At 46.4% G+C, this 115343-nt stretch carries 102 protein-coding genes and 1 tRNA gene (2 of these 103 cut by a window edge); 46 read left to right on the forward strand and 57 right to left on the reverse strand.

Annotated elements, in window-relative coordinates:
- The 22 genes from QEP07_RS15950 to QEP07_RS16055 all read right to left on the reverse strand — a co-directional run.
- A protein-coding gene (locus QEP07_RS15950; protein WP_285011268.1) for a terminase large subunit domain-containing protein crosses the window boundary here: on the reverse strand, positions 1-77 show its 5' portion. The gene continues 1387 nt to the left of window position 1, outside the view; the window shows 77 of its 1464 coding nt (coding positions 1-77); the start codon lies at positions 75-77; the stop codon falls past the left edge of the window.
- Entirely contained in the window at positions 67-561 is a 495-nt protein-coding gene (locus QEP07_RS15955) for a terminase small subunit (RefSeq protein ID WP_285011270.1), read from the reverse strand. Before QEP07_RS15955 ends, QEP07_RS15950 begins: the two co-directional genes overlap by 11 nt.
- 3 nt (positions 562-564) lie before the next feature.
- The gene (locus QEP07_RS15960; protein WP_285011272.1) at positions 565-870 is read right to left on the reverse strand and encodes a hypothetical protein; all 306 of its coding nucleotides are present in this window, start codon (positions 868-870) and stop codon (positions 565-567) included.
- A 462-nt stretch (positions 871-1332) separates the two neighbouring features.
- Entirely contained in the window at positions 1333-1722 is a 390-nt protein-coding gene (locus QEP07_RS15965) for a VRR-NUC domain-containing protein (protein ID WP_285011274.1), read from the reverse strand.
- A gap of 448 nt (positions 1723-2170) precedes the next feature.
- The gene (locus QEP07_RS15970; protein WP_285011275.1) at positions 2171-2440 is read right to left on the reverse strand and encodes a hypothetical protein; all 270 of its coding nucleotides are present in this window, start codon (positions 2438-2440) and stop codon (positions 2171-2173) included.
- A 9-nt stretch (positions 2441-2449) separates the two neighbouring features.
- A complete protein-coding gene (locus tag QEP07_RS15975; protein WP_285011277.1) occupies positions 2450-5026 on the reverse strand; it encodes a bifunctional DNA primase/polymerase in 2577 nt (858 codons plus the stop codon).
- Positions 5023-6516 (reverse strand): DEAD/DEAH box helicase, encoded by a 1494-nt coding sequence (locus tag QEP07_RS15980; protein WP_285011280.1) that lies wholly within the window; start codon positions 6514-6516, stop codon positions 5023-5025. The genes QEP07_RS15975 and QEP07_RS15980 overlap by 4 nt, the downstream gene beginning before the upstream one ends.
- Positions 6517-6519: 3 nt before the next feature.
- Entirely contained in the window at positions 6520-7698 is a 1179-nt protein-coding gene (locus QEP07_RS15985) for an ATP-dependent DNA helicase (protein WP_285011282.1), read from the reverse strand.
- Positions 7695-8012, reverse strand: a complete 318-nt coding sequence (locus QEP07_RS15990; RefSeq protein ID WP_285011284.1) for a hypothetical protein — start codon at positions 8010-8012, stop codon at positions 7695-7697. Before QEP07_RS15990 ends, QEP07_RS15985 begins: the two co-directional genes overlap by 4 nt.
- A 210-nt stretch (positions 8013-8222) precedes the next feature.
- Positions 8223-8573 carry a helix-turn-helix domain-containing protein gene (locus QEP07_RS15995; protein WP_285011286.1) on the reverse strand — a complete coding sequence of 117 codons (351 nt, stop codon included), beginning with the start codon at positions 8571-8573 and terminating at the stop codon, positions 8223-8225.
- Positions 8570-9670 carry a DNA cytosine methyltransferase gene (locus tag QEP07_RS16000; RefSeq protein ID WP_285011288.1) on the reverse strand — a complete coding sequence of 367 codons (1101 nt, stop codon included), beginning with the start codon at positions 9668-9670 and terminating at the stop codon, positions 8570-8572. The genes QEP07_RS15995 and QEP07_RS16000 overlap by 4 nt, the downstream gene beginning before the upstream one ends.
- Before the next feature lie 69 nt (positions 9671-9739).
- Positions 9740-10039, reverse strand: a complete 300-nt coding sequence (locus QEP07_RS16005) for a hypothetical protein (protein ID WP_285011290.1) — start codon at positions 10037-10039, stop codon at positions 9740-9742.
- Between the two features lie 10 nt (positions 10040-10049).
- Complete coding sequence (locus QEP07_RS16010) at positions 10050-10415, reverse strand: DUF3127 domain-containing protein (protein ID WP_285011292.1); 366 nt, start codon at positions 10413-10415, stop codon at positions 10050-10052.
- A gap of 32 nt (positions 10416-10447) precedes the next feature.
- Positions 10448-10681: a hypothetical protein gene (locus QEP07_RS16015; RefSeq protein ID WP_285011294.1), complete on the reverse strand. Its 234-nt coding sequence runs from the start codon at positions 10679-10681 to the stop codon at positions 10448-10450.
- 2 nt (positions 10682-10683) lie between these two features.
- Complete coding sequence (locus QEP07_RS16020) at positions 10684-11856, reverse strand: hypothetical protein (protein WP_285011296.1); 1173 nt, start codon at positions 11854-11856, stop codon at positions 10684-10686.
- Between the two features lie 2 nt (positions 11857-11858).
- Positions 11859-12908 (reverse strand): hypothetical protein, encoded by a 1050-nt coding sequence (locus QEP07_RS16025; protein ID WP_285011298.1) that lies wholly within the window; start codon positions 12906-12908, stop codon positions 11859-11861.
- A gap of 1 nt (position 12909) precedes the next feature.
- Positions 12910-13662 (reverse strand): recombination directionality factor, encoded by a 753-nt coding sequence (locus QEP07_RS16030; RefSeq protein WP_285011300.1) that lies wholly within the window; start codon positions 13660-13662, stop codon positions 12910-12912.
- Between the two features lie 12 nt (positions 13663-13674).
- Complete coding sequence (locus QEP07_RS16035; RefSeq protein WP_285011302.1) at positions 13675-14064, reverse strand: hypothetical protein; 390 nt, start codon at positions 14062-14064, stop codon at positions 13675-13677.
- Positions 14061-14354, reverse strand: coding sequence for a helix-turn-helix domain-containing protein (locus tag QEP07_RS16040; RefSeq protein WP_285011304.1), 294 nt, complete (start codon positions 14352-14354; stop codon positions 14061-14063). Before QEP07_RS16040 ends, QEP07_RS16035 begins: the two co-directional genes overlap by 4 nt.
- Positions 14354-14791, reverse strand: coding sequence for a hypothetical protein (locus QEP07_RS16045; RefSeq protein WP_285011306.1), 438 nt, complete (start codon positions 14789-14791; stop codon positions 14354-14356). Before QEP07_RS16045 ends, QEP07_RS16040 begins: the two co-directional genes overlap by 1 nt.
- 68 nt (positions 14792-14859) lie before the next feature.
- Positions 14860-15072 (reverse strand): hypothetical protein, encoded by a 213-nt coding sequence (locus tag QEP07_RS16050; RefSeq protein WP_285011308.1) that lies wholly within the window; start codon positions 15070-15072, stop codon positions 14860-14862.
- A complete protein-coding gene (locus tag QEP07_RS16055) occupies positions 15072-15641 on the reverse strand; it encodes a response regulator transcription factor (protein ID WP_285011310.1) in 570 nt (189 codons plus the stop codon). The genes QEP07_RS16050 and QEP07_RS16055 overlap by 1 nt, the downstream gene beginning before the upstream one ends.
- 134 nt (positions 15642-15775) lie before the next feature.
- On the opposite strand from QEP07_RS16055, the gene QEP07_RS16060 reads away from it, so the two are divergent.
- The 4 genes from QEP07_RS16060 (at position 15776) to QEP07_RS16075 (ending at position 18163) form a co-directional block, all read left to right on the forward strand.
- The gene (locus QEP07_RS16060) at positions 15776-16411 is read left to right on the forward strand and encodes a S24 family peptidase (RefSeq protein WP_285011312.1); all 636 of its coding nucleotides are present in this window, start codon (positions 15776-15778) and stop codon (positions 16409-16411) included.
- 13 nt (positions 16412-16424) lie between these two features.
- The gene (locus QEP07_RS16065; RefSeq protein ID WP_285011314.1) at positions 16425-17144 is read left to right on the forward strand and encodes a hypothetical protein; all 720 of its coding nucleotides are present in this window, start codon (positions 16425-16427) and stop codon (positions 17142-17144) included.
- A gap of 69 nt (positions 17145-17213) precedes the next feature.
- Complete coding sequence (locus QEP07_RS16070; RefSeq protein WP_285011315.1) at positions 17214-17696, forward strand: hypothetical protein; 483 nt, start codon at positions 17214-17216, stop codon at positions 17694-17696.
- A 23-nt stretch (positions 17697-17719) separates the two neighbouring features.
- Entirely contained in the window at positions 17720-18163 is a 444-nt protein-coding gene (locus QEP07_RS16075) for a helix-turn-helix domain-containing protein (RefSeq protein WP_285011317.1), read from the forward strand.
- Here the strand turns inward: QEP07_RS16075 and QEP07_RS16080 are convergent.
- Positions 18150-19400 (reverse strand): tyrosine-type recombinase/integrase, encoded by a 1251-nt coding sequence (locus QEP07_RS16080; protein WP_285011319.1) that lies wholly within the window; start codon positions 19398-19400, stop codon positions 18150-18152. The two genes, QEP07_RS16075 and QEP07_RS16080, sit on opposite strands and share 14 nt — an antisense overlap.
- A 186-nt stretch (positions 19401-19586) precedes the next feature.
- Positions 19587-21539, reverse strand: a complete 1953-nt coding sequence (locus QEP07_RS16085; RefSeq protein ID WP_285011321.1) for a sensor histidine kinase — start codon at positions 21537-21539, stop codon at positions 19587-19589.
- A gap of 182 nt (positions 21540-21721) precedes the next feature.
- On the opposite strand from QEP07_RS16085, the gene QEP07_RS16090 reads away from it, so the two are divergent.
- Positions 21722-22726: a basic secretory protein-like protein gene (locus tag QEP07_RS16090; RefSeq protein WP_285011324.1), complete on the forward strand. Its 1005-nt coding sequence runs from the start codon at positions 21722-21724 to the stop codon at positions 22724-22726.
- Here QEP07_RS16090 and QEP07_RS16095 read toward each other — a convergent pair.
- From QEP07_RS16095 to QEP07_RS16120, 6 genes are all read right to left on the reverse strand, one after another.
- On the reverse strand, positions 22711-24063 hold the full coding sequence (locus QEP07_RS16095; RefSeq protein ID WP_285011326.1) for an FGGY-family carbohydrate kinase: 1353 nt from the start codon (positions 24061-24063) through the stop codon (positions 22711-22713). The genes QEP07_RS16090 and QEP07_RS16095 overlap by 16 nt on opposite strands.
- Before the next feature lie 6 nt (positions 24064-24069).
- The gene (locus QEP07_RS16100) at positions 24070-25350 is read right to left on the reverse strand and encodes a sugar isomerase (RefSeq protein WP_256007540.1); all 1281 of its coding nucleotides are present in this window, start codon (positions 25348-25350) and stop codon (positions 24070-24072) included.
- 15 nt (positions 25351-25365) lie between these two features.
- Positions 25366-27486: a bifunctional aldolase/short-chain dehydrogenase gene (locus tag QEP07_RS16105; RefSeq protein WP_285011328.1), complete on the reverse strand. Its 2121-nt coding sequence runs from the start codon at positions 27484-27486 to the stop codon at positions 25366-25368.
- Between the two features lie 22 nt (positions 27487-27508).
- Positions 27509-28588, reverse strand: coding sequence for an L-rhamnose/proton symporter RhaT (gene rhaT, locus QEP07_RS16110; protein WP_285011330.1), 1080 nt, complete (start codon positions 28586-28588; stop codon positions 27509-27511).
- 85 nt (positions 28589-28673) lie between these two features.
- On the reverse strand, positions 28674-29705 hold the full coding sequence (locus tag QEP07_RS16115) for a GntR family transcriptional regulator (RefSeq protein ID WP_285011332.1): 1032 nt from the start codon (positions 29703-29705) through the stop codon (positions 28674-28676).
- A gap of 17 nt (positions 29706-29722) precedes the next feature.
- Positions 29723-32386 (reverse strand): glycoside hydrolase family 78 protein, encoded by a 2664-nt coding sequence (locus QEP07_RS16120; protein ID WP_285011334.1) that lies wholly within the window; start codon positions 32384-32386, stop codon positions 29723-29725.
- A gap of 256 nt (positions 32387-32642) precedes the next feature.
- Here QEP07_RS16120 and QEP07_RS16125 point away from each other — a divergent pair, with 256 nt between their 5' ends.
- Both QEP07_RS16125 and QEP07_RS16130 read left to right on the forward strand, forming a co-directional pair.
- Positions 32643-33320, forward strand: coding sequence for a hypothetical protein (locus QEP07_RS16125; RefSeq protein ID WP_285011336.1), 678 nt, complete (start codon positions 32643-32645; stop codon positions 33318-33320).
- An 82-nt stretch (positions 33321-33402) separates the two neighbouring features.
- On the forward strand, positions 33403-34269 hold the full coding sequence (locus QEP07_RS16130) for a ThuA domain-containing protein (protein ID WP_285011338.1): 867 nt from the start codon (positions 33403-33405) through the stop codon (positions 34267-34269).
- 6 nt (positions 34270-34275) lie between these two features.
- On the opposite strand, the gene QEP07_RS16135 is transcribed toward QEP07_RS16130, so the two are convergent.
- Positions 34276-37452, reverse strand: coding sequence for a PVC-type heme-binding CxxCH protein (locus QEP07_RS16135; protein WP_285011339.1), 3177 nt, complete (start codon positions 37450-37452; stop codon positions 34276-34278).
- Positions 37453-37515: 63 nt separating this feature from the next.
- Here QEP07_RS16135 and QEP07_RS16140 point away from each other — a divergent pair, with 63 nt between their 5' ends.
- Both QEP07_RS16140 and QEP07_RS16145 read left to right on the forward strand, forming a co-directional pair.
- Positions 37516-38001, forward strand: a complete 486-nt coding sequence (locus tag QEP07_RS16140; protein ID WP_256007548.1) for a TspO/MBR family protein — start codon at positions 37516-37518, stop codon at positions 37999-38001.
- 35 nt (positions 38002-38036) lie between these two features.
- Entirely contained in the window at positions 38037-38567 is a 531-nt protein-coding gene (locus tag QEP07_RS16145; protein ID WP_285011341.1) for a hypothetical protein, read from the forward strand.
- A gap of 3 nt (positions 38568-38570) precedes the next feature.
- Here the strand turns inward: QEP07_RS16145 and tamL are convergent, their stop codons facing one another.
- Complete coding sequence (gene tamL, locus QEP07_RS16150) at positions 38571-40967, reverse strand: translocation and assembly module lipoprotein TamL (RefSeq protein ID WP_285011342.1); 2397 nt, start codon at positions 40965-40967, stop codon at positions 38571-38573.
- On the opposite strand from tamL, the gene QEP07_RS16155 reads away from it, so the two are divergent.
- The 3 genes from QEP07_RS16155 (at position 40958) to QEP07_RS16165 (ending at position 42025) form a co-directional block, all read left to right on the forward strand.
- Positions 40958-41707 carry a TrmH family RNA methyltransferase gene (locus QEP07_RS16155; RefSeq protein WP_285011343.1) on the forward strand — a complete coding sequence of 250 codons (750 nt, stop codon included), beginning with the start codon at positions 40958-40960 and terminating at the stop codon, positions 41705-41707. The two genes, tamL and QEP07_RS16155, sit on opposite strands and share 10 nt — an antisense overlap.
- Before the next feature lie 47 nt (positions 41708-41754).
- Positions 41755-41825: transfer RNA gene (locus tag QEP07_RS16160), tRNA-Cys, on the forward strand.
- 26 nt (positions 41826-41851) lie between these two features.
- Positions 41852-42025, forward strand: a complete 174-nt coding sequence (locus QEP07_RS16165) for a spore protein (protein ID WP_256007552.1) — start codon at positions 41852-41854, stop codon at positions 42023-42025.
- A 78-nt stretch (positions 42026-42103) separates the two neighbouring features.
- Here the strand turns inward: QEP07_RS16165 and QEP07_RS16170 are convergent, their stop codons facing one another.
- Positions 42104-43135 (reverse strand): quinone-dependent dihydroorotate dehydrogenase, encoded by a 1032-nt coding sequence (locus QEP07_RS16170; protein WP_285011345.1) that lies wholly within the window; start codon positions 43133-43135, stop codon positions 42104-42106.
- Positions 43136-43173: 38 nt separating this feature from the next.
- On the opposite strand from QEP07_RS16170, the gene QEP07_RS16175 reads away from it, so the two are divergent.
- From QEP07_RS16175 to QEP07_RS16185, 3 genes are read left to right on the forward strand one after another with little or no spacing between them, the layout of a single operon-like run.
- The gene (locus QEP07_RS16175; RefSeq protein ID WP_256007554.1) at positions 43174-45090 is read left to right on the forward strand and encodes an ABC-F family ATP-binding cassette domain-containing protein; all 1917 of its coding nucleotides are present in this window, start codon (positions 43174-43176) and stop codon (positions 45088-45090) included.
- Between the two features lie 35 nt (positions 45091-45125).
- On the forward strand, positions 45126-46358 hold the full coding sequence (locus QEP07_RS16180) for a type IX secretion system plug protein (RefSeq protein WP_285011348.1): 1233 nt from the start codon (positions 45126-45128) through the stop codon (positions 46356-46358).
- A gap of 37 nt (positions 46359-46395) precedes the next feature.
- Entirely contained in the window at positions 46396-46917 is a 522-nt protein-coding gene (locus QEP07_RS16185; protein ID WP_285011349.1) for an acyl-CoA thioesterase, read from the forward strand.
- A 3-nt stretch (positions 46918-46920) separates the two neighbouring features.
- On the opposite strand, the gene QEP07_RS16190 is transcribed toward QEP07_RS16185, so the two are convergent.
- Complete coding sequence (locus tag QEP07_RS16190; RefSeq protein WP_285011351.1) at positions 46921-47337, reverse strand: EVE domain-containing protein; 417 nt, start codon at positions 47335-47337, stop codon at positions 46921-46923.
- Positions 47338-47508: 171 nt separating this feature from the next.
- Here QEP07_RS16190 and QEP07_RS16195 point away from each other — a divergent pair, with 171 nt between their 5' ends.
- Positions 47509-47742 carry a TFIIB-type zinc ribbon-containing protein gene (locus QEP07_RS16195; protein WP_370687737.1) on the forward strand — a complete coding sequence of 78 codons (234 nt, stop codon included), beginning with the start codon at positions 47509-47511 and terminating at the stop codon, positions 47740-47742.
- 6 nt (positions 47743-47748) lie between these two features.
- Here the strand turns inward: QEP07_RS16195 and QEP07_RS16200 are convergent, their stop codons facing one another.
- Positions 47749-50397 carry an outer membrane beta-barrel protein gene (locus tag QEP07_RS16200; protein ID WP_285011353.1) on the reverse strand — a complete coding sequence of 883 codons (2649 nt, stop codon included), beginning with the start codon at positions 50395-50397 and terminating at the stop codon, positions 47749-47751.
- A 164-nt stretch (positions 50398-50561) separates the two neighbouring features.
- Between QEP07_RS16200 and QEP07_RS16205 the strand changes: the two genes are divergently transcribed.
- Positions 50562-50999 (forward strand): hypothetical protein, encoded by a 438-nt coding sequence (locus QEP07_RS16205; RefSeq protein ID WP_256007560.1) that lies wholly within the window; start codon positions 50562-50564, stop codon positions 50997-50999.
- A 52-nt stretch (positions 51000-51051) separates the two neighbouring features.
- Here the strand turns inward: QEP07_RS16205 and QEP07_RS16210 are convergent, their stop codons facing one another.
- Positions 51052-53586 carry a zinc-dependent metalloprotease gene (locus QEP07_RS16210; RefSeq protein WP_285011355.1) on the reverse strand — a complete coding sequence of 845 codons (2535 nt, stop codon included), beginning with the start codon at positions 53584-53586 and terminating at the stop codon, positions 51052-51054.
- A 143-nt stretch (positions 53587-53729) separates the two neighbouring features.
- On the reverse strand, positions 53730-54755 hold the full coding sequence (gene holA / locus QEP07_RS16215; protein WP_285011416.1) for a DNA polymerase III subunit delta: 1026 nt from the start codon (positions 54753-54755) through the stop codon (positions 53730-53732).
- 57 nt (positions 54756-54812) lie between these two features.
- Here holA and QEP07_RS16220 point away from each other — a divergent pair, with 57 nt between their 5' ends.
- Complete coding sequence (locus tag QEP07_RS16220) at positions 54813-55274, forward strand: type I restriction enzyme HsdR N-terminal domain-containing protein (protein ID WP_256007563.1); 462 nt, start codon at positions 54813-54815, stop codon at positions 55272-55274.
- Positions 55275-55287: 13 nt separating this feature from the next.
- Here the strand turns inward: QEP07_RS16220 and QEP07_RS16225 are convergent, their stop codons facing one another.
- Together QEP07_RS16225 and QEP07_RS16230 are read right to left on the reverse strand one after the other, a co-directional pair.
- A complete protein-coding gene (locus tag QEP07_RS16225; RefSeq protein WP_285011357.1) occupies positions 55288-57966 on the reverse strand; it encodes a valine--tRNA ligase in 2679 nt (892 codons plus the stop codon).
- A 54-nt stretch (positions 57967-58020) separates the two neighbouring features.
- Complete coding sequence (locus QEP07_RS16230; protein WP_285011358.1) at positions 58021-60177, reverse strand: S9 family peptidase; 2157 nt, start codon at positions 60175-60177, stop codon at positions 58021-58023.
- A gap of 92 nt (positions 60178-60269) precedes the next feature.
- Between QEP07_RS16230 and QEP07_RS16235 the strand changes: the two genes are divergently transcribed.
- Positions 60270-61154: a DMT family transporter gene (locus QEP07_RS16235; protein WP_285011360.1), complete on the forward strand. Its 885-nt coding sequence runs from the start codon at positions 60270-60272 to the stop codon at positions 61152-61154.
- A gap of 146 nt (positions 61155-61300) precedes the next feature.
- Here QEP07_RS16235 and QEP07_RS16240 read toward each other — a convergent pair whose 3' ends face one another.
- Both QEP07_RS16240 and QEP07_RS16245 read right to left on the reverse strand, forming a co-directional pair.
- On the reverse strand, positions 61301-62434 hold the full coding sequence (locus QEP07_RS16240) for a Gfo/Idh/MocA family protein (protein ID WP_285011362.1): 1134 nt from the start codon (positions 62432-62434) through the stop codon (positions 61301-61303).
- Complete coding sequence (locus QEP07_RS16245) at positions 62427-62762, reverse strand: MmcQ/YjbR family DNA-binding protein (RefSeq protein WP_285011363.1); 336 nt, start codon at positions 62760-62762, stop codon at positions 62427-62429. Before QEP07_RS16245 ends, QEP07_RS16240 begins: the two co-directional genes overlap by 8 nt.
- 71 nt (positions 62763-62833) lie before the next feature.
- Here QEP07_RS16245 and mnmC2 point away from each other — a divergent pair, with 71 nt between their 5' ends.
- Both mnmC2 and mazG read left to right on the forward strand, forming a co-directional pair.
- Positions 62834-63502, forward strand: a complete 669-nt coding sequence (mnmC2, locus tag QEP07_RS16250) for a tRNA (5-methylaminomethyl-2-thiouridine)(34)-methyltransferase MnmC2 (protein ID WP_285011364.1) — start codon at positions 62834-62836, stop codon at positions 63500-63502.
- 8 nt (positions 63503-63510) lie between these two features.
- On the forward strand, positions 63511-64317 hold the full coding sequence (gene mazG, locus QEP07_RS16255; protein ID WP_285011366.1) for a nucleoside triphosphate pyrophosphohydrolase: 807 nt from the start codon (positions 63511-63513) through the stop codon (positions 64315-64317).
- A 5-nt stretch (positions 64318-64322) separates the two neighbouring features.
- On the opposite strand, the gene QEP07_RS16260 is transcribed toward mazG, so the two are convergent.
- Positions 64323-64940: a DEAD/DEAH box helicase gene (locus tag QEP07_RS16260; protein WP_285011367.1), complete on the reverse strand. Its 618-nt coding sequence runs from the start codon at positions 64938-64940 to the stop codon at positions 64323-64325.
- A gap of 153 nt (positions 64941-65093) precedes the next feature.
- On the opposite strand from QEP07_RS16260, the gene QEP07_RS16265 reads away from it, so the two are divergent.
- From QEP07_RS16265 to QEP07_RS16280, 4 genes are all read left to right on the forward strand, one after another.
- Entirely contained in the window at positions 65094-68237 is a 3144-nt protein-coding gene (locus QEP07_RS16265; protein WP_285011368.1) for a SusC/RagA family TonB-linked outer membrane protein, read from the forward strand.
- 28 nt (positions 68238-68265) lie between these two features.
- Positions 68266-69750 carry a SusD/RagB family nutrient-binding outer membrane lipoprotein gene (locus QEP07_RS16270; RefSeq protein WP_285011370.1) on the forward strand — a complete coding sequence of 495 codons (1485 nt, stop codon included), beginning with the start codon at positions 68266-68268 and terminating at the stop codon, positions 69748-69750.
- Positions 69751-69816: 66 nt separating this feature from the next.
- Complete coding sequence (locus QEP07_RS16275; protein ID WP_285011371.1) at positions 69817-72246, forward strand: phosphocholine-specific phospholipase C; 2430 nt, start codon at positions 69817-69819, stop codon at positions 72244-72246.
- 165 nt (positions 72247-72411) lie between these two features.
- On the forward strand, positions 72412-73266 hold the full coding sequence (locus tag QEP07_RS16280; RefSeq protein ID WP_285011372.1) for a murein L,D-transpeptidase catalytic domain family protein: 855 nt from the start codon (positions 72412-72414) through the stop codon (positions 73264-73266).
- Here QEP07_RS16280 and QEP07_RS16285 read toward each other — a convergent pair.
- The 5 genes from QEP07_RS16285 to QEP07_RS16305 all read right to left on the reverse strand — a co-directional run bounded on the left by QEP07_RS16285 (position 73263) and on the right by QEP07_RS16305 (position 77451).
- Positions 73263-74795 carry a L,D-transpeptidase scaffold domain-containing protein gene (locus QEP07_RS16285; RefSeq protein WP_285011373.1) on the reverse strand — a complete coding sequence of 511 codons (1533 nt, stop codon included), beginning with the start codon at positions 74793-74795 and terminating at the stop codon, positions 73263-73265. The two genes, QEP07_RS16280 and QEP07_RS16285, sit on opposite strands and share 4 nt — an antisense overlap.
- 221 nt (positions 74796-75016) lie before the next feature.
- A complete protein-coding gene (locus tag QEP07_RS16290; protein ID WP_256007575.1) occupies positions 75017-75199 on the reverse strand; it encodes a hypothetical protein in 183 nt (60 codons plus the stop codon).
- A gap of 26 nt (positions 75200-75225) precedes the next feature.
- Positions 75226-75381, reverse strand: coding sequence for a hypothetical protein (locus QEP07_RS16295; RefSeq protein ID WP_256007576.1), 156 nt, complete (start codon positions 75379-75381; stop codon positions 75226-75228).
- Positions 75382-75438: 57 nt separating this feature from the next.
- Positions 75439-76176 carry a DNA-formamidopyrimidine glycosylase family protein gene (locus tag QEP07_RS16300; protein ID WP_285011375.1) on the reverse strand — a complete coding sequence of 246 codons (738 nt, stop codon included), beginning with the start codon at positions 76174-76176 and terminating at the stop codon, positions 75439-75441.
- A gap of 54 nt (positions 76177-76230) precedes the next feature.
- Complete coding sequence (locus QEP07_RS16305) at positions 76231-77451, reverse strand: ABC transporter permease (RefSeq protein ID WP_285011376.1); 1221 nt, start codon at positions 77449-77451, stop codon at positions 76231-76233.
- Between the two features lie 79 nt (positions 77452-77530).
- Between QEP07_RS16305 and QEP07_RS16310 the strand changes: the two genes are divergently transcribed.
- On the forward strand, positions 77531-78811 hold the full coding sequence (locus tag QEP07_RS16310) for an exo-beta-N-acetylmuramidase NamZ family protein (protein ID WP_285011378.1): 1281 nt from the start codon (positions 77531-77533) through the stop codon (positions 78809-78811).
- Between the two features lie 10 nt (positions 78812-78821).
- Entirely contained in the window at positions 78822-79034 is a 213-nt protein-coding gene (locus QEP07_RS16315) for a hypothetical protein (protein WP_285011379.1), read from the forward strand.
- On the opposite strand, the gene QEP07_RS16320 is transcribed toward QEP07_RS16315, so the two are convergent.
- The gene (locus QEP07_RS16320; RefSeq protein ID WP_285011381.1) at positions 79031-80098 is read right to left on the reverse strand and encodes a DNA topoisomerase IB; all 1068 of its coding nucleotides are present in this window, start codon (positions 80096-80098) and stop codon (positions 79031-79033) included. The genes QEP07_RS16315 and QEP07_RS16320 overlap by 4 nt on opposite strands.
- Before the next feature lie 81 nt (positions 80099-80179).
- Here QEP07_RS16320 and fmt point away from each other — a divergent pair, with 81 nt between their 5' ends.
- Positions 80180-81091, forward strand: a complete 912-nt coding sequence (gene fmt, locus QEP07_RS16325) for a methionyl-tRNA formyltransferase (RefSeq protein WP_496196564.1) — start codon at positions 80180-80182, stop codon at positions 81089-81091.
- A 15-nt stretch (positions 81092-81106) separates the two neighbouring features.
- Here the strand turns inward: fmt and QEP07_RS16330 are convergent, their stop codons facing one another.
- Positions 81107-81961 (reverse strand): aminotransferase class IV, encoded by an 855-nt coding sequence (locus tag QEP07_RS16330; protein WP_350223386.1) that lies wholly within the window; start codon positions 81959-81961, stop codon positions 81107-81109.
- Entirely contained in the window at positions 81954-82991 is a 1038-nt protein-coding gene (locus QEP07_RS16335) for an RluA family pseudouridine synthase (protein ID WP_256007582.1), read from the reverse strand. Before QEP07_RS16335 ends, QEP07_RS16330 begins: the two co-directional genes overlap by 8 nt.
- 205 nt (positions 82992-83196) lie before the next feature.
- On the opposite strand from QEP07_RS16335, the gene QEP07_RS16340 reads away from it, so the two are divergent.
- Entirely contained in the window at positions 83197-84069 is an 873-nt protein-coding gene (locus QEP07_RS16340) for a 1-aminocyclopropane-1-carboxylate deaminase/D-cysteine desulfhydrase (protein ID WP_285011383.1), read from the forward strand.
- 5 nt (positions 84070-84074) lie between these two features.
- Here the strand turns inward: QEP07_RS16340 and bshB1 are convergent, their stop codons facing one another.
- Positions 84075-84791, reverse strand: a complete 717-nt coding sequence (bshB1, locus tag QEP07_RS16345) for a bacillithiol biosynthesis deacetylase BshB1 (RefSeq protein ID WP_285011385.1) — start codon at positions 84789-84791, stop codon at positions 84075-84077.
- A 21-nt stretch (positions 84792-84812) separates the two neighbouring features.
- Complete coding sequence (locus tag QEP07_RS16350; protein WP_256007585.1) at positions 84813-85430, reverse strand: DUF4294 domain-containing protein; 618 nt, start codon at positions 85428-85430, stop codon at positions 84813-84815.
- A 190-nt stretch (positions 85431-85620) separates the two neighbouring features.
- Here QEP07_RS16350 and QEP07_RS16355 point away from each other — a divergent pair, with 190 nt between their 5' ends.
- The 4 genes from QEP07_RS16355 (at position 85621) to QEP07_RS16370 (ending at position 91043) form a co-directional block, all read left to right on the forward strand.
- On the forward strand, positions 85621-87828 hold the full coding sequence (locus QEP07_RS16355) for a RelA/SpoT family protein (RefSeq protein WP_285011388.1): 2208 nt from the start codon (positions 85621-85623) through the stop codon (positions 87826-87828).
- Between the two features lie 61 nt (positions 87829-87889).
- The gene (locus QEP07_RS16360; protein ID WP_285011423.1) at positions 87890-88381 is read left to right on the forward strand and encodes a Fur family transcriptional regulator; all 492 of its coding nucleotides are present in this window, start codon (positions 87890-87892) and stop codon (positions 88379-88381) included.
- Positions 88382-88421: 40 nt separating this feature from the next.
- Complete coding sequence (locus QEP07_RS16365) at positions 88422-89699, forward strand: adenylosuccinate synthase (RefSeq protein WP_285011389.1); 1278 nt, start codon at positions 88422-88424, stop codon at positions 89697-89699.
- 54 nt (positions 89700-89753) lie between these two features.
- Positions 89754-91043 carry an anthranilate synthase component I family protein gene (locus tag QEP07_RS16370; RefSeq protein WP_285011390.1) on the forward strand — a complete coding sequence of 430 codons (1290 nt, stop codon included), beginning with the start codon at positions 89754-89756 and terminating at the stop codon, positions 91041-91043.
- Here the strand turns inward: QEP07_RS16370 and QEP07_RS16375 are convergent.
- Genes QEP07_RS16375 through QEP07_RS16390 form a run of 4 tightly spaced genes read right to left on the reverse strand, consistent with a single transcriptional unit; the run spans position 91033 to position 93794 of the window.
- Positions 91033-91860, reverse strand: coding sequence for a M48 family metallopeptidase (locus QEP07_RS16375; RefSeq protein WP_256007590.1), 828 nt, complete (start codon positions 91858-91860; stop codon positions 91033-91035). The two genes, QEP07_RS16370 and QEP07_RS16375, sit on opposite strands and share 11 nt — an antisense overlap.
- Before the next feature lie 9 nt (positions 91861-91869).
- Complete coding sequence (gene plsY / locus QEP07_RS16380) at positions 91870-92517, reverse strand: glycerol-3-phosphate 1-O-acyltransferase PlsY (protein ID WP_256007591.1); 648 nt, start codon at positions 92515-92517, stop codon at positions 91870-91872.
- 4 nt (positions 92518-92521) lie between these two features.
- Complete coding sequence (gene nadC / locus QEP07_RS16385; RefSeq protein WP_285011392.1) at positions 92522-93364, reverse strand: carboxylating nicotinate-nucleotide diphosphorylase; 843 nt, start codon at positions 93362-93364, stop codon at positions 92522-92524.
- 34 nt (positions 93365-93398) lie between these two features.
- Positions 93399-93794: a DUF4783 domain-containing protein gene (locus QEP07_RS16390; RefSeq protein WP_285011394.1), complete on the reverse strand. Its 396-nt coding sequence runs from the start codon at positions 93792-93794 to the stop codon at positions 93399-93401.
- Positions 93795-93918: 124 nt separating this feature from the next.
- Here QEP07_RS16390 and gpmI point away from each other — a divergent pair, with 124 nt between their 5' ends.
- Together gpmI and QEP07_RS16400 are read left to right on the forward strand one after the other, a co-directional pair.
- Positions 93919-95448: a 2,3-bisphosphoglycerate-independent phosphoglycerate mutase gene (gene gpmI, locus QEP07_RS16395; RefSeq protein ID WP_285011395.1), complete on the forward strand. Its 1530-nt coding sequence runs from the start codon at positions 93919-93921 to the stop codon at positions 95446-95448.
- Positions 95448-95990: a hypothetical protein gene (locus QEP07_RS16400; protein ID WP_285011396.1), complete on the forward strand. Its 543-nt coding sequence runs from the start codon at positions 95448-95450 to the stop codon at positions 95988-95990. The genes gpmI and QEP07_RS16400 overlap by 1 nt, the downstream gene beginning before the upstream one ends.
- Before the next feature lie 3 nt (positions 95991-95993).
- Here the strand turns inward: QEP07_RS16400 and QEP07_RS16405 are convergent, their stop codons facing one another.
- Positions 95994-96620: a tetratricopeptide repeat protein gene (locus tag QEP07_RS16405; protein WP_256007596.1), complete on the reverse strand. Its 627-nt coding sequence runs from the start codon at positions 96618-96620 to the stop codon at positions 95994-95996.
- A gap of 259 nt (positions 96621-96879) precedes the next feature.
- Between QEP07_RS16405 and lon the strand changes: the two genes are divergently transcribed.
- From lon to QEP07_RS16460, 11 genes are all read left to right on the forward strand, one after another.
- Entirely contained in the window at positions 96880-99363 is a 2484-nt protein-coding gene (gene lon / locus QEP07_RS16410) for an endopeptidase La (protein ID WP_285011397.1), read from the forward strand.
- A gap of 24 nt (positions 99364-99387) precedes the next feature.
- The gene (locus QEP07_RS16415) at positions 99388-100338 is read left to right on the forward strand and encodes a lipid A deacylase LpxR family protein (protein ID WP_285011398.1); all 951 of its coding nucleotides are present in this window, start codon (positions 99388-99390) and stop codon (positions 100336-100338) included.
- 11 nt (positions 100339-100349) lie between these two features.
- Positions 100350-101030, forward strand: coding sequence for a (d)CMP kinase (cmk, locus tag QEP07_RS16420; protein ID WP_256007599.1), 681 nt, complete (start codon positions 100350-100352; stop codon positions 101028-101030).
- A 150-nt stretch (positions 101031-101180) separates the two neighbouring features.
- Positions 101181-102341, forward strand: a complete 1161-nt coding sequence (locus tag QEP07_RS16425) for an efflux RND transporter periplasmic adaptor subunit (RefSeq protein ID WP_285011400.1) — start codon at positions 101181-101183, stop codon at positions 102339-102341.
- A gap of 8 nt (positions 102342-102349) precedes the next feature.
- Positions 102350-105514, forward strand: a complete 3165-nt coding sequence (locus QEP07_RS16430; RefSeq protein WP_285011402.1) for an efflux RND transporter permease subunit — start codon at positions 102350-102352, stop codon at positions 105512-105514.
- Positions 105483-106949, forward strand: a complete 1467-nt coding sequence (locus tag QEP07_RS16435; RefSeq protein ID WP_285011404.1) for an efflux transporter outer membrane subunit — start codon at positions 105483-105485, stop codon at positions 106947-106949. The genes QEP07_RS16430 and QEP07_RS16435 overlap by 32 nt, the downstream gene beginning before the upstream one ends.
- 135 nt (positions 106950-107084) lie before the next feature.
- Entirely contained in the window at positions 107085-109016 is a 1932-nt protein-coding gene (gene rpsA / locus QEP07_RS16440; RefSeq protein ID WP_256007603.1) for a 30S ribosomal protein S1, read from the forward strand.
- Positions 109017-109147: 131 nt separating this feature from the next.
- A complete protein-coding gene (gene pyrR / locus QEP07_RS16445; RefSeq protein ID WP_256007604.1) occupies positions 109148-109696 on the forward strand; it encodes a bifunctional pyr operon transcriptional regulator/uracil phosphoribosyltransferase PyrR in 549 nt (182 codons plus the stop codon).
- 1 nt (position 109697) lies between these two features.
- Positions 109698-110630 (forward strand): aspartate carbamoyltransferase catalytic subunit, encoded by a 933-nt coding sequence (locus tag QEP07_RS16450; RefSeq protein ID WP_256007605.1) that lies wholly within the window; start codon positions 109698-109700, stop codon positions 110628-110630.
- Between the two features lie 125 nt (positions 110631-110755).
- Positions 110756-113773, forward strand: a complete 3018-nt coding sequence (locus tag QEP07_RS16455; protein WP_256007606.1) for a tetratricopeptide repeat protein — start codon at positions 110756-110758, stop codon at positions 113771-113773.
- A 6-nt stretch (positions 113774-113779) separates the two neighbouring features.
- Positions 113780-115343, forward strand: partial view of a porin family protein gene (locus QEP07_RS16460; RefSeq protein WP_285011405.1) — the 5' portion only. It continues 116 nt past the right edge of the window; only the first 1564 of its 1680 coding nucleotides appear in the window; it begins with the start codon at positions 113780-113782; its stop codon lies off the right edge, out of view.

Here is a 115343-nt window from a genome sequence, read left to right on the forward strand (position 1 = left end):
CCCTGTTTCGGGAAAGACTCGAACAGTGTTATCTCCTCTGGAAGGATCTCTTCATCCGCTTCAAAACTAAAACTCAATTTTTTGGCCGTTAAATATCATCACCTGCTTTGCCGGCGGTGTTTCCGGAATGCCGTCATGCTTCACGTTCTGATTGTCAGCCATACCCAAGTCACGGGCGATAATGTTTGCATTGAACGCACCAACAGCAGCGCCTTCAAATTTCTGGGCGCGGCATCTGGCTCTCGCCTGCGTTAAGATGTTGGATAATTCTGTGGCTTCATCGTGAAGTTTGCTCTCTTTATCCTTGACGTGCTTCAAAAGCGTATGTGAAAGTTCCGTGATATATTTCTCACCAAGGTTGTGGAATGCACAGAAACCGACTTCAGAATACGGCCTTGCTGTTGGCACCTGAATGATCTGGCCCGCTAGCTCTCCGGACTTCATAACCTCGTTTTTCATCCAAGGATTATCGTCAACATACTGGAAGTATTGTTGCCAAGCCAAATCAAATTCAGTTGGTGAAAATTTAAACGGTCTGCCTACAGGTTTTTTCTTTGCCATTACTTACGCGAATAACTCCATTTGCGTCTCCCAACTGTTGATGGAATACTTTTTAAACTGATCAACTATTTGCATTACCCTGGACCGAAAAGGACGTTCAACACCAACATTGATTGGACGCATCCATGGTTCAATAAACGACTTCAGCCGGTTTACTTCCTCGGGGTGATGGAGGTTTAGACATAACGCTACCTGATCTCTAACTCCTGGAGGAAGTTTACCTACAGCTTTTCGGTCATGCCCCTGAATTTCAAACGCGCTAAGGAACGACAACGGCTGATAGAGCTGGTACACTGCTCCGATGAGCATGTTCCTAAGTTCGTTGTCCGATTCATTTGAGTACTGAGATTGAATTGTGTTCCAAATGTCTTTTACTAGTGATGGTTTTTTGATTGTTGGTGAAAATTGACGTACTATGCCTAAAGCCCCGGATTGATCCGTGGCCATAACGTAACGTCCAATGATTGTAGCGTTATCCATAGTAAACCCTCCTTAGTTCGCCCTTACCTCCCCTGCTGTGTGGGACGGTAGGCATCGATGGAACAAATATAAATACTTTTTATTTGGATGTGAATAATTATAACCAAATTTTTTTAGCTGCGTACCAGTCGGCGATTTGTTGCCTGGTCCATTCGAAATACTGACCGTTGCATTTGAAGGTGTCAAGTGTTTGCATTATCCTGTCGTTATCCTCGTTTGATTTTGAACCGATCAAAGTGTATGTGCCTTTTGGTGACGTGAACTGGTTGTGGATGTATGAGCCGTCCGGATTTAGAAGCATGACACCTCCTGTATTGAACGATATCTGTTGAATTGATCAAGCGTATGGCCGGAGCATATAGCCTGCACAATGGCAAAGGCGGTGATGTGACACCTCAACACGTACACTGGAGTTTGCTGGTCCGCCCAGGCTTGATGTACGGTTCGCTGATTTGTGCTGACAACTCCGGAGTTTGTTTTAAACTCGAATCCGTAAGCTTTGCCCTGGTGAATAAGGATCATATCAGGTTGGCCTGCGATAAGACCTGTAGCCTTAAGCTTTGTGGCCTCGCGGATATCTCTTGTACTTCCATTTGGCACCGCAAATAGGCAGCGCCGCGTTTCTGGCAGCTCGGTCCAGCACTTCTGGAAAAAAGCCGCCTGAATTTGGTCTTCAGACATAATGAAAATTGTTGATGTACTAAGATACGAAAATACGTTTGGACAAGCAAAAAATAGTTGTGTAGGTTGTTTCTGGCTGTGTAGGGTTTGTGTAGGGTTTCAAACCGGCGTTAAAATATTGATTATCAACGTTGTGTAGGTGTGTAGGTCTTTTTTGCCTTATAGGCTCTTATGAATTATATATGTGTAACGTTTGTTTGTGTGTCTGCTGTAGGCTGTGCAAGTGTAATAAATGTTTATTTTCTCATATATGTAAGACTGTAAAATATAACCTACACAACCTACACAATAAATCTAACCGATTGACTTATAGATGTTTTTCTGTGTAGGTTTACAAATTTTATTCCCTACACAATGTCTACACAAGTGCTATTAAAGTCTACACAAAACGCATAAAAAAAACCAGCCGAGTTGGGCTGGTGCGGTACCAAAGGTGAGAATTGAGACGTCAGAAAAATCTTCTTTTACCGTGGTTTTTACAAAGAAGAACATCCTCTCCTTGGCCCCACCAAATAAAGTCCAAGTGATACCTGGCAGAAATCTTGACGATTATAGGTATTTTGTAGACTGATGGACGGGACGCGATAATGATAAATTGCTCCATCATTAACAGTTCATCAGGGGTTAACTCCGCCTTAATCTTCCGATCATCATTTATTATACGGCCATTAAGTTCGTGCTTAAGCTTCTTAGAAAGCTTTTCAATTTGTTCTTTCATATCTATTGTTTAAAACGGTGTAACTTCTTCCTCATCGGATTCAGATTTCGCGGCATTTAAAAGTCTTACTCCCTCTTCGGATATAGCCTTAAATTTCCGTCCCTTAGCTGTCGAGACTGCAGACACGCGGATTGTCTGGTCCGTCTTGACATCAATACCGTGCTTGTCACAATAAGCCTTCAGCGCATCGCTGATAACCTTGTGTTTAGCTTCGTAGTTCCTTGGGATGTTGTGCTCGGTATAGTAGTTCGAAATAACCTTTTTAAAATCCTCGTTAGTGATTTCCCCCTTGCTAACAAAATCATTAAAGCATTCGGAGATAATTCCTGAGGCGACTTCGCCGTAGTTTTGTTCAAACTTCTTAAGCCATCCTTCCTCAGTCAGTTCACCTGGTTTCAGCTTGCAGCCATTTTGCATCCAAACCTGCACGCATTCAGCAATATAATTGTCGTATCCTGAATAGTCCTCATCAGTCCAACCATTAGGGAAATGAATCCCAAAATGAACATCCAACCCGCCACACCTCGTAAAAAAGTCTGTGAACTCAAGAGGTATGATACGTCTAATCAACCCACCATCGCTATCGGTGTAGCTATAATTGGTTTGCATGATAAATTTTGGAGCATCCTCAACCTTAACCGTCGTGATGTCCTTCCATAATTTTTTCAGAGCGAAGGATCCGGTCGCCGGTTCCTTGAAATTCTTAAAATCAAAGTTCTTGTGCAAATCACTGATTCCAAATACTCGCTCTCCGTTCCATGACTGGAAGTAAGATTCATCGAATTTCCCCTGAATTGATGGCTTACTTGTATATGTTGTGGTAAGTTTAAGTAAGTTACAGAAGACATTTTTACCGCTACCTCCTCCCATCCTAGGATCGTAGCATGATTCGGTCAGAACGATAATAAAACCAGTTGTTTCATCTTTCCATTCGTGAGCCAGATACCCGATAGCTGGCTTTGCGTCTTCCGGCTTTACCAGGGCTAAGTTTAGATATTCAACGAACCGGCCGCCCTTGCCTGTTACGTAATCTCTAAGCTGTATTCTGTCTTTCCAAACTAGCCTATCGAAGTTGTCATACGTTGAGAAATCAACAGACTCCTTGGTTATATGAATATACCCGTTTTGATAGAATTTGTAGCAATCGTTACGGGTATCCTTGGCTATCAGTGACTCCTCCAACAATGCCAATCTGGTGGCTATAAACTTTGTGTTCTCCTTAAGGAACTTTTCGAAAACGTTACATAGCTTCTCGTACTCATCGGCTTCTTCTTCTCGGATATATGATTTCAGGATATCCTGAAATTGCCTGTCGGTTATCTTCTCGACCACGTGTCCACTAACGTAAACAATTTGCCCCTGATAACCATATAACCCCAATTCCTTGGCAACGTAAAGCAGAGATTCATAGCTTACTGATAGCTTTTCAGATTCTGAGTCGTACTTGATAAATACACCATACGGATGATCCTCTTGCAGCTGTTGGACCGTAGCTTCGTAGGACTGTTTAGCCTGATCGCTGAAGTTCGCTGGTATAGGTTTACCTGAGGCAGCAGCACGTTTCACGATTTTCTGCTCGACTGCAGGTTTTACTTTACCATAGCCATTGTTAACTAAATGCCAATATGTTTCAGACTTATTACCCTGAAACTTAAGTTCGGCTAATAGGGTCGCCGGGTGATATCCTCGCATTCCTTCAAGATCGGTGGAAGTGGTGAAGATAAAAAACATACGCTTATCTACATTCCATGAGGCAGAGACACCTTTGTCTTTACCTGGACGCGTGAACCAGTAGAACTTAGCGTTTTTGTGGCTGTACTTCCATCCGAACTCCTGAATGAGGGCTACAGGATCAACAGAATTGTTATAGTGCTCGAATGGGTTTTCATTATATACAGATTCCTGAGACTTACCAAGTTTAGGCTTTGGCGCTTCCTTGACAATTTCAGAATAGCTCATGCAGAGCGTGATTAATGCCTCCCGTTCTTCCCAAGTGATCGTTGGTATGGGATTGTCTATCTCAACAGTATAACCGAGCGATGGAGGCGCAAGGAAGTACCCGCCTTCGCCGCGTGTCTCAAGAAAGTTAACCTCTTTGCTAGGGCGCTTAATACCCTTTGACATTTGGAGTTCGATCTCTGCCTCTGTTGCAATGCGGCCCGCCAGCTTAAGGTTACCAGGCACCTCATGACCTTCAACACGATATGGAATATGAAGACCGGTTGAGGGTGTTCTATGGAAGCGTAACTTGCTAAAGAGTGTAGGATGGAAGGTTCGGATATCTTGAAGCAACGTGGTGTCAATACCGGGCTTAAATTTCACATCAACATCAATAACCTCCAGGTTTCCTGATATCTTTCCACACACAATTGCAACGGCGGTTGTATTCCTCTCCTCCATTTGTTGCCATAACTCCTCTTTGGTGATTTGCCTGATCTGAAATTCCTTCCAGGCCTTGTATGGAGTTTTTGCGAGATATACAGCCCCCATCTTAGTGGTCTCGTCTTTGTCGCGAACGGGTATTATCGAAAGGCCAGACTGAAGCATCGAGTCAACATTCGACCAAATTCCGGATAGTGTATTCATATTGTGATGTTATGGAAGTCCAAATTTTGTACTGGCATTTCTCTTTGGATATAGGCCCAGTTATCCTTATATCCCATTGCTTTCCCGTAGTCTTTCAGAAAACCCTCCTGCTCAGCTTCTTTTGCTCTAGCTACGCGGGCTGCAAATGGTTTCTTGTCCTTAAGGTTGGCGTATAGGGCCAGCTCTTTAGGTGTAAGTTCGCTGATCCGCCTGCCTTTGAGAGGAGCCAACTTATTCGTAACGTCTTCAGCAATGCCAACCTCGGTACTCGCTGGCTTCTGTGGGATGTCAAAACCGCAATACTTACAGGTCTTAGCCATAACGAATATTATACTTTCGCACTTGGGGCAAAAGTTGATTGCTGCGACTCCGCCTTTCACCTTTTTTGGCTTCGCGGTCCACATCTTATCCCACGGGTGCGGATGGAAGTATGCTCCGTGACGGTCAAAGTTGCTGCCGTAATCTAGAGTACGGAAGAACATACCCTCTTTTGGACGGTCCGCCCTGAAGAGCATTTGTAGGTATATCGCTAGCGATGTTGTTGCTCGGTAAAGTACGATCAGGTCAACGGGCGGGTAATCATAGCCAGTAGTCATTTTACCGACACTGATCATAATGTTTGTCTCGTTCAGGTCCTCAAACCGGGCTATCTGAAATTTCTCATCGGTACGCCGGCCGTGATTGATTGAACACATAAAACCCTCACGCGTCATTCGATCATAGACTTCCTCGGCATGGTCAATTGAGGCACAGAAAAGCATGCATTTGTTGAAAGGCGTCTCGCGTAGATCCTTGAAAAGTTCTTGGTAATGCACTTCCGTACCGAAGAACTTTCGTTGGCTCGCCTCTGTAAACTCCCCGTTACGCTTCTCGAGCTTGTCGGCGGCTTTACCAGACTTACGCTGGATATGCTGATAGTCACACAAAAATCCGTTATCAATGAACCACTGCACATCGTATGTGGTGACGCATGTATTATAGAGCTTGGGCAGGTGTTTGGCCATTCGGAAATCCGGAGTAGCAGAGAACCCAAGCCTGCGACCGTAGGTAAGTTTATCGAGCAGATTCGTGTATCTCCCGCTATGACACTCATCAATGATAATTTGAAAGTTGATCGGTAAGCCTCGCTCGTCAACTTGGCCAGCGAGCTTGTTAAATTGTTCGAATATCAACGGCCTCCTCTCAAGTGTCTGCGTCATGGCAACATAAAATCCGCCCGGCACAATGGGGATGTATTTGGGAGTTTCGTCGTTTATACCGACCGCACCGGCCTCTTCAAGGTTTTGGTTGTATACGTTTTTACGTTCAGTGAGTATAAGAGTGACTCCGCCTTTGTTACAAACCTGGGTACCAATATAGACAAAGGTCTTGGTCTTACCAGTACCCCCAGGGGATTGGCCAATCACGTGCTCGTGCTCTTTAGTGGCGACAGCAAGGTTTTTAACGAAATCTTGCTGGTAAGGCCTTAATGTATAGTTGAGGACACGCATATTCTACCTTCCTGTTATAATAGTCAAGCCGGATGGACCAGTAACTCTACTCAATGCAACATACATCTGACCGGGTGCGAAGCATTTTCGGCTCAAGTCTACGGTGACTTCGGAGAATGTCATGCCCTGGCTTTTGTGTATGCTGAGGGCATAAGCAAGACGCACCGGGATTTGAGTGATGCTTCCAATTTCCCTGAGTTCCAGTTTGTCCTCCTGCTCATTCAGGACATATTCCATTTTATGAAGTTCTACCTGCTCCAAAGCATAGCGCACCTCACCAATTTCAATAAAGTGTTTTCCATCGTCAACCATGAATGTTCCTATGGCACCATTGAACAGGTTGTTGTTTTTGGAGTTCACTAGGTACATGATCTTACAGCCATCTTTCAGAACAACTCTGCTCTCTAGATTGAAATCCTGCAGTTTCGCGCTGCCGGTGACGGTCGCTATAAACTCGTGTTCTTCAGCATCGATACCAGACAGACCAGCAACATTATATTGTTGGACAGTACTATTATGTGGAGCCAATATGACACCTTTAGGCTCCGTACCTACAAACTGCCGGAAGTAATCTGATTTACCACCATCGCGAACGGTGTTAAGAGCTTCAATGAAATCTGGATCAGATTGGCGAAGTATCTCATCCAATTCGATAGTCTGTACTGAAAGCTTTTCAAATACCTTAGCATTAGAGAAATACAGATCGTCGTAGGTGCTGAGCAATACGCTGCGCATATTATCATCAACCACGACGGGTAACTGCTTTAGGTCGCCGATAAATATGATTTGTTTATCACGAAGCGAACCGCATCCGTTTTTAACCATTGTCCAGTTGACCGCATCGAGCACGTCTGGGCGGAGCATACTCACCTCATCAATGAAGATAACGTCAATCTTGGCGATCAGACGCCGCTTCTCAGATTTGAACCACCGGCAAGTTTGAAAGGTAAGTACGCCGAAAGGATCAAGCGCAAACATGGAGTGTAATGTTTGGCCACCGATGTTGTTTGCGGCAAGTCCAGTGGGTGCCAGGGCGACAACGTTTTTACCCTTCTGTCTCAGGCGGCTCATTGCTTCCTTAACAACGAACGATTTGCCTGTTCCCGCCTTACCCGTCAGGAAAACATTCCGTCCAGCTTCGACAGCTTTAAGAAATTCAGCTTGTTTGGTTGCAAGTTTCATAACCCAGCCTCCTTTCCCGATTGCTCACGAAGCTTCAGATACAACCTCCAGTAAAGCATCTTTGCTTCTGGGCCTACCGGATCGGACACGAATCCAACCTCTTTTTTCGCGGACTCAATGCGGGCCGTATCCTGGGTAATAGCCCATATCCGAATTTTAACCTCGCGGACATCAGGCATTTGACCCTTGCCGTAGAACTTGACGTATTTGTTGCACGCGTTGCAGACCTGTTTAATATGCGGCCCAGCATAAACGAATTTTGCCTCGTCTACCGCCCCGCAGGTTCGGCACTCGTGAGGAATCATTAATTCCATAGCTAAAGTAATTAAGTTAAAAACCCTTTAAGGCTTCAATGGTCTCTACTCCAAATCCACCTTAAAGGGCTGATTATCTTTATAGCCTGTAGAGAACGGCTTATTTTGTTGCTGTATGTGTGCTGCCGGGCATCGCCAATTCGCACATACAATAATACAAAATTAATTATACTTTTTATTCATGTATGAATAAATTTTAAGCTGTCAAGTCTACAAAAGTGCCCTTACCTGATCCACTTTTGCGGTGAATGCTTTATCTCTTCCGTAGAGGTCATAGAATGTTTCTCTTGCGTAGATAACAGTCGAGTGGTCCCGGTTGAACAGTCTGCCTATTGCTTTCAGCGGCATCTTAGGGTTGGTCTTAATGATCATACCTATCGCAATAAACCTGGGTTCACTGTACTCTCGGCTACGTAAGGGCGAAAGAAGTCTTTCCCGGTCAAGCTTAAGTACTTCGCATACGATTTCTATAATTCTCACAGGGTCATTTTCGCGCATGTTCAGTCGGGACATGACCTGCTTTTGCTCGGGCAGCCCGGCGTATAGTTGTGGGTGGATCATGCTGCCTCCTCCTTTGAAAGTTCACTTAACCATTGATCGTAAATGTTAGATGCAATTTGCGCTGTCATTACAGGGGGGACGGACATTCCGATTAGGTAAGGATTATTTGATGGCGAAAAATCATAATCTAATGGAAAGGTTCCTATTTTGCATCTTTCCTCATTCGACAGATATTGAGGATAATCAAACTTAACCATGCAATCTGCTTTGGCCGTCAGGGTGCCAACGACTTTATCTTTGTAAATAAAGTTTTGCCCAAAACCAGTGTTAGGTTTGTTTCTAACCCTACTATTTACACAGCTAAAATCTAAGTCTCCTGGCTTTCTTTGCTCCCAAATAGTTTTGTAAAACTCGGAGATTGAAGGACCATTGTTTGTTTGAATGTCTCCATAAACAATTGGCTTCTCTTTAAAATCCATTTCAATTCGAGGTATTGATCTAAACATGTCAGCTGAATACAAAAACGGCCCCGCAATATCTTTCCTGAGTGCAATAAAAAAAACACGTTCCCTTTTTTGTGGCACACCCATTTTTGAAGCGTCCAAAAGAAAGTGCTGTACATAATATCCTGCTTTATCGAACTCTTTGTATATTTGAATCACATAGGATTTTGCTGCGCCTAATAGTAGTCCTTTGACGTTCTCAGCCACAACTACTTTGGGTTTTAGTTCTTTTGCAAGATCGATAAAGTCGAAGAACAAAGTATCTAATATTTGCATCGACTGACCTTCTCGGAAGACTTTGTCTTTCCCCCAATCTTTTTCACGATTACCTGCCATGCTGAACGATGAGCATGGTGGCGAACCATCCAAAATATCAAGATCATACAATTCATCTGGTAAATCTTTTCGCAGTTTAAAGGTTTGTATAGGTTCCAAGTAGGCGTACTTTGGACAATGATTGGTTATGTATGCCTCCATCATTTTTGGATCGATTTCATTACATCCTATTACATCGAAACCGGCAAGTTTATAGCCCATAGTTGACCCTCCACCACAAGCGAAACAGCTAAAAACCTTTCCTTTGTCTTTTGTAAAGACAGCATCTTTCAATGTCCATTCATAAGGAAACCTATGCGGCTTTACATTCCTTTTCATTTTTGCTCGGTTGATTAACCCCTCCCAGCCTCGGGTAGACTAAGTCCGAAATAATCCGGGAGGGGATTGTTAAACAAATAATTCTCTCTGGGCACTTTCGGCGGCCCTCGCCTTTGTTTTTCGTACCCCCTCTGTCACAATCACCATCGCTGACCAGCCTTTCATATCGGGCGTTATCCGCGTGTACCAGTCGCCCGTAGCATCATGCCTGACCACCGTGATGTAGTCGCGCGTTCGGTTGTATACGGTACGCTTTACGCCTCCGACCTCGTGCACGTAGCACTGACCTATTCGCAGCGTATGAACCGGTACGCGCGGGTGCTCGGTTAGTGTAGCTGGCGGATGGTATATGTTTGAGAGGGGGTGCATGTGCTACTCGCTAGAACGGTAGGTCATCCGATCCGTCCGGGGCCGCAACTGGTGCCGGAGGCGCATACTGCGGTGCGGGCGTAGACTGCGCGGACTCCCCAGACTTTGAAATCCTCCATACGACAAGCGTATTGAAATACGAAGTTTTACCAGTCTTGTCCGTCCAAGGGCGGCCGCGCAGGTTGAAACTTACATCTATCTGATCGCCGGGTTGCAGATTGTCAAACAACGCAGTCTTGTCCTGCATCGCCTCAACCTTAATGTACTCAGGATATGTCGGGTTTTCCGCATACTCGACAATAAGATCGCGTTTTTTAAATGTCTCGCTAACATGCTGTACTGGGCCAACTTCATGGACCTTTCCTACTATATTCATATTGTTTCCGGTTTCACCAGAGCCGGAGTGGTTTAGATTATTTCACTTGTTCGTATGTACACCTGCTCTTCCGACAATATCTCATGCGTCTCAACCTGCAAGTCCCACCGCTTGGCCATAATGGCATCATGATCGGGTGCTGGTTTTGGCAGGTATCGCTCGATTTTATTTGCCGGGATCCAGGCGCCAGTCTTGGTATTTTGAAACCATTTACGACTTACCTTTACGATATGCCTGGGCAAAGTGGAGAGGTCTGGTTTTGTCATGGTTAGGCGGCTTTACGTGATTTATTGATCGCTTTATATTTAGCCTCGTATTGAATGAACTCAGATTCAATCTTAACACCATTCGCCTTCGCATACTTTTCGGCGAACAATCGCATGCTGTCAAGCTTCATTTTACCTAGGTCCTGTTCGTCACTATGCGTAAGGAAGAACTTGAATATCTCAGCCCATCCGGCCCGCTCGGTAATCGTAATTGAATATGATTCTACGGCTTGTGCTTTTGGAGCGCTGAACTGCCTGTCAGCTTGCTGTATCTGAACCGTTAAGACAGCATCGGCAACAGCTTTAGAGGTCTGCTCCAAGGCTTTCGCTTCCGATTCTGCTTTCTGCTTCTCCTCAAGTTCGTCTTGTTGCTTCCGTAATTCCTCCGCGGCGGCGCTTGCTTTACCTTGGGCAATCTCTTCACGTCTTGAAGGAATAAGCGATAAAAGGTGATTAGCATACCCTGTGATCTCCGACTTGTAGTGCGGCGCAATCTTTTCAAACTTGCCCTCCTTTGCCTTTATTACGATGTCTGGCATTTCATTAGCAACCAGTCCGCTCGACAGTGTAACATTAACCTGATCCCATCTTTCTTGCTCCAGATTACCAGTAACCCCTGACAGCAGTTGCTCCACTGCATCAATAGTTTCTTCGCCAGATCCCTCGAAGGCCGCAAGCAACTCAGCTTTGTCGCAGCTTAACATAGTGGCGTATGCGGTCCTAAATGCTGCTTCTGCCTCAGCGAACTTTGTAGCACGTTCCTTTTCTTTGTCGAGCAACAATTGTTCAGCAGCTCGTTTCTCCGCTTCTTCCTTCGCGTATGCAGCAACAGAGGCGTTACGCTTTGCCTGCAATTCGGTTGCTAGATCGTTCTTAAGCTTGCTCTCTTCTGCAGTATATAGCTTGACAATCTCCTGAATTCTTTGGGTGAACGGTTTACGTGCATCTTCTGCCGCTGCCGCCGCCTTTTTAATACCGGCCAAAAAGTCATTGATTTTCTGATCAGTTTCGGCAGTAAGCTTAACCCCTTCAGCATTAGCCAGAATCAAAAGTTCATCGCGCTTCTTGGAATACCCGGCAACCCATCCTTTGGTTTTTGCAAGGATCTGGCTAGCGCTTTGTATTTCCGCAGGGGTAATCACTGTGATACCCTGCGTAGTATTCTCTGTATTCATAGTTATATGGGTAATGGTGCTGAAACGTATGTTGACGCAGGCACGCTCCGGCGCTTAGGCGCAAAAGGAGTGCTGCTAAACTTCCGGTTGCAATACTCTTCAATTGTCTCCTTGCCAAGTGCCGCGAGCAAACTCTCTGGAGTGCTTACTACACCGCTGATATTCATGTACTGTTTATTCTCAGCTTTGCTAGCGTACCGGACGTTAGCAAGCATAAGTACGGCGTCAATCTCATCCTGATCAATCTCGCCGGTCCAGTCTTTGAAGTTGTAAGATGGTGTCGAGGTCCACTCTTTGGGCGACCAGTTGCAGGCCATATCGATATGTATATCTGGAAAGTTCTCTTCCCAAAGTTGCTTCTCGCATTCGATCTGGATTCCGTTGGAGCGGTAAAAGCCGTGTCTGCCGGATTTAAAGTTTATGATGGCCGTTTTTTCGACGGGCTTTTTAGTTAGCTTAGGTTCACCTTTGCGCTCACCAGATTTGTAGACTTCTCCCCAATAACCTTGCTCCTCAATTGTGAGTTTACACACCAGGTCGATCAAAGTGCCAAAGCCTTTGTCGCTCAATAACACATACTCAATACCAAGCGGTTTAATGTTGTAGTCAAGCGCAAATTGGATGAATGCAAGCATATCTACCTTAAGTTTGTCAGCCCAATCTTTACACTCCTGATGCCAGTAACCATGCTCGCCTGTGTATTCTTCAACTGCTGCATCGGTAGTGTCAAGATCATAAACCTGTTCTTTCAAGAACTTACCGATCTCAAGGTGCAGCAAAGTACCATATTGCTGCGCTAGGGTGAGCAGCCGGTTTGCTTCCGCCCTGCCATGTTTAATATACCAATCCAGAAGTGGATCCTCCATAGGGGCGCAGCTGTTGATGGCAGTTGTTAGGCTGGTGTAGAGTCTAAGTGGCGATTCTAGAACTCCCCCTTCATTGATGCGAATGTAAGACCGGCCTCGGCCAAAGTTCACCCGTCCGACTTTATAGCCAGGAAGCCGCAACGCCTCCTCATCAAACCAGTCTGTATGTACTAATTCGTGTGTCATTCTATTTGCCCTCCCCTATTTCTAAAACTTTAGTCTGTTCATTGATTGCCCCGCTTGCTATCATACGGGTAGTAATCCTGTTCAAGTCACCACCGGCATCGATATACGCCCTGACAGCCTCAATATTTTCCTCGGTAAAACTTGGAATGAGCGTAACAACGGGGTACGTACGTGCTTCACCGGGGTTGTACGACTTTTTCATTTCAATTTGTAAGTTGAAAGGGAAACCGATGATTGTATTGGCTCTTTCTCTAACCATATCAAACGACTTGGTAATACTTGGGATGCTGACTTCTTTAGCCTTAGTTTGGTAAGTCCAATAGCCTAGTACGCCTGTCATTTTCAAAAGGACAAAACGCAGGGTCAGTGTTCGCTCCCACTTGAGCTTTTTAATCCGGGGATCAGTAGCTGACACATTTTCCACATACTTACCTGTAGCCGAATCCCAAATAGTGAATGTTGCACCGTCACCCCATCCATAGCGCTTACCTTTGTCCCAGCTTTCAAACTGCTCATTACAAACCTCACTAACGTTATCGCTGATAAATGCTACCTGGAGCGACTTTGGTTTTTCACCAAATAACCGCGTGAACTCGTTCGCAAAATTTCCGGTCGGCCGGAAATAGTCAATTGCTTTCGGGTATTCAACCCCCGCCGCTGTTTTGGCCTTGATGCCTGTTTTAATTTTTCCGATTTCCGGCAGCGTGCTGGCATTGTTCGCCTTCGTTGCCTTGATAATGCGTCCTGTACTCATTTTGATATAGTTTTATGCCTTACGGCGGTTAATAATTATCTCAATCGCTTTATGCACCCTTTCCTCCTGCGCCAGTTCCTCCTCTACATTAGCCCTCATCCGATCTGCCCGGTACTGATAGTTAGCATCCGGATGGTCTCCCCAGTCGGCAGGCATGCGTTCAGATGGCACCTCAGTACTGCGAATGCCCTGAGGAGCGGCGCTTGTTGGTTCTGCGACCTGGCTAGAAGTAGGCCGTGACTTGCGCCATAGGCACGACACGCGTTTAGCGGCCTTGCGAATCGCGCGCAACATACGGTTGCAACAGTCTATCGCTTTGCGTGTCAGACTGCGGCTCTGGACAGCCATCTCCTCAAAGGATGGGTTTGTGGCCAGCCATGATATGTAATCCTGTAGTGTCATGATGCTTTCCTCCTGTTCGATATTAGCCTATATTTCTCCATGTAAGCATCAAGAGAGCTTCTTTTGAACTTTACCGCCTGTCCCTCTTGGAAGACTCCAAACTCAACCTTTCTTCTGAGTAACCATTGCTTACTAAACCCGATATATTTGGCAGCTTCGTCAACCGATAGCCACCTGTCTTCTTTCAGCCGAAGGTTTTCAGCCATGACGCTTTCTATCTTCTCTACCGCACTGTTTATTGTTTGGGTGAGCGTCTGGAAAGTCTTGCTTTCAATTACTACAACTTCCATTATGCAGCCCTCCTTATTTCTACGCCAAACACATGCTTAACATGGTTCAGGACCGCTTTTACTTGCTCTTTCGAAAGCGGAGCGGTATGTTGCTTTGCGTAAACCTCAAGGTAGTTTGAAGCCTCCTTGTACGACATTTCAAGCTTGGGCTGTAGAAACTCATCCCAATACTGGTCTTTCACCTCTTCCCAGTTATCCATTAGGTAATCCCAGGCATCATAAGACTTGAAATCGTCAACATCAGTCTGGAATTCGTTCAGCTCATTGTCTGCAATAAACTGCTCCAACTCATCAGCAGTGATTCGGATAGCAAACGGTTCGTCTGAATAACTTAGGTCTGGAGTGATGTAATGATAAATTACATCGTTTCCATCGCGGTCGATGTCCCACTTCTCGATTAGGTTTGTTTGGTTGGTGGTTTTAGCTAGATTTGTCATAACTATACTTGTTGTGTGGTTAATGAGGCTTCCGGTTTTTGTTTGGCGACGTGGCCGGAGGCCTTTGTTTATTTTGTTCTTGTTACGATTAATTTTCCTGGTGAACTTATCCGGTCTGTTGAGTAGCTTCTCTCAGGATACTTATCCTTGATCTTTCCGCTGATGCGCGGAGCTACGGTGCTTCTACCTGTTTTCTCGTCAACGGTTAACTTTCCGCCTACTTCCATGTCTTCCAGAATTGTTGTCCATGAGATCTTTTTAGGCAATTCAAATACTTCCATTATATTATTCCTTTACTTGTTGCGTATTGAACCATTTGAGGCTTACTGCTAAGTCCAGTCTCATCCTGTATCGTCTGCATGTGCTTCTTGACTGTCTCAACTGATATAAATAGTATGTCTGCTATCGTCTTGTTATCGTGAACTGATAGGCTGAACACGTCCGACTGGCGTGCGCTGAGCTGTGTACCGTATACCCGTAGGTTATCGCATCCTTTACCCCGGTGGGTACAGGTGGCCCGGTTAGGACATGGTGCGTATTCAGGTTCAGACAGATTGCCATGAGCATCAATATCAGGATCATCGTTAAGCGCGCCATAGTTACATATCACAAACTGCTCAAGCGCCGAGTCTTCGCATGGTCCTGCGATTCGTTCCATCGCCTTACGCTTTGTTGGATTGTCGCGAAGGGCGTTACGCAATATGTCCTTCTTACTCTCCGGCACCCTGCTAAACGGCATTACCATCCCTCCCATCAACGCCTTTACTCTGCGTACGCCATCCTCTACCACGGTGAAGAACTCAACTCCTTCATCTAGTAATCCTGCTGGTATTCGGTTGGTTGTTGTCATTTTACTACTTATTGGTTATTGTGAACTGATTGGTTATATTTACCTTTGTTGCTGTTGAACAATACAAATGTAATGGAAGTATTTCCATTTTTCAAAATATTCAATGGAAATTTTTCAATTATTTTTCAATATCAATGGAAGATTTAATTAAAATGTTGATAGACAGTAATTTAAAAACTGTATCGAAAGACACTGGAATCCCCTATGACCGCATGTACAAGTGGACAAAAGGTGTATCCAAGCCTAAAATCGAGGACTATAATTTACTGCTTCAATATTTTTCAGATGGAAATTTTTCCAATTCTATTGAAATTATGCGGCCTGAAGGGGAAATAGTCACCAATAAAGTAGCACGAAATAAGGAGACAGGACTGATACCGTTCTATAATGCCGACTTTATGGCTGGGAGAAACGACAATAGTGTTTCAGACGGTTCGGAGCACCCTGATTATTATATGGATGTCCCTGAGTTCGCAGGGTGTATAGCGTTCCGGGCATTCGGTGATAGCATGGAAAAGCTAATTAAATCAAGCAGCGTGCTTTTCGGGCTGAAACTGGATAGTGATTGGAGAGAATATATTGAGTATGGCCAGATATACGGCATCACCATGAAGAATGGGCAGCGATACTTGAAGTATATACGAAGGGCTAAAAGTGATAGGCACTTCCTCCTTAAAAGTGAAAATGAGAATTACGACGATTTTGAAGTACCTAAAGAGAAAATAAAAAACATTTGGCTAATCCAGGGCTGGATCGATAAAAGAGCATAAAACAAGAAAAATTATGAAGAAATCAATTTTAACGTTCTTATTCATGGCTGCCATGATAGCGGCCATTGGACAAACAACAAAAAAACCAGTCGGCTTACCTCCGGCGATTAACGGTATTCATAGAGAGTCGCTGACTTTCGCTATGTCTGTTCTTACAAGGGGATCTTCTGACGACCTTGACGAGATAAAGGATGACATTTTGTCTAGACTATCATCGCCTAAATCACCTCAATTAATCAGAAAAAATAAAACTGTTTTGACAAATTACGTCAATGATATGGGTCGCTTCGGCGAATCGTTAAATTCATTATTCAATTACACCGAAGACAGCCTTCCTTTTGATTTTTATTCATTCAATAATTTGAAGGTATTTATGCAAAGCGGTGTCATTGCAAACTTCGAACTGAATACATTGAAACTTGATGCACAGGAAAGAGCGTCCTCTGTCGCAAAAGAGGTTTTGCTTCCGGGACTGTCCAACTTCGCGCCATTAATGACTTCCGCGGACATCAACTATTTCGGTATCGTTTGTGGTTTTGTGGTAAGGGATTTTTCGAAAGATGAAAATAGTGTCGCATATAAAGACGGAGAGACAGTCGCGATAATTGTCCCGAAAAGCGTAGTTAAGCGTTACCTTGCCTCTGAAATAACTGATGAGGAAGTAATTAAACTATCATCGTTCTACAATTCGAATAAGACGACACGAGGCGTTAAGAAAATTCTAGTAAAATAGTAAATGGACCGGGGGTTTCTCTTCTTAGTAGCTCTGATGCTGTCTGTACTATATATATGGCTAGTGAACATGTTTTACAGAAACACATTAAGAAGCAAAAAGGAATACGACGGCATGATTGCCTTAATGGTGCGAGAAAGGGAACTTATTAAGGCGGACAGGGCAAAGTTCAGGCAGGATATAACTAAGTTAAAACATCAGCTAAAGTCAAGCCAAGAAGCATTTAAAAACTACGAACAGGAGATTCAAAAGAGAAACAATACTATTGTTGGAATGTCCAAGCATTATGAATCGCAATCCGCGTTGTCAACGCACCAAAAGAATATCGAGATTCAAGGGCTAATCAACAGGTATGACGCACTTGTACACGATTATGTTAAGGCTAGGATTGAATCACTGGAGCATAAGCTGCCAGGGTTTGAAGGGAACGAGCAGACATTGATCGATATAGCAGAGATGAAAGAACAAAAGAAAAAGAAAGAGATATCCGCGATCGAATACTTGGACAGACTTAAAATCATCCTTGACTCGATACAAAGAAAGCTCGCTTAACTACACTTATACACTACAATAAAATGTCACGACCAGCAACACCCTATGTAAGAAATGCCCGTCCAATTGATATGTCGGTTGTTCACAGGATAACGCACTTCAGGGAAAAGTACATTTCTAAAAAGCAGACCGACGCGGCTCCGCTCCTGGGAATTCCGCAACCTACGTTATCATCCATCGAGGCTGGCAAGCGTACCATTTCACAAAAAGTACTGACTGCTTATATCACCAAGTACAACCTGAACACTGAGTGGCTAACCACAGGCAATGGAGATCCGCAAAGAAAGCCGGAGTCTGGTAGCGCCATGGCCCGCACGCTGCACTCGTTGGAGGTAGAGATTACAACACTAAAGGGGGTTATTAAAATGTTCGAAGCTCAGCAAACACACCTTTTTAACCGGCTTGAAACGATGAATAAGAGGCTGGATGCTCAGGAGGAGCGCATCAACCAGCTTACCCATCGGTAGGTTGCCTGCCAAACACCATATCGTCGGCCGCATCCAGCTCGTCGGATTTCATAATATCTTGAATATACTCCTGATGCACCTTTAGAGATGTGTGTCCTAAAAGCCCCATAGTAATCAGTGGATTTTTAATTTTTGCGAAGGCCATTTTGGAGTACGTATGCCGCGCAATATGAGTAGTTATCTTTTTATCTATCCCAGACCTGGCTGTAATCCTCCTTAGGGCATTGTTGACTACGCACACCGAACGCTTCAATTCCCTTAACCTAGCCTGCTCATTCTCTTGTGGCTCCAGCGAATGGTCATAGTACCACTTATATATCGGGAAAATACGGCCTGTCGCTACTTTATATTTATTGAGTATCTTGATGGCTTCTGGCCGCATCCTGATATCAAAATGTTTATCCGTCTTTTCGTCGAAATAAACCAGCCTATCACCTTTGATGTTTTTCTGCTCTAAAGCAAGAACATCACCCACCCTCATTCCTCTATTATAAAACTGTAGCAAAAATATATCCTGACACATCTGCTGGTGGCCGCTGAGTTTTTCAGTGTTTATAAATGCCTCGAGCTCTTCTTCGGAAAGCTTCCTTTTAACCGGCTTTTTTCCTACAATTTTTATTTTACAAGTGGGGTTCCCGAAGTAAAGGCCTTTAGATTGGCAGTACTGTAAAAACTTACTGATCCATGAACGCTTCTTTCTGCGGGTACTGGCTGCATTTGGTTTATGTTCTTTTGTCTCCAGATAAATAAAAAAACCGTCAAGCCACTGTTCATTAATATCTTCCAAAAAAACACTTTTTCCGGCAAAAGATTCTATTTCATTGGCCAGTGCCATATGTGTATTATACCGTGTAATTTTATTCTTTGACCAGAACTCGCTTTTTGCATAACCACGGATCAGATCCGGCACGCTATCTCGTTTCGCTGGTTCTGTGTCTGTCTCATCCATAGACTCGTTTCTTAGAACCTGCCTGGCATTTGAAGATATTAAACTGCCGTCAATAACTAACCTCTCAACTCTATTGTACTCTTCGATTATCTTTAAATTGATTTGCGCAGCGTTCGGATGCTTTCTGGCCTTGACTCTACATGTGGTTGGGTCCCACTGATCAGGGAGAATTTTTGCAACTGTCGTCTTTATTGGTTTACGATCTATTATTACCTGAATAACCACTGGGTGAGTTCCGTCTGAATAGGTTTTGTGTTTGTAAAGTAGTATTTTTACTGAGGCTGCCATTGCATAAAAAATGTGCTTAGTGTAAACAATGGTGTAAACAAACATAAATTTCGGAGTCTGCAGGTTGTTTACACTGTCATCACAAAGCTACTAAATATTATTGCAAAGACATATTCTACAATAATCTAATATCTAAGAATATTAGTAAAGAATCCCTTCGGGAACACTTAAGGGGAGTTAGCAATGCTAACTCCCTTCTTTTTTAACCGGTAATTCAAACGAGAAAAATATCTTTCCGTTGCCCCCGGTTACGCTCAGGTCGCTGCCGTTATTCTGTAAATAGGTTTTGCATAGATTTAAGCCCAACCCTACACCAGCAGAATAGTCGGTACTTTTCATTACGCCGTTTTCCGCTGTAGCCGCCCTAATCGCACGTTGCAGAGCTCCGGCATCTTCCAGCGAATTTGACACAGCAACCTTCCCTACGCCCGTATCTTCGCTTAAACCGATCGAAATTTGTCCGTTTTTAGGCGTAAATTTAATCGCATTATCTATAAGGTTCCTTAACACAAGCACAATCTCATTCCTGTCGGCGTAAACGGACAACGCTCCGGCAGTTTGCATTTCAAGCTCAATGTCCTTCCGCTGTATCAGTGGCATGTACGCTGGCAAAAGTTCATCCAGCACTGCTTTAACGTCGAACGTGACGGGCACTGATTGAGAACCTTCCATCCGCCCCTTAGCCCAATGCAGGAGCGTATTCACGGTGCTATTAATCCTGTGGATGTTCGCTGTGTTTTCCTTGAGCAAAGCTCGGAGTTCTTCATTATTCAACACCTGCATATCATTTAGCTCGAGTATACTCATCAAGCTGTTCAACGGGCTTCTCAGGTCGTGAGCCACAATAGAGAAAAACTGATTCAACTCCTGTGTCCGCTCCTTCACGCGTTCTTCAAGTTTGAGGTTATGCGTTTGTACCAGACGTAAGTTTTCATCACGCGCCCGCTGTTCCGCAGCAATGATGGTGTTGTACCTGTCACCAAGCGCAAATGACAGCAGTAAGAGCTCGCCTGTAGAAGCAAGCGGCACAAGCTGCATCGTGTATTCATTTACCTCGATAATACCGGCGAGGCTAAGGGTAACGATGGCCACACTGATCCAGATGAGCGACCAGGCTGCCACGTAGTACTTCGCTGCTTTTAAGCCCCGCCTGTAAGCAATTATTCCAGAGATCCACAGGGTCAGGGCCACAGATATGGTAAGCAGTTGCGCAATAGATGTCGATGTACTCTTGAATCCGGCAGCACTCAGAAAGAATAGGATTATACCGCAAACACCGAAAAAGTAATAATATTTAAGCATGGATGGAACCGTTACCTCGAGGTTGAGCAGGCGACGGCAAAACAATAGCGAGGTAACGACAGAAAGGCTCAGGAACACATGTGGATGTTTGCTCATGAATATCCGGAGATCTGGCCCCAACAGAAAACTATAGCCCCTTATGTATATCAGCATGTAGAGCGACAGACTGAGCACATAGAGGGTATAATAGAGATATGCTTTGTCTTTCAAACTGAAATACAAAAAGAGGTTGAACAATAAAAGGGCAATTAGCACACCTATATAGGCATACTCTATCCGGTCCTTGTAAGGTACCCTTTCTACCATGGCTTCCGCCGTGGAAAGCTTAAGCGGTACTACCATTATATTGTTGGTTTCAAGCCGCATGTATACGGTCGCGACGGTATCTGGACTTAGTGGCGGCAAGTCGAAAACATAGTCGTTATCAACCTTCACACCTTTAGTCTGCCTGAACAGACTTCCGGCGCGCACATGCCAGGTACCACCGTTCGCATCGGGCGCATACAAATCAATCTGCTCGATATTTGGTGCGTCGAGAACGGCATATACCTTCTTAAATCCATGATGTCTTACCTGAAATCTGATCCATATGGCACTGCTGGTGTTCCCGAAGTTCAGAATATCTTTATCACCGGGCCTAAAGCGGGAAGCCAGTTCAGGGGAAGTAATCTGCGCCAGAGTTAACTTGGCGGTACTGTCGGAGTAATAACTAACCAGCTTACCGATATTACTCAGGTCGAGCGGCACGGGGCTGCGGCCAACCGCGCTGAAAACGCCGAAACACAGCCATAAAAAAACACAAAAAGCACCTAGTCTTACGATTCGAAACGTCAACATACAGCTTATATTTGGGGCATTAATCGCCTAAATTAGCAAATAATAAAGGATTTCACACCTGCAACACAACGAAGGGCTTGCGGAACAACCGCCCCAATACTTTGTATCTTCATTTTTACAAATTCAAAGATTTTATATATCGGCACCCAACCGGTATCTTTATGCCATATAACTAAACAGATATGATTAGAAACTTTTTGATTTCGGCCATTTTTTTAGGCGCAGCTTTGTCTGCTGTTGCGCAGAATACACGTCAGGAAACAAACAATCCTAACCGCCAGAGAAGAGGGATGCGGGGTTATCAGGTTACCATTGTGAACAGCACGAAAGACAAGCTTGATACGGCCAGATTGAGGGCTGCATTTAACGCGGTATATCCAGACTTTGCCCGGGCCGACGGCTATCGGACGGTCCGAGAAGCAACCATGGAGGTGTCGGACAAGTTCAATGGCACCATAAGCGCAAAAGCAGGCGAGATTGTTATCAACAGCAAATGGCTGAAAAAGAACGATAAAAACCTCGAGAAAGCCCTGATGCATCAGTTTTCGAAAAACTGGTTTTCGGCAGATACCATCAAAAAGGACGGCTACCAACTGGTATTTATCAGCAAGGCACCAGAATTTGATCCGGTTGTTAAGCAAAATCTGATAGACACTTATTTTAAAGTATACCCCACGCTGGTTAACACGTTTAACCCCAAATCGACCCGCGAGGTTCTCTTCGTGGTTGACACCGCTTATAAAGCAGTAGCAGAGGCAAGCGGCAACCGTATCCTGTTCAGCTATAATTACATGAAGCGTAATCCGACAGATATTGACGTGGTTACACATGAAACGATGCATATTGTGCAAGGCTACGGATACGGCTCGGGACCAGGCTGGCTTACGGAAGGGATTGCCGACTACGTGCGCTACAAATACGGTGTGGACAACATCGGATCTAAGTGGGCGCTACCTGAATTTAATGAGAAGCAAAGCTATACCAATGCTTACCGGGTAACTGCCCGTTTCTTTGAGTGGCTTGAGCAGAAAGTTAAACCCGGACTTATCGCCACACTTGATGACCAGTTGAGGAAACACACGTACAAGGAAAGCTCATGGAAAGAGCTGACTGGCAAAACCGTCGATGAACTTTGGCAGGACTATGCGAAGGCACCGGAACTAAAACTCACTTACAGCGGCAAGTAATTTGCCGCTGCATAATATTTCAGCTGAATAAGATCATTTGGCACAAGCCGACTGTTCCATGCCTGATGGATAGCCAAAGCCGCGCCTACAGCCGTTCCTTGCGGCATATGCGCGGCATATACCTCCGTTTTAGGAAATGCTCTTGCCAAAAGGTTCATAAAAATGGCGTTTTTACTAAATCCGCCGTCCACAACAATTCGTCGGACGTCAGTATCCTTCAAAACAAGATTTGTCGCATTTCGTTGTTTGTCTACCAGGTTGAGCATAAGGATATGATAAGCCCGCACATCATCGGGCTGCGCTATCGGGTCTCGCCTGTCGGGAGACAATTGATCCAGTTCCTCTATTAAAAAAGGATCATACCTCATACTCCGATATTTAATCGCATCTGCACCAAAATGCTCCGCAATACGTTTAACCTCTTGCTCGTGCTCATAGCCCAGAAACAACCTCGATGCCTTTACGGGTGTGCCTTGATATTGTAAATAACATAAGCAATCACTTTTTAATTCATCGGCTTGGAGTGGCCGTGAGTTAAAAGGATTGAGACTAATACACCAGGTTCCGGTGGAAAGAAGAAGAAAAGGCTCATGAAAACTAACCAGGTAGGGCACCAAGGCGGCCGAACTGTCGTGCAGGCCGGTCCCAACAACGTAACCACTACCAGGAAAGGCCACAGGCAATACCTCGCTTGCACTGAGAATAGGTGCCAGTTTCTCCTCCAATCCCTCAATCCTCAGCCATTCGTGATAGTCATGACGCTCAAAGTCCCACAAATTGGTATGGCAACCCAGACTCGTAAGATCTGAACAGGGTTGTCCGCTGATCAAATAACTCATGTACTGAGGTAAATGCAAGGCGTAGCGAACGCGAGCGAAGACATCGGGCTGCTCATACTTGAGCCGGTACAACTGCATTCCGGAATTCAGACTTCCAAGTACCGGCGAGGCAGTCCGCATAGAAAAATCCTCTTCCCCACCAAATTGCTGATAAAAGCGTGCTTTGAGTGCTTCCGGGTAAGGCTTCAGGTAATTGTAAAGCGGTGCTACCGGGTTGCCATGCGCGTCGATATAAACCAGGCTTGCGCCATAGGCCGCAAAATTAATGGCTTTCAACTCAAACTTCCCGTTGCGAAAAACCTCTCTCAGTGAGTCAAAAACAGAGAGGCGCAAGCTTTCGAGGTTCTCACACGGATCGCCGTCCTCGTCTACGGTTTCCGTAAAACGGGCGGTACGCTCAAAAACAACCTGGTACTGCTCGTCGAACAGAAAAAGCTTCTTGTTCGTCTTGCCCACATCGAACACGGCAATTACAGGAATCCTATTTTGTGCCCCCATAAGCTGCTACAACCCGGTTGCTACAGTGTTTTCACCCCTGGTTTTAATAAGCTCAGTACGTAACCCAAGGCTCCTGAAAGCTTCAAGAGGAGCTAAGGCGGCACCATTCCTAAGCCGAGCCTCTGCCACCAGTGGCCGAAGGTCGCTCCGGAAAGCATGTTGCAATATTTCCTGGGCAAGCGCTGCATCATTTGCTTCCTGTGCCTTCTTCAAAGCCTCACGATCAATGACCAATGCCTGTGCATAGGCCAGCATGATTGCCTCTACCGATTGCAAAAGATCTTCAAGAGGGTCTTTTACATTATGTGAAGCATCGATCATCCATCCGAGATCTTTGGCATGATCCATACCGCGACTGTCCATTCCTTCAACAAGTTCGTTAAATATGAGAAACAGCTGGTACGGCTTAATGCTTCCGGCAGTCAGATCGTCGTCGCCATATTTTGAATCATTGAAATGGAAGCCCCCAAGTTTACCCTCCATGAGCAGGAGCGAAACGATCTGTTCAATATTCGCGTTTGGCAAATGGTGACCAAGGTCTACGAGTGTATAGGCCTGCGGGCCCAATTTAGAGGCGTAAAGTAAAGACTGGCCCCAGTCGCCCACCGTCGTAGAATAAAAGTTAGGTTCAAACGCTTTATATTCCACAAAAAGTTTCCAGTCGGCCGGCAAAGCTGCATAGATCTCCTGCAGTGATTCAAGCGTATTTTGAAAAGCCCTGCGGAAGTTAAGCTGACCCGGAAAAGAAGATCCGTCGGCCAGCCAAACCGTTAATGCCTTCGAGCCTAAGGCCTCGCCTTGCCGGATCACCTCGATATTATGTGCAATGGCTTGCCTCCGCACTTGCGGATCTACATGCTGCAGCGATCCGAACTTGTAACTAAGCGGCTGGCCTGACTGATCCTGAAAAGTATTGGAATTCATGGCATCAAAGCGAAGACCATGCGATGCAGCCAGTTGTCTGACGGATTCCGCTTCGCTGGCCTTGACCTGATCCCAGGGTATGTGCAACGAGATCGCGCCGCTCGAGCCGTTCAGGCGATGCAGCAAACCAACATCAGAGATTTTCTCTTCCAGGTTTCTCGGCTCTCCGCCAGAGGAAAACCTTCCGAACCGTGTGCCCCCCGTGCCTAACGCCCAGCTGGGAATAGCGATCTGGAATTCCATCAGGCGGCCAATAATTTCGGTAGCCCCCGGAATTTCGCTCAAGCAATGGTCTAGCCGGCGGTAATGCGCATCCAGCAGCGGGGCATTTACCGCATCGATATGATGATTTTCAAGTTTCATAAACATTGATTTTAATTAACGGACGAACGCAGCAGCTACCCCGCCGTCTACGTTCAACATATTTCCGGTCGACTTACCAAGCAAACCACCGACGAAAGCAAAACAAGCGTTCGCAATATCGTCCGGAAGGATAACCTCATTCAGCAAGGTACGTTTTGCATAGTAAGCTGGCAACTCATCGACTGAAACTCCATAGGCCTTGGCTCTCCCTTCGGCCCAGCCTCCAGCCCAAATATTGCTATCGCTTATCACGGCATCCGGGTTCACCACATTAACACGGACACCCTCAGCACCCAATTCCGCAGCGTTTAGTCTGCTCAGATGCAGTTGTGCGGCCTTCGCACTGCCGTATCCGGCGTTGTTAGGTCCGCTTACCAAAGCATTTTTGCTCACAATATTTAAGATGTCGCCGCCCAAGCCCTGCTTTTGCATCACCGCTACCGCAGCCTGGGTAACCAAAAACTGACCTTTCACAAGCACATCATACAAAAGATCCCAATCGCCTTCAGTATGGTCGCCAATCGTCTTGGAAATGGAAAGACCTGCATTGTTTACCACAATGTCTACTCCGCCAAACGCACATGCAGCAATATCGAATGCCTCCGAAACCTGCGAGCTGTCGGTAACGTCGAGCACAGCAGTAGCAAAGGCGTCTTTGCCATACGATTGCTCAAATTCAGCTGCTGCGGCCGACAAACGTTCCTGGTTCATGTCGTTCAGCAACACTACAGCTCCTTCTTCTGCAAACTTGCGGGCAATCGCCTTACCTATACCCCCCGCACTGCCGGTCACCAACGCAATCTTTCCTGTCAGCGGCTTAGGCTTTGGCATCCTTTGTAATTTAGCCTCTTCCAGCAACCAGTACTCTATATTGAATGCCTCCTGTCTCGGTAAAGAAGTGTATTCAGAGATGGCCTCTGCGCCTTTCATAACATTTATGGCGTTGATGTAAAACTCGGCAGCAACGCGGGCCGTCTGTTTGTCCTTAGAAAAAGAGAACATGCCGACGCCGGGGTATAAAATGATAACGGGGTTAGGATCGCGGATCGGGGGACTATCATCGTGTTTGCACGACTCATAGTATGCCGCATACATTGCTCTGTAGGCCTCAAATTCCGGTTGCAATTTCTCCCTCAATACCTGCACATTGCTCAAATCCTCTGAGGGTTGCAGCGTCAGGACAAGCGGACTGATCTTGGTACGCAGAAAGTGGTCGGGGCAACTGGTACCCATGGGCGCAAGACGACTGAGATCATTTGAGTTAATAAACTCCAGCACCCGAGGGTCGTCCGTAAAATGGCCTACCATATGGCGATCGCTCGAACAGAACCCCCGAAGCACTGGTGCGATGCTGGCCGCTTGCTTTCTGCGAGCATCTGCTTCCAGACTCTCCAGCCGCTGCCCGCCGAAGGCCTGTCCGGCGCCCTTATAATGCTGCTCCAGGTAATCGGCACATTTCTCGATCACCTCAAGTGTATTCAAATAACTTTCATAGGCTGTTTCGCCCCAGGTGAACAAGCCGTGCGACCCTAACATGATGCCGCGTATTCCCGGATTTTCTTCCAGACAGCGACGAAGCATCAGGCCCAGCTCAAAACCAGGCTTTTGCCATGGCACCCAGCCAATTGTACCGCCAAAGAGCTCCTGCGTGATGCGCTCACCATCTTTTGAGGCTGCAATGGCGATGGCTGCATCGGGGTGCAAATGGTCAATATGTTTAAAAGGCAGAAAGCCATGCAGAGGCGTATCTATAGAAGGTGCTTTCGACTCCAGATCGTAAATACAGTGATTGAACAGCGCCACCATTTCATCCTCGTGCGCCAGTCCGCGATACCTGCGTTCCAGGTTCCTCAGGCGGTCTACATACAAAGCGGCCAGTCCACTACGCTTCAGCGTACCCAGGTCGCCGCCCGATCCCTTCACCCACATCACCTCTTTCATCTCCCCTGTCAGCGGATCCTCAGCCATGGCCTTACAGGACGTGTTGCCACCGCCATAGTTGGTCAACCGCAGATCGGCTCCGAGCAGGTTAGACCGGTAAATCAGGAGGGCAACCTCATCGCCAGCCAACTCGGCAGCCTTCTCATCATCCCACAAATAGCTCACATGCTTAAAATCAGTATTTCTGATAGTCATAAACGTATATCAATTATGTTTTTCACTTGATAGAATTTCCGTACCCCACAATGAGTACTGAAAGAATAATAATCGCAATGCCTGCTGCCACAGTTGCATACGTACGCCGGGTCACACCTTTCCACTCCCGCAGTATCAGTCCCCATCCATTTGCAATCAGAATGATGAAGGCCATATGCAAAATCCACGAACTTGCCCCGTTACCCAATTTACTCTCGCCCATTCCATAGAAGAAGAACTGCAGAAACCATGTTGTTCCCGCGAGCGCTGAAAACAAGTAATTGGCCAGTAAAGGGGCTTTGCGGTTCGTATAATCTCCAAAAGTCTTGTTCCGGGCATTTAGTATCATGCACCAGATCAGGTTCGTTGTAAGTCCGCCCCAAAGGATCACGATGTAACTCACATTGTTCTGGAAAAGAAACTCTCCACGACCCGGGTTTACCGCCTTCCAGGCTTCGTTCGCCTGATTGGCCATATCTTTGCCAGCGTCGATCCCGAATGCAAAACACGCACTCAGGATACCTGAGATGATAGATACAGTTAAGCCCAGACCGATTTTATATTCGTTGTTCGACGGATCGGCCTTACCACCAGCCACAAGATCGCGCTCTTTCATCCCCCCGGCTCTACCGCAGATCACGATCCCGATGACACACACAAGCAGCCCCAAAAGCACCATGTTCCCCCACTGCGATGATAACATATCGTTTAAACTGTCCTTCCCCGGGGACGGATTAAAATTATAATATACAGAGGGAATAAGGGCGCCGAAGACTGAACAAAGCCCCAGAATAATTGAACTTCCAAGCGAGACCCCGAGATAACGCACACCCAATCCATAGGTAAGTCCACCAATGCCCCATAGCGCACCAAAAATATAGGTGAGCAGCAATACGCTCGTATCCGTTCCTGCGATGATCGCAGCGAAACCGGGAATCGTCAGGTAAGCAGCTATGGGTGGAACGATGAGCCATGAAAACAGGCCACCCACAATCCAGTAGCTTTCCCAGGCCCAGCCCTTTACCTTTTTATACGGAATGTAAAAACTGCCGGAAGCGAATCCGCCGATAAAATGAAAAATTACTCCGAGAATTACCTGCATAGCTGTTCAGTTTATATTGGTTTGTGGTAATCTAAAATAAGGTTATAGATACGCAATACTGTCATGCACCATCATGGTAAGGCGGCTATACCGACGCCCGGTGGATGTAATAGAAAGGCACCTCAATATGACTTCGCACATTGTCAAGTATAAGCTGTGCCGCTGCTGTACCCATAAAGCGGAAATCAGTGGAGATCGTTGTAATACCGTTTAAAATGATCTTTTTAAGGGGCGTCTCGTTATAGGAAATCACACCGATCTCTTTTCCTACCTCCATATGCATGCCCATGGCTTTTTCGAGCAGCGTAACCAGATCATCTTCCATAAGCGTAATAAAAGCCTCACCACTGGCCAGGGTTTCTTCTGCAATATTGCTCACTACCCGATGCGAAAATGCGTATTGTAAACAAAATCGCTGAAAACCGTCCAGTATCTCTCTTGGAAAATAACTCCGCTTCGGAAAAATGATTTTAAGCGTGTGGTACTTACTCAAATGCTCCCGGGCCTCCTCCAGGGCATTATAAATATCATGTTCAAAATTCTCATATACCGCAGCGAAGTCGCCCGTAATACCCGCCAGCTTCTTATCCAGCAGAATCAATTTCTCCTTCGGGATCGCGTTGATGATATCCCGGGCCTGCGCCTCCCCTTCTATGAAATGCGGGATAATGACATAGTGCGAATACTCGTCTTTCTGGTTAGCCAGGAAACGCTTAAAAAGCGTAAAATCATTGTTGTATATATAGAAGTCGACCGACACATCCTGCCCTAACGCAGCAACAAAAGCATCGTATACAATTTTCTTATGCGCACTTAGTTTGTTAAACAACAGGAACACTTTTAGTTTGCGCTTTACATCTGACCGGGCCACGTAGTAACCTTTACCCGGCACGGAGCCTATCACACCAAGTTTCTTCAGGTACCGGTAACCTTTTTCGGCAGTATCGCGGGAGATTTCCAGAACATAACTCAGCTCATTGATAGAAGGCAGCATCCCGTCCTTTTGCAGCTTTCCCTGTTCTATGGCTTTGATCACCGCATTGCTCAACTGCAGGTACTTCGGTGTCGCCGAATACTCGTCGATCGTAATAAAATCAAAAAAGTCAGGCAACTTCATGCTTAAAAGTACCGAATTTATTTTATTTCAAACCGGTGCTTACCGGCAACGATGTTAAGCGTGCTGCTTACTGCTGTTCCATTACGGTAAGCCTTCTTATCTGCCGGAAAATGCACTGTCGCCGTCGAGTTGGCCGGAACTACCACATCATAGAACACCGAGGACCCGGATCGCTTCCAGGACGAGACAATCTCGCCATAAGGGCCTGTATGCCGCGCCTCAAACTCATTAAGACCAGATACGAAATTCGGCCGCAGCATGACATTTTTAAATCCCGGGCGTTGCTCATCTGGTTTCAAGCCGCCAAGTGCTTTGTAAAGCCAGGCGCCAATCTCACCAAACATAATGTGGTTTAGTGAAATATCATTTTTGGCATCAATGCGCCAGTTTTCATACAAGGTTGTAGCCCCGTTCACGATCCACCAACCCCAGGAAGGATAAGTTTCCTGTGAGGCTACCGTGTAAGCCAGATCGGCATAACCGTTTTCACTTAGCGCATTCAAAATCGCCTTTGTGCCCAGCAAACCCACATCAATGTGATTGTTGCTCTCGGAAACTTTCTTAGCCAGATTCGCCGCAACCTGAGCTTTCAGGTTCTCAGGCACCAGTCCCCAGTACAACGGCATGCTCAGTTCTGTTTGGAGGCCGGCACCGTATATGGCGGTCGACTCGTTCAGATATTTTTTATTAAAAGCAGCCTTTATCTTATTGGCCAGGGCAGCATACCGATTCGCGTCGGCCGTATTGTTCAGCAATCGGGCCGTTTTGGCCATGATCGTCACGTCTACAAAATAATATACCGACGAAGTAAACTCCACAGGAGGCTTGGTACTCACCGGAACCCAGTCGCCCAGCCCCCAGGTGGTCAGACCCGATGGCGCAATATCTGTAATGTGGTCTACATACCGCCTCATATTGTTGTAGTTGGCGCGCAGAATCCGATCGTCGCCATAATACTGATAAATGTTCCAGGGAATAAGTACCATCGTACTCGTCCAGTCAGGCCCGTTGCCCCATTCATAGCCCCATCCGTCGGTAGGAATAATAGAAGGCAAAACGCCGTTCGGCTGCTGCTCATCACGATGATCAGCCATCCACTTCTCATAAATCGTTATGCCATCAAAATTGAAAAGACCGGTTTCCACAGCAATATGCGCATCGCCCGTCCATCCGTTCTTTTCGCGTTGCGGACAGTCGGTCGGATAACCGAACAGGTTAGACAAATAGGAACTATTTGTGGCAAACCAGATCTTGTCGACCGTTGGGTTCGAAGACTTAATGTGGCCGGTAACCGGTACGTCGCTATGCATAAAATATCCTGTAATGTCCGATTGTTTCAGCTTAACCGGCTTGCTTGCCGTCACCTCCACATACTGAAAACCTTTGTAGTTGAACCGGGGCATAAACGACTCTTCTCCCCTCCCGCTGAGTATAAAAATATCCGTCTGGAAAGGATCTGTATCGTCGGTAGGCCGATAGTGCTGATCGATATTCGACATATCTACCCGACCGTTCTTATATAAACGCTCCGCATGTTTAAGCCTTACCACGGTCCCCGCTTCGCCGGTGACAGTAATCTTGCTTACCCCAGAGATATTTCTACCGATATCAAATACGTATGCCGTGTCATTGATCTTGTTCATATGCACCGCCGGCAGGGTATCCACATTTCTTATAGGATGCAAAGCCTGCGCAACCACGTTGGCAGAAGGTGCGCTTCTCGGAATGGAGCCTTTCCATTTTGAATCATCGAAGTTCACCACATTCCATCCAAACTGCTCCAATCGAGCGTCATAATGCTCAGCAGTGTATATGCTATTAAAAATAACCGGACTTAAAGAGGTTTTCCAATCTCGGTCGGAACCCAGGGTTTCCACAGAGCCATCGGCATAAGTGATACGCAGGTCCATACAGAACGTTGGCCTGTTTCGCCACGGCGCATTATGAAAATCCCATACGGCGGTCGACTGATGATTATACCATCCATTACCCAATAACACGCCTATGGCGTTCTTTCCGTTTTGCAGATGACCAGTCACGTCGTAAGTAACGTACAGGGTACGCCTGTCGTACCGCGTATAGGTCGGGTCCATCCTATGATTGCCTACTTTCCGGCCGTTTAAGTATAACTCGTAGAGCCCGCCGCAAGCGATGTATGCCCTGGCAGACCTGATTTTCTTTTCTGCCGCGAAAACCTTGCGGAAATAAGGCGCTGGTTTTGTCTCACGGTTCTGGCTGTCGCTGATCCAGCTCCCTTTCCAGTTGCCGCCCTTCATCATGCCCATTTCAAAACTCGATCCTGCCGAGGCAGACCTGCCATCCTTATCCCATACTTCAACCAGCCAAAAATATTTCGTAAAGGCCTCAAGCGGAGTACCTTTGTACGTTACCAGACTATTATCGGCACCGATTTTTCCTGAATCCCAAACCACATTTTTTTTAAGTTTTAAATCCGCAGAATCTTTCCCGACGATGATACGGTAAGCAGTCTGCCGCGCACCTGTCCGGCCGTCAACCATCACCCATGAAAACCTTGGATTGGTCACGTCAATTCCCAAAGGTCTCACCAAGTGCTCAGTTTGCAGTTGGGCCGGCCTGCCAGGCTGGGCAACCGCCCCGAGTGCCGTTACGAAGTGAAAAATAAAAATACATGCCAGCAGGGATCTGAAAATATAGCTCATAAAGTTCATTTGGATAAAACGAGTATCGCGATTTTTTTCCAGAACAGCATCATGCACCATCCTGCAATATGACTGCAAAGCTATACAGGCCAATTTTCCTTCCGTTGCCCGCCAGTAGCTAAGCATACCTCGCCCACCGATCAGTGGATGACAAGTGGACGACAAGTGGATGACAAGTGGATAACAGCTGGACAAAAGACGAACTGATTAGCTTGGCAAACTGTAACGTTTGCCTCAGCTCATACGTTTAAAGGACATGAAAAAATTAACACTTCTAATCACATTCGTTGCCCTGTCATTGCTGGCTTGTAAAAAACAGCCCCTCGACAAGGCAGATAAACCGAAGCTTCCTGAAGATCCGATGGAAAGCGCTCCTGTAAGCGGAACTACTTTGGGTGACAATCCTAATGCTGAAATAATATGCAGGGAGGTAAACGCAGTTCTGGGATATAATCAGCACGTTTCTCTCGATGTAGATGCAGACGGTAACGCTGACTTCAATTTCTTCTCTATCCTGATTCATCATAACGACAAGCCGCATATGTACCTGATGGTAAGCCCTAAATCAGCTAAAAGCGCAAGAGTTATGGTTCGGGATGGCGAGGAACTGGTGATCAACGCACTATGGACGCAACCACTGGAGAAAGATGAACTGATCTCGGAAACGCCGGTTGATGGCTGCATCTGGACGGACGCCCTCACTAAAGGTTTCATCACGGGTTCATCTAAAACCGCGCAGCAGGAAAGCTACACTGGTCTCTGGGCAGGTAAATCGGATAAATTTCTCGGGATCAGGTTTAAAATTGACGGAAATCAGCATTACGGATGGATCAAACTGAGCCATGATAAGATCTCCGACAAGATAAGCCTGATCAGCTATGCTTATCAGAAGATTGCCGGTAAGGCTATTGAAGCGGGCCATACTGCGTACTGATTAATGCTTAACTGAAATGACGATATTATTGGGGAAATATTTATTAGATTCGTATGTATCCAATAGTAAAACCAAAGAAAACTTGAAAACTTTCCCATTTTTATCCTGTCTCACGCTGTTGCTTTTCTTTTTGGTCTTAGACTCAGATGCGCTGCGTCGTGGCGACCGGGGAGAAAAACCTTTGGTTGTCTTCGTAACCGGCGATCATGAATACAGTAGCGAGGAGACCATGCCGCTTATTGCTGCTGAACTGGAAAAGCATTACAATATACGGACCCGGGTACTCAAATCGGCCCCAGATCATAACTCCGAAGAAAACATACCCGGACTTGAAGTGCTGCAGGAAGCAGATCTGGCCGTGTTTTTTCTGAGGTGGAGGCGGCTACCTGCGGAACAGATTAAGTACATCGACGCCTATTTGAAGTCGGGCAAACCGGTAATGGGCTTTCGTACCAGCACCCACGCTTTTAACTATCCGGCAGGGCATCCACTAGTGAAATGGAATGAATTTGGTGAATTTGCTCTCGGTGCTCCCGGTGGCTGGGGTAAAGGCGGACATACACATTACGGGCACAACTCTACGACGGAGGTTAACCTTATTAAAGATCAGGCCAAGCATCCGGTGCTAACCGGTGTTTCAGCTAAGTTTCCGGCTGCCTCCTGGCTGTATCATGTACTGCCAGACTACCCCGTAAAGGGCGCTACGCCATTATTGATGGGCAGAGCAATTCATCCGGATAAAAAGGCTGTCGACAATCCCGTAGCCTGGACCTGGTGTACACCCGCAGGCGGCAAAGTATTTATGACTACCCTGGGCCATCCGGCTGACTTTAACGAAGAGGCTTTGCAACGTCTGGTTATCAATGCCGTTCATTGGTCGCTTGGCAAACCGGTACCGGTCAAATGGGCAGGAAAATTTGCGATGAACGTTCCCTATCGGGAGCCATAAGCCTGATTATTTATTATTTTCCAACGGGTGCTGCTTTAGAAGTTCTGCCGGAGAATAAAATCCGGCTTTAGCTTTTGTCGCGGCCCGCAAAGCCTTTACCTTTTCGGGGCTGATTGCCGGCGCCTTGTTCCCAAACGCGTTGCGCACATATGTGGCTACTGCTGCTACTTCTTCGTCTGTCAGCATACCTCCGAAAGGCGTCATAGGTACTTGTCCGCTATACTTCCTGCCGTTTACTGTAATAGGGCCATGGAGGCCTTTTAAGATGATTTTTACAAGCCTGTCCGGGCTGCCTGTAACCCAGGCCGTACCGGCAAGCGGCGGAAAGCCGGAGGACGGAAGCCCTTTTCCATCGGGTTGGTGACAGGTGGTACAGTAACCTTCCTTCATGTATATCGCTTTTCCCTTCACATAGATGTCTTTCGAGGGACCGGCCGGCGCGCTGTCTTCTGGTTCGATCTTAGCGCCTTTGGCTCGACCATTCAGATGAGCTACCGCGGTTTCGTAGGGCGACTTCATCCATTCGTCGAGCGGCTTATCGGCCACATAGCCTAAAAGTGACAGCCCCTGCTCTTTGGGCATCCAGGAGGCCGCGGCTATTACCTCTAAACGTACTCGTCCGTGTGGATCAGCGCCGGCCTGTCTAAACATTTCCTGCTGATTGCTTATCTGGTGACTCATATAGCGAAGTACACGTACTGCGGCAGCTCTTGCACGGAAATCGCGCGCGCTAAGCAGTTGCTCGAGCAATTGCTGGTCGACCTTGTTTAAGCCCCAGCTCACCCAAAGCGCTTCAAGCAAATGATGTTCATATTTCGGATCATTACGATCAAGTGCCGCCACCCAGGCCTTTAACTTGGGTAATACCTCCAACGGCTTGCGCCCTCTCAATTCATTTCTTGTGCGGTAACGCGTACGGTATTCTGGCAGCTTAAGGTTATCGAGCAGTTCTGATACACTTGCCCCGGCCACCTTTGCAGGCTTCACCAGCGGTCTCGCCGGGTAAGTGACGCGGTAAATGCGGCCATGAACATGATCTCTCAGCGGATCCCTGGCGTTGTGCTGCATGTGTCCGATCAGCAAATTGTGCCAGTCGGCAATGTAAAGCGACCCGTCGGGCGCAAATTCCAGGTCTACCGGCCGGAAGTTCTTGTCGGACGACTGCAGCAGATCTGCCCGGTGGCTGCTTTTGTATCCGGTACCCGCATCGTTAAGCGTGTGCTGCTTGGTACCAAGAAAACCAATGGTATTGTTAATAAGAAAGTCGCCCTGCATCTCTTCAGGAAAATGGCGACTGGACACAAACTCAAGCCCAGATGTGGGCCTGACAAGGTGTTCCTGCTGAATGAGGTTGGGCGATGATTCCGTGGTTTGACCGTAGCGCGGCTTTACCGTAACCGGCATCATCCAATGTACACTGGGGCTAGAGGTTTCGGCATAAAAAGGCTGGCCCCAGTCGTCGAAAGCGATGCCCCAGGGATTTGGAGCATAGGGCTGCGCAGTTCGTTCAAGCTGCCGGCGCTGCGGATTATATCGATAAAATCCACCGGTCGAAGCGCGCACAGGCCCGTAGGAAGTCTCCACATTGGTATGCAAAAATATTCCCTCACCCATATAAATGGCACCTGAAGGGTCGGTTGTAAACGCATGGATATTGTGATGGGTATCATGGTCATCAAATCCGCTCAGTAAGATCTCCCTGCTGTCTGCACGATCGTCGCCATTGGTATCTCTCAGAAACACGAGGTCGGTACCCTGCGAGAGGTACACCCCCTCTGCTGTTACTTCAAAGCCAAGCGGCAAATGCAGACCATCGGCAAATACAGTCTGCCTATCCGCTTTTCCGTCCTGATCGGTATCTTCCAGGATAATTAGCTTGTCGTTAGGCTTCGAATCGCCAGGTTTATAGTGTGGGTAACTGGGCATTGTGGCGACCCACAGACGACCTTTATTGTCGAAGCTGATCTGGCATGGCTTGGCCAGTTCTGGAAATTGTTCTTCCGAAGCAAAGAGATCAATCTTAAAGCCCGGCGCCATGTTGAACTTACTAAGCGTTTCAGCACCTGATAAATACCTTAAGCTCTCTCCCGGGCCGGGGTTATAGTTGGATTTTACTTCAGGTACTGCAGGAGTACGCGCGTCTGCGGCAGCAAGATCCATGTTTAGTCCCCGGGCGGCTTGCCAAACAGCCGTATCCCGGTTGGCCGTAAGCGCCCGAATTTTGGCGATCTCGGCGGGATAATTGTCCGGGCCAAATGGATCGTAGCGGCGACCGTATGCATGCACGCCGTTAGGGATTTTGAAATCGTTGTGCCACATCCAGTTCTTCTCCAGTACGGCCTGCCTTACCTGTTCGCGGCGGGCGGGTGTCTTTACGGTAGCTTTCCCGAAAATAAGGTCGGCCAACACCGGGGCAAGCTTTGCATATCCTTCGCTGGTGAGCTGGGAGCCATCTATAGTGAGCGGCACTTTACTTGTGGCAAACCACTGTTTGCTTGGATTATATAGGTCGGCAAAGAGGACGTTATTCGCGGCAGCGACGTCTTTCATGGCTGCAGCATATAAGGCCAGGTTTGCATTCTCCGTCTTTCCGTCGGGCAAGTCCATGGTGGCAGACAAATCCTGAAAAGCAATCGGCGAGATCAGCACTAAGCGTGGGGGCGTCTTACCATTGTATCGCTGCTTTAAAGTATGTTTAACAAAGGCATCGAGCTCCCGCCGGTAATTCTCCACACCAGCAGGCCCGTCAAAGGATTCGCTGTAACCAAAAAAAGCTAGTATCACATCTGCCTTTAAACGTGTCAGCCACTGATCTTCCGTCTCAAAAAAGCCCTGACTGTCGGCATCCGCGGCAAGTTCCGTCTGGAACTGCTCTGCACCAGGAAATGCCCAGGGCGAATTACGGCTCGAATGCGGCCGGAAACCCGGCGTATTGCCACCATCGCACATATTGCGGATGAACAACTGGTGATCAGGATAACGCAAATGCAGCTCCGTTTCAAAATGCCCGTAATTCATCATCCGCGATCCCAGATTGTTACCGACAAGCACAATATGTGACTGCCGGTCGGGACCAACGGGTGGAGTTTGCTTTTGTGTGAAATGCAGACAGATGAGGGCAACGATAGAAAGCAGAAGCGCCCGGAATAAAATCTTCCAGGATTTGCGTACAGGTTTGTTCATTGGTTAACAGTGTGTGGGCTTAAAGATAAAAAATTGGCGCTTACTTTGCTAATATCCATAGATATGGCAAACAACAGCAAAATCAATGTCCCCGCGCTAATCATCAATGTAGCAATTACGCTTTCAGTGGGTTTTATCGGCAGCTTTTTCACACGAAGTTCTACCGACACTTGGTACAGAGGTATCAATAAGCCATCGTTTAACCCGCCCGACAGTGTTTTTGGACCAGTCTGGACTTTGTTGTATATTTTGATTGGCATTGCGGCATACCGGGTATGGCAGAAACGCGATACGATCACTCATTTCCCACGTACCTTTGCTATTTATGCCATCCAGTTAATATTGAACTTGCTGTGGTCATACATATTCTTCTATCTTCGCGATCCCGCAATGGCTTTGGTAGAGATATTTATTCTTCTGGCAATGATTGTTGTGAACGCAATAGTGTTTTATAAGGTAGACAAGGCATCTGGTCTGCTTTTTATTCCTTATCTTTTGTGGGTAAGTTTTGCTACTGTATTAAACTACAGCATCGTTCAGCTGAATTAGTGATATGTATGGAAAGCCTGTAATATTTAAGCTAAATGAAACGATTTCGCCTGTCTGTCTTGTTTGTTCTTTTTTCGGTGACTGCCTTTGCACAGGGCGCCGACATCGATAACTTTATCGTAAAGGAGAGTCTTCTGAAAAACCAGAAGCTGGCCGTAATTGCGACTGATTCGCTCGGAAACCCTATGGAGCATATTAAAGGTGTTTACACCTTTACGGTAAGCGGCTTTAAGCATGAGTTGAATTTCAACGACGGGGTGGCCGTGCTTCCTATGCAACTGGAGCGCTCTGCTTTTGTGTACGTAAAGCATAAAAACATGAATGGCACGCATTCCCGTTTGCTCTATGTGTACGAGAATGACGGGGCATTGAATCCGTTTACCATTAGTAGCTTCTGGCTTGTCATGTTCCCGGTGATCATTGTTCTGATTGCGCTGGCTTTCAGGAAATTCATCATCTTCGCCGTTGTCATTCTACTGATCTACATTTACTTCAATCACAGCAACGGATTAAGTCTGTCTACCTTTTTCGAGACGGTGTTTGACGGTCTGAAGTCTATTTTTTAGGCATTAGAACGGCATGCCTATACCGAAGTTGTATTGAACAAAGCGGTAGCGTTCGGGGCTGTGCGATATAGCGTAGGCATCCTTAAATGCGCGTCCGCCATTGATGAATTTCTTAATGACCCATTGCTCTGAGCCGTCAAACTGCGGATCCTTAAGTTTCAAACCAACGTCGAACCGAAATACAAAGTATTGAACATCATACCGGAAACCCATTCCTGTGCCCAGGGCTATCTGTCGACCAAGCTTACTAAAATCAAAGTGGGTTTCGGGATTGGTTGAATTTTTGGAAATGTTCCACACGTTACCAGCATCTAAAAACACTGCACCTTTTAACTGTGCTCCGAAAAATCTGTTGAGAAGTTTATACCGGTACTCCAGGTTGGCTTCTATATGCGTATCGCCCAACTGATCAATCCCAAACAGTGCGCGACGGGTCTCTTCGTCGGGTATGCTTTCTCCCCTGTTATAATTGCCTGGCCCGAGGGTACGTGCCTGCCAGGCCCTGATGCCGTTAGAGCCTCCCGCAAAAAACAACTTCTCAATAGGCATTACCAATGAATTACCGTAGGCATAACCAATTCCGGCATTGACGCGGGCAACAAACTGCTGGGCGCCCCCCAGGCCCTTATACCACCTGAAATCGACCTCAGGCCTGATGTATTGATTATAAGGCAGCCCAAATATGGTCGTGTATTGGTCGGCAGCCGGATTTGATCGCGTTCCCGTAAGCCGGGATACCAGATCGAGCATGTTGCCGGCAACATCCATATTGGCCCGAAGATAAACGAAGTCATTGCCAGTGAGCAACTTATCAAAATTCAATGAGAAGGTATATTTGCTGCCGAGCGTGATGTTTCTACGCGCCAGCAAAATGATATTGTAGGTGTTACTCTCAATGATACGCTGACCGAATTCTGAATCCGGATCGAGCAGAAGCTTGCCGAAACGATATTCGAAATTCAAGGGTGTTACGGTGTGATATTTCGATTTGGACTCCACAAACTCATAAGTGACTGAGTTCAACAGCACATGGCGGTCAAAAATGTCTTTCTGCTGCGCATAGACATAACTGGTTGAGAAAATCGTGCGTGGCATCCCTCCCCGGCGGCCTGGCCTTGCGGTAATCAGCGGAAGCATAAGTCGCGGCACACTCAGGTTAGCGCTCAACGAGAAATCGCGCTGATAAATATCGCTGAACAGCGCACTGCCCCGGCCTAAACGGGATTGCAGACCGCCCTTAACCTGGAACTCAAAGCGTTCGGCACCCCTGAACATGTTGTTATTGGTATAGGTGTTGCTCAGTGTAAAGCCCACCGTTCCGGCATTAAAGGGCACCTCACCCTCAATCCGGTTACTCATGATCTTCTGCGGGATGAGCTGTATTACGGGAAAGACTTTGCTGCCACTATCGGGCATTTTATTGTAATCAATCTTTACGTTTTTAAAGACATTGAGCTCATACATCCGGTTGTACGTCAGTTCTTCATTCCGAATGTCGTAACGCTCGCCCTGCGTCAGAAAATTGTATCGGGAAATGGGATTTCGCCGGAACTTTCCGGACAGATCTGTATATCGAAGTCCGCGAAAAACCCTGGGATTCATTGAAATCGTATCCGGAAACCCATCGGCATCGGGTGCGATGATAAGATTGCCCTCACCTATGGTATACTGCTGATGCGCGGGTCTGTCGACCGGATTGTCAATAATCAGCGTAATATTGGCTTTACTCGCATTCAGGTTGGAGTCGACCGTATACTTCACATAGGGCCGGGAAAAGTCGAAGTAACCATTTTCCCGCATTACCTCGTAGATCCTGTCGCGCTCCAGCGCCAGCGAATCATCGTCATAGCGCTCGCCAGACCTGATATGGGTAAAGGCAGCCTTGTTGCTCAGATAGATGTCTTTGACCACCGGATCCGGAATGTCATAAGCAATGTCATTGAACGAGAAAAGCGGACCTGGCGAGGCGGTAAACCTCACCTTTGCGCGTTTACGCTTTACACTTATATCTGACTGAACACGTGCGTTGAAGTAACCTTTGCTCATCAAAAATTTCTCTACCTGCGTCCGTGAGATCTCGACCAGCGTACTGTCTAGAATAGGCGGCGGTGTTCCGAGCGGTTTTATACCACTGGTTTTATATCTGCCGTCTTTCGTATTAAAGATATTGTATATCCAGACATTGATGCCAATACCCGATATCGGACGGATGTCTTTCTGAATGTAATTGTAGGCTTCTTCTTCAAAGGCTTTATCGACACTGTCGATGGTGACTTTTTTGACGATAGACTGGTAGTCTGCAATATATTTTGTGGATGAACACCCTGTAGCAATGACGATAATAAATAGTATTATTGCAAGGTCAAGAACATTGCTTTTAGTATTCGGGTATGCTTTCAAAATCTCAGGTCAGTTTTATAAAATCTCTACATCAAAAAAAATACCGCAGGGAAAACGGGCTGTTTATTATTGAAGGTATAAAATCTATCTCAGAATTTCTTCAATCGCCGTATCGGGTGCACAGCATCTATTTTTTGCCGCAATTCCGTTCCGCATTACCTCAGCTGGCTGCAAATATAAAGTTATTTGAAGTAAACAACGCTGAGTTAGACAAGATTAGTACGCTGCAGGCTCCTCAGGGAATTATGGCGCTGGTGCATATGCAGCATAGCGAGGAGTTGTCCGAGTCCGAGCTAAGAAATACGTTCTCCCTGTTGCTCGACGGGATACAGGACCCGGGCAATCTGGGCACAATAATCCGCACGGCCGACTGGTTTGGCTTTAAAAATGTAATATGCTCGCCTAACACCGTAGAAGTGTATAACCCTAAGACTATACAAGCCACGATGGGTTCGCTTTGCAGGGTCAATGTGATGTATGCAGAACTGGAGAACCTCGTAAGGAGCACTGATCTTCCTGTATTTGCCGCGGTCTTAAACGGCACAAGCATCTACGATACAAAATGGGGACACGAGGGATTACTCATTTTAGGCAATGAAGGGCAGGGCATTTCGGAAGGATTGCTGAACCTGGTGAGTAAGCCTGTGACCATACCGAAGTTGGGTGGCGCCGAATCTTTAAACGTCGCGATCTCGGCGGCTATCCTCTGTGCAGACATCAGCAGAAATTTACACAAATAAATTGCATCCTAACTTATAATGTTTATTTTTGCAGCCTGATTTTATAGGGTCGAGTGGCCGAGTGGCTAGGCAGAGGTCTGCAAAACCTTCTACAGCGGTTCGAATCCGCTCTCGACCTCAGGATTTACGATAAATTAAAAAGACATGGCAGTTACCAGACTAAAGAGAAAAGACAGAAGAAATAAAACTTTTGCAAAGTTAGATGTTAAGCATTTGAAACAAGCAACCAACTTAGAGCTTGGAAGCCGTTCAAAGCAGTCTACTAAAGATCAGCTTGCTAAGAACAATGCTGTTTTAGCTCAGCTTGCTAAAGGTTAATTTTAAAATTGCCTGAAAGACCTGGCCTCCGCAATGCGGGGGCTTTTTTGTGCCCATAACCTTAGCGAAGGCCATGGCTTAGTTAACGAGAGATTTACAAATGGCTTTGATAAGTCCCGGTCCCTCATAGATAAACCCGGTATAGAGCTGCACAAGTGATGCGCCAGCGTCGAGCTTTTCTTTTGCATCTTCCGGCGAGTGAATGCCGCCTACCCCAATAATAGGAAATGCGCGATTTGATTTGCTGGAGAGATAACGGATCACTTCAGTAGAACGGCTTGCGAGCGGTTTGCCGCTAAGGCCACCCATCTCGTTTTTGACCGTATCTGAGGCGTACAAACCGTTGCGATCTATTGTTGTATTGGTAGCAATTACCCCTGCGATCTTCGTCTCTAATACAATCTCTACGATGTCATCCAGTTGTTCGTCGGTAAGGTCTGGCGCAATCTTTAAAAGGATAGGTCGGGATATATCGTTTTTCCGGTTGCGTTGCTGCAGGGTATTAAGCAATTCCATCAGCGGCTCCTTTTCCTGCAGTGCACGCAGGCCTGGTGTGTTTGGCGAACTCACGTTCACCACGAAGTAATCTACCACATCGAACAAGCGATCAAAGCATTTGATGTAATCACTTGTGGCCTCTTCGTTCGGTGTGTTCTTATTCTTGCCAATATTGCCCCCAATCACAATACCGGTGTTCTTTGCTTTCAGTATTCTCAGCCGCTCGGCAAGCGTATCTACACCTTTGTTGTTAAAACCCATCCGGTTGATCAATGCTGCATCCTCTTCCAGACGGAACATGCGCGGCTTGTCATTGCCGGGTTGGGGCAAAGGTGTTACCGTGCCCACCTCAATAAAACCAAAGCCAAGGTCGCTCAACGCTTCAATGTATTCGCCATTTTTGTCGAAGCCCGCAGCCAGCCCCACAGGGTTGCGGAAACGGATGCCAAATACTTCTCTTTCAAGCCCCTTGATGCTGACATCGAAACTGCTTCGCAAGATGGTTTTACCAAGCGGAAAATGCTCATGAAACCACTTCAGGCGTTTCACCACGAAATAGTGCACTTTCTCTGGATCAAACTTGAAGAATATGGGCTTAATTAGCTGATACATGGAGCGAAGATAGGAAAAAAACGTATTTTTGCGCCCAAATGATTTCAATAAACGACTTAACTTTTCTTATCGGCGCGAGGGCTTTGTATGATGAGGCGAACTGGCATATTAAACCGGGCGACAGGGTTGGACTGATTGGTGCCAACGGAACAGGAAAATCTACCTTACTCAAGATAATCGTTGGCGAATATGCGCCAACATCAGGGACAATTTCGATGTCGAAGGACTTAAAAATTGGCTACCTGAACCAGGATCTGCTTTCTTACGACTCTCATCATAGTATTCTGCATGTGGCCATGGAGGCTTTTGAACGTCAGAACCAGCTGCACGACGAGATCGAAGCGTTATTGAAGAAAATTGAGACCGACTACTCCGAGGAGGTGCTGAATAAACTAAGCGATAAACAGCAGGAGTTTGAGGCGCTTGACGGTTACAATATTGAATACCGGGCCAATGAAATCCTGGCGGGACTTGGCTTCAGCACGGAAGACCAGCAGCGTCCGCTGAACACCTTCTCGGGAGGCTGGCGTATGCGTGTTATGCTGGCTAAGATCCTGTTGCAGACACCGGACATACTATTGCTGGATGAGCCGACCAACCACATGGACTTACCTTCCATTAAATGGCTGGAAACCTACCTGATGGGTTTTGAGGGAGCCATCGTGATCGTTTCGCACGACAGATATTTCCTCGACAAGATCGTCAACAAAACGGTCGAATCAAGAAAGGGCAAACTGACCACTTATGCGGGCAATTACAGTTTCTACCTTGAAGAGAAAGCACTGCGTTCCGAAATACAACGGGGAGAATTTAAAAACCAACAGGCGAAGATCAAGCAGGAAGAACGTCTGATTGAGCGCTTTAAAGCTAAAGCCTCGAAGGCGAAAATGGCTCAGTCCAGAATGAAGGCGCTCGACAAGATGGAGCGTGTAGAGGATGTAGATGATGACAACCCGACGGTAAACTTCCAGTTTAAGTTTTCAAAACCTTCCGGCAGGCACGTTGTCCGGATTGAAAATGCTACGAAAAGTTACCCGAATGTCGCCATTCTTAACGATGCTGAAGCAGTGATTGAGAAGGGCGATAAGATCGCACTTATTGGCGCGAACGGTAAAGGTAAATCTACGCTTTTGCGCATCATAGCGGGGACGGAATCTTTTAGCGGAAAGTGTGAAACGGGACACAATGTAACAACTACTTTCTTTGCTCAGCACCAGCTTGAGTCATTGCACCTGGACAACACGATCCTGGGAGAACTTCAGGCCTTTGCGCCAAAGCATACGGACACCGAACTCCGCGGGATATTGGGCTGCTTTCTGTTTACTGGTGATGACGTCTTTAAAAAGATTCGTGTATTATCGGGCGGCGAGAAATCCAGGGTTGCGCTTGCGAAATCGCTTACCACGGATTCAAACTTCCTGATCCTTGACGAGCCGACCAACCACCTGGACATACAGTCGGTCAACATCCTGATCCAGGCACTTCAACAATATGAGGGTACGTTCATAGCGGTATCGCACGACAGGTATTTCCTCGACAATGTAGCCAATAAGATCTGGTTTATTGAAGATCAGAAAATTAAGGAATATCCGGGTACCTACGCGGAGTACGAAGAATGGAACAGTAAGCGTCCGCCGGCCAAGCCGTCGAGTATACCGGTACGGCCCGACAAGGAAGTGAAAAAAGTGGCCGAGGAAAAACCCGCTACTCCTAATCTCCAGCAGCAGCTGAAGAAACTGAACGATCAGCTGAAGAAGATCGAAACAGACATCAGCGATTTTGAAAGCCAGGTAAAAGCTATAGAAGCGGAGATCGCCGATGAACGCACTTATGCGGACTCAGCGAAATTAAATGATGCAAACACCCGTTATTCGGCCGCCAAGGCACTGCTGGATACCGCTCAGACGACCTGGGAAACGCTTGCTTCAGAAATCATGGAGCTCGAGGGAAAGTAATGAGGGCGGCGATATGGGTTCTGTTTTTATGGCTCATGGCAACCGCCCATAGTGTTCCGGCCCGCCAGGCTTTTACTTTTGAAAACAAGGTATATCAGCCCCATATCCGGACTGTGCAATGCTATAATCTTAACAAAGAGCAATGGATCCCTTTGGTTGTACTGGGGTCGGACGAGAAGTTGCTTTTTTCTTTCGACGATTTACGGGGCGGCTCAAGAATATACTGGTACACCATTGAACATTGCACGTCAGATTGGCAATCCTCGGGTCTTTCTACGACTGACTACATGGAAAGACTGCCGGAGGATCGGATCACGGACTATAAGTACTCCTTTGGAACACTGCAGAAATATACCAGTTACGCACTGGCCTTACCAAACGAGCAGGTCAGGCCTAAGATCCCGGGCAACTACCTATTGAAAGTTTACGAAGAGGGAGATCAAAGGAAACCCGTCGTGTCTCAGCGCTTCTATGTGCTGGCTCCCTCAGTGAATATTAGCGCGGATGTGGTGGCTAGCCCCCAGGTAGCCTTGCGGCAAACGAATCAAAAGCTGAACTTCACTGTTTTTCACTCTTCACCTATTCAGAATCCGTATGCCGACCTCAAGGTGCTGGTCATGCAAAATGGCAATCCTCTGCTTACTAAACTCAACACACGTCCTCAGTTTATCCGCCAGGGCTCGCTGGTATATACGGAAATGACCACCAATGACTTTCCCGGACTAAATGAGTACAGGAAATTCGACATCCGCAGTCTGCGGTATAAAGCCGAAAATGTTCAGCAAATTGTGCGTGATACCGGAGTGAGGGTCAGGCTTTTCGCTGATTTAAAAACTGCGGGCGACAAATACAGCAACCGGATTGACGAAGATGGCAGATTTTATATCCGAAACCAGGATGGCCGGGACGACCGCACAGAAAGCGACTATGTGAATGTCTCTTTTACGCTCAACGCTGTTGCACCGACGCGGGATGGAGAAGCTTATGTGGTTGGCCGGTTTAATAATTATCGGCTCGACGATGAATCAAGATTAACTTATGACGCCTCAAGTAAACAGTTTTCGGGCACAATGACGCTTAAACAAGGACTGTACGACTACCGGTACGTGTGGGTCGATAAATCTGCACATATGGCAGACCAGGCAGTGTTTGAAGGCTCTTTCTATGAAACCGGGAACACCTACCAGGTCTTTGTGTATTACCGGCGGCCTGGTTCGCGCTGGGAGGAGCTGATCGGCTTTACGGAAACCGATACAAGGGAAAGGTAAATCTGCCCTTTTGCCATAGATTACTTACCTTTGCCGCATGAATACACAAGGAAAGAGCCCTAAAGATTCCTTCACGATAATGAATGAGCTTGTGCTGCCCAACGACACCAATATGCTGCACAACCTGATGGGAGGCCGGCTGCTGCATTGGATGGATATTGCTGCGGCAATCACTGCACAGAAACATTGCAACCGGATTGTGGTCACGGCGTCGGTAGACAATGTATCATTTAAGCAGCCCATAAAACTTGGAGATGTGGTCACCATAGAGGCCAGGGTAACCCGTGCCTTTAACACCTCCGTCGAGGTCAGACTAGACGTATGGGCGGAGAATGTGCCCTCGGCGACCAGGAATAAATCTAACGAGGCTTACTTCACCTTTGTAGCACTTGATGCGGAAGGCAAAACAGTAGCTGTGCCCGAACTGGTACCTGAAACGGCCGAAGAAAAGGAATTATATGCGGGTGCCTTAAGGCGCAGGCAACTACGCCTGATACTTGGTGGTAAAATGCAGCCTAATGACGCCCTTGAATTGAAGGCGCTGTTCTTTTCAGAGTAGACGTTATTTTTCCGACATCTCTAATATCTTATCAAACTCCGAGGGCTTGAGCGACATCACCGATAATCGCCCCTGGCGAATCAGCGAGATGTCTTTCAGGCTTTCTTCTGCTTTGATCTGTTCCAGCGACACAGGATTTCTAAGTGTTTCTACCGGCGACAAATCCACCACCACCCAGTTGGGGTCCTCGGTGGTCGGATCCTGGTAATATTCACGTACTACTTTAGCTATGCCGACAACATGCTTACCTTCGTTGCTGTGATAAAATAATACCAGGTCGCCCTCCTTCATTTCTTTCAGATTGTTTCGTGCCTGATAATTGCGCACGCCGTCCCAGAAGGTACGCCCGTCTTCATTAAATTTCTCCCAGCTGTATTTGAAAGGTTCGCTTTTTACAAGCCAGTATTTAGTATCGCTCATGATCGTTTGTTGTTATGCAAATTTGATAAAATAGCCCGAAATAACCTCATATTAATAGTAATTCTCCCGGGGCTATATGCAATCACGACTTTAAACGTTATATTTAAAAACCTATAAATTAAATAAAAGAGCTATTCCATGAAATGTCCGTCTTGTAACGAAACACTCCTTATGAGTGAGAAAAAAGGTGTAGAAATTGATTACTGTCCGAATTGCCGGGGAATATGGCTGGACCGTGGTGAACTTGAAAAAATCATTGAACATTCCGCGAACCACTATGCTCAAAAAGACAACTACGAGCAGGACTACCGTAAATATGGATATAGTGATTATAATGATGATTATAACAAACGATATCCCCATAAAAAGAAGAAGTCGTTCCTGAATGATTTCTTTGATTTTTGATCCGGCCTACCGTCGGCCGCCCCACTTACTTACCCTGTAAGTAAATGAAAACATAAAATACCGTCCCAGGCGGTTTACCCGCCTGTCGACGGTAAAGTTCGCGTCGGATTCAAAAGAAATGCCCGTGTTCTGATTAAATAGATCAAACCCGTCTATTCTAAGGTTGGCCATGTCATTTTTCATGAACCGGTATTCAGCATACAAACGTAAAATCAGTGGGTTTCGTGCATTCTCCAAGCCGTAGTTGATTAACTTCGAAAAATTGTACCCGATCGTAAGATCTTTAAAAAAGAAGTTGCGTCCGTTGACACCAAGTTGAAGTCGACTAACTTCTCGATCCCTAAACGCATCGCCCTCTAGCGAATAACTTGTGTGATTCTGAGAATATGAGGTCTCGAACTCTGTGTCCATGACGTCCTTAATATCGATTTGGAATTCAAGTTCCTGACGCCAGGACGTATTTTTACCGATATTTCGGCTATTGTCTATAAACGTAACATTGTTTGACAAAGAGCCACTTCCAGAATAGGTCAGCGTATATTTTCTTTCAGCAAAAGGTTTGCTGTAAGAATACTCTGTCCCCATATTATAATAGCCGTCGGTATTGGTATAACTAGTTACCTGGTTCACTGTTCCGGGAATAAGCACCTTTGTTGTCACAATACGGTCCTTGGTGAGGTTATACCACGCCCTGGCATCGATCAAATAACCCAGCTTCCAGTCCGACTGCTTATAATGCGCATTTAAGGAATGGATAAACTCGGGCTTCAGATCAGGATTTCCGGTAACCGTGTTCTGAAGGTTAGAATTGTCCGTTATCGGTTGCAGCTGTAAAAAACCGGGCTGATTATTCCTCCCCCAATAATTCACATCAAAAGATTCCTGATTGGAAAATTTGTAAACGAACCTCGCATTGGGTATGACATTAAAAGTTTCCTTTCGGGTATCGATGTTCTGACTAAGGTTCTGGCCGGTAAGCACCGCCGGCTGCACGTTAACGCCAAGAGTATAGTTCAGTTTCTGATCGATAAATCTGTAATTCAAACCAATCCGATTGGTAATAAACTGATACTCATAATCGTTACTGAGGTTTGCGTTAAAAATCTCATCGCCGTTTATCACATCACGTGTGTCTCTGCTGCTTGAAGTTGCTGAACGGTTCCAGTTATAGCTTAGCTCAACAAAAGTTTTCTCCCATATAGGTTCCATATATGAGCCACCTGCATTTAGCCCCAGATTGTCGTTGGCATTACCGATCAACTGATGTTGCAACCTGGCCGAGTCAGGCAGATTAGGGCGTTCCGTGAGGTAATCGTTAAGTACATCCCGCGAGTTATCCCCGTTTGAGTAGTTAAAACTCCCCCAAAAACTGAAATTGCGACCTTTCTTTTGAAACTTATGGTTATAAAACACATTCGTGCGTGCGTTCAGGTTGTTTCCCTCATTAAAGTTTTCGCTATTGCGATCGGTACGCAGCCCTGGCTGTGTAATTTCAGAACCGCCGTTGCTCGTGCCTTCGTTGCCGTTATAGGCAATGCGGGGACTAACCTTCAGGTAATTCATGGTGTCAATTTTGTACTCCAGCTCACCTTCCAGTTCATGATTGAAATTTCGGCTTAGGCTATTGTTGCGGGAATCTTCGAGACGTATGTAATCTTCACCTTCAGCATTCCTAAGAAAATTCTGGGTAAGTGCGGAACTTATGGTATTGTTCCGGTTGTTGTTGAAGTTGTAGCTTGCGTTCCCGGAAATCTTTTCGTTCCACTGGTTCTGATAGTTGGCGCCAAACGCGTTCCGGGTATTGATTCCGTCTCCGCCGCCGCCCCGCATATTTGCATTGTTAAAGGTGCCATGAAGAGAAGTCATCCGATCCTTGTTCTTCATATTGGCACGTATATTTGTGTTGTAGCGATCTTCGCTTCCCAGCCCTCCTGAGACACGTGCAAAATATCCCTTGTCCTTATCAGGGTCGATGGTTAGGTTAAGTATCTTTTGAGGCTCACCCGTTTTTATCCCGGTTAGCTTGGCCTGATCCCCATAATCATCTATGAACTGCAGGTTCTTAATAATATCCGCAGGTAAGTTCTTTATCGCAGTAGCTACGTCTGTACCAAAGTAATCTTTACCGTTCACACGAATCTTGGTAACTGGTTCGCCCTGATTGGTCACGTTACCGTCCTGATCCACCTTAATGCCGGGCAACTTTCTCAGCACTTCGTCGACAGCATCTCCTTCGCGTACGGGAAAGTGTGCGGCGTTATAGCTCACCGTATCTTCCGTTACCCGTACCGGCGGAGCTCCGGAAATCACCACTGCGTCGAGCGTGTTGCTTGAAGGCTGTAACATGACCGGGGCCAGCGTTATGGTATTCCCTTTCTCGATGATGTATTCCTTTGTGAAGTTTTTGAAACCAATAAAAGCGGCCGATAGTGTGAACTGACGTGCCTTTACATTATTGAAGTTGAACTTGCCATCTCCGCTGGCCGACATAGCGACGCTGTCGGCCGCCCACTTTACACGCACCACGGCGCCCGGCAAAGGCAGGCCGGCGGTATCTACGACGATACCTTTAACAGTAAATGTCTGCGCTTTGGCATAGTGTGAAATACCCGTAAATACTACGAGGAATAAAATTATCCGCTGAAAAAGGCCCATTCTGGTTGTGTGTGTCCCGCAAAAGTACAACAAGCTAGTACAAACGGTTTTAGAGTAATTAACATGTTACACATTTCGAGCAGTTTCAAGGTGCGATACAAGGTATTTAAGTTTCTTGGAAACCTCTGTCCGACCGGATTGTTGTTCTCTTAAAAAGACACATTATGGGAAAGCTTAAGAATCTCTTTGCAGGACTGTGTGGTGCGGTCGCTTTAAATATACTGCACGAGTCGTTAAAGCATAAGCGTAACACACCTAGGATTGATTTGCTTGGAGAACAAGCACTTCAAAAGACTGTACGGCATCTGGGCGGAAACATCACCGATGAGCAAGCCCTGTATAACGCAACGCTCGCCGGAGACATCATCTCGAATACACTCTATTACAGCATGATCGGCAGTAAAAAGCAATCCAATATCTGGCTCAAAGCCATCACAATGGGACTGCTTGCAGGAGTAGGTGCCGTTAAGTTGCCCGAACCGATGGGGCTTAACGAGAAACCCGTGGCAAAAACAAAGACAATATCTGCTATGACCGTAGGATACTATCTCTTCGGCGCGTTGGTTACGGCCGCAGTGCTCACAGTCTCGCGGAGGAAATAAAAAAAGGGCTGTCTTTAGAAAAAACAGCCCTTTTTTTTGGAATAAATTCAGGTTACCCTTTACCTTTTAAAGCATCGTCGATACGTTGCGACAAGTCTTCCAGGTGAAATTTACTCATCCCTGAAGCTGCTGGTGTAGCAGATTTAATCGCCGACGAAAGCTCTCTCAGCTGAGCCTTAGCCAGTGAGACGGCATCGCTTTGCATCAGGTTAGAACCACCTCTGCCAGATGTGCTTCCCGCAGCAGGCGCTGGCGGCTCAAGCAAACTGATCACTGTGTTCACATACGTTTTTTGCAGGTTCCTGCGGTATACATCGATTTCTGTGTTCGACTTCAGCTCCGAGAATATTGAACCTTGCAAATCAGAGAACAGGTCTGTGATCTTATAAGCTGTAGGCCCGTCTGCTGCTTCGGCAGAGATAAGTTTGTTGAATGTGTTAGCGTTGACCAACCGGGCCAGGGCATTAATGTGCAAGCGGTTTGCTACCGATATCGGATCTTCGCCAATATTATCCAGCAGATTCTTATCGAGCAACCACTTCGGCGTGTTAAACACCTGAGCGCCCAGGAAATCCATCGCCTGCTTTTGGCGGGCGGCATTTACCCGGCTATACTGCGTGCCCGATTCCTCCATGGTTTTTGGCGTAGCATAAATACCACCAACATACTTAGCAACATGGCCTATATAGCGGCCAAATTGTCCAACCAGCTCACCATAAAGTGCTTTTGCATTATCGTACCCCTCATTGGGCTCTTTGCTGTACGCAAGAATATTTGGAACCAAACGCTTAAGGTTCTTGATCCCGTATTCCGACGCCAATACGGCATTGTCTCCGAGGTCTTCGCTCTGATTACGCGGATCGTTTGGATCAGTTTCTGTTCCAAACGCAAGTCTTGGATTTTCCGCAATTCGCTTAATAATCGTTTGGTTCGAGTATTTAGACTCATCTTCTGCAGTTTTATACTGAGGCAGCCACTTATAACCCCACTCTATCGCCCACATATCGTAATCACCGATTCGTGGGAAAATACCCTTCGCAGATATCTTATCTTCAGGTTGTGCAACGTAGTTAAAGCGTGCATAATCCATGATCGACGGGGTGTGTCCGTTCTTCTCTACCCATTGCTTATCTCTAAGTTTTTCAACCGGAACTGTTGCCGAAGAACCAAAATTATGGCGTAATCCCAAAGTGTGGCCTACCTCGTGCGATGAGACAAAGCGTATAAGTTCGCCCATCAGTTTATCGTCGAATTTCATTTTGCGCGCACCCGGATCTATCGCCGCAGCCTGAATGATGTACCAGTTACGCACCAGTTGCATAATGTTATGGTACCAGTTGATATGCGTCTCCAGAATTTCACCGGTCCGTGGGTCGTGCACGTGCGGACCACTCGCATTCGGTATATCCGAAGGCTTGTAAACGATTACACTATGACGCGCATCGTCAATGCTCCAGTTCGGATCATTTGGCGCAAGCTTAGCAACGATCGCATTTTTAAAGCCTGCTTGCTCAAAAGCCTTTTGCCAGTCGTTAACACCCTGGATCAGATAAGGGATCCATTTTTTTGGCGTTGCCGGGTCAATGTAATAAACGATCTGCTTTTTCGGCTCCACAAGCTCTCCGCGCTTATATCTTTCTACGTCTTCTGGTTTGGGTTCTAGCCTCCAGCGCGTGATAAGCGCCTGATTCTTGATACCTTGCGGGTTAGAGTCGAAATCTACGTATCCTGTGGCGAAATAACCCACCCTGGCATCAAAAAACCGTGGCTTCATCTGCTTTTTGGGAAGCAGAACCATGGAACTGTTCAGTTCATAAGTTACCGGAGTCGGCGATCCGGCCATAGCGGGCGGCATGCCTGGAATCTGAGCAGGTGTTTTGGTGTAAGTCTTCACCGTTCTGATTTCTATATTGGTTGGGTAAGACTTGATTTCCCTGATATAGGAGCGATCGTTTAACTGGTTGCTTAACGACAACGCTCTCTTAGCTCTTGACTCAAAAAAGAAAATTTCATTATCTCCATTCATATAATCTGTAACGTCGATTACGCTTCCTTTAACCTTAGTTACAGAATCGTTTGCCAGTGCCTTTATATCAAAAGACGCCACAAGAGGCTGAATGTTAGAACTCATCAACGAGCGGTACATGCCTTGCTCAGTAGAGTCAGCCGAGCGCTCGCCATAAGAGATCGTCCTGATGAAAATCTTATTCGCGGGGCCCTTTTCAAAGCTGATCACATTATCACCTATATGGTCGCCACCATAGCCCATCATGGAGGCACGGTTTCCCGCAGCAGCTTTACTGATCCTGTTTACCGTAAGGATCTCACGGCCAAGCAGGGAATCTGCGATTTCAAAATAATACCGGTCCTGAACCTGGTGAACCTTAAACAACCCATGGTCCGTTTTGGCGCTGTCGGTGATCACCTGCTTGTAAGGCTTAGGCCCGTTAGTTGGTGCAGCCGGACGGTTCATGGCATTTGGATTAGCCGCAGCCGGCTTTGCAGGCGGAGTTGCAGGCTTGTCCTGGGCATTGACATACGTAGCTGAAGCAAGGCCCAGCAATGTCAATAATACGTTCTTTTTCATTGTTGATCTAATAAGTTTGTTGGTGCTCTCAAAAACACAGGTTTGACTCCGGTGGCTTTGAAGCCCATAAAGGTAAGCGAGTTAGCGGACAGAAAAAATTGCTGAATATAACTTTACAGTTACAAAGCGGCCAAGCAAGTGCCTCAGTGTAGAATTTTAAATAACAGCTCTTTAAGAAGTTCACCATCAGTAGTGTTTCCTGTACTGTCGACCCCTTTGCTCTTAAGGTCGTATTCGCGAAGCATACTGATAATCTCAAATACTTTGTTGACCGGGTAAGTGCGCGCCGCAGTTTCATAATCTTTCACAAAGAAAGGGTTCACGCCAAGTTCTTTGGCTGCATCTCCACGGTTTTGCAGGTAATGATACTTGAGGATTTTAGAGAAATAGGCATTCAGATTGGCCATCACCATAACCATGGGATTGGCCTTGGGATTGTCGGCAAAGTAATTGATGACCTGGTTGCATTTCAACACATTCCGCGTAGCCAATGCTTTCTGGAGTTCAAAAACATTATACTCTTTACTGATCCCAATATTTTTCTGCACAAGGCCCGTGTCAATCACAACATCCTTTCCGATATTGAGCATCAGCTTCTCCACCTCATTAGCGATTTTGGAAAGATCTGCCCCAAGATACTCAGCCATCAGGGCAGACGCCTGCGGGTCGATTTTATATCCCTTTTCTTTCACAAGATCTTCAATCCAGGAGGCAAGTTTGTAATCGCGTACGGGATCCGACTGAAACACCAGGCCGTTCTTGTCGATGGCTTTATAAATCTTTTTACGCTTATCAAAGTTGGCATATTTATAGGCCAGCACCAAAATGGTCGTAGGCATGGGCTTTTCAAAATAGCTCAGCACAAATTCGGCCTGCTTACTGTTCCCCTCTACTTCTTTCGCCCACTTCAATTCCTGCGCCTCCTTAACGATCACCACCTGATAGTCCGACATCATCGGATAGCGCTTTGCCGCATTCATAATGGTTACCATGTCCGTATCCTTGCCGTATAAGACGGTTTGGTTAAATCCCCGCTCCATGTCATTGAGCGCGTTATGCTCTATATAACTCACAACCTGATCAATGTAGTAAGGTTCTTCACCATGAAGCAGGTACACCGGCTTAAACTTTCGGGATTTGATGTCTTTGATAATCTCAGCAGCAGTCATAGAATTGTTCAAACATAGCGGAAAACTTACATAATATTTTATCTATTTTTACAATATATGTCGTTTGTACCAACTGCCCTCAGTCTGCCGCAATATCCCTTCAGAATCACCTTGAAAGACTCCAGGCATTACATTTTTGATGAAGTACGCAGGAAACATCTGGTTCTCACGCCCGAAGAATGGGTACGCCAGCATTTTATTCAATATCTGATCAGCCGGAAAAACTTCCCTAAGTCACTTATACAGATTGAAGGCGGGCTGCAGCTCAACCGGCTGCAAAAACGAACAGATATTGTCATCTTTAATTCGCAGGGCGAAAAAATCATGATCGTTGAATGCAAGGCCCCTTCAGTAAAAATTACGCAGGCCACCTTTGACCAGGCTGCACGATATAATTCCGTACACAAAACCAGATGGCTTGTCGTTACAAACGGAATCAAGCACTGCTATGCACAAATTGACCATACACAAGGAAGCTTTGCATTCGTCGCCGACCTCCCTGAGTACACGTTGTTATAAGAAAGGCCCTGATTTACTTTTCCAGGGCGCTTAAACTATCTTCAATAATCCTGATCTTCGCTTCGGCATCTGCTTTTTTGTTGCGCTCGTTCTGCACCACTGCCGGCTTCGCATTGGCCACGAACTTTTCGTTACCTAGTTTTGCGTCTACAGATTTCAAAAAGCCCTGCAGATACTGTAGGTCTGCATTTAAACGCTCACGTTCGGCATCCCCGTCTACGGCCTCATTCAAATGAATAAAGAACTCATCCGCGCCTGTCATAAACGCAACAGCCCCCGGAATTTTATCGTTCACCAACTCTGTCTGACTGATATTAGCCAGTTTAAAGACAATATTCATCCATTTCTCGTAGTCCATACCCGAGTTAATCTTTATAGCGAGCGGCAAAGCCTCTTTAGGTGAGATCTGTTTGGTGTTACGGACGTTACGGATTTCTGCGACCACATTTTTGATCGTCTCAGCCTCCTTAAGAAGAGCGCCATCAGCCTCGCCCGCTACAGGGTAGCTGGCAACGATACAGCAATCCATCTCTGCCCTGCTGCCAAACAACTCATCGTGCCACAATTCCTCGGTTATAAAAGGCATGAACGGATGAAGAAGTGTCAGTATCTTACTGAAGAACCCAGTTGTCGCCTGCATCGTTTCCTGATCCACAGGATGCTGATAAGCCGGCTTCACCATCTCAAGATACCATGCGCAGAAATCGTCCCACACCAGTTTATACGTAGCCATCAGGGCCTCCGACAAGCGGTACTGCCTGAAGTTATCTTCTATTTCTGAAAGTGCTTCGTTGAAGCGGTTCTCAAACCACAGGATAGCCTGCTTATTGGGATTTTCAAGCTGATCGTTCACCTCCCAGCCTTTTACCAGCCTGAAGGCATTCCAAACTTTATTTGCAAAGTTCCTGCCCTGCTCACAATAGTTTTCATCAAACATGAGGTCATTTCCCGCAGGCGAACAAAGCAACATACCTACCCGTACTCCATCTGCGCCGTATTTTTCTATAAGATCGATCGGATCAGGTGAATTGCCGAGTGATTTGGACATCTTACGGCCGAGTTTGTCGCGCACTATACCTGTCAGGTAAACATTTGTAAAAGGCTTTTTGCCTCTGAATTCATGGCCTGCCATGATCATCCGGGCCACCCAGAAAAACAAAATCTCGGGCGCGGTAACCAGGTCATTCGTGGGGTAGTAATAATTGATATCCTTATTATCCGGATCCTTAAACCCATTGAACACCGAGATGGGCCATAACCAGGACGAGAACCAGGTATCCATAACATCCGGGTCCTGGGTAAGAAAAGGAGCCAGCTGATGCTTAAAGCCCTTTTTCTCTTCCTCAGTAAAGACACCGTCAATGTCTTTAAGCTTAAGGAATTCGTCCAGCGCCTCATCTTTCGTTTTAGCTACCACCCAATTCCCCTTATCGTCGTACCAGGCTGGTATCTGCTGACCCCACCACAGTTGCCTGCTGATGTTCCAGTCGCGCACGTTTTCCATCCAGTGCCGGTAGGTGTTGATGAACTTGTCCGGAATTAACCTGATATCGCCGTTAATGACATCTTCCAGTGCTGGCTTGGCCATCTGATCCATTTTACAGAACCACTGCATCGAAAGCTTAGGTTCAATCGCAGCATTTGTACGTTCAGAAAATCCCACCTGCGACTTATACCCTTCCACTTTTTCCAGGTGCCCGGCTTCGTCAAGCAGCACAGCAATCTTCTTACGCGCGGCGAAACGGTCTTCACCTACCAGAATTACGGCAAGTTCATTCAAGGTACCATCGTCGTTGAGGATGTCGATGACCGGAAGCTTATGTTTCACGCCCAGCTCATAGTCGTTCAGATCATGTGCGGGCGTTACTTTAAGGCAACCTGTACCGAAGTCCATCGTCACATACTCGTCCTCAATGATGGGTATCTCCCTGTTGATTAGCGGCACATACACTTTCTTGCCTTTCAGATGCGCATAACGCTCATCGTTAGGATTTATACATATCGCCGAGTCCGCCATAATCGTTTCAGGCCGGGTAGTCGCGATCGTCAGATATTCAGACGTCGCACCAGCGGTGCCAGCGATCGTATATTTAATATAATAGAGCTTTTGATCAACTTCCTTGCGGATTACTTCCTCATCAGATACCGCGGTCTTGCCCGCAGGATCCCAGTTGATCATTCGCACACCACGATATATCCAGCCCTTCCGGTACAAGTGGATAAAACTATCAATAACCGCCTCAGAAAGATCATCTTCCATGGTGAAGCGTGTACGCTCCCAGTCGCACGACGCGCCGAGCTTTTTTAACTGCTCGAGAATGATGCCGCCATATTTCTCTTTCCACTCCCAGGCGTATTTAAGAAACTCTTCGCGGCTGAGGTCTTTCTTCTCAATCCCTTTTTCCTTGAGCATGGCCACTACTTTGGCCTCCGTAGCAATAGACGCGTGGTCTGTACCCGGCACCCAGCAGGCATTCTTCCCCTGCATACGTGCTTTGCGGATCAGCACATCCTGAATGGTATTGTTGAGCATATGACCCATGTGAAGCACCCCCGTCACATTGGGCGGAGGAATTACAATCGTATAAGGTTCGCGCTCATCAGGCTCTGAATGAAAAAAATTCTTTTCCATCCAGTAGCTGTACCATTTATTTTCGGTTGCTGCCGGATCGTATTTAGTAGAAATGCTCATTGCTAATAAAAAAGTATCAGATTTTAGCCGGTAAAAATAACAATAAAATGCCGCTTACTTCAAGTACAGGTCAAAATAGTCCGTCACTTTCTGATACAAATGCGCACGGTCTTTACCCAATACATTGTGTTCGTGCCCCGGGTAAATCATGTAATCTACCTGCACGCCCTTGTCGACCGCATGCTTTACAAAGTCGACCGAATGCTGCTGCACCACAACCGGGTCTTGCTGACCATGAATAAGCAGGAGCTTACCTTTCAGCTGTTCTACACGATTACTCAGATAGGTCGCGGCATAACCCTCGGGGTTTTCCTGTGGTGTATCCATATAACGTTCGGTATACATCACCTCATAAAAGCGCCAGTTGATTACCGGTCCGCCAGCAACCGCCGCTTTAAACACACCAGGGTGAGTCAGCATGAAATTCGTGGTTACAAAACCACCAAAACTCCAGCCAAACAGTCCCATATTGGCCGCGTCTACAAAAGGCTGCGCTTTCAGGTAGTCAGTCGCCCGCAGCATATCTTCCATCTGCACCGTACCTGCATTCCGGAACATAGACTGCTCAAATGCCTTTCCGCGGTTATCACTTCCCCGTACATCAACCGTTAGCACAACGTATCCGCGTTCGGCCATAAACCTGAACCAGTAGTCGCCCGCCCCTCCGTTCCAGCTGTTTGTAATAAGCTGTGCATGCGGACCGCCATACCAGTATACCACCACCGGGTATTTCTTTGCCGCATCAAAGCCCACAGGTTTATATAATGTGGCATACAGATCGTCGCCCGAATTACTCTTTATCGTGATCAGTTGAGGTGCCGAAACCGTGTAGGCCTGCAAAGGATTCTCTGCGCGGAGCAATACCTTAACATCCGATGGCTTCGCTACGGAAAGCAAACGTATTTCCCTCGGCAAGCTAATATTGCTGAAGTTGTCAATCACCGTTTTTCCCGAACTGCTTACCTGGGTGTTGTGTACCCCTGAGCCAGAGGTAATTCGCTTACTGCCACCTGTTTTCAGATTCAGCGCGTAAAGATTTCTGGTGAGAGGGGAGTCTCCGGTCGACACATAAAATAAGCTGCCGCCTTTGGCATCAAAACCCTTTACGTCCAGCACTTCCCACTGACCGCTGGTCAGCTGTTTCAGCAATTTTCCAGTCGTGCTGTACAGATACAGGTGGTTCCAGCCATCGCGGTTGCTCTGCCAGATAAACTTCGAAGGGTCGTTTTTCAAAAATAGCATCGGCACCAGCGGTTCTACATATTTCTCGTCACGCTCTTCAAAAAGGGTCTTTACAAACTTTCCGCTAAGCGCGTCGTACTGGTTGAGCTTCATATGATTTTGCTCGCGGTTGACCACGACGATGTAAACGAACCTGTTGTCCGGACTCCAGGCGATATTCGTAAGATACTGTTCCGCCGGCTCGCCGGTCTGAACGTAAACCAAAGCCCTGGTCTCGGCATTGTAAACACCAAGGGTTACGTGGTGACTCTTGTCGCCCGCCATGGGATATTTTATATTTACATTTTTTGCCGGAATGCTTGTCCAGTCGATAATAGGATAATCGGTTACCATGCCCTGATCCATCCGGTAAAAAGCGAGCAGTTTACCATTATCACTCCAGAATGTACCTTTAGATATACCGAACTCTTCCCGATGTACGGAAGAGGCATAAACGATGTCGCTGCTGCCATCGGTAGTTACCTGAAACTTATCCCCGTCTTTGGATACAAACAGATTGTGGTTGTCTACATACGCCACATAGCCCGCACTGCTTTCCTCAGCATGCTGTTTTGCCGCGGCGTCTTTGTCGACCAGCACGCGGACTGTATTGCTTCGCGGATTAAGCGCAATCTTTTCAGTACCGGTATAAATCACCCAGTCTGCGCCCTGATTGAACTGTATAAAGGGCATGGCCTGTAGCGTATCCCTTTGCGCTGCACGAAACTTCTGATTCAACTGCGTTAGAGTAAGGAAAGCTCTCTCCGCAGATTTCGCGTTGCCTGAATACCAAACGGGGCTTCCGCCAATAGGTTTGGCATATACATAATCCTCAGAACCGTAAATAAACTGGATCTGGGAAAGGTTCTGCGGTGCCAGGGCCGTCCGGGCATTGAGCATCGCATCCTGAATCGTTAGTTTTTTTTCCTGTGCGGAAGAACAAAATGCGACAGCCAGCAGCGGGACAATCGCTAGGAGTTTCCTGATCATATTGTAGAATAAATAGTAAGCTTGCCAAACATAACCATATTTGTTAAAATATGGTGACCAAATATCGGCTTTTCGGAGCTTACCTTTGATGTGTGAAAAACATCTTAATCGGCATCCTGTTCGCCATGCTATGGGCTTCTGCTGCCGTCGCCACCAAGTTCGGCATCCAGTCGGCACCACCTCTGTTACTCGCCAATGTACGCTTTCTGCTGGCGGGACTTGTATTGCTGTGCTACGGCTACATATATAAGCCTGACAGCTCCTATCGCCTGCCTGCCGGACCTGAATGGAAGCAACTCGCGCTCTTTGGCCTGCTCAATACCGCCGTTTATCTCGGACTGTTTGTCTATGCTTTAAAATTTACCGCCGCCGGTATCGGCAGTTTGGCTACGTCGACCAACCCACTGCTCATTGTACTCATCTCGGCATGGCTCATCGGACGCCGGCCCGCCCGGCCTGAAGTGCTCAGTATCGTTATTGGCATGGCCGGCATCGGCGTTGCCAGCTGGCCTTTGCTGCAGGACAGCTCGACTACGGTGTTCGGACTTGCCGTGCTCATGACCAGCATGGTATCGGTTTCTTTTGCCAGCGTGTACTATGCCAGCGTAAAATGGCGCTTGCCCAATATACTGATCAACGGCTGGCAGGTGGGTTTGGGCGGACTCTTCCTCCTGCCTTTTACCCTGGTGTTCAGCGACTGGTCGGCCGTAAGCATCGACAACCGTTTTATTTTCTCGGTGCTTTGGCTTGGATTGGCCGTATCAGTAGTCGGACTCATCTGCTGGTTTTACCTGCTTAAAATAGATACCGTTAAGGCTTCCCTCTGGCTGTTTCTCTGCCCTGTATTCGGTTTCTTTTATGCCTGGTGGCTGGTCGACGAGCCCATTACAATCTATACCCTTCTTGGTACTTTACTTGTTCTCGGCGGGCTTTATCTGGGGCAGCGGGACAGGCTAAAAAAAAGAACTCATGATTGAGTTTCAACACAATAAATTGTGTTAAAATATGTTAAATACATATACAACTTCAATCATGAAAACGATAAATGTTTTTTCTGTAACGGGCAACATCATGAGAAGGCTTGGGATCACAAAGATCTACTGCTGGTTTAACAAGTAATATCCTACCTTTTGAATGGTACAGTCTTACCTGTACGGGCAGACTCTTTTGCCGCTTCGAGGATCCTGACTACCGTCATATTGTTTTCTAAAGCATACAGACCAAAGTCCGGATCTTTTATTTTACCCTTAAGTACATCTGCCAGGTAAGCAAACGGATCTTCATACACAGGCATCTCTTTCGTTGTTACCGCCATAGCCTGCTCTTTCCGGTCATTTTTGGCCCTGATCCTCATATTGCTTTGGTCGACCGTGATCACATAGCCGGTCTCGCCGTAAACCTCCATGTCCTTCCGGTTAAACGGCCAGTTCCAAGAGGCCTGGATGATGCATTGCGCATCTGGATAGTTCACAATAATGGTAGCGTCGTCTTCCACCTTAGGATAGATCTCCGGTTTATACTGTCGTGTAACCGCTGTAACCGATACCGGCTCCTGGCCTTTCATCAGGTAGGTCATCAGGTTTGCACCGTAACAACCGAAATCTACCAGCGCACCGCCACCATTGCCTACCGGATCGGTAAGGAAATCGAAGAATTCCTGCCCTACGCCAATCTCCCTCGGGCCTTGGTGACCGTCGTGTACAACCACTTTTCTGATCCGGCCTACATAGTTGCTGTCGTTGACCAGCTGATAGGCCTTAGCCGTGCTTGGGTACCATGAGGTCTCGAAATTCGTCAGCAAATGAATCTTGTGCTTTTTAGCCAGCGTTTCCATTTTACGGGCATGGGGCAGACTTGCTGCAAGTGGCTTTTCCACCATCACATGGATGCCGCGCGGAGCACAGGCCTCCACCACCATGAGGTGATCGTACACAGATCCGAAGGCCACGACGGCTTCCGGTTTCACTTCGTCGAGCATTTTGCCGAGGTCTGAATAGAAAAGCTTCGGATCGAGCTTGTAACTGTTTGCCCGTTTTTCCGCCAGCGCCTTTACAGGTTCAAAAACGCCCACAAGCTCCACGTCTGTTTTACCCTTCCTGTTCAATATCCACGGCACATGCCCATGCGCCGTACCTGCTACCGCCAGTCTTAGCGGTTTAGCGGAGCTCTGGGCATATCCGCTGCTGAACGCACCACTCAACATCGCCGCGATTCCGGCAAAAAGCATGTATATTTTAACCCTAATACCGTTATGCATATTTCTGTTGCAGTTTTTTTGACAATTTAATTAATACCAGCTCCCGCGATTCCTTTACGCGCTTCAGGAGCTCCTGATCCGGCATCACCTCCAGCCCCTCCACCTCAATCCATTGGCGCCTGGCAAAATGGGGAGCCTGCCTGATGCCCGGGCGGGCGGCCAGAGCGTCGAACTCTTCGGGATTGCATTTCATACAAAAATGTCCGTCCTCAAGCGAAACCAGCACGAATATCTTTTCCTCCAGCATAAAGCAGAGGTGCCCCCATTTCATGCCCTCGGTGGTCCCGGGCAGGGCCAGACAATGATCTCTGAATGTTTCAATATCCATAGCGCGCTTTGAAACTTCTAAAGTTAAACTTATTCGTGAAACCCTCATGCACATTTTATAAGTTTGCAAAGATGAACAGGATTACGCAGACGGCCGACGGTTCGAATACCCTTTACAGTGAGAGCATTGGTGAACACTATCATTCCAAACACGGCGCACTGCAGGAAAGCAGACATGTATTTGTTGATGCGGGCCTGAAACATGCTATCGGGCGTTTCCCCGGTAGGGAGATTTCCATCCTTGAAGTAGGCTTCGGCACCGGCCTTAATTTCTTACTCAGTGCCGCGACTGCCCATGAGGCCGGTGTACCGTTAAATTATGTGGCCCTGGAGGCTTTTCCCTTACGCGCGGAAGAGCTTGAACTAACGGGCTACGGCGCTTATGTGCCTTCGGAGCTCTGGCAAAGCGTGCTGCTGAACTATGGAAAAGCTTTACAGCAAAGCGTGGAAATAATCCCGGCGCAGCGTCTCAAAATCCATCATACATACCTTCACAGGCACGAAACCATTACAACTTTCGATCTGCTGTATTACGATGCGTTTTCTGTACAACACCAGCCTGAAATGTGGACCGATGAGATCATCGCACATGCGAGCCGTTTTTTGAAGCCCGGCGGCATCTTTGTAACTTATGCCATTACAGGCAAACTGAAACGTGCCCTTAAAAGCCTCGGGTTCGATATTGAGAAACTCCCTGGCGCACCCGGTAAGCGGGAAATGCTTCGCGCCATTAAAATTTAAACTGCCATATGCCAAATAACATACCTCCGCCAACCGCTACTGATCCAAGCTCTGCGTTTCAGCGCCTGCTTACCGTTATAGATACCCTGCGTACGGAATGCCCCTGGGATAAAAAGCAGACCATGGAAACCTTGCGGCATCTGACCATTGAGGAGACTTATGAGCTATCTGACGCTATCCTTGAGGGTAACCTCGATGAGGTTAAGAAGGAACTGGGCGATGTCATGATGCACCTGGTCTTTTATGCCCGGATTGCGTCGGAAACCCAGCAATTTGATATCGTGGATGTGCTCAACAGTGTATGCGATAAGCTCGTGAACCGCCATCCGCATATTTATGGCGATGTAAATGTTCACGATGAGCAGGACGTGAAGCGGAACTGGGAGAAACTGAAACTGAAAGAGGGCAACAAATCTGTGCTTGCCGGTGTGCCGGCGGGACTCCCATCTCTGGTGAAGGCAAGCCGTATCCAGGAAAAAGCGCGGGGCGTAGGGTTCGATTGGGACAATAAAGAACAGGTTTGGCAAAAGGTTGAGGAAGAACTCCAGGAATTTAAAGACGAATATAACGGTGCCGATCAAAAAGACATTGACCTCGACAAGGCCGAATCTGAATTTGGCGACCTGCTGTTCTCGCTGATCAACTATGCGAGGTTTGTAAACATCAATCCGGAAAATGCACTGGAAAAAACCAACAAGAAGTTCATTAAGCGTTTCCAGTACCTGGAGTCGAAAGCGAAAGAACAAGGCAAAGCACTTCAGGACATGACACTCGCTGAAATGGACGTCTACTGGAACGAGGCTAAAAAACTATAATACTCCTATTCTGCTTCTATAACGACCGGAAAATTCATGAACTCGTCGACAATCCGGTTTAGCTTAGGATGAAACGACTGCGCAAAGAACAGGTGCTGGCACTTCCCTGAACTTCTGGCAAGTTCAAAAACCTGCAACTGCAATCCCTTGGCCATCAGTTCATCTGCGTCGTCCGCAATAAACATCTGGAGTTTATTCAGGTTCAACCCAAGCTTCAGGTAAACGGCTCTTGCCCGTTTAGGTGTAGCTATCACAATATCGGTTCCGGCAGAAAGTTCATCGATCTCATCGTCCATGCCAGTCGCATCAGATAATAGCATAACCCGAAGATCACGGCGCTGACTCAGCAACTTAAAATGCTCCAGAACCTGACTGCCACGCGTTTCATCCGGGACCAGGACAAGCACTTTAGGTGCCTCGTCTTCAGTGTACTTCATCCGCATGAGCACGCCTAGTACATAAGCAGTTGATTTGCCCGCACCCTCGGGCGCCAGTGCAATCAAATCCTGCCCGCCCACAATGCGCGACAAAGTCTTGGCTTGTATCTCTCTTGCAGACTCATATCCGGCTTCCTGCATTGATGCGATCAGCGGCTTCGTTAGTTTTAGTTTCTCTAGTGACACTTTGCTGGTATATATGGCCCAATGAAGGCAGACAGGGCAAATTTAACAGAAATTTAAAGAACTCTGGTATGCATACCCGCATTACATAACGCAGTCTTCACACAGACTTCAAGTGCTGCCTCTAGTTTTGCCGCAAACAAATCAATCAAAATTATGAGAAAAAAGCTACTCATGTTCGGCCTGCTGCTGTTCACTTTAAGCAGTGCCGCGTTTGCCCAGCACCTTGTTAAAGGCGTGGTAAGCGATGCAAAAGGAACGGGCATTCCGGGTGTAAGCATCCGGGAACTAAACACCAAGAAGGTCGCTGTCACCGATTTTGAAGGCAGATACACGATTGAGGTGCCTGAAGATGCGACACTTTCATTTACTTATATCGGTTATACAACCCAGGAGCTGTCGGTCGACGGCCGCAGCGAGTTGAATGTTACCTTGCAGGAAGATTCAAAAACGCTTGGTGAAGTAGTTGTTACGGCAATTGGCATCAAGCAGCAAAAGAAAAAGCTGGGCTATGCAACCCAGGAAGTTAATACAGAGGTCCTGGCGCAGGCAAAGACGATGAATCTTGGAAACGCACTATCGGGGCAAGTGGCTGGTCTTACCGTAAATAACCCAACCGGTATGTTCCAGGCGCCCTCATTCTCGCTTCGCGGTAAGAGCCCGCTGATCGTCATTGATGGTATACCTGTGGAGACAGATTTTTTCGATGTGTCTTCAGACAACATTGCCAATATCAACGTATTAAAAGGGACTACCGCCTCGGCATTATATGGCTCAAGGGGCAAAAACGGTGCTATCCTGATCACGACCAAAAATGCTGACAAGGAAGGGCTCGAAATCGGGATTAAGACCAATAACATGGTAACTGCCGGTTTCACTGTCTTCCCCGAAACGCAGACTGAGTACGGTAACGGATCAAATGGCAAGTACGAGTTTTGGGACGGCGAGGATGGTGGTATTTCAGATGGCGACATGATCTGGGGTCCAAAGTTTGAGCCTGGAGTTATGGTTGCACAATGGAACAGCCCGATTCGCAACAAACAGACCGGCGAAGTTATTCCATGGTGGGGCAATGTAAAAGGTACGATCTATGACGACAAGTCGAAATACGAGCGTGTGCCTACACCATGGGTAAGACACGACAACCTGAACGAATTTTTGAGGCCGGGAATAGTAACGAATAACGACTTCTCTGTCGCCTACAAAGGTGCAAAGGCGCAGTTCTATGCCTCTGGAAAATACGCTTTTCAACGTGGCCAGGTACCAAACACCTCGCTCACAACCGGTGGCGCCAATTTTAACTCCTCCTTCAAGCTGACCTCGGACCTTCAGCTGGATGCCTCCTTAACTTACAATAAGGTTACCACGCCAAACTATCCGCGCTATGGCTACGGACCCAAAAACCACATGTACACCATCCTGATATGGATGGGCGACGACGTAAACGGCAAGGAACTGAATCAGCATAGATACGTTCCGGGTCTGGAGGGCTATCGCCAGGCAAACTATAACTACGCCTGGTACAACAATCCATACTTCGCCGCAGAGGAACTGGAACAGAGCCTGAACAGAGACGTTCTGTCCGGATTAGCTAAGCTGAACTGGCAGGCTCTTCCCAGCCTAAATCTGCAGCTTAGGGCCTCCGGCCGGCAGCGGCAATCTTTCGAGGATATGCAAAGTCCGAAGTCTTACATGAACTACGGCGATTCCAGGAACGGAGATTACAAGATGTGGAATAATAAACAGCTTAATGTAGACCTCGACTTCCTGGCTTCTTTCCATAAGCCAATTACCAGTGATGTTCATTTCACATTGAACGCAGGAGCCTCGACGCTGAACCGGGAAATCCAACAGGAAAATGCTTCCAGTGATGGTTTGATCGTACCCTTTGTATACAGTCTGAACAACACTCAAGGTCCGGTAATGGCGGGCAACTACTATGAGCAAAAGTCTATTCGAAGTGTTTACGGATCAGCCACGTTCGACCTGTTTAATGCTGTATTTCTCAACGTTACCGGAAGAAATGACTGGTCGTCTACGCTAACAAAGGAGAACCGGTCATACTTCTACCCATCGGCTTCCCTGAGCACCATCGTATCAGATTATATAGCTCTGCCGAAGGTTTTCGACTACCTAAAATTATACTCCTCCTGGGCACAGGTATCAAGCGATCTCGCTCCTTACAGCATTGGTGCTACCTACAATAAAGACCTTACTTACGGCGCCATACCATCTGTCAGCTACCCCTCGGGAATCGTGAACCCGAACATCAGACCGGAAAAATCTACCTCATACGAGCTTGGTCTGGCAACTTCCCTGTTTAAAAAGCTAGATCTGGAATTCACCTATTACAATGTGAAGGATGAAAACCAGATTATAGATTTGAGTACTTCTGAAGCCTCTGGCTTTACGTCAAGAAAAGTAAATGGCAACATTTACCGGACGCAAGGCTTGGAGATTATGGCGAATTTCAACGCTGTTAAAAACAACAACTTCAGATGGGATGTGGCCGCAAACTGGACCACATCCGAAAAAAGACTTACGGAAATCTATGAGAACCAGGCAAAGTTTGGGAACCTGGTGTTGAACGATCGTGCCGACAGCTACTATGGCCGTGTATGGCAAAAAAGCGCTTCGGGTGAGGTGATCCTGGATGCGAATACTGGTCTGCCTACACGCGATAACTTTTACACGAACCTGGGCCATCTTGATCCAAGCTGGCGACTAGGCCTCCAGAACCGCTTTAACATCAAGGGCTTTGATGTCAACATTGATATCGACGGCGCCTGGGGTGGCATTATGCGCTCTGTTACCATCGAAAAGATGTGGTGGGGCGGTAAGCATCCCAATTCTGTTGAATACCGTGATGCCGAATATGCTGCCGGTAAACCGGTGTATGTACCAAAGGGAGTCGTCATTACGGGCGGCGAGTTAAAGCGCGATGTAAATGGTGTTGTACTTTCCGATACGCGGACTTACAGGCCTAACACGACTGCCGTAAACTGGCAAACCTGGAGTCAGGTATATCCTTACCAGGCACAGGTGATGGAATCAGAGAGTGAGCAGTTTGCCAATGTATTCGACCGCTCCTTCTTCAAATTAAGACGCATCTCGGTGGGCTACGATCTGGCAAAAATTGTTAAGATCGGCACGCTCAAATCAATTCATCTGTCGGCCTACAGTTATAATCCGCTGATGTGGAAAAAGATGCCATTGCTCGATCCCGATTTTGGCAATGACAACGATCTTCAGGATCCATCCGCACGATTCATAGGCATGTCCCTAAATGTTAAACTTTAATCAGATGACTGCATCAAAACTCATTGACATGAAAAAAATGCTATACGGCATCATCGCCGCCCTGTTGTTCCTGAGCGCCTGCAAGGACCAGGATCTTATGAATATCGACCCAAACAGGCCGACAGAAACGCACCCACAGCTGCAGCTTACAAAGATTGAGTGGGAAGCTTTTCGTGCCTTTGGCGGAACAAGTCCGCTTTACGCCACGCGCATGCTGGTACAGACTGATGGAGAGAGCGAAGGGCAGTACTTTAAATGGGGAAGGGGAAGTTTCGGTCCCTACTCCTTATTGAGAGACGTGACAAAAATGTCGGAAGAAGCTACACGCATCAATGACAACACTTATATTGCCCTGGCCAAGTTTTTCAGAGCCTACTACTTTTACAACCTTACACTGACGTTCGGTGATATCCCATACAGCGAGGCACTGAAAGGAGAATCACCTGATGGTTATCGTGCACCGGCTTACGACACGCAAAAGGCGGTATTTCAGGGTATCCTGAAGGAGCTTGAGGAAGCCAATGGTATGCTGAAAGGCACAAACGCGATCATTTCGGGCGACATCATCTATAAAGGGAGCCCTGATCAATGGCGGCGCCTGATCAATGCTTTCAGGCTAAAAGTGCTGATTAGTTTGTCGAAAAAAGAGGGCGAGGGCGACATGAATATCAAACAGGCTTTTACCCAAATCGCGCAAAATGAACCTCTGCTGCGAAGCGGTGGCGACGACGGACAGCTCGTGTTTCTTGATCAGCAGGGCAACCGCTATCCGGAATTTAACTCCAGCGGTTTCGGTTCAGGTATGTACATGTCATCTACGTTCATTGAAGAATTGCAGGAACGTAAGGATCCGAGACTGTTTTTGTACACCACGCAGACCAAGATTGCAAAAGAAGCGGGTAAGGCGACCGACGACTTTACCGCCTACGAAGGTGGCGACCCGGCAGCACCATACGCAGAGACCAACCTGAAAGCCGCCGAAGGGAGGGTATCGAAGGTGAACGATCGCTTCCCGAGCGACCCTACAAACGAACCCATGGTCCTTATGGGTTATGCAGAGCAGGAGCTGATCCTTGCGGAAGCCATCATCAGGAACTGGACGTCTGGAGATGCCGCTATGCATTATCGGAACGGCGTAAAAGCCTCTTTTAAGTTCTACGAGACCTACGCTAAAGGCTATGCAAGCTATGTTTCGGAAGACAACGCAGAAGCCTATCTTGACCTGCCTGTAAATGATTTCATGGAGGCTGGTACTTTTGACGAGAAACTTGAACTGATCATCACGCAAAAATACCTTCGGACTTTTTTCCAGTCGGGCTGGACCGCTTTCTATGACAACCTGCGGACGGGTTATCCAGAATTCAGGCGGCAGCCTGGCGTAGCCATTCCCTACCGCTGGATCTATCCGCAGTCGGAGTACGACAACAACCGCGATAACGTATCAGCAGCCATAGAACGCCAGTTTGGTACAGGTAACGATAACATCAACCGCCAGGTTTGGTGGCTGAAATAATTTGTACCTTTATAAAATGCACCGGTGCCGGGCGCCCAGGCGACCCGGCACCTTTACTAAGAAGACATGGACAACAGAAGAGACTTTATTAAAAAAGCTTCCCTCCTTACCGGCGGACTCGGAATGGCGGGTATACTTCCTCCCGCCATCCAAAAGGCACTCGCCATAAACCCTGCCGTCGGCAGCACCTATCTGGATGCGGAACACGTGGTGTTCCTGATGCAGGAGAACAGGTCGTTCGACCATACTTTCGGGACGCTGAAAGGTGTAAGGGGCTTTAACAACCCACGCGCCATCCGTCTGTCAGACAACTATCCCGTCTGGCTGCAAAGCAATAAAAAAGGAGAAACGTATGCACCTTTCCGTCTCAATATAAAAGATACAAAAGCGACATGGATGAGTGCGCTTCCTCATTCCTGGAATGACCAGGTGGATGCCAGAAATAACGGGATGCACGACGGCTGGCTGGACGCAAAGCGCTCCGGCAACAAGGAATATGCCGATATGCCGCTCACTATGGGTTACTACAACCGTGAGGATATCCCTTTTTATTATGCTTTGGCCGATGCTTTCACCGTCTGCGATCACAACTTCTGCTCCTCACTCACCGGCACAAGTCCAAACCGCTGCTTTTTCTGGTCGGGCACCATCCGGGAAGAACAGAACGAAAGCGCCAGACCGCATATATCCAATGGCGACATAGACGGCGCCGAACGGGTATCCTGGAAAACATTCCCGGAACGATTATCCGAACACGGGGTTGACTGGAAGGTTTACCAGAATGAACTCAGCGTGGGGGTAGGCTTTGATGGTGAAGAAGACGACTGGCTGGCGAATTTTACCGACAATGACCTGGAGTTTTTTAAACAATATCATGTGCGCCGCCATCCTGAACACCTCGTTGCGCTCAGGAAAACGCAGTCCAAACTGGAGTTACAGTTGAGAGACAAGCCTGACGAAAAACTGCAGAAAAAACTCAGCGAAACCATCGATGCAATCGCATTCCTGGAGAAAAACCCTTTAGAATCGCTTAACCCCGCACAGCAGGACCTGCACAGGCGGGCTTTTGTGACCAACCGAAACGACCCTGATTATCATAAACTGGAAACGATCAGCTATGAGGATAAAGGTGTAACCAGAACCGCACAAATTCCCAAAGGTGATGTACTGCATCAATTCAGATCGGATGTCGACTCCGGCAACCTGCCCGCTGTTTCCTGGCTGGTTGCGCCATGCAACTTTTCTGACCACCCCGGCGCGCCCTGGTATGGCGCCTGGTACCTGTCGGAAGTCATTGACATCCTCACCAAAAATCCAGAGGTCTGGAAGAAGACCATATTTGTCCTTACCTACGATGAGAATGACGGCTACTTCGATCATATCCCGCCTTTTGTAGCTCCCAACCCCAAAGATCCTTCAAGCGGGAAAGTATCTGACTCACTCGATATCCGCACAGAGTATGCCGCTAAAGGTCAAACCAGCCGCGAAAGTCCGGTCGGCCTCGGCTTCCGGGTACCGATGGTCGTGGTATCGCCATGGAGCCGGGGCGGATATGTCAATTCTGAGATCTTCGATCACACATCAAGTATACAGTTCCTGGAAAAGTTCTTACGGCACAAGACTGGAAAAGCCATACGCGAAGATAACATCAGTTCGTGGCGCCGGAGTGTTTGTGGCGACCTCAGCTCTGTATTCCGCCCCTATCATGGCGAAGCAGTTAAAGCGCCGGAAAGCCTGGAACGATTGCCTTTCATTGAGAGCATTCACAAAGCCCAGTTCGCCAGGCTGCCAGACGGCTTCAAAAAGCTGAGTCAGACAGAGATTGCCGAGATCGTGGGAAACCCTTCTGCAAGTTCGTTGCTGCCCAGACAGGAGCCAGGCATCAAGCCTGCCAGCGCTATACCTTACGAGCTTTACGCCGAGGCTGCACTGAGCGGCGACGGCACAGCCGTAGGCATCACATTCAGGGCGGGTAAGGATTTCTTTGGCGACAGGGCAAGCGCCGGTGCCTTCCATGTCTATGGCGCTGGCAGGCATTGGCCTTTTACCGTGGCGGCCGGAGAAACGCTCTCCTATCAATGGCCGCTCAGTACATTCGCGGACGGAAAATACGACCTGCAGTTGTACGGTGTAAACGGATTTTACCGGAAGTACAAGGGAAGTGCTGATGATCCTGATCTGGATATCAGCCTGCATTATGAGCAGACAGGCCGAAAGCGCCCTACCGGAGGGATTGTGCTGCGCATGTCCCGCAAGAATACCAGCGAGGCACTAAGCCTGGATATTTCCGACGCTATGTATAACATCGCTAACCGTAAGGTAAGCATGAAAAAAGGCCAGAAAGAATTGCTGCTTAGCTTCGATTTAAGCAAGGCGCACCACTGGTACGACATCAACGTAACGGTAGACCAACATCCCGGTTTTATCCGGCATTACGGAGGCCATGTGGAGCTGCTCAAGGATAGTTTTACTGACCCTTATATGGGCAAGGCTTAAGTCATATAAGCGTAATAGCTTGCAAATAAAGTTTTTAAGTTAGAATTGTTTTCGTTATATTTGTATCAACAAGGTTACAGAAAACGAAAACAATTCTATTCGTACATACGAATGCGAATTATTTAACGTATAATATCACAAGCTAACGCTTTTAACCAAATGAGTATGAGAAGAGAGATTTTAGGAGGAGCAGGATTATTGGTTACAACCATCGCTTTAACGTTTATCAGCTGGACAGCCAGTCCCGAAAAAGCAGCTTCCGCAGGCATTGACACCTCAGGTACCACCCTTAATGTACAGACAGCAGGTAAAGACACTGTTTCCGGGAACCTGATGGAAACAGAAACTTCAAGGTATCAAACCTATCTAAAGCGCGTATACGACCTTGCGCATCTTGCCGAGGCTGGTTTAAGTCTTCCGGTATTCGAGAAAGCCGTTACAGGCTTTTACAACCTTAAAAATTCAGGGAAGCTGAGCAAGGACAAATCCGTCCTTACCATTGCTGACTTTGACATGAGCAGTACAAAGAAACGTTTGTGGATCGTCGACCTGGACAAAGGGTCACTTCTGCTGAATACCTGGGTTGCGCACGGACAAGGAAGCGGAAACGATAAAGCTAATGCCTTTTCAAACAGGAGCAACTCGCACCAGAGCAGTTTAGGTTTTTATGTTACCGGCGAGATTTATCGCGGACAGCACGGCCGTTCCTTACGTTTGGATGGTATGGATGCAGGCTTTAACTCCAATGCCCGCAGCAGGGCCATCGTTGTACACGGCGCCGACTATGTGAGTCAGGGTACCATAAACGCGCTGGGCCGTTTGGGCCGAAGCCATGGATGTCCGGCAGTGGCACCTGAACTGACAAACAAAGTGATTGACGCCATTGAAGGGAAAACCGTTTTGTTTATCAATTCAAGTGAACAGAACTACCAGTCTAAGTATCTTGATACCCAGGCTGCAGCTCTTTTCGCCAGTGCGCAGAACCTTTCGTCCGAGGTATCCGCAGCGAGCCTGGACTAAGCCTTACGCTTTTCCTGCATCTTGCTGAGGTACGAATAGAGCACCACATCCAAGCCGTACACATCCTTACGGAACTGAACCTTGCCGCCTTCATCGGCCCAGGCTGTTTTGTAGGTCAGGTGTACAGGGACTTTTTCCGGCAGTGCAATATCTTTGGCTTCGGGGTTACCCTCATTCTGCATCTCTCTGGCGATGGTTTCATATTTAGCGCCATTGCCGAAAAGTGCCTTAGCAAGTTCCAATGGTTTTTCTACACGAACGCAACCATGGCTCACCGCACGGTTGGCCAGACTAAAAGCTGCCTTAGCCGGTGTATCGTGCAGGTACACCGAACTGCCGTTCTTGAACAGAAACTTGATTTTACCTAAAGCGTTTGCATCGCCTGGTCGTTGTTTGAAGCTATATTTAGCACCCGCCTCGGGGTCGTTCCAGTCAATTAACTCAGGATCCTCGATACGCTGACCGTTTTCATAGACGTCAATACCTTGGTTAGCAAGGTAATAAGGATCAGCCGCAGCATGCTTGGAAATTTCATTGGTGGCAATACTTTTAGGTATGTTCCATACCGGGTTTACCTGTACACTGTGTATCAAACTGGCCAATTGCGGCGTCTCGCGACTAAACGGCCGGTCTTTCTTCAAATCGTTTTCATCATACTCCCGCAATTGCGTGGGGTCAACTTCACGGCCCTCCCCTACGCAAACCTTCATGTTCAAAACAGACTTTCCGTTTTCCAGCACATCGAGCCTGAAATCAGGGATATTTACCACCACCATCTTTTTAGCATCCTCACGGTTCTTCCAGCGTAAGCGCTCCAGGTTGACCTGCAAAATACGCTTCGTTTCCTCGGCTGTCATGCCCGGCGCAGTAACCCCGCTCACCAATGCCTTTTGCAAGGTCTGATAGCCTTCATCCTTAGGCTGTATGCTGTCGAGAAAAGTTTTCAGATCATCTATCTTCCACACCCGGCTCATGGACGCGCTGTCGGGCCGCTTGGTTTCGGTAAAGTAACGTGCGTAAATGCGACGTGGACTAATAATTCCGTATTGCAAGGCGTTGCTATAGTCGATCAGGGAGTTTGCCGTAGCAAGTTCCAGTTCGGCAATGGTACGGTAGGCCTCGTCGACGGACTTAATGGCTTTTTTATCGTAAACTTTGTTCACCAAGCTGCTGATATGCGCCGCATCGAACATTTCCGGGGCAAGACCATGCTCTTCGGCTTTGCCCAGCCTTTCCGCGAATGCCTTAACGTTCTCCTCGGGCATGTGCTTCATCATCAGCACCGGATCATAATCGTTCGTCTCATAAAACGCGCTGATCAGCTTTGGATTGCGGAGACTGCCTCGTTTCTCTTCTAGCGTTTGCTTGAAGACCTGAGCGAAGGTTTCCGCTTCAACCTTTTTAAAAATCCTGTTTTTCGTTTCATCAAAGAAAACCTTTCCGATGTCTGACCGGCTCTTTTTACAGGCCTGCAGTGCGAACAGCATAAATAGCGCAAAAATAGCAGCTGTTGTTTTGTATCTTCTCATATTGTTTAAATATCCCATAGCATACCTTAAATAAAAAAGATGATGTTTTTGTTTGACCGGGATTGCAAAACAGTCTGACCTAAGTGGCCACTTGGAAGCATGTGAGTCCGCAGTGAGTCCGGGGTGAGTCCGCCTTTTCCCAGAAAAAAGGCGGACTCATGGCAGTGTCATAGTGGTAGCAAGTCGCTCTCACCTGCTTCCAGGTATGGCAATGGTCCGTATTATATTTTAATGGTGATTGTCCTCCCGGTAACGAGATGAAACTGGTAAGTTTTGTGCAGACCGTCATCGCCTACCACGATTTCTTCAACCAGGCCGGTTTTGCTGAAGGTATCTGTAACCAGATCCCCCTTTTTAACCTCATCCAGCACACTGGCCGGGGTATCTTGATTCAATCTTATCATACCGTGAAGATAAGCAAAGTATCGTATTACTGGACGAGGGTATCCGGATCTACGATGCGATCTGATGTTTCCGTATTGTCGCGGTTTAAAAAGAAAAAGAGCAAGGCGCCGATGATGAAAATAATAATCACCCAAAGCCAGAAATTACTTTTTCTTTTGGGTTGTACACTTAAATCTGCCATATGATGTGTTCTTGATGGTATAACTTCTGGAAATACGGAATTGTTTGCCCGGGACGCTCAGATATACAATTGCTGGCAGTTGGTACAGAAAAAGCTGCGCCGCCGGGTCTTACCAAGATATTCCTTATGCAGCGGAAGCTTACACCGCTTGCAGCTGCGCCTGGTATGGGCAAGCCAGTGTTTTTTTAAGGTATATTCTTTCTTCCAGCGAAGAAAATCGAAACTGTAGACCCGGGTTTGGGCCACCATTTCTGCGAGTCTATCGCCCGGTATAGCCCCCATCGTACTAAGCGGATGAATCCCTGTGCGGTACAGGACTTCGTTCTTGATGATGTTTCCCGATCCAGAAAAGATCTGCTGGTCGAGCAAGGCATCGCAGGCCAGCAGCGAAGGCCGGGCTTTGAGCTTTTCGAGTGCTGCGCCTTCGTCCCAGGCGGGCGACATTACGTCGGCCGACCAATCATAAACTTCGTTCAGATCGCCTTCTATGATGGCCAGTGAGCAGGCGTAGAAATTGATCTCTGCCTGTTCAAACTGGAGCGACAAACGCGCCGGCGTGTCTTTACGCTCGTTGATGCGATAGGTACCGAAAAGCATAAAGTGAACACGTAAGCTGAAGTCGCCGAAACAAACCAGAAAATGCTTGCCCCAACTGGCAAAGGCCCTCAAAGTTTGCCCCACCATGCGTTCTTTATCGATACTGGTGTTCCCGCTCACAGCAATAACCTTGGTTCCGTCCAGGTGGAGTTCCTGAACCAGTTCTTTCAAAATGACGATGGAGGGTCCCTCTGGCATACGGTTTAAATAAGCAATATAGAAACCGCGCTGGGAAGCTTTTGTTTTAGGGTGCTATTTGAAACGTATGGCTTTTAGCGGACTGATTCTGCTTACCAGCATAGAAGGTACGATAAGCACGAGCAGGCAGATGAGGGCGGTGGCCAGATTTAATATCACCACATCGAGGAGTTCTATCTGCATAGGTACATACGCAAGATAATACGAGGACTGATCGAGCTTAAATATATGAGTATGGTATTGGAGGAAACCGATGCCCAGACCGAGTATGTTACCAAGAACCAGTCCGATGCCCACCAGGTATAGCGCATTGTACAGGAAGATCTTCATCAGGCTGAAATTGCTCATGCCGAATGACTTTAACATACCGATCATATTGGTACGCTCCAGGATAATAATGAGCAAAGCGGTGATCATGTTGATTACCCCCACGATCATCATTAAAGCCAGAACAATGCCGGTATTTACGTCGAGCAGCGATAGCCAGGTAAATATAGCCGGAAAGTACTCCTGTACGGACTCGGATCGCAGTTTTACGTCCAGGTTTTGATAAATGGTGGCCGCGCTCTCCTGAAGTTTGCTGAAGTCTTTGAGCCGCACCTCAATGCCGCCTACCTGGTCGGGGCTCCAGTTGTTTAGCCTGCGGATCAGATTCAGATCGCCCAGCACAAAGTTCTTGTCGATCTCCTCTACGCCAATGTTGTATATGCCTACCACGGTAAAGGGTCGCCTGCGGGGCGGGTCCTGAACAAAATGCATGATAAAGTCATCCCCGGTTTTTAGCTTGAGCCTGTTGGCCGTAAACTGGGAGATCATAATTTGCCTGATGGCCTTCACACTGTCTGAAAAGTCGATCGTAGTACCGCTAACCAGATGCTTTTTGATATAGTTCCAGTTAAAGCTTTTATCGATGCCCTTGAAATTTATACCCTCTATCTCATCATTGGCCGTAATAATTCCGGGTTTTGTGGCGTATGACTGGAAATAATCAACGTTAGGGTCGTTTTTGAGACTTGTTATGGTATGCGGCGAAGGTGCAAACGGACTTAACTCAAAAGAGTTGTTGAGATCGAATTTGAATATGCGGACGTCGCCAGTGTATCCGCGTACCTTTTCCTTGATCTCCCCCTTGAACCCTTTGATAATGGCGATCGCAAGCATCATCACGGCCAGACTGAGCATTACACCGGCTATAGCAATCCGCACGATCAGCACCGAGAACGTTCGCTCTGATTTAATCGATACCCGACTGGCTATGAAATATTCTGTGTTCAACCTTTACCCATTTATTGTAACTTAGCAAAAGTGCTTAAATGATTTGATTTAACATATTTAAAATAAAAAAGGTTCAGTGATGATGGTATTTGTTTCGCAGGTTTTAGGCGGTCTGATGTTCCTGCTTTCTGTTCAGGGCTGCAACGGCGGACGCAGTGAAGAAGAAAGGAAAAATCCGACGCCAGAGCCGAAGGAAGTCGTGGCGGACGCATCGGTAACGCCAGATACAGCGCCGCAACTGAGGACCGGCGCTGAGCAAACGCAGGTCTATGTACCCTTGCTGAAAGGGAAACGTGTGGGCATGGTGGTAAACCAGACCTCGGTTATAGGGGGACAAACAACTGTAGACAGCCTTCGGGCGCTTGGGCTGAACATCGTCAAGATATTTGGGCCTGAACATGGGTTTAGAGGCAATACCAGTGCAGGTTTGAGCGTGAAAGATGAGATAGATCAGAAAACAGGTATTAAGGTGGTTTCGCTGTACGGAAAGCATCACCGCCCTACGGATGCAGACATGAGCGACCTGGATATTGTAATTTTTGATATACAGGACGTCGGCGTCCGGTTCTACACGTATATCAACACCCTGCAATATGTGATGGAAGCCTGCGCGGCTAATGATAAGGAACTGATTGTGCTGGACCGGCCAAATCCTAACGGTTACTATGTAGACGGGCCTGTTCTTGAACCGCAGCATGTAAGCGGTATAGGACTGAAGCCCATACCAATTGTGCATGGCCTTACGGTTGGTGAATATGCAGGGATGCTGAACGGGGAAGGCTGGCTCGACAACAAGCTTAAATGCAAACTCAAGGTGATTAAGGTAGAGGGCTATACGCACGACACGCCTTATGACCTCCCGGTGAAACCCTCTCCGAACCTGAATTCCCGTCAGGCGATTCTCCTTTATCCGTCAACCTGTTTGTTTGAGGGAACCTATTTAAATCATGGTCGGGGTACGCAATATCCCTTCACCGTAATAGGTTCGCCTTTCCTGAAAGGGAAATACAGCTTTTCGTTTACACCAAGAAGTATTAAAGGCATGGCTGAGACGCCCATATTCCAGGATCAGGTTTGTTACGGTTTGGACCTGAGAACTTATGATGTAGAAGAGTTCAGGCGAACACGGAAGATCAATCTGAGCTGGCTTATGGAACTGTATAAGGCCTCGCCAAACAAGCAGGATTTCTTTAACACCAAGCTGAGCAAGCAGATGGGGGTAATTGAACGTTTGGTAGGTGTTTCAGATTTCAGGCGCCAGATTATGGAAGGGAAAACAGAGGCTGAGATCAGGGCAAGCTGGGAACCGGGCCTGAGCCGGTACAAAACAATGCGAAAGAAATACTTGTTGTATCCGTAAAAGGAAACAAATGGACGAGAAACCAAAACAGAAGAACGAAAAACCGAGCAGCAACTACCGGGAGGAGGTGCCGAAAGGTAGTGTACCGGCCGATGACCAGGTGGTAAAAAAAACGGAGGACGAGGTTTATCATGCGGACGAGCCTGAGTTTAAAAATCCGGCGAAACGTAAGGAACTGGGCGAACAGCCGGTTCACCCCATTAAAAAGGCACCCAGGGATTAGGCTGCCTTCGTTTGAGCCATGGCTGTCTTTTGTGCGCGCTTCAGGAACTGCATGAGTATTTTTTCATCATGTTCCATCGCTGATACCGAGGAAGTGGGCTTGTAGTTGATCTTCTTCAGATAAGTGTCCAGTTCGCCGTGCTCAAATGCTTCGAGCAGCAGCGGATACACATAAGAGCTCTTGCAGACCGCCCTGGTGTTTCCCAGTTTAGACGCCACGCAATCGAGCACTTCTACCACGACTTTTTTCCGGGGCACTTCAGTATGGGTGACATAGCAGCGGGCCAGTTGGCGGAATGCCTCCAGGGTTCCTCCCCATGTACGGAAGTCTTTGGCTGTAAAATCGTTTTCCGTGATCTCGCGGATGTAATTGTTGATCTTTCCGGAATCTATAGCCCTGTGTTCTTTTCCTTCGGTGTAGTATTGAAATAAATCCTGACCCGGTATATCGCGACATTTTTTAACAAGTTTGGTCAGGGTGCGGTCGTTCAAGGCCAGTTCCTGCTTTACGCCTTTTTTACCCACGAAGCTTATCTTCATGGAGTTTCCATTTATTTTAACGTGCTTGTCTTTAAGCGTGCTCAGTCCGTAACTACCATAAAGCTGCTGGTAGGTTTGATTGCCCACACGTATCAGGGTTTTGATCATGAGCTGAACACAGATGGCCAGCACTTTACGTTCGTCGAACTCTTTCCTGCGGAGATCGCGTGCAATGCTCTTCCTCGCTCCGGGAAGTGCTTTACCAAACTCCAGCAACCTGAAATATTTACTGTCTGAACGCCTGGATGTCCACAAGGGGTGGTACTTATACTGCTTTCTGCCCGCCGCGTCTATACCGGTTACCTGCAGATAGGCATTTTCGGCAGGCGCAATCCAGACTTGAGTCCAGGCCGGAGGTATGACCAGGGCCTTGATACGGTCGAGCTGTTCCTGGTCTTTTATCCTTTTGCCCTCAGCATCTGTAAAAAAGAACTTCCCGGGGCGACCTTGCCGGGTAATACCCGGATTTTTATCGGACACATAGCAGAGTCCGCTCGACTTAATTTCGTCTAAGGTTTGCACCATAGGGGAGGATAATTTCGTTCAATTTTTAGTTAATTTGTATGCCGGCCTGCTTTTTAGCTCGCAGCTTAACATAAACATACGATGATGAGAATAGTTTTCATGGGAACTCCGGATTTTGCCGTCGCCTCTTTAGCTGCGCTTTTAGAGGCAGGCTTCGATATAGTGGGTGTGGTGACGGCCCCTGATAAGCCGTCGGGACGGGGGCAAAAAATACAGGAGAGCGCGGTTAAGCAGTTTGCCGTGGCGCGTGGCCTCAATGTGCTGCAACCGGTTAAGCTGAAAGACCCTGCGTTTGTGGCAGCGCTAAAAGATCTGCAGCCCGACCTTCAGGTGGTTGTTGCCTTCAGGATGCTTCCGGAAATTGTATGGAACTTGCCGCCCAGGGGCACCATCAATTTGCATGCTTCTTTATTGCCTCAATATCGCGGGGCTGCGCCGATAAACCATGCCATCATTAACGGGGAAAAAGAAAGTGGCGTAACGACTTTCTTCCTGAAACATGAGATCGACACGGGCGACTTGATCTTGTCTGAAAAAGTGGCCATCGCGGATGATGACAATGCCGGACAGCTTCATGATAAACTTATGGAGGTTGGTGCGAAACTGCTGGTGAAAACAGTGAGATCAATTGAAGAGGGCAGCTATAGTGAACAAGCACAGCTTACTTCCGATGACTTAAAGCATGCGCCGAAAATCTTTAAAGAGCATTGTTTCATCGATTGGAATCAGCCGACTGAGCAGATTTACAATCTTATAAGGGGATTGAGCCCCTACCCCACGGCATACACCATGTTAAACGGCAAAATACTTAAAGTGTTCGGTTCCGCGGTTGAGACGAAGGAAACGGGCCTGGCCCCAGGGGGTTTTCTGACTGATGGCAAAAGCTACCTGAAATTTGCCGCAAAGGATGGTTTTGTGAGGCTAACCGACGTGCAGTACGAAGGTAAAAAGCGCATGCCGGTTGACGAGTTCCTGAGAGGAATTCGCTTGTAGCGGGTATCGGATTACTTATCCGACAATTATTTCGTTGAGTTTGACGCTTAATAGCTTGGAAATTTCGTTGAAATATCGCTTTCTGCCATAGCCCATTACCCAGCGGATTCCACCTATAGCGTTGGTGATAAAAACTTCCTCAGCTTCCCGCAAGACTTCGGGATTGATCTGCGCTTCTGTTACGGCTATGTCGTTCGATTTTGCCAGTCCCATGACCACCCCCCGCATAATACCGGACACACAACCTTCTGAAAGGGCTGGTGTAAACAACTGTCCGTTATATACCACAAAGATGTTAGAGCTGATGCTTTCACATAAAAAACCTGACTGATTGAGAATAAAGGCCTCGTCGAGCCTTCGCTGCTTCTTGAAGATTCCGGCCATGACGTAGAGCAGCGAACTGCTTGTTTTTACGTTGGACAGTTTATTGACCGGCTTGGTCATCTCGTCGTATACATCGACAATAAGCCCCTTCTTGTTTAATTCGTAGCCCTCTTCTGATATGGACGCACTTTCAAGTACATAAGCCGCCTTATTGGATTCGGGCGTATACAAGCCCTCGCCATCGCGATAAACGCTAAGCCTGAACCTTGCATTCCCTTCCAATTTATTTCGCCTGGCCAGCTCTGTAACCTTGCTTTTGAGAAAATATTCGTCCATAAGCGCTGAGCCATCTATTTTGAGCGCTTTCATTCCGGCTTTGAGCCTGTCGGCATGCTGCTGGGCAAACATAAGTTTGCCGCCCAAAAGACGCATAGACTCGAAAAGGCCGTCGCCATACCTGAAGGCACGGTTTTGCGCAGTTAAGATGCTCTGTCCGGCCGGCACCAACTGATCGTTGTGCAAGATGTACTGCTGCATACTATCCATTGACTGCATTATATGCGCTATAATCTCTCCACTTGTCTAGCGCAGCACTGAAGTCGGACGGCAGCGGTGCTTCAAATTCCATGTATTTCCTGGTGGACGGATGCATGAAGCCCAGAACCTGGGCATGTAGTGCCTGACGGGGAAGGAGATCGAAGCAGTTTTGCACAAACTGCTTATACCTGGTGAAGGTAGTGCCCTTTAAGATCTTGTCGCCGCCATAATTTGCATCGTTGAACAGCGGATGTCCTATGTGTTTCATGTGTGCTCTGATTTGATGTGTACGCCCTGTCTCAAGCTGGCAGCTTATGAGGGTTACGTATCCTAAACGTTCGAGCACCGTATAATGTGTTACCGACCACTTGCCTTTTTCTTCATCGTCGTACACATCCATGATGATACGGTTTTTGGCACTGCGGCCTATATAACCTGTAACTGTCCCGTTCTCAGCAATATCGCCCCAAACGAGTGCAACATACCTCCGCGTAATGGTATGATCGTAAAATTGTTTGGCAAGCTTCGTCATGGTGATCTCGTTCTTGCTGATCAGCAGCAGGCCGGAGGTGTCTTTGTCGATCCGATGCACGAGGCCCGGCCGGCCTTCGTTGCCCGGCAGGTGCGGCAGCTGGGCAAAATGGAAAGTCAGTGCGTTGACAAGTGTGCCGGTGTAATTGTTATAGCCGGGATGCACAACCATGCCCGCCGTTTTGTTGACGATGAGCAGGTCATTGTCTTCATATACTATATCAATGGGTATATCTTCCGGGTAAACCTCCGTATCTCTGGGAGGGTGCGGAAATACGATGGATATTTCGTCGGCGGGCTTAACCTTGTAACTCGGCTTGACAGCCTGTTTGTTCACAAGCACATTTCCTGCATCGATAGCGTTCTGTATGCGGTTGCGGGAGGCATTTTCAACGCGATGCATAAGAAACTTGTCGATACGCAGCAGTGACTGTCCTTTATCAACAACAATGTTCAGATGTTCGTACAGATCCTGGTCTTCGGTCTCTTGTGCAGATATGCTTTTCATTAAATGCAAAGCTAATCTTTACGAACCATAAACGGAATGTGAAACTGGCCTATTTTTTGTGAAGCATCATATTACCTGTAATACATGCTTATGAAAAACTTTACTCAGAACGTTAAAATTATTCTTAACTTCTTCCCATATCTACTAAAACAGATTTATTTTAAAAACTGAGCTCTGCTGGGGCTGACCTCTATATCTTTGCGTCATGTGCGCAATTATACATAGCCCGTTGCAGAGACTGAGGGATGGCTCGAGGGGAAATATCCTGGTAAAAAGGGACGACCTGATCGACCCGTTTATTTCCGGAAATAAATGGCGTAAGCTAAAGTATATTCTGGAGAAGGCGGAGCTGGAAGGAAAGTCTCACCTGGTAACCTTCGGCGGCGCTTATTCCAATCATTTACTCGCTACAGCGGCTGCGGCTGCGTCAAAGGGACTAAAATGCAGCGCTTTTGTCCGCGGCGAAGAAGCTAACAATGAGATGCTGGTGCTATGCAAACTGTATGGCATGAAACTGTTGTTTACTGACAGGATGCATTATAGAGACAAAGCGCATCTTTTTAAGACGCATTTTGGAGGCGATCCTGACGCATATTTTGTAGATGAAGGCGGTGCGGGCGCGGAAGGCGCGCGAGGTTGCAGCGAGATCATCGGCGAACTGCCTGACAATATTGAACATCTGTTTTGTGCGGCCGGCACAGGCACAACGGCAGCGGGCCTGCTTAAAGGTATCCATGACCAGGGCAGGAGAACGATGCTCCATGTTGTCCCGGTATTGAGAGGGGCCAGCTTCATCAGCGATGCAATTCTGCGTTATACAGGGTCTTTGAAACAGCTGATGCTTCATGAGGATTACCACTTCGGCGGCTACGCCAAAACTACACCTGATCTGATGGCATACATCCGCTCGTTTGTTGCTGCAGAGGGGATATTGATTGACCCGGTGTACACGGCGAAAATGTTTTTTGCCATTGACGACCTCCGGATAAAGGGCAGCCTTGACAGATTGGAGTCGGTTGTGGCCCTGCATACCGGGGGACTGTTCGGTATTTTGGGGATGAAAGAAAAGCTGGCTTAAGTGGTTTACCGCAAGTGGAATAGATCATCTACGCCGAGCAGCTTACGGCTGGTAAAGCCTTCTGCATACGTTGCGCCTATAGCCTTGCCAAATTCCCTTGCCCTGGAGATAACGCTTTCCATGAATTCCGGTGAAGAGATATAGGTTGCGGGGCCCTCGAGCTCAGGATTGTGAAACTGGGTTTTAAATGCCTTTATAGCAGCGATTTTGGTGTCCATAAACGGGGTTATGTCGACAATAATATCCGGTTTGATATACCGGTCCTGTATGTACTGAAGTACCAGCGACGGCCGCCATGCAGACTGTGCTGTCCCGTCTAATGATGTTTCTATTTTGGACAGGCCGGAAAGGAAACAGGCATCATTGGCCAGATCGCCGGCACGGCCATGATCAGGATGCCGGTCATCAAGCGCATTGGTGAGCACAATTTCGGGCTGATACTTACGGATCATTTTAATGACTTCGATCTGATGCACTTCATCGTTCTTGAAAAAACCGTCGCGAAGCCTGAGGTTCTCACGGGTGTGCAAACCGAGTATCTGTGCTGAATCAAGAGCTTCCTGGTCCCTCGTCTCTGCCGTGCCTCTGGTGCCCAACTCTCCACGGGTAAAATCGACAATGCCGACTTTCTTTTGTTGTGCTATATGTTTAAGAATTGTTCCTGAGCATCCGAGCTCAGCATCGTCGGGGTGGACTGCGAGTACGAGTATATCTAATTTCATTAAAAGGTGTCTTACGAAGTATTACTGATAATAGCCCGAAGATACAATTATGGATTCAATATCGCGTTCCTGAGATGGGTCGTACGTGCTTTTTAAATTGTGGCCGACAACTCTGGCAACCGACTGATACAGGAACGCTGTAACTCCGCCCTTGGTTTCCTTCACGATATCGTAGGTCGTCCGTCCTAATTCTCGGTCGATCAATTTGGTCAGTATCTGCCCCTGGGTGATTGTAAGTTCCTTGATCTCGCGGTTAAACATGTCTTTAATTTCCTTATCACATTGTTTTACCAGCTTCTTCTGCGCTCTTTTGTCGGGCGTTACCGCAAGATCGCGTTCAAGCTGTTCGTAACGCCTTTTGGCATACAGCGCATAAGGCATTACTTTCATAACGTTATATCTGAGGCGGTTGTAGGCAACGCGCTCGGCGTTGGACCTGAAGATGCGTGTGCCGTAGATGGTTACTTCCCGAAGCGGGATCCAGGGGATCATTTCGCCGTCTACATTGGTTCCGGCTACACGGATAGTATCATTTTTACCGAGTACAGGCATTTTTACTGATATGCCACTAACCTGCGCCCGCACGGGAGCCACAGCAATAATGACAATTAACAGAACAATTAACCTATAAAATTTCATAAATTTATACCCCTGTAATGATAACGCTAATATAATCTGGCATTTGATTTTATTCTAATGTAGCAAATTATTCGCAACTAATCAAGCATCCCAACTTAACAGTAAACTGATATTTCGAATAATTATTGTACATTATAACGCAGGCTTTTGCAAAAGGTTAAATTTAGTTTATGAAAGGAAATAAAGATTGATGAAGAACGCCTTGGTGATAGATCTGGAAGCGGAAAAACAGGAGATATTAAAGAGATACCGGGCATTGCTGCGCGCCTGCAAACCTACATTGCAGCGGGGCGATAAAAAGGAGATCAGAAAAGCATTTGATATGGCCCTTGAAAGCCATAAAAACATGCGCAGGAAGTCTGGCGAGCCTTATATCTATCATCCTATTGCCGTAGCACAAATTGCCGCGGAAGAGATTGGACTGGGCACCACTTCTATCGTTTGCGCTTTGCTGCACGATGTTGTTGAGGATACGGATATAACGCTGGAGGATATTGAGCGGGAGTTTGGCAAGAAAACGGCGAAGATCATTGATGGCCTGACCAAGATTTCCGGGGTATTCGATTATAACAGTTCGCTTCAGGCTGAGAATTTCCGGAAGATGCTTCTTACGCTTGCTGACGACGTGCGCGTTATTCTGATCAAGCTGGCTGACAGGTTGCATAACATGCGTACGATGGACTTTATGCCCCGGCAGAAGCAGCTGAAGATTGCCTCGGAAACGATTTATTTGTACGCGCCATTAGCGCACCGATTGGGTTTGTATGCGATTAAGTCGGAGTTGGAGGACTTGTCCATGAAATACCTGGAACCTGACACTTACAAATATATAGCGACTCAGCTCAATGAGAAAAAGGCAGAAAGGGCGCTTTTCATAAAGCGTTTTGTGGAACCGATCAATGAGATTCTGGCTGAACAGGGATTGGTGGCCGACGTGTATGGCCGCCCGAAGTCTATTCATTCGATCTGGAACAAAATGAAGAGCAAAAATATTCCTTTCGACGAGGTGTACGATCTTTTTGCGATACGTATTATTCTGGATAGTGCTCCGGAAAGTGAAAAGGCCGACTGCTGGAAGGCTTATTCTATTGTAACGGATCTATACCGGCCCAATCCTGACCGGCTGCGCGACTGGGTATCGTCGCCCAAAGGTAACGGATACGAATCTCTGCATACCACAGTCATGGGACCTAAGGGTCAGTGGGTGGAGATTCAGATCCGTACGAAACGGATGAACGAAATTGCCGAGAAGGGTTTTGCTGCGCACTGGAAATACAAAGAATCGAGTAATGACAACGGGCTCGACCAATGGATTATGAAGGTCCGGGAGATGCTAAATAATCCGGAGTCGAATGCGCTGGATTTCCTGGACGACTTCAAGATGAACCTGTTCTCTGACGAGATATTCATCTTCACGCCGAAAGGGGCGCTCATCCAGCTTCCGCTGGGCGCTACAGCCTTGGACTTTGCTTTTGAAATACATACTGATGTGGGTGCAAAGTGTATAGGCGCAAAAGTGAACCATAAGCTGGTGCCTCTCTCCTATAAGTTGCAGAACGGCGATCAGGTGGAGATTATCACTTCCGGCAAGCAGATGCCTAAGGAAGACTGGCTGAATATTGTGGTTACCGCCAAAGCGAAGTCCAAGATCAAGTCATCATTGAAGGAAGAGAAAAGGAAAATTGCAGAAACGGGCAAGGAAATCCTTGAACGGAAACTGAAATCGCTCAAGATCACCTACAGCACAGACAACCTGAACAAGATTGCCTATTTCTTTAAGTTGCCGTCTACACAGGATTTATTTATAGCGGTGGCGAACGGGAAGATAGAGGTTAAGGATCTACGCGAATATCAGGCGAGCGAGAAAGAACTTGAAAGCCGGGTGACAGAGAAATCAGAGCATCAGCAGATTGAAACAATATTAAGCAAGGTTAAAAGCCCGGAATCTGACACCTTACTGATCGGTGAAGACCTGCAAAAAATTGATTATACCCTTGCGGCTTGCTGTAACCCAATTCCGGGTGATGACGTATTTGGCTTTGTGACGGTTAACGAGGGGATTAAAATTCATAGGACAAGTTGCCCGAATGCAGCACAGCTGATGTCGAATTATGGATATAGGGTCGTAAAGGCGAAATGGAACAAGCAGCAGGAACTGACTTTCCTGACCGGACTGCATATTATTGGTATTGACGATGTGGGGCTGATCAATAACATCACCAAAGTAATTTCGAACGATTTTAAGGTCAATATGCGTTCTATAACCGTGGATACCGATAACGGGATATTTGACGGTTCGATCATGGTGTTCGTGCATGACAAGGAACACCTGGATAACCTGATCGAAAACCTGTTACGGGTAAAAGGGGTAACGGGAGTAACGCGGTTTGACGCCTAAAATTCCGGACAAATATTAGCGTTTTATTTAAAAAGTGGTACCTTTGAAGGAGTTGAAATTTATGTCTACAAACCATAACAGCGAGCTGGTAAGAAAAATATTCGAAGCTTACCTCGAGAATAAAAGCCTTAGAAAAACGCCTGAACGTTTTGCTATCCTTGAAGAGATTTATTCGCGGGATGATCACTTCGATGTAGAAACCCTGTATATCCACATGAAGAATCAGAAATATCGTGTGAGCAGGGCTACGGTTTACAATACCCTTGAACTGCTCGTGTCATGTGACCTGGTCACCAAGCATCAGTTTGGTAAAAATATGGCGCAGTTTGAAAAGTCTTACGGATATCATCAGCACGACCATATCATTTGCATCGATTGTGGCAAAGTGGTTGAGTTCTGTGATCCGAGGATCCACCAGATTCAAACTATGGTTGGCGATTTGTTAAAATTTGATATAAAACACCATTCACTGAACCTGTATGGTATTTGTTTCGATTGTTCTGCAAAGGCCGCGATGAATGTCCAGAATGCTGACGTGAAAAATGCAAGTTAAACTATCCAATTATATATATTCTAGTTTTTAAATTTAAGTAATGACGCAAGTAGATGTGCTTCTTGGCCTGCAATGGGGCGACGAAGGCAAAGGTAAGATTGTTGATGTATTAAGTCCGCAATATGATTTGATCGCTCGTTTCCAAGGTGGACCAAACGCTGGCCATACGCTGGAATTTGATGGTAAAAAATTTGTATTAAATACCATTCCATCTGGTATTTTCAATGAAAAAACCATGAATCTGATCGGCAACGGCGTTGTTATTGATCCCATTATCTTAAAGAAGGAACTTGACAAGTTAAAGGATGCCGGACATGACCCGGTAGCCAAAGGTAAGCTTGTAATTGCGCGGAAAGCGCACCTTATATTGCCTACTCACCAGCTTCTTGATGCGGCTAACGAGCAGAAAATGGGCAAAAATAAAATAGGTTCGACCTTGAAAGGCATAGGCCCTACTTATATGGACAAAACCGGAAGAAACGGGCTTAGGGTTGGTGATACTACCCTGCCGGATTTCAGGGAGCGCTATGACAGGCTTGTAGAAAAGCATAAAGAAATGCTTGCTCACTATGATTTCCAATATGACCTGAGTGAAAAAGAAGCCGCGTTTTTTGAAGCTATTGAGTTTATTAAACAGATACCTCATGTAGACAGCGAGCATTACGTAAATGGTTACTTGAGAGAGGGCAAAACTGTATTGGCTGAAGGCGCACAAGGTACCTTGCTTGATGTGGATTTTGGATCGTATCCATTTGTGACATCGTCTAACACAACAACCGCAGGTGCCTGTACTGGCTTGGGTATTGCGCCTAACAGTATTGGTCATGTTTACGGTATCTTTAAGGCGTACTGTACGCGTGTAGGCGGGGGACCTTTTCCAACCGAACTTGATGATGAAACCGGCGAGACCTTACGCAGTGTAGGCCACGAGTTCGGTGCTACTACCGGGAGAGCACGTCGTTGTGGATGGATTGATTTGCCGGCGTTGAAGTATGCAATTATGCTAAATGGCGTAACGGAATTGATCATGATGAAGGCCGATGTTCTTGACGGCTTCGAGAAAATCTATGTTTGTACGCATTATGAACATGATGGACAGGTTATCGATTATATGCCTTATGACATCACCTCGATTAAACCTGTACCTGTATTAAAGGAAATCGACGGTTGGAAAACCGATGTAACGTCGATTACCTCAGTGGATGAAATACCAGCGAAATTGTCGGAGTATATCAGCTATCTGGAGCGTGAACTCGCGGTACCGATCCGGTTCCTTTCCGTGGGGCCTGACCGGAAACAGACCCTGCAATTGACATAAGTGATAAAGAGCGGCTATGCCGCTTTTATTATTTAGTATATTCATTTAAATCGGATGAGTCCAGAGGATTTCCTGTCGTTTAAACAAAAAGCGCTGCAATGGGCGTCGACTTTTGACGTTTGCTGTTGCCTCGACTCGAATGGTTATGAGGACAGGTTCGGAAACTACGAGTTTATGCTTGCCGCCGGAGCAAGCCGAAGTGTTGAGGCGCAGGCAGGCAATGCTTTTGACACGTTAAAGCATTTCTACAGCAAAGATAAGCCTTGGATGTTCGGCCTGTTTGGGTACGACCTTAAAAACGAAACCGAACGCCTTCGGTCCGAAAATATAGACGGTCTTGAATTTCCTGACTTGTTTTTTTTCGTTCCCGAATATCTGATCATCGCTTGTGGGACGAAGATTGAAGTCGTGATCGGAGAAACGCACATTCTCAAAGAAATTGACAGACAGGAAACGTTCCAGACGCCTGATGTCGCAATACAATTCCAGCATAGAATGTCAAGACAGGCCTACCTTGATATTGTATGTAAGCTGAAAAACCATATATCGCGAGGTGACGTATACGAGATCAACTTTTGCCAGGAGTTCTTCGCTGAAAATGCTTATATAGATCCGGTGGCTGTCTACCGCCAGCTTAATGCCATATCCCCCACTCCATTTTCAGGCTTTTTGAAGATACGGGAAAAGTATATACTGTGCGCTAGTCCGGAAAGGTTTCTCTGTAAACAAGGGGAGCTTCTGGTCTCGCAACCTATTAAAGGAACGGCCCCTCGCGCTACAAACACGCTTGAAGATCAGCTGATTCGGGAGCGATTAAAGACCGACATGAAAGAGCAGACTGAAAATGTGATGATCGTTGATCTGGTGAGAAATGATTTGACGAGATCTGCTAAAAAAGGTACAGTTAAAGTAGAGGAACTCTTTGGCATCTACGCTTTCCCGCAGGTTTATCAAATGATTTCCACGGTGACCTGCGAAAAGGATGCTGAAGTGGATCTGATCGACGTGATTAAAAATGCTTTTCCAATGGGCTCGATGACCGGCGCGCCAAAAGTAAGTGCCTTGAAATTGTCTGAAGAATATGAACGCAGTAAGCGAGGTGCTTATTCCGGCGCGCTAGGGTATTTTACTCCCTCTGGAAACTTCGATTTTAATGTGGTGATCAGAAGTATTTTGTACAACGAAACTAAACATTATGTCTCTTTTCAGGTTGGCAGCGCAATAACGCATACTGCTGTCGCTGAGAACGAATATGAAGAATGCCTTTTGAAGGCCTCTGCGATCATGGCTGTGCTTAACAACAAAAAAACCGCTGTGAACAGCGGTCTTGAATCTATCGGATAGGTTTCCCTGTTGTAGAGTTGTAATATCGTTGTGCCTCTGGTAGAGCTCGCTGGATTTGAGCAATACGTGTAGCATCACTTGGGTGTGTACTTAAAAACTCAGGTGGTTTCTGGCTTCCCTGTGAGGCGCTGGACATTCTTTGCCAGAAGGATGTGGCATTTTGCGGATTGTATCCTGCCATTGCCATAAATATGAGACCTAATCTGTCTGCCTCCAATTCCTGATTTCGCGAGTATTTTAACATCGCAATTGGAGCTCCAACGCCGTACAGGGTGTTAAAAACAGATTGACTGCGTGGATTTCTGGACAAGGCCACGTTTCCGGCGACACCTATGCCCTGCGACACCATTTCCTGAGACATACGTTCGGCGCTGTGGCCTGCTATTGCGTGAGCGATTTCATGCCCTAAAACCGTTGCCAGGCCAGCATCATCCTGCGTGACAGGCAGTATTCCGGTATAAACCACAATTTTTCCGCCGGGCATGCACCATGCGTTCAGCTCCTTACTCTGAACAACATTCACTTCCCACTTATAGTCGGCAATCAGGTCTCCGTAATTGTTGTTGTTCATATAATTCTTCACAGAAGCAATTAGCTTGTTGCCTACATTCTTAACCCGCTGCGCCTGAGCGTTATTACTGGGCAGAACCGCACTTTTGTTTTCTGTAAGAAACTCGCTGTAAGCTTGAAATGCCATTGGCAACACCTGATCGTTACTCACCAGGTTTAACCTGCTTCTGCCAGTCAAGGGTACCGTAGAACAAGATGATAGGGCCAGCGCAACCGCAACTGATCCTGTAAGTAATATCCTTCTCATGATTTAGAATTAAATTTTTCCTTTTTTAAAGAGGTATACTTTCGATTCCTTGCCTTTAAGCAGCCGTTCGAGATTTTTCTGGTGGGTAACCAGGACCAGTATGCAGACACACATCCCATATAAAACTTCCGACTTTATAGAAGAATGCAGAATAAATACAATGCTTAAAGGGAATGTAAACCCTGCACATATGGAGCTTAGTGATACGTACTTCGTAACCAGCAACACGACAACAAAGACAAGAACACAAAGCATAGCCGCCTGGAAGTTTACTGCCAAAATCATTCCAAAAAGCGTGGCAACGCCCTTACCACCCCTAAACCCGGCGAAAACAGGAAAAAGATGGCCCATAACAGCGGTGACGCCAAGTGCCAGCTGGTAATTGATAAACTGTGAAGAGTTTTGCGGCCCGGTAACAGAGAGCCCTATAAAATAAGCCAGTTGGGTTGCTGTAAAACCTTTAGCTATATCGATGATCATCACGGCAAGTCCTGCCTTTTTTCCCAGTACCCGGAAAGTGTTTGTCGCCCCGGCATTCCCACTTCCGTATTCCCTTACATCCACGCCATAGAATGCCTGTCCGAGCCAGACTGCCGTGGGTATGGATCCTAAAAGATAGGCAAAGAGAACCGCGAAAATCGAGTACACCGATATCATATCCTTAAAAAGCTTTTAGACTCAGGTCAAGACTTTTTACAGAATGAGTGAGCGCACCCATGGATATATAATCGACGCCACAAGCGGCGTAAGCCACCAGGTTGTCTCTGGTGATGCCACCTGATGCTTCGGTTATATAACGTCCGCCGATCAGGTTAACAGCTTCTGTCAGGTCGGCATAATTAAAGTTGTCTAACATGATCCTGTCTACAGAGCCTGTCGCTAAAACTTCCGACAGCTCCATAAGGTTTCTCACCTCAATCTCGATCTCCAGTTGCTTTTTATGATTGCTTAAATAGTCGTTTGCCGACTCAATTGCGTTTTTGATACCTCCGGCAAAATCAACATGGTTGTCTTTGATGAGAATCATATCGTATAAGCCCGTACGGTGATTAACACCCCCTCCGATACGTACTGCCCACTTCTCGAAGTAGCGGAATCCAGGCGTCGTTTTGCGCGTATCTAATAGCTTGGTTTTGTAGGGTTCGAGAAGGTTGACGAGGTCGCGGGTTATGGTTGCTATCCCGCTCATGCGTTGCATGCAGTTCAACACCAACCGTTCTGAAAGTAAGATGGACTGCACATTTCCGGAAACGACCAAAACAACATCACCTTCTGCAACCTTGTCTCCATCCTTAGCGTACGCTTCAACGATCAACTGCTCGTCTACTGCGTGGAATATGCTTAGCGCGAGTTCGACTCCTGCTATGACCCCACTTTCTTTCACAAGCAGTTTTGCTCTGCCTTGTGTATTCCCCGGAATTGTTGCTAGTGAGGTATGATCACCATCTCCCTGATCTTCTGAAATAGCGTGTCTTACGAACTGATCTATGATTTGCTTATCCAAAACTTAAATTTATTCCAAAAATAGCATTTTAGAACTACTTCTCGGCCTCAATTCGCAATTCGGTGATAAAAAACGAAGCGGCGATTTTCTTCATTGTAACAGATACCCTGAAATTTCCGCTTTTTGTTGCAAGCGAGAAAGCTCCGTATCTGTAATTAGGATTTGTATCAAGGCGGTGTATAACCGCTGCCTTGACAGGAGGATGCTTAGAAAAGAAACTTCTCAATATTTGTTCTGCCTGTGCTTTTGCATACACATCTTCTTCGTCAATCACGCTTAATTCCACTGATGAGGTAAATGAGGATGCGATGTCTTTGGAATTACCCGCTTTGAGCTGATTCGATAGATTATCTAAAATATCGACCTGTACCGCATTGCCTGAAACAACGCTGTAAGAGAGCAGGAGTATGGATAAAAGGTACTTGATCATATCATTAGCTAATGTCAGAATTCGCACACAAACTATGCCACAGGTGTCCGAACTTGCGAATTTGCTTCGAAAGAACATATCTATGCCCTATATTTGCCATTCCACAGATTTTAAACTTGTGCTAATGAATACTAATAAAAAGGTCGTGCTTCTAATCCTGGATGGATGGGGATATGGAAAAAGAGATCATTCTGACGCAGCTTTTGTTGCAAATACACCGTTCTTTGACAGTTTGCAGGAGAAATATCCTCATTCCAAATTGGAAGCCTCAGGAGAAGCGGTTGGCTTGCCTGCAGGACAGATGGGTAATTCTGAAGTAGGTCATATGAACTTGGGCGCGGGCAGAATTGTGTACCAGGAACTGGGCAGAATTAATAAGGCTATAAGCGACAGAACATTGCACGCTAATGAGGTTTTATTGGATGCATTCCATTATGCCAAGGTAAACAACAAGGCTGTTCATTTTATTGGTTTGTTGTCAGATGGAGGAGTACATGCTCATATTAACCATCTTAAAGCGCTTTGTGACGCTGCTGACGAGCAGCATCTTGAAAACGTTTTTATCCATGCGTTCCTGGATGGCAGAGATACTGACCCTAACTCGGGAAAGGGCTTCGTTACGGATCTTTCCGAGCATTTGTCTCAGAGGAATTCGAATGCGAAACTTGCGAGTGTAGTGGGTCGCTACTTCGCGATGGACCGGGACAACCGCTGGGAGCGAATCCGTATTGCCTATGATATGCTTACAAAGGGCATCGGCCAACACACTAATGACGTGCTTGGTGCTATTACTGCCTCATACGAAAAGGGCGTAACAGATGAATTTGTACAACCAATAGTTATAACAGCACCTGATTTGCGTCCGGTTGCCACCATCCAGCCCGACGATGTGGTGATTTGTTTTAATTACAGAACAGACCGTGGCCGCGAAATTACTTCGGCGCTTTGTCAGACAGATTATCCTGACTTTGACATGCATTGTATGAAGCTGCATTATGTAACGATGACGAGTTACGATGAGAGCTTCAGGAACGTTAATGTTATTTTTAGAAAAGACGACCTCTCGCTTACACTGGGCGAAGTTTTGGAGCAAAACCAAAAACGGCAGATCCGCATTGCTGAAACGGAAAAATATCCTCACGTTACGTTCTTTTTCTCGGGCGGACGTGAAAAAGAGTTTGACGGAGAGAAGCGTATCCTTATTCCCTCTCCGAAGGTGGCTACCTACGACCTGCAACCTGAGATGAGCGCAGATGGAATTGCTGATGCAATTTGCCTAGAGCTGGTGACTGGCTGGCCTGATTTCGTTTGCCTGAATTTTGCAAATCCGGATATGGTAGGTCACACAGGTGTTTTTGAAGCTGTGGTAAAGGCGGTAGAAACTGCAGACCGTTGTATGGAGCGCGTGGTGACAACAGGCGTTGCGCATGGGTATTCTTTCATCATTTTAGCCGATCATGGCAATTCTGAATTTATGGTTAACGAGGATGGCTCTGTAAACACCGCCCATACTACTAATTTGGTGCCTTGTATCTTAATTGATGGTGATTACCATTCAGTTGCGGACGGAAAATTAGGCGACATCGCGCCCACCGTTCTGAAAATTATGGGTATTCCCAAGCCTGAAGTAATGACCGGGACCAGTCTTGTTTAATGAAGCCTGCTTCCAAAATACTTTGTTTACTGATTATTACCTTATCTGCTTGTACCAGCGAACCGAAAGAGGTATTAAGAGGCGAGTATTTCGACCTAGCGGGTTATCTGCATAAAGAGGCCAGGCAATTATCATCAACCGTACGGAGAGCCAAAAAAACCGTAGGTATTGATGGTAGCTATGAGACAAAGGAATTGCGAATCACAGATTGGGAAGAGGAGCTTGCCCCTTTCATCGATGCCGACATTAATAAGGCTGCATGGAGGGGAAAGTTTAGGGAAGTTAAGGATAAGAATAAGGTTTCTTACGTGTCGGAAGATACAAAAATACCGGTTAAGGAGCTTTCAGTTTCGTTCGAAAACAATGCGATAGATGCGATTTCTGTGGTACTTAAAACGGATAATATATTGTATTCATCGTACGACAGCCTGCGGTTCTTCCCCGATAGTCTCTATGAGATCAGACGGGTTCAAAAAATTAACATGCTGGGAGAAAAAGTTTACACGGTTCGCGCCTCCTTAAAAAAAAGCAAAGCGGAATAATTGCTATTTTAAACTGGCTATTTGTGCCTTTACGTAATCTACCAGTGAAACGATGTCTTTACGTTGAGGCTGGATCAGGAGGATTTTATTAAAGTCAGAAATTGAGTTATTAAACAAGGCAAGGCATCCTGCTTTGTCGGACGACCGCTTGATCTTGTAGGACTTATAAATTGCATAGTCTTTATAGGCAAGTCCCCTGTTTTGAAGAAGTTGCGGATCTTCTTCTCCGTTTATTTCTATTGCTTTGCTGAAATCTTTTATAGACGCCAGATAGAAGCCTTCCCGCAATTGATTCGAGGACTCTTTAGGGTCGTTTGCGACGTTTAGCCGTGCTTTGCCACGATAGTAGTACGCGGAATAATCGCTTGGCTTTACATTGATAAACCGGGAATATGCGGATATGGCGTGATCAAAGTTGCCACATTGATAATACGAGTAACCAAGCATTTTTAAAATGTTAGCATTGCTGGGGTCTTTTGCCTCCGCCTTTTCCAGCTGCGTTACCGCTGCCTTATAGTCGCCCTTCAACATGGCGCGCATTGCTAATCTATCGTAATTATTCGCTTGACTGAGGGCAGCACTGCTGGAACTTAGCAGAAGTATAAACACAGCCAGTTTTAAATGATTCATCTTTTTATGTTAAAAACTATCCCACATGTACAAGCAAAGTTATAATTATTTGCGACTTTTCCTTTGCCTCTTCAATGTTATAACGGCAATTGGAGGGAATTATGACTGACGATAAGTTAATAGCTGACTTTTTATCCGATAATTATACGTATCCCCTTTTTGGCATAGGAGTTGAAATCCTGTAATGGGCAGCGGAGACTACTGTTTTAATAAGACGGGGCTGTCACAATGTCGTTTTTAAATTTTAGAGGACCCATTAATGAGCATACTGGACCAATTTGACTTTTCCCAAGCATTACCTATTATAAATGAAGATACGGAATTTTTCCCCCTTATGTCGCAACAGGATGAAGACGACATGAACAATGAGGAGACGCCCGATATCTTACCAATTCTGCCTTTGAGAAATACCGTGCTGTTTCCCGGCGTGGTTATCCCTATCACGGTGGGGAGAGATAAATCTATAAAACTTATCAGGGAAGCTTACAAGGGTGACAGGACGATTGGCGTAGTGTCTCAGCGCGATACAACAATTGAGGATCCAACCTTTGAGCAATTGAATACGGTGGGCACCGTAGCCCACATTATAAAGATGTTGCAAATGCCTGATGGCAATACGACAGTAATCATTCAGGGCAAGCAACGGTTTCGCCTGGTAGAACCGGTGCAACTTGAACCATATATAAAAGTCACCATCAGCCGCTTCCAGGAATCGAAGCCGAAGGAGGACAAAGAGTTTAAGGCGCTCGTGGCATCGATTAAAGAGATGTCTGCACAGATCATTCAGCTTTCACCTAATATTCCGAGCGAAGCGGGCATTGCGCTGAAAAACATTGAAAGCACTTCATTTCTGATCAATTTCATATCCTCCAACATGAACGCCGATGTTTCGGACAAACAGAAAATGCTTGAGATGGGTAACCTTCGGGAACGTGCGACGATGGTGATGGAATTGCTTACTCTTGAGTTGCAGATGCTGGAACTCAAAAATCAGATTCAATCAAAAGTACGTACTGATCTGGATAAGCAACAAAGGGATTATTTTTTAAATCAGCAGCTAAAAACCATACAGGAGGAACTTGGGGGAAACTCATCAGATCTGGAGTTTGAGGCCCTTCAGGCACGGGCTAAGAAAAAGAAATGGGCTGCACCAGTGGGGCAACACTTTAATAAAGAGCTCGAAAAACTAGGCCGGATGAATCCTGCAGCTCCGGATTACTCGGTCACTTTAAATTATCTTGAATTATTACTGGATTTGCCCTGGAACGATTTCACCAAAGATAATTTCGACTTGAAACGGGCTCAGCGCATCCTTGACAAAGATCATTTCGGGCTGGAAAAGGTAAAGAAGAGAATTATAGAGTATTTGGCGGTACTTAAATTGAAACGGGATATGAAAGCGCCGATCATTTGCCTTGTGGGCCCTCCGGGAGTTGGAAAGACTTCTCTGGGAAAGTCTATCGCTAAAGCGCTTAACAGAAAATATGTGAGAATGGCACTAGGTGGCGTGCGCGATGAAGCGGAGATACGTGGCCATAGGAAAACCTATATCGGAGCGATGCCTGGACGCATTATCCAATCGATAAAGAAGGCCGGAGCAGCTAATCCTGTGTTTGTGCTGGACGAAATAGACAAGGTTGGATCCGACTTTCGGGGCGACCCTTCTTCTGCATTGCTTGAGGTTCTGGATCCTGAGCAAAATGCTGCGTTTAACGATCATTATGTCGAGACCGAATATGACCTGTCTAACGTTTTGTTTATCGCTACGGCCAACTCGTTAAGCTCTATTCAGCCTGCATTACTGGATCGTATGGAGATCATTGAGGTAAATGGCTATACCATTGAAGAGAAAGTGCAGATTGCAAAAAAATATCTTTTGCCTAAGCAGAAAGAGCAGCACGGCATACAGACTAAGGATATAGTCCTTAAAAATTCACTTATTGAGCGGGTTATTGAGGATTATACCCGGGAGTCGGGTGTCCGTGGACTGGAAAAGAAGATTGGCGCTCTTGTTCGCGGGGTTGCAACAAAGATTGCTATGGAGGAGAAGTACGACCCGTCCCTGACAATAAGTGATGTGGAAAGGATCTTAGGCGCGCCTGTTTACGATAAAGACCTTTACGAAGGTAATGAAGTAGCCGGGGTGGTGACCGGCCTGGCCTGGACACAAGTAGGCGGAGATATTTTGTATATCGAAGCAAGCCTGAGCCCGGGTAAAGGTAAACTCACTTTAACGGGTAACCTGGGTGATGTAATGAAAGAATCTGCCATCATAGCCTTAGCCTACTTACGTGCACACGCCAGGCTTTTTGATATAGACTACAGATTGTTTGACCACTGGGACGTACATGTGCACGTACCGGCGGGGGCAACTCCGAAAGATGGCCCGTCGGCCGGGATCACCATGCTTACTGCGCTTACCTCTGCTTTTACGCAGCGTAAGGTAAAACCGAACCTGGCTATGACAGGCGAGATAACGCTGAGAGGAAAGGTTTTGCCCGTTGGTGGTATCAAGGAGAAAATCCTGGCGGCAAAACGCGCGAACATAAAAGATGTCATTTTATGTGTTTCTAACCGGAAGGATATTTTGGAAATTAAAGAGGATTATATCAAAGACCTGAATTTTCAATATGTAACGGATATGCGGGAGGTAATTAATCTGGCCCTCACTAAGGAGAAAGTAAAAAATCCGCAGGATTTGAGTATTATTGCGCTGGACCAGCCTGCTATTAACCTACCATAAATATGGGTGTACGGAATAAAAAATATGATGATTAAAACCGGGTTCTCTGTTTTTTTATTACTGATACAGGCGGCGTACTGCTATTCCCAGTCTTACAGGAATGAGTTCGGGTTTCGCAGCGAAAATGATTCTTACCTCGGACAAGGCTCCGACCGTTATTACACCAATGGACTATTTCTGTATTATCGCCACGCCGGGAATCCGGAAAAACTGAATGAGAACGTAGAAAAGAAAGTCTTTGAAATTACGGCAGGACAGCGTATATATAACCCGTTTTCCGGATATGCGCCAGATCCGGCTAAACATGACCGTCCTTTCGCTGGCTATCTATACGCTGGAGCTGCTCTTCACTGGTTGTATGCAGCAGAATCGTCTTTAAAAGCATCAGTGGAAGTCGGCACCATCGGACCAAACTCATTGGGAGAAGATGGGCAGGATCTTCTGCACCGGACAATTGGCTTCTATCGTTTATCAGGATGGGATTATCAGATCAGTAACGAAGCGACTGTCAATCTGGCTGCGCGGTACACCCGTTTGCTGCACAGGGCAGCGAATCAGCATACCGACTTTTTGCTGGATGGGTATGTAAATGCAGGCACACTCCGTAATGACGCAGCGGCAGCGATTGTTTTTAGAGCCGGCAGGATTAATCAATTGTTTAATTCAGGTTATAACGATGCCGTTGTTGGTGAATCCGGAACAACGAAACTCACAAATAGGGAGTTATATTTTTATGCTAAACCGCAGCTGAATTATGTCGTATTCGACGCCACTGTGCAAGGTGGCATTTTTAATAATGACAGCCCCGTTGTTTTTGACGTTGAACCACTGGTATTTACGCAGCAGCTGGGTTTTAGCTATAATTCGCCGCGATTTACGTTTGACTTCAGTGTTTTCTTTAAAACGAAGGAGATTGAAAGCACGGCAAAGGCCCACCAATATGGCGCTGTGTCTGCTTCATACCGGTTTAATTAGAAGTATTTTGCATGAGAACGAACCTTATCATTGCTATTGATGGATATTCGTCTTGCGGTAAAAGCACCTTAGCCAAGGCGTTAGCAAAACGACTTAATTTTATTTATATCGACAGCGGGGCGATGTACCGTGCCGTTACACTGTTCTTTTTGAGGAACAATGTCGACGTTGCCGACTTAGCACAGGTACAGAACGCGCTCGGGGAAATTGAGATCAACTTTCATTCTCGGGATTATGATTCGCATATCTCGTTGAACGGAGAAGACGTTTCCGAAGAAATCCGCGGCATGCGTGTTTCTGAAAGTGTTAGCGAAGTCTCAGCGCATAAAGCTGTGCGAAACGAAATGGTGAAGCAGCAACAGCGGATGGGAAAATTTAAGAATGTTGTGATGGACGGGCGTGATATTGGAACCACCGTATTCCCAGATGCGCAACTTAAGCTCTTTATGACAGCCGACCCAAAGGTGAGAGCGGAACGAAGGTATCGAGAAATGCAGGCCAAAGGCGACACGGAGACTACACTGGAGGAGGTATTTGAAAATCTTGCGCACCGCGATTATGCAGATACAACGAGGGCAGAAAGTCCGCTTACACGAGCTCAGGATGCTGTTATTCTGGACAACACCACAATGACTGAAAAAGAACAGCTTGAATTTGCGTTAGAAGAGGTACACAAGCATTTTCCGGTTTAATATCTAAGTAGTATTAATCACTTCCGCTTTTTTTTGCAAAGCTTTAGTTACACAGCTGCAACCGGTTTAAACATTACATTTCGATGGTTTATCTCTAGCAGTCTATAGATAATTTCGCGTTCTAATTTAGAATCTCAAAAACTGCAATTGATGAAAAATTTAAATTTCTGTCTATCACTGAGTATTCCGGCGCTACTACTTTTGGCCAGTTGCGGCAATAGCGGTCAGGACAAAGGTGATGCGAAAGCTGGTTCTCTCCCCTCCTATCCGGTATTTTCTGTGGAAGCGAAGTCCACTTCCTTAGAGACAGAATATCCAGCTACACTGGAAGGTGTGCAAAATGTGGATATCAGGGCCAAGGTAGACGGCTTTATCGACAAGATTTACATCGACGAGGGCGCGACAGTCAAGAAAGGACAGTTACTCTTCTCGATTAATGCGCCCCAATATGAACAGACTGTCCGAACTGCCGGAGCAGCAATCAGCAGTGCAGAGGCTGACGTTAACGCGGCGCAACTACAGGTTAACAAGACAAAGCCTCTGGTTGAGAAAGATATCATAAGTAAATATGATCTGGAAGCTGCGCAACTCACGCTACAAAGTAGACGGGCAGCCCTGGCCCGGGCGAAAGCAGAGTTGGCAAATGCAAAAACAAACTTAAGTTACACAAAGATATTGAGCCCCGTAAGCGGGGTGGTGGGGAGCATCCCATTTAAAGAAGGCAGTCTTGTAGGTCCCTCAAATAGTCAGCCTCTCACAACGGTTTCAGATATTTCCAGAATCTATGCCTATTTCTCCATGAATGAGAAGCAGCTCCTGGACTTTACACGCGACACTAAGGGTACGAGTGTTGAAAGCAAGATTAGAAGCATCCCCCCTGTTACCTTAACCCTGGCAGACGGAACAACTTTCCCTGAAACCGGCAAAATTGAATCTATTAACGGGTTGATAAACACAGGTACCGGATCGGCCAGTCTGAGGGCGACTTTCAGTAACCAGGCAATGCTATTAAAAACAGGCGGCAGTGCCTCTGTACGCATTCCAAAGCATCTTGAAAACGCCATATTGGTTCCGCAGAAATCGACTATGGATTTACAGGGTAAGAAGTTCGTTTATCTGGTAGATGCAAAGGGAACTGTAACACAAACGGAAATCGAGATCATGGAGGTTACCAGTGGTGACTTCTATGTGGTTACAAAGGGACTTAAACCTGGCGACCACCTGGTGCTGGAAGGTTTCCAGTCTCTTAAGAACGGCGCTCAGATTAAACCAGAGATGCAGAATTCGGACGTGGTGTACACCGGAATTTAGAAGTAATTATGTTTAGAAAATTTATTGAACGACCGGTACTTTCTACAGTTATATCTGTTATCATCGTAATTCTGGGCATACTGGGCCTAATCACCCTTCCTGTTTCCCAATATCCAGAGATTGCCCCCCCTACCGTTCAGGTTTCAGCTTCATATCAGGGTGCAAACGCCGACGTGGTAATGAACAGCGTGGTAATCCCGCTTGAGGAACAGATTAATGGCGTAGAGGATATGACTTATATGACCTCTACCGCTGGAAATGACGGGACCGCAACAATCACGATTAATTTCAAACTGGGAACCAATCCTGATTTAGCAGCGGTAAACGTGCAGAATCGTGTATCGCGAGCGGCGAGCCTGCTACCCGCAGAAGTGACCAGGGCCGGAGTGGTGACTGCCAAAAGACAGGCCAGCAATGTGCTTATCTTCGGGATATACTGCGACAATGATTCTTATGACCAGAAATTTCTGCAGAACTATGCAAACATTAACCTTATACCGCAAATAAAACGGATCAATGGTGTCGGCGATGCAAGTGCTTTTGGATTAATGGATTATAGTATGCGTATCTGGCTTAAACCGGATGTAATGGCTACTTACGGTCTCGTTCCAAATGACATCAGTGCGGCACTTGCCGAGCAAAACGTAGAAGCGGCGCCGGGACAACTAGGCGAACAGGGAAATGAATCTTTTCAATATATACTAAAGTACTCCGGCCGGCTAAAAACTGAGACGGAATTTAGTAATATCATTATCCGTACTGCGGATAATGGTCAGGTATTGAGATTACGTGATGTGGCCCGTATTGAATTGGGCGCGCAAAGTTACGCCAGTTCCGTACGGTTTAACGGTAAGCCCGCCCTGGGTGTTGCCATTAACCAGACAGCTGGATCAAACGCTAAAGAGGTTATTGAAGGATCGCTTAAGGTGCTTGAAAATGCTTCGACAAGCTTCCCGCCAGGCATTCACTATACCGCGCTTATTAATATTAATGACTTTCTCGACGCTTCTATCGAAAAGGTGATTCACACATTAGTGGAAGCGTTTATTCTCGTTTTCCTTGTGGTTTTTGTCTTTCTTCAGGATTTAAGGTCGACACTTATACCAGCCATAAGTGTTCCTGTTGCAATTATTGGTACGTTCTTTTTCCTAAATCTTTTCGGTTTTACCATCAATCTTCTGACGCTGTTTGCACTGGTGCTGGCAATCGGTATTGTAGTGGATGATGCGATTGTGGTGGTGGAAGCAGTGCACGCCAAACTTGATAGCGGCTATAAATCGGCCCGAAAGGCTACGGTTGATGCAATGGAGGACATTACAGTTGCTATTGTGTCCATTACGCTGGTTATGGCCGCCGTGTTCGTCCCTGTAAGCTTTATCCAAGGGTCGTCTGGAGTATTTTATAAACAGTTCGGCTTGACGCTTGCGATTGCCATTATACTTTCTGCGGTGAATGCATTAACATTGAGCCCGGCGTTATGCGCACTGCTTTTGAAGCCTCACAAGGAAGATCATCATCGCAAGAGAAATTTCCTGCAACGATTCTTTACTGCTTTTAATACGTCATTTGATACGATGACAAACCGATACAAGCGTTCGGTGAGCTATCTTGCCCGCAGGAAATGGATTGCGCTAGGCGGCATCGGAGTCTTTGTCGTGATGCTGATCTGGGCTATGAACACCACACCTAAAGGCTTCGTTCCTAATGAAGATTTAGGTACAATCATGTCTGACATCTCCTTACCTGCAGCTACTTCGCAGGAACACACAGATGAGATCATCACGCGAATTGACAGCATTGTTCATACCATTCCCGAGATAAAAAGCTCACTGCGGGTTGTGGGTCGGAGTATGATCAGTGGAAGTGGTAGTTCTTACGGCATGGTAATATCGAGACTTAAACCCTGGAACGAACGGGAACGAGACGTTAAACAGATTATCGGTGAGTTGTTTGCGAAGACTGCAAACATCAGAGGGGCTAAAATTATATTTTTTGCTCCCCCAACCATCCAGGGTTTTGGGACAAGCGGAGGATTCGAGTTCCAGTTGCAGGACAAGACTGGCGGCGACATCAACAAGTTTAACACAGTAGGCACCTCCTTCCTGGCGTCTCTGGCTAAAAGACCAGAAATACAGTATGCCTCGACCTCTTTTAACCCAAATTTTCCGCAGTATCAGATTGACGTAAATGTAGCTAGAATAAAACAAGCGGGAATTAGTGTTACTGACGTATTGAGCACGCTGCAGGGTTATTACGGCGGTGTTTATGCATCTAACTTCAACAAGTTCGGCAAACAGTACCGCGTGATGTACCAGGCTGATGCTATCTACAGAAATAATGAGCAATCATTGAACCGTATATATGTCCGAAACGCGACCGGAAACATGGCTCCGATCTCCGAATTCATCACTCTAACCAGGGTATACGGACCGCAGACGATATCGCGATTTAACCTTTTTACATCCATCTCGGTGACTGGTGCTCCAAACCCGGGATATAGTTCCGGTGACGCATTGAAAGCAGTCCAGGAAGAGGCGGCAAAACATCTTCCTGCCGGCTACGGCTATGAATTCTCAGGTCTTTCAAGGGAAGAGATGGCTGGCGGTAGTCAGACAATCTTCATCTTCCTGCTTTGTGTCGTGTTTGTCTACTTCTTACTTTGTGCGCAATATGAGAGTTATATTTTGCCGCTTGCTGTACTAATCTCTCTGCCAATCGGCTTAGCGGGGGTTTTTATTTTCGATAAAATATTCAAGGTTGACAATAACATATACACACAAATCACGCTGATCATGCTGGTTGGGCTACTGGCAAAAAACGCTATCCTGATCGTGGAGTACGCGGCAGACAGGCGAAAAAGAGGTATGAGCATAGTGCGCGCTGCAATAGATGGCGCAACGGCTCGGCTTCGTCCGATTCTGATGACCTCATTTGCATTTATTCTCGGTTTGCTTCCGCTGATGCTTTCAACAGGCGTAGGTGCAGCCGGGAATAAGTCTATCGGAACCGGAGCGGTTGGCGGCATGCTTATAGGTACTATTTTCGGAGTGTTCGTGATACCTACACTCTTTATTATATTTCAGCATCTGCAGGAGAAAATAAGCCGAAAACAACCGTTTGATCAGACAACCATTGAATTTAATGACCGGGATAAAGATGATCATCGTTATTAGGTCTTCCAGAAACGTATCAGAAAAGATGAAAATACCCCGTCTCAAAAACTACTTACTTGCCGGACTTTTCTTACTCAGCCTTGGTGGCTGCGTGACAAAAAAATATGACTTGCCGTCGCTGAATAAAAACGGGCTGTATCGCGGCTCGTCGGGAGAAGATACTGCCAGCATTGCCAAACTGCCTTGGCGAACACTTTTCACCGACCCAATCTTGCAAAACCTGATAAATCAAGGCATCAAGAATAATTTCGATCTGAAAAGAGCAGTAGAACGCATACGGATTGCAGAGGCTAATCTGCGGCAGAGTAGTTTGGCGCTGCTACCCAATTTGTCAGCAGACGCCTCGGTTACCGACGCAAAACAATCGAGGGCGGCACTAAACTTCCCCCCGGGAATCAACATCAACACAGAAACACAAACCTATAGACTGCAACTGAATACGAGCTGGGAGGCGGATATATGGGGGAAGTTAAACAGCGCTAAGAGATCTTCGTACGCCGCCTTACTGCAGACTGAAGCGGCCAGACGGGCCGTTCAAACGCAATTGGTAGCAAGTATAGCTAACGGTTACTTTTCGTTACTTGCGCTTGACAAGCAGCTTACCATAACTGAACAGACTATTGAAATCCGAAAAGCCGACGTTGAAACCATGAAGGCGCTGAAAGAAGGGGCTATTGTAAACGGGGCAGCTGTAGTACAAAGCGAAGCCAACTTGTATGCGGCGCAAGTAACGATACCGGATATTAAAAGAAATATCAGGGAGACTGAGAATGCCCTTAGTGTGCTGATAGGGCAATCGCCGCAGTCAATCGAAAGAACGAGTTTGGATGAGCAAAGGCTGTATGAGGATCTGAAAACCGGGGTGTCTGCACAATTACTGCAAAACCGTCCTGATATTCAGGCAGCAGAATTCGCTTTCCGTGCCGCCTTTGAAAACACGAACACCGCACGCACTTTCTTTTATCCCTCACTCACGCTAACTGCCAGCGGCGGCTTATCTACACTTGAACTGAAGAATTTTTTTGACAACTCCATTTTCTATAATCTAATTGGAGGAATAACACAGCCTATATTCGCCCGTGGCCAGAACAAAGCCCGCTTGAAAACTGCTCAGGCTCAGCAGCAGATAGCCTTCTATGATCTTCAGCAAAATTTGTTGACGGCAGGACGGGAGGTGTCTGATGCGCTATTCGCCTATGAAACTGCTTTGCAAAAGGAGCTGTTGAGAAATCAGCAGATTACCGCTCTTACTAAGGCAGTAGATTTTACAAAAGAGCTACTCAGATATAGTTCGGCTACCAATTATACGGATGTGTTAACATCGGAGCAAAGTTTGCTTACCGCGCAAATAAGCAGTGTTAGCGACCGCCTTCAAAGACTGCAATCGACAGTGAATCTCTACAAAGCACTCGGTGGAGGCTGGGAAAATGAATAGCAGAATGTTGTAACAGCAGCTTAGCCTTGATACAATTGGTTCAAAATCAATAACATTTCTAAAAAATACTTTTCTATTAGAAATATTAATGTTTATCTTTGCCGTCCCTAACGGGGAAAAGGAGATTTAATTTTAATGGCTAAAAAACAAGTAGCAGAAAAAGAACTAGAAGCTAAAACAGCTGAACTGCAGGGAGCAGATGCTCGCTTGGCAGAAAAAGAAACCATTGAATCGGAAGCTGATTCAGTGTCGATCGAACAGATCAAATCATCACTAGCTACCCCTGATCAGGATTTTGACTGGGACGCAGATGATAAAGTATTCGGAAAATACTCTGCCGAAGACCGTAAAAAGTTTGAGGATATGTATACCGATACCTTTAACCAAATCACCCAGGGTGAGATAATCAGCGGAACTGTTGTTTCAATTAACAACAAAGATGTGGTATTAAACGTAGGCTTTAAGTCGGACGGTTTGGTATCTGCTTCTGAGTTTCGTGACATGCCTGACTTGAAAGTGGGCGACAAGGTCGATGTTTTCGTGGAAGCACCCGAAGACGCAAATGGCCAGCTAATTTTATCTCGTAAAAGAGCAAAAACTCAGCGGTCGTGGGAAACTATCAATGAAGCTTTGGATAATGACAGGATCATTAACGGTTTCGTTAAGAGCCGTACTAAAGGTGGTCTTATTGTGGATATAATGGGCGTTGAGGCATTCCTGCCTGGTTCTCAAATCGACATTAAGCCGATCCGCGACTACGATATATATGTAGGTAAGACAATGGAATTCAAGGTGGTAAAAATCAACCATGAGTTTAAAAATGTTGTTGTATCTCATAAAATCCTTATCGAAGACGATCTGGAAAGCCAGAAAGTTGAAATTGTATCTAAACTTGAAAAAGGCCAGGTACTTGAGGGCACCGTTAAGAACATCACTGACTTCGGCGTGTTTATTGATCTTGGCGGTGTAGATGGATTGCTTCATATCACTGATATCTCATGGGGCCGCATAGAGCATCCGAAAGAGGTATTGAGCCTGGATGAGAAAATAAACGTTGTTGTTCTTGACTTTGATGATGAGAAAAAACGTATCGCCCTTGGCTTGAAGCAATTGACTCCACATCCTTGGGAATCTTTAGATGCTAACCTGACTATCGGCTCTAAGGTTAAAGGAAAAATTGTTACTGTAGCTGATTATGGTGCGTTCCTGGAAATCATCCCGGGAGTTGAAGGCCTTATTCACGTCTCTGAGATGTCGTGGTCACAAAACCTGCGCAGTCCGCAGGAATTCCTGAAAGTAGGTGATGAGATAGAGGCTGAAGTATTGACTTTGGATAGGGATGAGCGCAAGATGAGCTTGGGTATTAAGCAACTTACTGAGGATCCTTGGCAAAACGTAGCCGCAAAATATCCGATCGGAAGCAGACATACTGCTGTCGTTAAAAACATGACAAACTTTGGCGTGTTTGTGGAAATCGAAGAAGGAATTGACGGTTTAATCCATATTTCAGATCTTTCCTGGTCTAAAAAGGTGAACCATCCTAATGAATTCACGAAAGTAGGTGACACTTTAGATGTAGTGGTACTCGAGCTTGATGTAGAAAGCCGGAAACTAAGTTTAGGTCATAAGCAACTGGAAGAAAACCCATGGGATACTTTTGAGACTATCTTCACGGTAGATTCGATTCACCAGGGCACCGTTGTAAAAGTGACTGATAAGGGTGCTGTAATAGCTTTACCTTATGGGGTTGAAGGATTTGTACCTACCAAGCATATGGTAAAAGAAGACGGTACTTCGATCAAGGCTGAAGAGACCAATGACTTTAAGATCATTGAATTCAATAAGGATGCAAAACGCATCGTTGTATCTCACGCACGAATTTGGGAAGAGGCAAAAGCAGAAGCTGCTAGTGAAGAACGTAACGCTAAGAAAAAAGAGGCTAAAGCTTCGAGCAATGCGGTGAAGAAAGTGAAAGATTCTGTTGAAAAGTCTACTCTAGGTGATTTAGGCGTGCTTGCACAACTAAAACAGCAAATGGAAGGCGAGGAAAATAAAGCTAAAAAATAGGCGGTAATATCCTTAAATTATAAAGGCGTCGTTGACTTCAACGGCGCCTTTTTTTATTTTTGTTTCTCCCAAATTGCGGAAAAGAAACACTATTCAATTTCATTTCTTTATATTTGCCTAATCATAAGTCAATGCAAAAACGAACACTGCTAGACGGAAAAAAATTCCAGATCACAATCAAACGGCTTTGCCACCAGCTTGTTGAGAATCATGATAATTTCTCTAATTCTGTTTTAGTTGGTATACAGCCAAGAGGACCTTTCTTTGCTGACCGTATAAAAAAGGAGCTTTCCGTGATTCTGGGACAAGACTCCATACTCAAAGGAAATCTGGACATTACTTTTTTTCGGGATGATTTCAGAAGAAAGGATGGCATTGTGTCTGCAAACAGTAATACAATAGATTTCATAATCGAAGGCAAGAATGTCATTCTGGTTGATGATGTGTTATGGACCGGCCGGACTATTAGGGCGGCTATGGATGCTTTGCTGGCTTATGGCAGGCCAGCAACGGTAGAGCTTATGGTACTTATAGATCGTCGTTTTTCACGGCAACTCCCTATTGAGCCGAATTATATTGGCCAGCAGGTAGACAGTTTAAATTCTCAACGGGTTAAAGTAAGCTGGAGCGAGACTGAAGGAAAGGACGAGGTGGTATTATTATCAGAAACTATCAAATAACATGGCAACTGAAAACCTATCAACGAAACATCTGTTGGGCATTAAAGATATCAACCGAAGTGATATCGAACTGATTTTTGAGACAGCGGACAATTTCAAGGAGGTTATCAACCGGCCCATAAAAAGGGTGCCTTCGTTGCGCGATATCACCATAGCAAATGTATTTTTTGAAAATTCTACCAGAACAAAACTATCATTCGAGCTAGCTGAAAAAAGGCTTTCCGCAGATGTCATTAACTTTGCTGCGTCTTCTTCGTCTGTTAGCAAAGGGGAAACACTGGTTGATACGGTAAACAATATTCTTGCGATGAAGGTTGACATGGTAGTGATGCGTCACCCGTATGCCGGGGCAGGACAGTTTTTAAGCAAACATGTCAAAGCCCAGATCGTAAATGCAGGTGACGGCGCGCATGAGCACCCGACGCAGGCACTACTTGACGCCTTTTCGATTCGTGAAAAATTAGGCACAGTAGAAGGCAAGAAAGTGGTCATAGTTGGTGATATATTGCATTCTCGGGTAGCGATATCAAATATCTTGTGTTTACAGCAATTGGGGGCACAAGTGAAGGTATGCGGTCCCAGCACGTTAATCCCAAAATATATTTCTGCATTAGGTGTGGAAGTTGAACACGATTTGGTCAAGGCCCTAAACTGGTGTGACGTAGCAAATATGCTTCGCATACAGCTGGAGCGCCAGGACATTAAATATTTCCCCTCATTGAGGGAGTACGCGATGATGTACGGTCTTAATAAGAAAATTCTGGACAACTTAGAGAAAGAAATTGTTATTATGCACCCCGGACCGATTAATCGTGGTGTTGAAATTAGCAGTGACGTGGCTGACAGTAAGCAATCTATTATACTGGAACAGGTAGAAAATGGAGTGGCTGTTAGAATGGCTGTACTATATTTACTCGCTTCCCAGCGTGGTTAACGCTTAAGTGACCGAATAACATTTTCCGGAACCGTTCGTTAAACCGTTATCAACACTTGTTAATTTCTTGCACGCGTTAGATGTTACACTATATTTATATTAGTACCAACCATATTTGAAACTAGATGCAAAAAAAATATTTCCTCGTCCCGCTCCTGATGGCAAGCGGGTTAACGGCCGCATATGCGCAATCAAGTGTACTCGTAAATCTCAATAAACATTACCGTTCCGGAGTAGAGCTACTCAATAACGAAAAATATGTGGCAGCGGCGGAACAATTCAGACTCGTTGAGAAGGATCGTAACAGACCAGATGCCCAACAAGAGAGCAATGCTGAGCTTTCTTTGCTTAAAGAGAACGCTAAATTTTACGCTGCTGTTTGTGCGTTAGAGTTAGGCAATGACGATGCAGAAGAGCAATTTATGGATTTTATAAGGAACTATCCCTTAAATCCAAATACGAAGCTCGCCTATTTCCATGTCGGAAAATCATACTTTGATCGTAAAAACTACACCAAGGCGTTAGAGTGGTTTGAAAAAGCAGATCCCAATTTATTTTCCGCTAAACAACGTCTAGAGTATCAGTTTAAACAAGGCTATGCATACTTCGTTTCCGACGATATAGAAAAAGCAGAACCGTTATTTGAAGCAGTAAAGAAGGACCCATCCCCTTTTCAGGAGAGTGCAACCTATTACTTCGCTTATATCAACTATCTCAATAAAGAGTATAAAACTGCCTTAACAAATTTTGAAAAGCTTAAAGGCTCCCCAACGTATGAAGCTAGCTATCCATATTACATCACCTCAATGTATTATCTGGATGAACGTTATGATGATGTTATAGAATACGCGCTACCTATTCTTAAATCTTCTAAACAAGAATATGAAGCGGAGATGTTAAGTATCATAGCCGCCTCGTACTTTGCCAAGGCAGATTATATAAATGCAGAAAAATATTTCAGGGAGTTCTATGCAAAGGACAAATCGAATAACAGAAATAACCTGTTCACTTATCAGTTCGGTTATTCACTCTTCACGCAAAAAAAATATAAGGAGGCTATAGCCGTACTTGAACGCCTGGACACCGACGACGTTTATCTGCAGAACGGAATGTATACACTTGGACGAGCCTTTATTGAATTGCAAGACAAGCCGAAAGCGCGCAGTGCTTTCTTCAGAGCATCAAGGCTTGATTTCGATAAAGTTATTCAGGAGGAGGCTTGGCTTAATTATACCCGTCTAAGTTATGAATTGGACTTTAACCAACAGGCGCTGGAATCAATCCAATCATTCTTAACTCAGTTCCCATCATCTCGAAAATTGAGTGAGGCTAAAACGCTTTTGGGTGAGATCCTCCTGACCAGCAAGAATTACCAGGCTGCTGTAGACATACTTGAATCGATACCGAACAAATCACAAGAAGCAGAGGCTGCCTATCAAAAGGTGACGTATTTTCGAGGTCTCGAGTTTTATAATGAACGGGCATTTCCGAATGCACTATCCATGTTTTTAAGATCAGAGAAATTCCCTATTGATGAAGAAATTCATGCGCTGAGCACATATTGGAAGGCGGAGGCATCGTATGAATTAAGAAAGTTCGGCGAAGCCGTAAGACACTTCGAAACGTTTTTAAGTATGCCCGGCGCCAAAAAGACCGGAGTTTATAATTTTGCCAATTATGCTTTGGGTTATGCAGCATTTGAGGATGAACGTTATTCAAAAGCTGCAAATTATTTTGAAAGATTCCTTGCTGGAAATGATAAGGACCCTAAAACTGTTAATGATGCGATAATTCGACTTGCCGACTCATACTTCGTGAGTAAAAGCTATGGGAATGCCTTGGTCAACTACAATCGGATTATCAACAGCAGGGCCACAGGAGAAGATTATGCTCTCTTTCAAAGAGGTATGATCCAAGGTTTGGAAAATCAAAATGACGCCAAGATAGCGACCATGCAGGAACTGCTAAAAACCTATCCGAACTCGAATTATGCAGACGACGCCGGCTTCGAAACGGCGTATACCTACTTTAATAAGGGTGACTTTGATAAGTCAAAATCTGATCTTTTGGGGCTAATTCAACAGTATCCGAGAAGCAGTTATGTACCTCGTGCCCTGGTGACTATCGGACTGGTGCAATACAACCAGGATCAGAATGATGAAGCTTTGGAGTCGTTCAGAAAAGTGATCAATGAGTATGGCAGCACGGAGGAGGCAAAACAGGCCTTGGAGTCTATTAAAAACATTTATTTGGACAGAGGCGATTCGGAGGGCTTTATCTCTTATGCAAATACAACTCCTATAGGAAATTATACAACTGCAGAACAAGACAATATAGTGTTCCAGGCCGCGAGCAACCGTTATTTAAAAGGTGATTTTCAAGGCGCATTTGAGTCAATCAATGCGTATTTCGATAAGTTTCCAAAAGCGATACACGACAAGGAAGCTAAATTCATCAGGGCCGAATCGCTTGTGAAACTGGGACGCCCGCTGGAGGCTGTTCCGGATTATGAATACATCTTAAATGATTGGACAAGTGACTATACGGAGAGATCGCTGTTGAGCATTTCTGAATTGTTCATGAACCAGAAGAAATACAACGAGGCAATTGTCTATTTGAAGCGACTCGAGACCACCACCGATTATAAGTCGCATTACAGCTACGCCATCAATGGACTTATAAAAGCATACGATGCTTTAAACATGCCTGACGACATGCTGAAGTATGTCAAACTGATCAAGGAATATGAAAAGTCCTCAGAAGAGGAAAAAAACAGCGTCGATCTTTATGCAGGCAAAGCATATCTGCTTAAATCTGACACGACTCAAGCCGTAAAGGCACTTAACAACGTAGTGAGCAAGACAAAAACTGTAGCTGCAGCTGAGGCAAAGTACAATCTTGCTGCCATTCAGTATGCAAAGGGCGACTACAAAACTTCAACCAAAACCTGCTTCGATTTGATCAACAATATGCCTTCATATGATTACTGGGTAGCTAAATCATTCATCCTTTTGGCTGATAACTATGTAGCCCTGAAAGATAACCTGCAGGCAAAGAGCACCCTGTTAAGTTTGATCGACAACTATGAAGGTAACGACGATATCGTTCCTACCGCTAAGCAAAAACTAGAAAAAATAAAATAACATCCGATGAGATTTCTTAAATATATCTATATATTATTATTAGTTGCGACCGTCTCTAATGTTGCTGCTCAGGACCCGGTGAAAACAGAAGAAAAGGCTGTTACGGAAGAAATTGAGGTTGTAAGGCCTTATAAGCCAGTCTTAGCTGAGGCGGTAAAACTCCGACGCAGCCCGGACCTAAACGATGTTAAAACCTACAAAGCCAAATTTAACTATAGCTTGTCTGACAGAAGGCTTGAACTTAATTCAGACATCAACAAATTGAAGGCCCAGGAAGTTGCCCCGGCACGGGAGGAAGAACTTACCAACAACTACGTTAAGGGGGCTTTCGGTACCGCTAAAACCATATTTGGAGAGGCCTATGCCAACATTGGCCGTGACGAAGCACTTCAGGCAGGCGCTTTTTTTCGGCACTTTAGTCAATCCGGAAAACTAAATAAACAACAATCTGATCAGCAAACGCTTAGCGCTTTCGGCAGAAGTATCACGGATAATAATACGTTTAGCGGAAGAGTAAACTTCCAAAGACACGGTTTATTCTTTTATGGATTTGACGAGAACGCGATAGTTCATCCAGAGCCGGAAAAGCAGGTACTTAACTTCTTTGAAGCGGAAGGGGAAGTAGTTAGCAAGTATACCGAGGATCCTGACGCATTTAGCTATGCGGCGAAGATAAACGGTTATGTGTGGGGCGATCGCTTCAATGCAGGCGAAAACTCGGTGATTCTGAACGGCTATTTGAACAAACGGATCAAGAGCTTCAACTTGGGCCTGGCAAGTTCTGTAGAACTGGGAAAAACGAAAGATTCGTTGTCGGTCGGCAATAACATCTTTAAATTGAATCCGCATATCAAACTTCAGACGAATGGGATAGTTATTAAAGCAGGAGTCAACTTTGTACAAGAATTTGGTGATTTTTCGTCGACCAGGATATTTCCAGCCGTTACTGCTGACTTCACTTTAATTCCGGACTATCTGCAGATATATGGGGAAGTCAAAGGGGATGTTGACCGTAATTCATTGAAGCACTTTACGGATGAGAATCCCTTTTTAAACCGGAATATCAGCATAAAAAATACAATCGAAAAGCTCAATATAAGCGGTGGCATTAAAGGTACTGCCGGCCCTGGCTTTGGCTACAAAGCACGTATCTATCACCGTCAGATAGAAGATATGCCCTTGTTTGTGAACAACTATTACGAGCCAAATAAATTTGATGTTATTTATGACTTCGGGACGATGAAACTGGTTGGACTGGAAGGAGAATTGTCCGTTCAGATAAGTGATGCGCTCAAATGGACAGGAAAACTGATTTTTGAGGACTACAAACCTGCCTCGGAATCGCAGAGCTGGTTCAAGCCCCAAATGCGTCTAAGTTCCGACTTATCTTTCAACATCACCAAAGAACTCACAATGGAGGCATCGGTTGCTGTGCAGGATGATAGCAAAGCCAAAATATATACAGCAGCCCCTCCCAGCCCCTACTTTGTACCTGTTTTGCAGAACGAAAGAGTGGTCACCGTGAAGGGGTTCGTTGATTTAGGCGCAGGTGCTTCGTATAGGATAAACG

The sequence above is a fragment of the Pedobacter faecalis genome (assembly GCF_030182585.1).
Lineage (GTDB): Bacteria > Bacteroidota > Bacteroidia > Sphingobacteriales > Sphingobacteriaceae > Pedobacter > Pedobacter faecalis.

Bases quoted from the DNA above. Each gene is read 5' to 3' on its own strand.
- QEP07_RS16315 (WP_285011379.1), top strand. From the start codon at position 78,822: ATGGACGAGAAACCAAAACAGAAGAACGAAAAACCGAGCAGCAACTAC.
- QEP07_RS16200 (WP_285011353.1), bottom strand. From the start codon at position 50,397: ATGGGCCTTTTTCAGCGGATAATTTTATTCCTCGTAGTATTTACGGGT.
- QEP07_RS15975 (WP_285011277.1), bottom strand. From the start codon at position 5,026: ATGAATACACTATCCGGAATTTGGTCGAATGTTGACTCGATGCTTCAG.
- QEP07_RS16020 (WP_285011296.1), bottom strand. From the start codon at position 11,856: ATGAATACAGAGAATACTACGCAGGGTATCACAGTGATTACCCCTGCG.
- QEP07_RS16330 (WP_350223386.1), bottom strand. From the start codon at position 81,961: ATGGATAGTATGCAGCAGTACATCTTGCACAACGATCAGTTGGTGCCG.
- QEP07_RS15960 (WP_285011272.1), bottom strand. From the start codon at position 870: ATGCTCATCGGAGCAGTGTACCAGCTCTATCAGCCGTTGTCGTTCCTT.
- QEP07_RS16085 (WP_285011321.1), bottom strand. From the start codon at position 21,539: ATGTTGACGTTTCGAATCGTAAGACTAGGTGCTTTTTGTGTTTTTTTA.
- QEP07_RS16355 (WP_285011388.1), top strand. From the start codon at position 85,621: ATGAAGAACGCCTTGGTGATAGATCTGGAAGCGGAAAAACAGGAGATA.
- QEP07_RS16165 (WP_256007552.1), top strand. From the start codon at position 41,852: ATGGCAGTTACCAGACTAAAGAGAAAAGACAGAAGAAATAAAACTTTT.
- holA (WP_285011416.1), bottom strand. From the start codon at position 54,755: ATGACTGCTGCTGAGATTATCAAAGACATCAAATCCCGAAAGTTTAAG.
- QEP07_RS16450 (WP_256007605.1), top strand. From the start codon at position 109,698: ATGGCAACTGAAAACCTATCAACGAAACATCTGTTGGGCATTAAAGAT.
- QEP07_RS16105 (WP_285011328.1), bottom strand. From the start codon at position 27,486: ATGACTATCAGAAATACTGATTTTAAGCATGTGAGCTATTTGTGGGAT.
- QEP07_RS16205 (WP_256007560.1), top strand. From the start codon at position 50,562: ATGGGAAAGCTTAAGAATCTCTTTGCAGGACTGTGTGGTGCGGTCGCT.
- QEP07_RS16040 (WP_285011304.1), bottom strand. From the start codon at position 14,354: ATGGAAGTTGTAGTAATTGAAAGCAAGACTTTCCAGACGCTCACCCAA.
- QEP07_RS16415 (WP_285011398.1), top strand. From the start codon at position 99,388: ATGATGATTAAAACCGGGTTCTCTGTTTTTTTATTACTGATACAGGCG.
- QEP07_RS16270 (WP_285011370.1), top strand. From the start codon at position 68,266: ATGAAAAAAATGCTATACGGCATCATCGCCGCCCTGTTGTTCCTGAGC.
- QEP07_RS16290 (WP_256007575.1), bottom strand. From the start codon at position 75,199: ATGATAAGATTGAATCAAGATACCCCGGCCAGTGTGCTGGATGAGGTT.
- QEP07_RS16045 (WP_285011306.1), bottom strand. From the start codon at position 14,791: ATGACAAATCTAGCTAAAACCACCAACCAAACAAACCTAATCGAGAAG.
- QEP07_RS16135 (WP_285011339.1), bottom strand. From the start codon at position 37,452: ATGAACAAACCTGTACGCAAATCCTGGAAGATTTTATTCCGGGCGCTT.
- QEP07_RS16190 (WP_285011351.1), bottom strand. From the start codon at position 47,337: ATGAGCGATACTAAATACTGGCTTGTAAAAAGCGAACCTTTCAAATAC.
- QEP07_RS16100 (WP_256007540.1), bottom strand. From the start codon at position 25,350: ATGAAACTTGAAAATCATCATATCGATGCGGTAAATGCCCCGCTGCTG.
- QEP07_RS16080 (WP_285011319.1), bottom strand. From the start codon at position 19,400: ATGGCAGCCTCAGTAAAAATACTACTTTACAAACACAAAACCTATTCA.
- fmt (WP_496196564.1), top strand. From the start codon at position 80,180: ATGATGAGAATAGTTTTCATGGGAACTCCGGATTTTGCCGTCGCCTCT.
- QEP07_RS16295 (WP_256007576.1), bottom strand. From the start codon at position 75,381: ATGGCAGATTTAAGTGTACAACCCAAAAGAAAAAGTAATTTCTGGCTT.
- QEP07_RS16065 (WP_285011314.1), top strand. From the start codon at position 16,425: ATGAAGAAATCAATTTTAACGTTCTTATTCATGGCTGCCATGATAGCG.
- QEP07_RS16140 (WP_256007548.1), top strand. From the start codon at position 37,516: ATGGCAAACAACAGCAAAATCAATGTCCCCGCGCTAATCATCAATGTA.
- QEP07_RS16050 (WP_285011308.1), bottom strand. From the start codon at position 15,072: ATGGAAGTATTTGAATTGCCTAAAAAGATCTCATGGACAACAATTCTG.
- QEP07_RS15970 (WP_285011275.1), bottom strand. From the start codon at position 2,440: ATGAAAGAACAAATTGAAAAGCTTTCTAAGAAGCTTAAGCACGAACTT.
- QEP07_RS16335 (WP_256007582.1), bottom strand. From the start codon at position 82,991: ATGAAAAGCATATCTGCACAAGAGACCGAAGACCAGGATCTGTACGAA.
- QEP07_RS16015 (WP_285011294.1), bottom strand. From the start codon at position 10,681: ATGACAAAACCAGACCTCTCCACTTTGCCCAGGCATATCGTAAAGGTA.
- QEP07_RS16220 (WP_256007563.1), top strand. From the start codon at position 54,813: ATGTCGTTTGTACCAACTGCCCTCAGTCTGCCGCAATATCCCTTCAGA.
- QEP07_RS15990 (WP_285011284.1), bottom strand. From the start codon at position 8,012: ATGGAATTAATGATTCCTCACGAGTGCCGAACCTGCGGGGCGGTAGAC.
- QEP07_RS16245 (WP_285011363.1), bottom strand. From the start codon at position 62,762: ATGGATATTGAAACATTCAGAGATCATTGTCTGGCCCTGCCCGGGACC.
- QEP07_RS15980 (WP_285011280.1), bottom strand. From the start codon at position 6,516: ATGCGTGTCCTCAACTATACATTAAGGCCTTACCAGCAAGATTTCGTT.
- QEP07_RS16400 (WP_285011396.1), top strand. From the start codon at position 95,448: ATGAAGCCTGCTTCCAAAATACTTTGTTTACTGATTATTACCTTATCT.
- rpsA (WP_256007603.1), top strand. From the start codon at position 107,085: ATGGCTAAAAAACAAGTAGCAGAAAAAGAACTAGAAGCTAAAACAGCT.
- QEP07_RS16035 (WP_285011302.1), bottom strand. From the start codon at position 14,064: ATGACACTACAGGATTACATATCATGGCTGGCCACAAACCCATCCTTT.
- lon (WP_285011397.1), top strand. From the start codon at position 96,880: ATGAGCATACTGGACCAATTTGACTTTTCCCAAGCATTACCTATTATA.
- QEP07_RS16120 (WP_285011334.1), bottom strand. From the start codon at position 32,386: ATGAGCTATATTTTCAGATCCCTGCTGGCATGTATTTTTATTTTTCAC.
- QEP07_RS16185 (WP_285011349.1), top strand. From the start codon at position 46,396: ATGAATACACAAGGAAAGAGCCCTAAAGATTCCTTCACGATAATGAAT.
- QEP07_RS16025 (WP_285011298.1), bottom strand. From the start codon at position 12,908: ATGACACACGAATTAGTACATACAGACTGGTTTGATGAGGAGGCGTTG.
- QEP07_RS16320 (WP_285011381.1), bottom strand. From the start codon at position 80,098: ATGGTGCAAACCTTAGACGAAATTAAGTCGAGCGGACTCTGCTATGTG.
- QEP07_RS16070 (WP_285011315.1), top strand. From the start codon at position 17,214: ATGTTTTACAGAAACACATTAAGAAGCAAAAAGGAATACGACGGCATG.
- QEP07_RS16195 (WP_370687737.1), top strand. From the start codon at position 47,509: ATGAGTGAGAAAAAAGGTGTAGAAATTGATTACTGTCCGAATTGCCGG.
- QEP07_RS16225 (WP_285011357.1), bottom strand. From the start codon at position 57,966: ATGAGCATTTCTACTAAATACGATCCGGCAGCAACCGAAAATAAATGG.
- QEP07_RS16310 (WP_285011378.1), top strand. From the start codon at position 77,531: ATGATGGTATTTGTTTCGCAGGTTTTAGGCGGTCTGATGTTCCTGCTT.
- QEP07_RS16180 (WP_285011348.1), top strand. From the start codon at position 45,126: ATGGCAACCGCCCATAGTGTTCCGGCCCGCCAGGCTTTTACTTTTGAA.
- mnmC2 (WP_285011364.1), top strand. From the start codon at position 62,834: ATGAACAGGATTACGCAGACGGCCGACGGTTCGAATACCCTTTACAGT.
- rhaT (WP_285011330.1), bottom strand. From the start codon at position 28,588: ATGCAGGTAATTCTCGGAGTAATTTTTCATTTTATCGGCGGATTCGCT.
- QEP07_RS16275 (WP_285011371.1), top strand. From the start codon at position 69,817: ATGGACAACAGAAGAGACTTTATTAAAAAAGCTTCCCTCCTTACCGGC.
- QEP07_RS16350 (WP_256007585.1), bottom strand. From the start codon at position 85,430: ATGAAATTTTATAGGTTAATTGTTCTGTTAATTGTCATTATTGCTGTG.
- cmk (WP_256007599.1), top strand. From the start codon at position 100,350: ATGAGAACGAACCTTATCATTGCTATTGATGGATATTCGTCTTGCGGT.
- QEP07_RS16455 (WP_256007606.1), top strand. From the start codon at position 110,756: ATGCAAAAAAAATATTTCCTCGTCCCGCTCCTGATGGCAAGCGGGTTA.
- QEP07_RS15985 (WP_285011282.1), bottom strand. From the start codon at position 7,698: ATGAAACTTGCAACCAAACAAGCTGAATTTCTTAAAGCTGTCGAAGCT.
- QEP07_RS16240 (WP_285011362.1), bottom strand. From the start codon at position 62,434: ATGCATAACGGTATTAGGGTTAAAATATACATGCTTTTTGCCGGAATC.
- QEP07_RS16000 (WP_285011288.1), bottom strand. From the start codon at position 9,670: ATGAAAAGGAATGTAAAGCCGCATAGGTTTCCTTATGAATGGACATTG.
- QEP07_RS16375 (WP_256007590.1), bottom strand. From the start codon at position 91,860: ATGAGAAGGATATTACTTACAGGATCAGTTGCGGTTGCGCTGGCCCTA.
- QEP07_RS16210 (WP_285011355.1), bottom strand. From the start codon at position 53,586: ATGAAAAAGAACGTATTATTGACATTGCTGGGCCTTGCTTCAGCTACG.
- QEP07_RS15955 (WP_285011270.1), bottom strand. From the start codon at position 561: ATGGCAAAGAAAAAACCTGTAGGCAGACCGTTTAAATTTTCACCAACT.
- QEP07_RS16285 (WP_285011373.1), bottom strand. From the start codon at position 74,795: ATGAGAAGATACAAAACAACAGCTGCTATTTTTGCGCTATTTATGCTG.
- QEP07_RS16280 (WP_285011372.1), top strand. From the start codon at position 72,412: ATGAGAAGAGAGATTTTAGGAGGAGCAGGATTATTGGTTACAACCATC.
- QEP07_RS16435 (WP_285011404.1), top strand. From the start codon at position 105,483: ATGACCGGGATAAAGATGATCATCGTTATTAGGTCTTCCAGAAACGTA.
- gpmI (WP_285011395.1), top strand. From the start codon at position 93,919: ATGAATACTAATAAAAAGGTCGTGCTTCTAATCCTGGATGGATGGGGA.
- QEP07_RS15995 (WP_285011286.1), bottom strand. From the start codon at position 8,573: ATGATCCACCCACAACTATACGCCGGGCTGCCCGAGCAAAAGCAGGTC.
- QEP07_RS16365 (WP_285011389.1), top strand. From the start codon at position 88,422: ATGACGCAAGTAGATGTGCTTCTTGGCCTGCAATGGGGCGACGAAGGC.
- mazG (WP_285011366.1), top strand. From the start codon at position 63,511: ATGCCAAATAACATACCTCCGCCAACCGCTACTGATCCAAGCTCTGCG.
- QEP07_RS16430 (WP_285011402.1), top strand. From the start codon at position 102,350: ATGTTTAGAAAATTTATTGAACGACCGGTACTTTCTACAGTTATATCT.
- QEP07_RS16075 (WP_285011317.1), top strand. From the start codon at position 17,720: ATGTCACGACCAGCAACACCCTATGTAAGAAATGCCCGTCCAATTGAT.
- QEP07_RS16090 (WP_285011324.1), top strand. From the start codon at position 21,722: ATGATTAGAAACTTTTTGATTTCGGCCATTTTTTTAGGCGCAGCTTTG.
- QEP07_RS16360 (WP_285011423.1), top strand. From the start codon at position 87,890: ATGTCTACAAACCATAACAGCGAGCTGGTAAGAAAAATATTCGAAGCT.
- QEP07_RS16425 (WP_285011400.1), top strand. From the start codon at position 101,181: ATGAAAAATTTAAATTTCTGTCTATCACTGAGTATTCCGGCGCTACTA.
- QEP07_RS16175 (WP_256007554.1), top strand. From the start codon at position 43,174: ATGATTTCAATAAACGACTTAACTTTTCTTATCGGCGCGAGGGCTTTG.
- QEP07_RS16095 (WP_285011326.1), bottom strand. From the start codon at position 24,063: ATGGGGGCACAAAATAGGATTCCTGTAATTGCCGTGTTCGATGTGGGC.
- QEP07_RS16030 (WP_285011300.1), bottom strand. From the start codon at position 13,662: ATGAGTACAGGACGCATTATCAAGGCAACGAAGGCGAACAATGCCAGC.
- QEP07_RS16155 (WP_285011343.1), top strand. From the start codon at position 40,958: ATGCTTTCAAAATCTCAGGTCAGTTTTATAAAATCTCTACATCAAAAA.
- QEP07_RS16340 (WP_285011383.1), top strand. From the start codon at position 83,197: ATGTGCGCAATTATACATAGCCCGTTGCAGAGACTGAGGGATGGCTCG.
- QEP07_RS16300 (WP_285011375.1), bottom strand. From the start codon at position 76,176: ATGCCAGAGGGACCCTCCATCGTCATTTTGAAAGAACTGGTTCAGGAA.
- QEP07_RS16060 (WP_285011312.1), top strand. From the start codon at position 15,776: ATGGAAGATTTAATTAAAATGTTGATAGACAGTAATTTAAAAACTGTA.
- QEP07_RS16005 (WP_285011290.1), bottom strand. From the start codon at position 10,039: ATGCACCCCCTCTCAAACATATACCATCCGCCAGCTACACTAACCGAG.
- QEP07_RS16010 (WP_285011292.1), bottom strand. From the start codon at position 10,415: ATGAATATAGTAGGAAAGGTCCATGAAGTTGGCCCAGTACAGCATGTT.
- plsY (WP_256007591.1), bottom strand. From the start codon at position 92,517: ATGATATCGGTGTACTCGATTTTCGCGGTTCTCTTTGCCTATCTTTTA.
- pyrR (WP_256007604.1), top strand. From the start codon at position 109,148: ATGCAAAAACGAACACTGCTAGACGGAAAAAAATTCCAGATCACAATC.
- QEP07_RS16145 (WP_285011341.1), top strand. From the start codon at position 38,037: ATGAAACGATTTCGCCTGTCTGTCTTGTTTGTTCTTTTTTCGGTGACT.
- QEP07_RS16230 (WP_285011358.1), bottom strand. From the start codon at position 60,177: ATGATCAGGAAACTCCTAGCGATTGTCCCGCTGCTGGCTGTCGCATTT.
- QEP07_RS16405 (WP_256007596.1), bottom strand. From the start codon at position 96,620: ATGAATCATTTAAAACTGGCTGTGTTTATACTTCTGCTAAGTTCCAGC.
- QEP07_RS16370 (WP_285011390.1), top strand. From the start codon at position 89,754: ATGAGTCCAGAGGATTTCCTGTCGTTTAAACAAAAAGCGCTGCAATGG.
- QEP07_RS16390 (WP_285011394.1), bottom strand. From the start codon at position 93,794: ATGATCAAGTACCTTTTATCCATACTCCTGCTCTCTTACAGCGTTGTT.
- QEP07_RS16055 (WP_285011310.1), bottom strand. From the start codon at position 15,641: ATGACAACAACCAACCGAATACCAGCAGGATTACTAGATGAAGGAGTT.
- bshB1 (WP_285011385.1), bottom strand. From the start codon at position 84,791: ATGAAATTAGATATACTCGTACTCGCAGTCCACCCCGACGATGCTGAG.
- QEP07_RS16115 (WP_285011332.1), bottom strand. From the start codon at position 29,705: ATGAAGTTGCCTGACTTTTTTGATTTTATTACGATCGACGAGTATTCG.
- QEP07_RS16265 (WP_285011368.1), top strand. From the start codon at position 65,094: ATGAGAAAAAAGCTACTCATGTTCGGCCTGCTGCTGTTCACTTTAAGC.
- QEP07_RS16170 (WP_285011345.1), bottom strand. From the start codon at position 43,135: ATGTATCAGCTAATTAAGCCCATATTCTTCAAGTTTGATCCAGAGAAA.
- QEP07_RS15965 (WP_285011274.1), bottom strand. From the start codon at position 1,722: ATGTCTGAAGACCAAATTCAGGCGGCTTTTTTCCAGAAGTGCTGGACC.
- QEP07_RS16125 (WP_285011336.1), top strand. From the start codon at position 32,643: ATGAAAAAATTAACACTTCTAATCACATTCGTTGCCCTGTCATTGCTG.